Here is an 88,495-nt window from a genome sequence, read left to right on the forward strand (position 1 = left end):
TGTTGGCCAGCAGCACCTGGGCGGTGCAGATGTTGCTGGTGGCCTTCTCGCGGCGGATGTGCTGCTCGCGGGTCTGCATGGCCAGGCGGTAGGCCGGCTTGCCGTGGCGGTCGATGGAGACGCCGACCAGGCGTCCCGGCATGTCCCGCTTGAAGGCGTCGCGGGTGGCGAAATAGGCCGCGTGCGGGCCGCCGAAGCCGAGCGGCACGCCGAAGCGCTGGGCGCTGCCGATGGCCACGTCGGCGCCGAACTCGCCCGGCGGGGTCAGCAGGGTCAGCGCCAGCAGGTCGGCGGCCACCGCGACCAGCGCATCGACCGCATGGAAGCGGCTGACCAGCTCGCGGTAGTCGACGATCTCGCCGTCGCAGGTGGGGTATTGCAGCAACGCGCCGAAGTAGGCGGAGAAGTCTTCGATGGCGCTCTCGTCGCCGACCACCACCTCGATGCCCAGCGGCTCGGCACGGGTGCGCAGCACGTCGAGGGTCTGCGGGTGGCAATGGCGGGAGGCGAAGAATGCCTGGCTGGTGCGGTTCTTCGACAGGCGCTTGCAGAAGGTCATGGCCTCGGCGGCGGCGGTCGCCTCGTCGAGCATCGAGGCGTTGGCGATCGGCAGGCCGGAGAGGTCGCTGACCAGGGTCTGGAAGTTCAGCAGCGCCTCCAGGCGGCCCTGGGAGATTTCCGGCTGGTACGGCGTATAGGCGGTGTACCAGGCCGGGTTCTCCAGGAGGTTGCGCAGGATCGGTGCCGGGGTGTGGCAGTTGTAGTAGCCCTGGCCGATGAAGGAACGCAACGCGCGATTGCGCGCGGCGATCGCCTTCAGGCTGGCCAGCGCCTCGGCCTCGCCCATGCCGGCCGGCAGGTCGAGCACGCTGCTGCCCTTGATGCTGTCGGGGATCACGTTGCCGATCAGCGCGTCCAGCGAGTCGTAGCCCAGGCGCTGGAGCATGGCCTGGGTGTCGGCGGCGCGCGGGCCGATATGGCGGGCGATGAATTCGTCGTCGGTGCCCAGGTCGATGGCGCCGAGGTTCAGGTTATCGGTCATGACGGGATCCTCAGGCGTCGGCGTTGGCGTTCAGCAGGCGGTCGTAGGCGGCCTGGTCGAGCAGCTTTTCCCAGGCGCCTGCGTCGGCCGGACGGAAGCGGAAGAACCAGGCCTCGCCGAGCGGGTCCTGGTTGACCAGCTCCGGGGCGTCCGGCAGCGCGTCGTTGATCGCCACCACCTCGCCGTCCAGCGGCATCAGGATGTTGCTGGCGGCCTTGACCGACTCCAGCACCGCCACTTCACTGCCGGCGGCGTGTTCGCCGAGTTCCGGCAACTGCACGAATACCACGTCACCGAGGGCGTCCTGGGCGTAGGCGGTGATGCCGACGGTCAGCAGCCCGTCGTCGTCCTGGCGCAGCCATTCGTGGTCGGTGGTAAAGCGCAACTTGCTCATGCTGGATCCTCATTGTCAGCGGGTCGCCCGGTCGGGACGGGACTTTGTTCTGCGGCTGCCCGTAGCAAGCAGGGTGCCAAGCGGCCCCGGCCCTGTCGCCACGGGGCGTGGCCGGGCGCGGGCCAAACCCGGACAGGGCGGCCATGGAACGCTTTCGTTACAGACCCGCCGGACATTTCCCGAACCAGGGCGCAAACGCCTGACAGCAAAGGTTTTTCCGGCAACCGGAACGAATTCGTTCCGCTCGTAAACGAAGCGTTACAGCCGATGGCACAGCCCCTGTCGCTGCAAGCTGGCGCGCAGGTGCTCGAGGAACGCACGGACCTTCCGCGTGTTGCGCCGGTGCCCCGGATAGAGGACATGGATGGAGGGCCCGAACGGCCCCGGGTCGAAGTGGTAGTCGCCGAGCAGGCGCACCAGCCGCCCTTCGGCGAGCAGCGGCGCGACGCTCCACTGCGGGCAGAACTGCAGGCCCAGCCCGGCCAGCAGGTGGGCGAGCAGGAAGTCGTAGTTGTCGCTGGCCAGTCGCGGGCGCGGCTGGTCGATACGCTGGCGGGCACCGTCGCGTTCCATCCACCAGAAATTCTGGTTCAGCGAAGGGTGCTGGAAGACCAGCCAGGCGTGCCGCTCGAAGTCCTCCGGGCCTTGCGGCGCGGGTTGCCGCGCCAGGTAGGCGGGGCTGGCGCAAAGCACGATCTGGTTCGGCGCCAGCGGCCGCGCCACCAGCCCCGGCAGGTCGATGGGGCCGTCGCGCAGGCCTAGGTCGTAGCCGCCTTCGCTGAGATCGAGGAAGGTTTCGTCGAGGTCCACCCGCAGGCTGATCCGCGGATGCGCCTCGAGGAAGCTGGCGCAGGCCTGCTGGAGGAATGCCGCGGCGAACGACGGCGGCGCGGCGAGGCGCAGTTCGCCGCGCAACTCCGACTCCAGCAGTTCGATCTCCTGCCCCGCCGTGCGCAGCGTTTCCAGGGACTGACGAGCCGCCTCCAGGTAGATCTGCCCGGCCTCGGTCAGCGCCAGGCTACGGGTGGTGCGCTCGAACAGGCGGGCACCGAGTTCCGCTTCCAGGTGGGCGACGGCCTTGGTCAGCGCCGAGGGCGTCTTGCCCAGGCGCTCGGCGCCACGGCTGAAGCTACCGGTTTCGGCAGTGGCGACGAACATCGCCAGGGCATTCAATTTGTCCATCGACTCCTTCCGTTCCGGCACAAGTGTTGTGCGCCGCGCCCGGTTCTGCCGGGCCGGCGCTTTGGCTAGTCTCGCCTTGCCCGGGCCACGCTACACAAGACCAAGAAGCAAAGGAAACCACCATGAAGCAACGGATTCCCACCCTCCTCGCCGGCGCCTGCCTGGCCATCCCCCTGCACGCCCTCGCCGCCGCCGACCTGCTGGTGGTCAACGCCAGGATCTTCACCGCCAATCCGCAGCAACCCTTCGCCGAGGCCCTGGCGGTGGAGGACGGGCGGATCCTCGCGGTCGGCGACGAGGCCAGGCTGCGCGCCCTGGCCGATGGCGACAGCCAGGTCCTCGATCTCGGCGGCAAGCGCCTGATGCCCGGCCTGATCGACACCCATTCGCACGCGGTGTTCGGCGGCCTGGAGCTGGCCGGCGCGGACATGGGCAACGAACAGGTCAGCCTCGACGAACTGGAACGGCGCCTGCGCGCCTGGCGCGACAACGGCAAGGCGCGACATGGCGACATGCTCAATGTCAGCGGCATGCATACCGCCTACTGGAGCCAGGTCAAGGACTTCCGCGCGCGCTTCGACCACGGCGAATGGGCCGACCAGCCGCTGGCCTTCATCGGCAGCGACCACCACACCGGCTGGGCCAACGCCGCCATGCTGAAACGCGCCGGCATCGACACCGCGCGGGTCCGCGCCCTGCCCGAGGAACAGCGCAACACCATCGGCCACGACGCCGACGACACCCCCAACGGCTTCCTCGCCGATGCCGGTCTCGACGCGGTGCTCGCGGTGCTGCCGGCGCCGAGCGCGGAACAGATGCTGGAGGCCGGACGCAGCGCGGTGCGCTACAGCAACTCGCTGGGCCTGACCGCATGGATGGACCCGGCCGCCAATGGCTCGCCGGGCGACGCCCTGTTCAGCCTCAGGCCCGACGAGAACACCGTCGGCGTGCTACCGGTCTACCAGCGGCTGGCCAAGGGCGGCGAACTCAGCGCCCACGTCGCCGCCCTCCTGGTCGCCAATCCACGCAGCCGGCCGGCCGACCTCGAGGTGCTGGACAAGGTGCGCCAGCGCTTCCTCGGCAGCCCCAACCTGACCCTGCCGGGAATCAAGGTGTTCGCCGATGGGGTACCGGAATACCCGGCGCAGACCGCCGCGCTCCTCGAGCCCTACCGCAACAGCAGGAAGACGGGCGAACTGCTGATCGACCCGGCGCACTTCGGCGAACTGGTCAGTGCCGCCGACGCCCGCGGCTGGCTGGTCCACGTTCACGCCATCGGCGACCGCGCGGTGCGCGAGGCGCTGAACGGCATGCAGCAGGCGCGGCGCGACCGCGACAGCGGCATCGCCCATTCGATCACCCACCTGCAACTGGTCAATCCCAAGGAATTCGAGCGCTTCAGGCCGCTCGGCGTGATCGCCTCGATGCAGCTGTACTGGGCCGCCGCCGATGAAACCACGGTGGACCTGATGAAGCCCTACATCAGCGCCTTCGCCTACCGCTACCAGTACCCGGCGCACTCCCTGCTAAGCAAGGGCGCGACCATCGCCGGGGCCAGCGACTGGCCGGTGTCCAGCCTGTCGCCGTGGAAGGCCATCCAGCAGGCGGTGACCCGCAAGGGCCCGCAGGGCGTGCTCAACGCCGGCGAACGCCTGGACCGCCAGACCATGTTCTACGCCTACACCCGCAACGCTGCGCGGACCATCGGCCTGGAGCGCCGGATCGGCAGCCTGGAGCCGGGCAAGCAGGCGGACTTCATCGTCCTCGACCGCGACGTGTTCGAGGTGCCGGAGACGCAACTGGGCGAAACCAAGGTGCTGAAGACCTGGTTCGCCGGCAAGCCGGTGTATTCCAGCGAGGGCTGAGCCCGCTTCAGGCGCGCGGACCGATGCCGTACTTGCGCAGGCGGTGGGCGATGGCGGTGTGCGAGGTCTGCAGGCGCGCCGCCAACTGGCGGGTCGATGGATAGCTGACGTAGAGCTTCTCCAGCAGGGCTTTCTCGAAGCCCTCCACCGCCTCCTCCAGGCTGCCCACCTCGCCGTCGTTCTGCCGCGCCACGGCGGTGCCGGCGATTTCCAGGTCGCCGATATCCACCAGGCTGCTCTCGCAGATCGCAGCGGCGCGGAAGATCACGTTCTGCAACTGGCGCACGTTGCCCGGCCAGCGGTTGCTCAGCAGCGCCGGGTAGGTGCCCGGTGCCAGCCGGCACACCGGGCGCTGGATCTGCGCGCAGGCCTGCTGCATGAAGTGCCGCGCCAGCAGCAGGATGTCGTGGCCGCGCTCGCGCAGCGGCGGGACTTCCAGGCTGAGCACGTTGAGGCGGTAGAACAGGTCCTCGCGGAAGCTGCCCTCGGCGACCATCTTCTCCAGGTTGCGGTGGGTGGCGCTGAGGATCCGCACGTCGACCCTCACCTCGCGGTCGCCGCCGACCCGGCGGAAGCTGCCGTCGCTGAGGAAGCGCAGCAGCTTGGCTTGCAGATAGGGGGACATCTCGCCGATCTCGTCGAGGAACACCGTGCCCTGGTGGGCCAGCTCCAGCAGGCCCGGCTTGCCGCCGCGCTGGGCGCCGGTGAAGGCGCCGGGGGCGTAGCCGAACAGCTCGCTTTCGGCCAGGTTCTCCGGCAACGCCGCGCAGTTCAGCGCCAGGAACGGCGAGTTGTGCCGCGCACTCAGGGCGTGACAGCCGCGCGCCACCAGTTCCTTGCCGGTACCGGTCTCGCCGTGGATCAGCAACGGCGCGTCGAGCGCCGCCACGCGCTGCGCGCGGGTCTTCAGGGTGCGGATCGGCTGGGAATCGCCGAGGAGCATCTCGAAACCCTCGGCATGGTCATGGTGCAAGGCCGCCAGGCGCTCGCCGATGCGGTTCGGTTCGTAGAGGGTCAACAGGCCGCCGGCCAGGTGCCGCTCGCCCTCGCCCGGCCCTTCGGTGATCGGCGTGGCATCGAGCAGCAGGGACTGGCCCATGAAGGTCACTTCGCGCAGCGGCAGGCGGAAGCCCTGCTCGACCAGCGCATCCTCCAGGGTTTCATCGTCGAACAGGCTGGCCAGCCGCTCGCCGGCCGGGTCGCGTCCGCAGCGCTCGCTGAAGGCCGGGTTGGCCAGCAGCACCAGGCCCTTGCCGTCCACCGCCAGCACCGGATCGGCCATCGCCGCCAGCAACGCATCGAGCTGCAGGCGGCGGCGCTGGCCGGGAAGGATGTCGACCACGGTCATCGCCTGCACGCCACGGATGCCCAGCAGCGCTGCGCGCAGTTCCTCCAGCACTTCGGGACTGAGGGTCGGTGCATCGATGTAGACGTTCGGCGGCACCATTTCCACCGCATCCAGGTTCAGGTTGCGCCCACCCAGCAGCGCCAGCACCTCCTGGGTGATGCCGACACGGTCGATGAAGGAGACGTGGATGCGCATGCGGGAACCTGGACTGCGGCGACGCTCGCCATAAAGCCGTCGATTGTACGGCCTGGCGCCGCCCAGCCCAAGGGGCCGGCGTCAGGGTATGGGCCGCAGCGCCTCGCTGCGGGTGCGGTGGCTCCAGTCGCCGTCGTCGTCCATCGCGGTTTCGGTCACCAGCACTCGGCCCGGCTGCTGCGGGTCGGCCTTGTACAGCACCAGCTCGGCCTCGGCATCGTCCCAGGTGGTGGAGATGTCCGGCAGCACCCGCACCCACTGGCCGTCGCGGATTTCCAGCAGCGACGACCGGGTCCAGGTGCTGGTCCACCAGGTACGCAGCAGTTGCAGACGCTCGCGGCCGCTGTCGTCGAGGCCGCCGAGGACGCTGAGCACCGCGCCGGTGCAACTGCCCAGCGGCTTGGGCGGGACGCGCGCGTCGGCGCTCCAGAGGTCGCAGCGGCAATCCTCGTATTCGTCGCACAAGGCGGCGCTGTTCGGCGCGTGGGCCACTACCCAGGCGAAATCCGCTTCGGCACCGGCGAAGCGGCCGCGCGCCAGCGGGGTGTACCGCGGGTCGACGGCATAGCGGGTGATCTCGTCGCTCTCGCCGACGAAGCGCCAGGTATCGCCCGGCCCGGCGCGCTCGGCCAGGAGCAGCCCCGGATAGTTGCGCAGGCGTCCGTCGAGGCGTACCTGCTTGACGAAGCGCACCTCGTAGCGGCCTTCCTGGTCGCCCGGCACGATCTGCGGCGCAGCGACGATGCGCTGCTCGAAGTCGGGATGGCGGGCGAAGAAGGCCTGCTTGGCGGAGAGGGTGCGCTCGCGCGTCTGCGCGCGGCCATAGTAGTCCAGGCGCGGCGCATAGACCCCTTCCAGGGCCTTGCCGCTGCGCTGCCCGTGGGCAGCCTGCCAGCGCTGGAACAGGCCGAGGATTTCGCTTTCGGCGGCAGCCTGGACCAGCGCTGGGTACAGGCAGAAGAGCGCGGCGCAGAATACCGGGCGCAAGAGTCGGCGCATCGAGAACATCCTTGTCGTTCGATTGAGGCGAACGCCGATTGTCCCCTATCCGCCGACGCTGGCAAATGGCCTTGGACGATTTTTTCCGATTCCGCAACGCGGTGGGCATTGCGGACACGCTCCGGACAGCCTTCCCCCACCTCCAGGCCGCGGCACGGCGGTTAACCGCAAGCGGCTATCCGCCCCACGCCAGCCAGCCGGCTCAATGCGCCGGCAACAAGGCCTGCAACCCTTCGGCAAGCTCCAGGCTCCACGCCGCGTAGTCGTGACCGCCGGGGAACTCGCGGTAGTGCAGCGGGTAGCCCTTGCCTTGCAGCGCCGCGCGCAGGCTGCGGTTGCTGCCGAGAATGCCATCCGCCTCGGGCTCCTCGAGCAGGCCGGAACTGAGGAAGAACGCCAGCGGCAAACGCTCGCCAGCGGCGAACTGCCGTACCAGCCACTGCGGCTGCTGCTCGTCCGGCCCCCACCAGAACGAGCCGGACAGGCTCAGCACCTTGCCGAAGCGTTCCGGATAACGGTAGGCGATGCAGCCCGAGGCCAGCCCGCCGTAGCTGGAGCCGGAAAGCACGCGATCGGCAGGTTCCTCGCTCAATGCATAGCGCTGCTGCAACCAGGGCAACAGCTCATGGGCGAGCATGTCGGCGAAGGCCTCGTTGCAGGGCAGTTCGCGGCCCCGGCTGCTGGCGTCGACATTGCCGACAATCACCGCCAGGGTCGGGCGGATGCGCCCGGCGGCGATCAGGTTGTCGAGGATGGTCGGGGTCGGTACGTCGCGCGCGTAGTGGTCCTCGTCGAACAGCACCAGCAGCGGATAGCGCTGGCCCTCGGGGTCGTAGCCCGGCGGCGTGTAGAGCGTCAGCTGGCGCTGGTTGGCCAGGGCCCGGCTGGTATAGCCGAGGCGCTCCACCTTGCCGCGCGGCACGTCCTTGCGCGGCTGGTCCCAGGTCTCGGCAGGGGCGCCGCCGAGCTGCACCAGCGAGGCCTGCTCGGCCCGCGGCAGCGCGCGGCTGTTGAGCCACGGCGTGCGACTCAGCGGGTCCGGCCGCGCCGCCGCCTGCAACGCCAGGCGCAAGGTGCCGCGATCGGCCTGTTGCAGGTCCGGCAGGTCGGCGCTGAGCTGGTAGGAAACCCGTGCGTCGCGGCGCAGCGGCAGGCTCAGGTAGCGTACGTCGCTGCCGGCCAGGGCCTCGAAGCGGCGGGTGTTGACCTCCGGGGTCGGCCACAGCAGGCGCACGTCGCCGGGACGCTGCTGGCGCCAGAGGAAGGTGACCAGCACACGTTCGGCATCCAGCGGCTCCACCAGCGGCGTGCCCTGCTTCGCCACCTGCTTCCAGAACGCCTTCAGCGCGCCGGGGCGCTTTTCCGCAAGCTCCGCCTGCAGGCGTTGCAGGGTCGGGCTCTGCGGCGCCGGCGAGGCCAGCGCCGGGGTCTGCGGGGTGAGGCGCTGGGTGGGGGTCAGGGTCAGCGCGGTGTCTTCGTCGGCGCTGAAGGTCAGGCGCAGGCCCTGGCGCTCGCCGGCCTGCAGGCCGAGCGACTGGCGTCCGGCCAGCTCCGTCGCGCGCAACGCCTTGCCGTCGGGCGTGGTGGCGCGCAGGCGGACGCGGCCGCGGTCGACCTCCAGGTCGAGCAACTGCAACTCGCCGGGGGCAAGGTCGAGGTAGCGCTGGCGGCTCTCGCCGGCAGCGATCTCGATGCGGCCATCGGCCAGCGGCACGGGCTGGGCGGCCTGGGCCGGGGCCAGCAGGTTGAGGAAAAGCAACAGCGAGGTGGAAACGGCAGACATGGAATCTCCCTTCGAATAGGCGCCGCCATCCGGGCGGCTCACCGGAAGAGACGTACGATCGCAGCGGAAATTTGCCGCTGTGATCCAGGCTAGAGCGGTTGCGCCGCGACTGGAGTAGAATCCGCCGCCTCGAAAACCGTCCGAAGGAAAATTCCGATGACCTCCCGTCTGCTGCCCCCCCTGTTGCTCTCGTCCGCATTCGCCGTCCTGGCCGGCTGCTCCACCCCGACCATCGTCACCCTCAACGATGGCCGCGAGATCCAGGCGGTGGATACCCCGCGCTATGATCGTAGTTCCGGCTTCTACGAACTGGAGCAACTGGACGGCAAGCGCACCCGCGTCAACAAGGACCAGGTGCGCAGCATCAAGGACATGTAATCCCCCGGACCCGCCATCCGCGCGGTGGCGCACTCCAGGGAAGGAGTCGAACCATGCGATCCGACCTGCACGAGGCCAACCGGCTGTCGTGGAACGCCGCCACCCGGGCGCACAACAGCCACAAGGCCGACCAGGCCGCCTTCTTCCGCAACGGCGGTTCCACGCTCTATCCCGAGGAACTGCAACTGCTCGGCCATCTCGACGGCCTGCGCCTGCTGCATCTGCAATGCAACGCCGGACAGGACAGCCTGAGCCTGGCGCGCCTTGGCGCCCGCGTCACCGGGGTCGACATCGCCGACAGCGCCATCGACTTCGCCCGCCAGCTGTCCCGCGACAGCGGCATCGCCGCCGATTTCCAGCGCGACGACATCCTCCGCTGGCTGCCCGTCGCCGCCACCCGTGGCGAACGCTTCGAGCGGGTCTTCGCCTCCTACGGCACGCTGGTCTGGCTCTCCGACCTCGAGCGCTGGGCCGACGGCATCGCCCAGGTACTGGTTCCCGGCGGGCGCTTCGTCCTGGTGGAGTTCCACCCTTTCGCCCTGTACTTCGACCCACACTGGCAACCGGCCTACGACTACTTCAGCCGCGAGCCGATCGCCGAGAGCGGCGTCAGCGACTACGTCGCCGAGTCCGGCGCCAGCCTGGCGCCCTCCGGCTACCGCGCCGGCGTCGAGAACTTCAGCAACCCTCATCCCAGCTACGAGTTCCAGTGGGGCCTGGCCGATGTGATCGGCGCCCTGCTCGGCGCCGGCCTGCAACTCGAACGGCTGGAGGAATACCCCTACGCCAACGGCTGGGCCGGCTTCGACGGCATGCGCGACGGCGGCGGCGGACGCATGCTGCCGCCCGCCGATCGTCCGCGCCTGCCGCTGATGTACGGCCTCAGCGCAAGGAAACCACGATGACCGAAGAACGCCTGCTGCGCCGCGACGAAATCCCCCTGGTCTGGGAGATCGACCGCAGCGAAGTGATCGAACACCTGTATTCCGTCGAGGCCGGCCAACTGGTGCTGCGCCCCGAGTTCTACGACATGCGCGGCTGGCCGGAGGGCGAGGCCGAGCACTACACGCCGATCCTGCTCGACTGCTTCGACCGCGGCGGCTGGTTCCTCGGCCTGTTCGACCAGGGCCGCCTGATCGGCGCGGTAGTCCTCGACCCGCGCCGCCTCGGCCCCGAGCGCGACCGGCTGCAACTGAAGTTCCTCCACCTCAGCCACGCCTACCGCCGCCGCGGCCTCGGCGCCCACCTCTTCCACCTCGCCGCCACCCAGGCCCGCCACCTCGGCGCCAGCGCGCTCTACGTTTCGGCTACGCCGTCGCAGAACACGGTGGATTTTTATACGAGACTCGGATGCCGGCTGTGCATGGAACCGGATGAGGAGTTGTATCGGTTGGAGCCGGAGGATGTTCATCTGGTCTATGGGTTAGGGGGTAGATAACTCGCGGACTGCGCGAGGGGCGGATATTCCACAGATTGGTGGAGGAAGGGGACAGGGAGAAAAGTGGCAGATTTATTTTCCATAGAAATCAGCCCCTTCAATTCCTTCGGATTCTCTCACCCGCTACGAAGTAGGGCGAATAACCGCACCGCGGTTATCCGCCAATGTAGCGGGGTATCGGCGGATAACGCCTTTGGCGTTATTCGCCCTACGGCAGCGCTGGCCAGGAAAGGGATGGAGGCGCGACGCGCCTCTCATTTCACCGGCAGGTCCTTGCCCCACAGGCGCACCGCCTTGATCCCTTCCGCGCCGCCTTCGAAGACGAAGGTCTGGCGGATGCCGGCCTTGGCCGGCACGGTGACGTCGTCGGGGTTGGCGAGGGCGACCAGGGCGTTGGAGTAGCCGTCGTTGTCGATCACCAGCAGCGCGCCGGTCTGGGTCAGGTTGATCAGGCGCACGGTGGCGTCGCTGTCGTTCTTGAAGCCGAGGGTGACGGCCAGTTGCTGGTCGCGCGGCTCGGTCTTGAGCACTTCGACCTGGCCGATCTCGGCGAAGCCGGCGTTGTCGGAGACCACCTTGGCGCCATCGGCGCCCTGGGCCGACTGGCGGCCGCTGGTGATGCCCTCGCTGACCCCGCCGAGGAGGTTCTTGCCGGTCTCGATGGCCGAGGACACCGCGGCCTTGGCCGCGTCCTTGACCGAGCTGCCCTCCTCCGCGGCCACGGCGCTGCCGGCGGCCAGGGGCAGGAGCAATCCCAATGCGGCGATCCTTGCGTTCATTCGTCCATCCTCTGGTGATGTGGGAGGCAGCCAGACTAACAGCCGGCTAGCGGCCGTTCCAGTGGCGCGCCCGGCGCTTGCGCCACCAGATGTAGACACCGGTCAGCGACAGCCCGGCGATGGCCAGGCCGAGGGCGGCGATGGCGATGCGTCCCGGCAGGCCGGCGATGCGCCCGCCGTGGATCGGGTACTGCAAGCGGTAGAAGCGCTCTCCCCAACTGCCCTGCCCGGCGACTTCCTGGCCGAGCAGGCGGCCGTCGCTGCCGTGGAAGAACAGCCAGGACTTGCCCATGGGGTCGTCGTGGTCGCCGAAGCCGGCACCGAAGAAGTTGTATTCGAAGCTGTAGTACAGCTCGCCGATCGGCTCGGCGATGCCCAGCCGCGCCGCTTCGGCGCTGGCCAACCGGAAGGTGCGGTCGTAGTCCAGGCGGGTTTCCCCCAGTTGCTCCCTGGGCAGCCGCCCGCGCGCCTCGTAGACGCTCGGTTCGATCGGCGAGAACAGCGATACCAGCGGCTTGAACACCTGGCTCGGCAGGTTCAGGGCGACGCTGCTCAGCGCCACCGGCGCCAGCAGCAGCCAGAGCCAGAGGCCGCCGGCGCGATGCAGGTCGAAGTTGAAGCGGTAGGCGTTGCCGCGCTTGATCTTCCAGGCGGTCGCCCACTTGCTCCAGAACGGCCGGCCGCGCGGCAGGGTCAGCCAGGCGCCGACGAAGCAGTCGAGGAACCAGAACATCGCCACCCCGCCCATCAGGTACAGGCCCCAGTTCCCCGGCAGGGTCAGGTTGTGGTGGAACTCCAGGACCCAGGGAACCAGGTTCGCCGGCTGGAAGCAGCAGGCCGCCCAGAGGCGCTTGCCGACTTCCTCGCCGCTGACCGGGTCGAGGTAGAACACGTCGTGCTCGACCTTGGCGCCGGCATCGCGCGGCACGGTGGCGAGCAACGCCGGATGCCCGCCCGCCTCGGGATACTCCATGTACCACACCAGTTGTCGCGGATAGCGTGACTCGACGCGTTGCACCAGGCTGCCCGGGGAAAGGCGCTCGCCGCCCTCGCCCACGGCGTAGAAGCCGGGGTTCAGCCATGCGTCGATTTCATGATGGAAGGCCAGCAGGCTGCCGGTGAGACCGGCGAGGAAAAGGAACAACGCGGTAGCCAGACCGACATAGCGGTGCAGCAGGACCAGGACAGGGCGCATGGGGGCTCCAGGTAACCAGGGTACGGCCGGCGACGCCGGCGAATGCCCGGCGCGTACGTCGCGCGCCGGGCTGCTTGGCCGGTACCGCGGCGCTGGCGCCGGGGCCCGGGTGGACGGTCAGAACTGGTAGTTCACCGTCGCGGTGACGTTGCGCTTCTCGCCGAAGTAGCAGAAGTCCAGGCTGTAGCAGGACGCCACGTAGTCCTTGTCCAGCAGGTTGTTGGCATTGAGGCTGACGTCCAGGCCTTTCAGGCCGAGCTTGCCGAGGTCGTAGCCGATCCGCGCGTCGACCAGGGTGTAGTCCGGCACCCGCAAGGTGTTTTCCTTGTCCGCCCAGGTCTCGCCGACGTAGCGCGCGCCGCCGCCGATGCTCAGGCCGCTGAGCGGACCGGCGTCGAAGGCATAGTCGGCCCACAGCGAAGCCATGTGCTTGGGCGCCTGGTTCGGCGTATGGCCCTGGTTGCCATCCAGCGACTTGGTGTAGGTGATGTCGGTGTAGGTGTAGCTGCCGAGCAGTTTCAGGTTGTCGCCGAGCTGGGTGTGGGCCTCCAGTTCGAGCCCCTGGGAGCGCACTTCGCCGACCGAGGTGTAGAAGTTGTCCTGGGGTTCCTTGGAGGCGACGTTTTCCTGGGTGATATGGAACAGCGAGGCGGTGTAGAAGCTGTTGCTGCCCGGCGCCTGGAACTTCAGGCCGAGTTCCCACTGCTTGCCCTCGGTGGGCTCCAGGGGCGTGCCGGAGGCGTCGGAGTAGGCGTTCGGGTTGAACGACTCGGAGTAGCTGACGTAGGGCGCCAGGCCGTTGTCGAACAGGTACAGCGCGCCGATCCGCCCGGTGAATTTCTCCCAGTCGTCGTCGGCCTTGCTGCCGGTGCTGCGGTTCTTGTCGGTGACGCTGACCCAGTCCTGGCGCAGGCCGAGCGAGAAGCGCCACTGGTCGACGTCGATCAGGTCCTGGAGGTAGACGCCGGTCTGCTCCAGGCGCCGGGTGTGGTTGTCGTCCGGGAAATAGCTGATGGCGTCGTCGCCGTAGACCGGGTTGAACGCGTCCAGCGCCGAGGCCGAGCCGGAACGCCAGTCGACCACGGTGCGCCGGCGCTGGTAGTCGAGGCCGGTGAGCAGGGTGTGGCGCGCCGCGCCGGTGGCGAATTCGGCCTGCAGCATGTTGTCGACGATATACGCCTGCAGGTGCTCGCGGGCGCCGCTGAAGTAGCGGTTCAGCTTGTTCGGCTCGCTGGCGCTCCAGCCGTAGGCGTAGACCTGCGACAGGTCGACGTCGGAGTCCAGGTAGCGGAAGTTCTGCCGCGCCGACCAGACGTCGTCGATGCGGTGCTCCAACTGGTAGCCGAACATCCGCTGGGTGCGGTCGAAGTCGTCCTTGCTCGGCTCGCCATCGAAGAATTCGCGGGAGATGTGCCGGCCGTTGTGGTGCGACAGGGTGCCGTCGGCCGGTACGCCGCCGTGGTAGCCCCCGTTGGGATCGTGTTGCAGGTAGCCTTGCAGGGTCAGGGTGGTGTCATCGCTGAAGTCGATGGCCAGGGTCGGGGCGATGGCGTAGCGCTCCTCCTTGACGTGATCGAACTGGGTGTCCGAGCCCTTGCCGAGACCGACCAGGCGGTAGGCGATGCGCTTCTCCCCGTCGAGCGGCCCGCTGAAGTCGAAGCCCATCTCCTTCTGGCCCATGTTGCCGATGCTGCCGGTGATCTGGCGGTAGTCCTCGTACAACGGCTTCTTGCTGGTCAGCGCCACCAGGCCGCCCGGCAGGCTACGGCCGTAGAGCACCGAGGACGGCCCCTTGAGCACATCGATGCGTTCGAGGAAGTACGGGTCGACCTGCATCGAGCTGAAGGTGCCGCTGTCGCCCATGGCCTTGAGGCCGTCGAGGTAGATGTTGTCCACGCTGTTGTCGGCGAAGCCACGCATCACCACGTAGTCGTAGCGGTTGGAGGCGCCGACCTGGCCGGTGAAAATGCCGGGGGTATAGCGCATCGCCTGCTGCACGGTCTTGGAGGCGGTGTCGTCGATCTGCTCGCGGGTGATCACCGAGACGGTCTGGCTGGTTTCCAGCAGCGGCTTGCTGGTCTTGGTGGCGATCTGGCTATGGGTGGCCAGGTAGCCATCGGTGCTGCCCAGGTTGTTGCCGAGGGCGAAGACTTCCACTGCCTGCATGTTCAGCACGTCGCCGTCCTTTGCCGGCGCCTCGCGCAAGACGAAGCTGCCGTCGCCCTGGTCTTCCGCTTCCAGCGGGGTGTCGGCGAGCAGCCGGGCCAGGCCCTGCTGCACGGTGAAACTGCCGCGCAACCCCTGGGAGCTGTAGCCACCGGTCTGCGCCGGAGTGGCCGAGAGGGTGATGCCGGCTTCGCGGGCGAAGCGGTTGAGCACGTCGCCCAACTGTCCGGCGGGGATCGCATAGGGCCGCGCCTGTTCCGCCGCCGCTTCGGCGGCCGAGGCGCAGAGCGGCGCCGCGCCGGCCGCCATGGCCAGCGACAGCAGGGCCGCGCGCACCGAACGGCTCAGGCGCGAGGCGCGGGGGAAATCGAGGGACGACGGGGCATTGCGGAAGACGACGGCGGTGGCGGTCATGAACGGGATCCGTTGGAGTCGTTGAAGGGTGTTCAATCGGTAAAGCCGGACCAGTCGCGGAAAGCCGACAAAAATAATGAAAATAATTTTCAGTGCGTTTCGCTCCGGGCGGAAGCAAGCGTCCACGCGGCCGCCGACGCGACTCAGGCGGCGACCACCCTCACCCACCAGCGGGTATGCCGCTGCAGGCGCACCGGCAGGGTCCGCGCGAGCACCTGCAGCAACTTGTCGGTGTCGTCCAGGCGGTAGACCCCGGACAGGCGCAGGTCGGCGACCTCCGCGGCGCAACCGAGGTAGCCGTTGCGGTAGCGGGCGACCTCGGCGAGGAAGTCGGCCAGGCGCATGTCGCGGGTGACGATCAGGCCATCGGCCCAGGCCACGGCGTCCATCTGCGGCCGTTCGAGGCGCCGCACGCCGTCGGCGGCGATCCGATAGCTCTGCCCCGCCTCGGCCACCGGTGCCTGCAGCGGACGCGCGCCGAAGGCATCGATGCGCACCGAACCCTCGCTGACGCTGAGACAGGTGGCGGTATCTTGCAGGCGTACGTTGAAACGGGTGCCGAGGGCCTCGAACAGTCCCTGCGCGGTGCGTACCCGCAGCGGCCTGTGCGTGGGCGATTGCGTATCGGCGCCGCTGGCGAGGAAGATCTCGCCGCGGGCGAGGAGGATCAGGCGCTGGCCGGCGTCGTAGCGCACGTCGACCGCGCTGTCGGTGTTCAGTTGCAGGCGGGTGCCGTCGACCAGCTCGATACTGCGCCGCTCGCCGGTGGCGGTGCTGAAGTCGGCGCTCAGGCGTTGCCAGGGCAGGCTGTCGCGCCCGACCCAGGCCACGGCGCCGCCGGCCACCAGCAGCGATAGCAGTTTCAGCGCCTGGCGCCGCTGCAGGCGCTGTGCACTGCTGTCCAGGGTGCCGTAGGCGACCCCGCCGGGCAGCGCCTTGAAGCGTCCGTGCAGTTCTTCGTTGAGCGCGCTGACCTGTTGCCAGGCCCGCTCGTGCTCGCCGTGCTCCGCGCGCCAGGCCGCGCAGGCGCGCTGCAGGCGAACGTCGCCCGGCTGCGAGCGCAGGCGGACCAGCCAGTGGATGGCCCGCCTGACCACCGCTTCGTCGACCCTACCGCGCGTCCCGTCCACGGCTCCGCTCATTCGCCGTAGCGCAGCAGGTAGCAGTGGTACAGCGCCTCGGCCACGTAGCGCTCGACGCTACGCTGGGAAACCCCCATGCGTTCGGCGATCTGCCGGTGGCTGAGGTCTTCGCACTGGGCCAGGAGGAAGGCGGTACGGACCTTGGGCTTGAGCCCGTCGAGCATCCGCGAGATCTCCTCCAGCAGCTCCAGTACCAGTTCCCGCGCCTCGGGCGACGGCGCCTGTGCCTCGGGCAGGTGGGCGATGCTTTCGAGGTAGGCGCGCTGCAGTTCCTCGCGACGCCAGTGGTCGATCACCAGGCCGCGGGCGATGGTCCGCAGGAACGCGCGCGGTATGCCGATCTCGCGCAGTTCGCGCTTGAGCAGGATGCGCAGGAAGGTGTCCTGGGCCAGGTCCGCCGCGTCCGCCGCGCAGCCCAGCTTGCCGCGCAGCCAGTTCTGCAACCAGCCATGGTGCTCGCTGTACAGCGCATGCATGGCGCGATGGTGGGCGCTGAGAAGGATCGGGGCGGACATGGGGAAAGCCGGGCCGGCACATGAATGATAATGAATCGCATTGTCGAGAAGCCGCGGCCTTTTTGCAATAGCACCCGCCGGCCGGCGCCCTACTCGGCCGCCGCGCCTTCGCGCAGGCAGGCCAGCAGGTCTTCGCTGGCGCGGTCGCGGTGCGGTTCGTCGCGCCAGCACATGCCCACCGCGCCCTCGCCGGGAATCTCCAGCGCCAGCCTGGCCACCAGGCCGAGCCCGGCAAGGTGCTCGACCACCCGCGCCGAGCCGATGGATAGCATGTCGCTGCCGCGCAACAATTCGATGTTGGCCAGCATCGACGATGACTCCAGGCGGTAGGCCGGCGGCTGCCGGCCGCCCTGGGTCAGGGCCATGTCGAGCTTGCTGCGGATCGGCGAGCCGGGCGGCCAGACGATCCAGTCGTAGCGCCGCACGTCTTCCCAGTCCAGCGCGGCGGCCTGGGCCAGCGGGTGACCGGGCCGCGCCATCACCACGATCGCCTCGCTGTAGAGCACCTCGCAGCGCAGGCTGGCGCGCGGCGCATAGTTGTCCAGGCGCCCCACCACCACATCGAGCTGGCGTTTCTCCAGCCGTTCGAGAAGGCCGTTCATGGTGCCTTCGAGCAGTTCCACCTGGGCCCCGGGGTAGCGTCCGAGGAACGCCCGCAATGCGCGCGGTACCAGGCTCGGCGCGGAGGCCGGCGACGTGCCGAGGAGCACCCGGCTGCCGCTGCCGCTGCGCATCGCCTCGAGGTTCTGCCGCGCCCGCTCCATCTCGGTGAGCACGCGCTGGGCGTGGTTGAACAGGGTCATGCCATAGGGCGTCGGGCGCAGGCCACGGGCGTGACGCTCGAACAGCGGCGCGCCGACGTCCTCCTCCAGTTCCTTGAGCCACTTCGACAGGCCCGGTTGGGTGGTGTGTGCGGCCCGGGCGGTGCCGCTGAGGTTGCCGGTCTCCATCAGGCTGACCAGCAATTGCAGGTGTTGCAGGCGCAGGCGGCGGGTCCAGTCCATCGCAAGCCATCCTCGAATACGTATAGGTCGATGTCTAAATATCATTATTCGGTTATGCCTTCACCTCGAATAATGGCTACCAGACCGAGGCGGCCCCGCCTCCTCCCGCCGGAGATTCATCGGTATGCATAACGACAATTCCACCGAGAAGCGCGCCGACTTCTATCGACGCATCCGCCAGCAGCACCTCACCCCGCTCTGGGAAGCCCTGCACAGCCTGGTCCCGGCGCGACCCGCCGGCGGCTGCCGGGCGGCGCTGTGGCGCTATCGCGAACTGCGCCCGTTCCTGCTCGAGGCAGGCGACCTGATCAGCGCCGAGGAAGCGGTGCGCCGCGTGCTGGTGCTGGAGAACCCGGACCTTCCCGGCCAGTCGGCGATCACCCCGAGCCTCTACGCCGGCCTGCAACTGATCCTGCCGGGCGAGATCGCCCCCAGCCACCGGCACACCCAGTCGGCCCTGCGCTTCGTCGTCGAGGGCTACGGCGCCTACACCTCGGTGGACGGCGAACGCACCCGCATGGAGCCGGGCGACTTCATCATCACCCCATCCTGGACCTGGCACGACCACGGCAACCGCGCCGTCGCGGAAGGTGGCGAGCCGGTGGTCTGGCTGGACGGCCTGGACATCCCGATGCTGCGTTTCTTCGGCGCCACCTTCGCCGAGAACCATGACGAACCGGTACAGCCGTTGCGACGAGGCGAAGGCGACAGCCTCGCCCGCTACGGCAGCAACATGCTGCCGCTGCGCCATCAGCCGTCGACACCGGCCTCGCCGTTGTTCAGCTACCCCTACGCGCGCAGCCGCGAGGCCCTCGAGCGCCTGGCGCGCCTCGAACGACCCGATCCCTGGGAAGGCCACAAGCTGCGCTACGTCAACCCGGCCACCGGCGGCTGGGCCATGCCGACCATCGCCACCTGCCTGCAACTGCTGCCGGCCGGCTTCCTCGGCCAGCCCGCGCGCAGCACCGACGCCAGCGTCTATTCGGTGGTGGAAGGCAGCGGCGTGGCGCAGATCGGCGGCCGGCGCTTCGCCTTCGAGGCCAAGGATCTGTTCGTCGTGCCCTCCTGGGCCGAGCTGCGCCTGGAAGCCGGCACCACCGACTGCGTGCTGTTCAGTTTCTCCGACCGCCCTGTGCAGCAGGCGCTCGGCATCCTCCGCGAATCCCGCGAAACCCTCGCCCACTGAAGGACCCGTCCCATGAGCCATCTCTTCGCGCCCGAAGCGCCCGTCAGCCTCACCATCCATGGCAGCGACCAGACCTTCCCGGTGCGGCGGGTCTACTGCGTCGGCCGCAACTACGCCGCCCACGCCCGGGAAATGGGCTTCGATCCCGAGCGCGAGCCGCCGTTCTTCTTCTGCAAGCCGGCCGACGCGGTGGTCCCGGTCGCCGCCGGCAGCACCCTGGAGCTGGCCTACCCGAGCCAGACCGGCAACTACCACTACGAGATCGAACTGGTGGCGGCGATCGGCAAGGGCGGCTGCGACATCCCCCTGGAGCAGGCCGAGGAACACGTCTGGGGCTACGCGGTGGGCCTGGACATGACCCGCCGCGACCTGCAGATGCGCATGCGCGAGATGGGCCGGCCCTGGGAGATCGGCAAGGCCTTCGACCGCTCGGCGCCGATCGGCCCGCTCTACCCTGCCAGCCAGGTCGGCCATCCGCGCCACGCCGCCATCAGCCTCCAGGTCGACGGCGAGGATCGCCAGCGCAGCGACATCGACCAGTTGATCTGGTCGGTGGCGGAAACCGTCAGCTACCTGTCGCGCTTCTTCGAGCTGCGCCCCGGCGACCTGGTCTTCACCGGCACCCCGGAAGGCGTCGGCGCGGTCGAGCGCGGCGAGCGGATGCTCGGCGCCATCGACGGCCTCGGCGAACTCAGCGTCCGCGTGGTCTGACCCACCGCCCGCGCACCGCGCGGGCCCACCCTGCCCTTCATCCGGGCCGTCGCCACGGCGACGGCCGAGGAACGCTCATGCCTACGCCCGACAAGAACAACAAGATCGACGTCCAGGCTTTCATCGATGCGCAGGCGGTTTCCGCCTTCCAGTTGCGAGTCCTGTCGCTGTGCTTCCTGATCGTCGCCATGGACGGATTCGACACCGCCGCCATCGGCTTCATCGCCCCGGCCCTGGCCCACGACTGGCAACTGAGCCCGGCGCAACTCAGCCCGATCCTCGGCGCCGCGCTGGCCGGCCTGGCTCTCGGCGCCTTCGCCGCCGGCCCGCTGGCCGACCGTTTCGGACGCAAGAGCGTGCTCCTGCTCTCGGTGCTGTTCTTCGGCGGCTGGAGCCTCGCCTCGGCCTACGCCGGCTCGGTGGAAACCCTGGCCCTGCTGCGCTTTCTCACCGGCCTCGGCCTGGGCGGGGCGATGCCCAACGCGATCACCCTGACCTCCGAATACTGCCCGCGCCGGCACCGTGCGCTGATGGTCACCGCGATGTTCTGCGGCTTCACCCTCGGCTCGGCGCTGGGCGGCCTGCTCGCCGCGCGGCTGGTCCCGGCGCTGGGCTGGGAAAGCGTGCTACTGCTCGGCGGCGGCCTACCCCTGGCGAGCCTGCCGCTGCTCTGGGCATGCCTGCCGGAGTCGGTGCGCTTCCTAGCCCGCCGCGCACCGGACGCGGCGCACCTGCGGCGCATCCTCGAACGCCTGGGGCGCCTGCCCGACGGCTGGGCCGGACGCCTCGAACTGCCCGCCGAGGAGTCCGACGGCACCTCGCCCCTGCGGCAGATCCTCGGCGCCGAGCTGCGCGGCGGCACCCTGCTGCTCTGGGCCACCTTTTTCATGGGCCTGCTGATCATCTACCTGCTGACCAACTGGCTGCCGACGCTGATCGGCGGCACCGGCTTCAGTCTCGGCGAGGCGGCGACGATCAGCGCCATGTTCCAGTTCGGCGGCACCCTCGGCGCACTCCTCCTGGGCAGCGCCATGGATCGCTTCGACGCGCATCGGGTGCTGAGCCTGGCCTACGTCGGCGGCGCCCTGTTCATCCTCGGCATCGCCAGCCTCTACCACAGCTTCGCCCTGCTGGCGCTGTGCGTCGCCGGCGTCGGTTTCTGCATCAGCGGCTCGCAGGTCGGCGCCAACGCCCTGGCCGCCGATTTCTATCCCACCCGCAGCCGCGCCACCGGGGTCAGTTGGGCCCTCGGCCTGGGCCGCATCGGCTCGATCGTCGGCTCCCTCAGCGGCGGCGCCCTGCTCGGCCTGGGCCTGGGCTTCAGCGGCATCCTCGCCTTGCTGGTGATCCCGGCGCTGCTCGCCGCCGTGGCCGTGCATCGCCTGGGCCGGCGCCGGGCCAGGCCTTCTTCCGCCACTCTCTGAACAGGACTTCCCATGCAGCTCTACAGCTTCTTCAACAGCTCCACGTCCTATCGGGTACGCATCGCATTGGCCCTGAAAGGCCTGGATTACCAGGTAGTGCCGGTCAACCTGCGGCAGGGCGAGCAACTGCGTCCGGCCGACCGCCAGCGCAACCCTATGGGCGCGCTGCCGACCCTGGTCGACGCCGACGGCCGTCGGTTCAGCCAGTCGCTGGCGATCATCGACTACCTCGACGCCGTGCAGCCCGAACCGCGCCTGATCCCTCTCGACCCGCTGCATCGCGCCCAGGCGCTGGAACTGGCCCTGCTGGTGGCCTGCGACATCCACCCGCTGAACAACGTGCGGGTGCTCAAGTACCTGACCCAGATCCTCGGCATAGACGCCGAGGACCGCCAGCGCTGGTACGCGCACTGGGTCGCCGAGGGCCTGGCGGCGGCGGAGACCCTGCTGACCCGTCACCGTCGCGGCGCCTTCTTCGCCGGCGCCGCAGCGGGCATCGTCGAGTGCTGCCTGGTGCCGCAACTGGCCAACGCCCGGCGCATGGGCTGTGACCTGGCGCCCTACCCGGCGTTGCTGGAACTGGAGGGGCGCTGCCTGGCGCTCGAAGCCTTCCAGCGCGCCAGCCCCGAGCGCCAGCCCGACTACCTGCCGGACTGACGCGCTGCCCCGTGGAAAACAACAACAAGAAGGACACGCCCATGACCACCCGCATCCGGGCCAGCCTGCTGGCCCTGCCCCTGCTGCTGCCCTCGTTCCAGGCTATCGCCGCGCTGCCGGGGATGAACCTCGGCCAGACCTCCTTCCTCGACGGCAAGGCCCTGCCCGGCACGCTGTTCCAGCAGTTCGTGAATATCTACGAGGCCGACGACTTCATGGACGCCAACGGTCACCGGCGCCCGCTCGGCAACCGCCTGCGCACCCTGCTCGCCACCAGCCACTTCGCCCACATCAGCCAGCACCAGCTATTCGGCGCCTACTACGGCGCGGAAATCCTCGTCCCGGTGCTGCTCGCCGATCCCGACTTCGAACCCCACGCCGGCAGCGCCAACGGCCTCGGCAACCTGATCGTCAGTCCGTTCATCCTGCAATGGCCGCAGACCGAGCTGTTCGGCCGGCCCTACTGGCAGCGCCTGAACCTCGCCTTCCAGTTACCCACCGGGCGCTACGACAGGCATCGGGCGATCAATCCCGGCAGCAACCACTGGAGCTTCAACCCGCACTACGCGCTGACCTGGGAATTCGCCGAAGGCTGGGAAGCCAGCGCTCGCCTGCAGTACCTGTTGCCGGGCAAGAATCGCGACCCGGCGCCGCCGTTGGCCGACGACTACCTGCAACCGGGCCAGGCGTTCCACGCCAACTACTCGGTATCGCTGGCGCTGGATGCGCATTGGCGGCTCGGGTTGTCCGGCTACAGCCTGCGACAGATCACCGACGAGCGGGCCGACGGCCACGACCGCCCGGACTCCCGCGAGCGGGTCGATGCCATCGGCCCAGCGCTGATGTTCGGCTGGGGCAAGTCGCGGCTGTTCCTCAACGCCTATCACGAATACGGCGCACGCAACCGCAGCGAGGGCAGCCGGCTGATCCTGCGCTACTCCCAGGTCTTCTGAGCGTCGCCTTCCGGGACGATCGGCAAGCGCTCCAGGGTGCGGAACACCGAGCTGCGCCGCCAGCGCAGGTCCGTCGGTTCCGAGGCCAGGGCGAAACGGCGACGCACCAGGCCGCGCAATGCGCATTGCAATTCGAGCCGGGCCAGGTACGCGCCCAGGCAGTAGTGCGGACCATGGGCGAACGCCACGTGCTGCTTGGCGTTCGCTCGCTGCAATTGCAGGCGGTCGGGGGCGGCGAACATCTCCGGGTCGCGGTTCGCCGCGAGGAAGCTCAGCCAGACCTTCTCTCCAGGCGCAATCCGTTGGCCGCCGATCTCCACCTCCTCCAGGGTGCAACGCACGCCACCGCGCACCGCGCCGTCGAAGCGCAGCAGTTCCTCCACCGCGTTCGCCGCCAGCTCCGGGCACCGCCGCAGCAGATCGAGCTGGTCGGGATGGGTGAGCAGCGCCAGCGTAGCGTTGCCGACCATGCTGATGGTGGTTTCGAACGCGGCCATGAACACCATGGCATAGGCCGCCACCAGGTCCTCGAGACCCAGTCCGGCGTCCAGCATCGCGGCGCCGTCGAGGATGCTCGGCGCGGCGCCGGGCGACCGCCGCGAAGAGCCATCGCTCCAGCCGCGCGCCTGGCGTTGCAGGTAGTCGCTGAAGGCGGCCGCGCTGCGGTTGATCTGCCCGGCATCGCCGTGGCTGGCGGCGAGATCGAGCCCGGCGGCCAGATCGCGGCCCCAGGGCAGCAGTTGCCCGGTATCTTCGCGGGGAAAGCCGAACAGCTCGGCGGCCACCCGGATCGTCAGCGGTTCGGCGAAATCCCTGAGCAGATCGGGCTCGCGGCGCTCCAGCAAGCTGTCGAGGAGCTCTTCCACCAGCGCCTCGATGCACGCTTCCCAGCGGCGCACGGCGTCGGGGCCGAAGGCCGGAGCGAACAGCCTGCGCAGGCGGGTGTGCCGCGGCGCGTCGTTGAACAGCATGAAGTTGTCGTAGAAGCGCGCCAGCGGTTGCAATTGCTGGTGGCCGAACCAGCTGGCGCCGCCCTGGCGGACGCCAGCGGCGCCAAGGCGAGCGGGGTCGGCGGAGAAACGGCGGTCGCGCAGGCACGCCGAGACATCGGCATAGCGACTGATCCACCAGATCGAGGCCTGGTCGCGGCAGACCGGCGCACGGGAGCGGATCAGCCGCAACAGCGGATAGGGATCGGCGACGAAGTCGGGATGGTAGGTGTGTATGTCGAAACCGTCGCTCCGCGGGGCGAGCGCCGGACGCTGAGCGTCATGGCGCGGCGGCGCGCTGCCTGCCTCGCTGAATGTGTCGTCCATGGCCCTCGCTCCGCTGGGTTGGCGTAACGCAGGGAGTATAGATGGCCGGCGGCTCGGCGCCGGCCCGGAGGATCAACGCGGACCGAGGATCTCCGCCAACTGGTCCGGCTGCGGCGCGCCCTGTTGCTGCTGCATGCGCCCCTCGGCATTGAGATAGAAGATCGCCGGGGTCGCCGCAGCGCCCATCGACTCCATCAGCTCCATGTTGCCGGCGAGCTGCTTGCGCACCGCCGCCGGAATCTTCGCCAGCGGCTTCAGGGTGCTGGCCTTGCCCGCCTGCTCATGGTCGTGCAGGGCCTTCTGCGGGTCCTTGCTGGCAAGCAACGCGGCGGACTTGGCTTCGCTGTCCTCGCGGATGATGCCGACCATGATATGCCGCAACTGCACCTTGCCGGCGTCCACCCAGGGTCGCGCCTGCTCCCAGAACATGGTGCAGTACGGACAGTTCGGGTCGCTGAACAGGTAGACCACGCGCGGCGCGTCGGCACGGCCGTCGGCGATCCAGGCGCTCTGCTCCATCTTCTGCCACATTTCCTTGGCCAGCGGCGCATACACCAGGCGCTCCAGCGGTTCGCGGCTGAGGTCCTTGCCCTGGGCGTCGAACAGGTGGCCGGTGAGCACGTGCTTGCCGTCGGGCGTCAGGTACAGCGCCATGCCCTGGTTCTGGTATTCGGCGGCGTAGCCGCGCAGGCCATCCGGAGCGTCGAAGCTGCCGAGGATGCGGGCGCCCTTCTCCTGGACCATGCGGATCGGCGCCGGCAGCTCCTCCGCCGCCGTGGCCGGGCCGGCGTTGAGGAGGGTCAGGCCCAGGCCAAGGGTGATCAGGTTGCGCGGCAGTCTCATTCGGAACTCCTGGTTGCGGGGGCGGCAGCGGCCGGCTCGAAGGCTTCGAGGTAGCGCGCCAGGCTGCCGCGGGACAGTTCGCCGAGATGGCTGCCCAACAGGCGGCCCTCGGCGGTGTAGAAAACGGTGGTGGGCAAGGCGACCGAGCCGACCTGCTGGCCAAGCTGCCCGCCGTTGTCGAACAGCAGGTTGTCCAGGCGCAGGTTCTCGCCCTGGAGGAAATGGCGCACGGTCTCGGCGCTCTCGCCCTGGTTGGCGAAGAGGAATACCACGTCGGGATTCTCCGCCTGTGCCTGTTGCAGCACCGGCATCTCGCGCCGACACGGCGGGCACCAGCTGGCCCAGAGGTTGATCACCAGCGGGCGGCCCCGGAAATCGGCCAGTTGCACCGACTCGCCGGCGGCGTTGCGCAGGCTCAGTTCGGGCAGGCGCGTACCGCGCTCGTAGATGCCCAGGCCCAGGCTGCCAAGCAGCCAGAGCGCCAGGCCGAGGCTGGCGCCGACACCCAGCGAGCGACGTAGCGCCGGTCGCCGCCAGGCCCAGAACAGCGCGCCGAGCACAGCGGCGAGCAGGCCTGGCCAGGCGAGGAAACCGCCATCGCGGATATCCAGCATCTGTGCGAAGTCGCCACGGTACTGCGGCCAGTAGCGCACCACGAAGGCCAGGCGCGCCACCAGCAGGCCGAGCAACAACAGGTTGAACAGCACCGGCTCGGCGTTGCGCCCGCCGCCGCGCGCCGCCAGCCAACCGCCGAGCAGCGCGGCGCCGAGGGCGAGGAACAGCAGCAGGTGTTGCAGCGAGACCACCAGCGGCCCCAGGGAAAAACTCAGCATCAGCCGCGCTCCCGGGTCGCCTGCCAATGGGCGAGGAAGCCGCCGGCGTCGACTTCGCCGGTCAACCGGCGCGCACGGCGCTCCTCGCCTTCCGGGCCGATCCAGATCAGGCTCGGCGGGCCGGGTACCTGGTAGCGGCGCAGCAGCTCGCGACTGGCGGCGTTGTCCGCGGTCACGTCGAGCCGCAGCAGGCGCACGCCCTGCAGGGTGGCGAGCACATCGGGCTTGGCGAACACCTGTTTCTCCATGATCCGGCAGGACACGCACCAGTCAGCGTAGTAGTCGAGCAGCACCCATTGTCCCTCGGCCTTGGCCGCAGCCAACTGACGGTCCAGCTCGGCCGGCTGGCTGACCGTGAGGAACGCCTCGTGCGCGCTGGCCGTCGGCGTAGCGCCCCGGTTCGCCGCCGCATACACCTGTAGCGGACGCCAGGGGTCGTCGGCCCCGGCCGCGGCGCCCAGCAGCATCGCCGCGCCCCAGAGCCCGAAGATGCAGCCCGCCGCGCCGAACAGCACCGCGTGCCGCGCCAGGCCTCGCGCCGTGTGCAGCGCGGCGTAGGCCAGGACCAGCAGCAACGCGCCGCCAAGGCCGATCCACAGCGCCTCGCCGAGCAGCGGACGCAGGAGTATCCAGGCGGTGCCGAGGAAAAGGAAGCCGAACACGCCCTTGACCAGGTTCATCCAGGGACCGGGCTTGGGCAGGAAGCGGCTGCCGACCGTCACCAGCAGCAACAGCGGCATGCCGATGCCGAGGCCCAGGCTGAATAGCACCAGGCCGCCATGCAGGGCATTGCCGGTCTGCGCGATATAGAGCAAGGCGCCGGCCAGCGGCGCGGTCATGCACGGTCCCACCAGCAGCCCGGACAACGCGCCGAGCGCAGCGGCGCCGGCCAGGCTGCCGCCCTTGCGGCCGCGACTGAGACCGTCGAGGCGGTCGCGCAGGGCCGCCGGCAGTTGCAGCTCGAAGAAGCCGAACATCGGCAGCGCGAGGAACACGAACAGCGCGGCGAAGCTGCCCAGCAGCCACGGCTGTTGCAGCCAGGCCTGCAGGTTGCCGCCAAGCAGCGCCGCGACCACCCCGAGTCCGGCGTAGACCAGCGCCATGCTCAGCACGTAGCTACCGGCCAGCAGCAGGCCGCGACGAGGGCCGGCGCCGCTGCCGACCACCAGCCCGGCGAGGATCGGCAGCATCGGCAGCGAACAGGGAGCGAACGCCAGCAGCAGGCCGAGGCCGAAGAACAGCAACAGGCTCCAGGCCAGGTTGCCGGCCTGCAGGCTACCGGCCAGGCCCTGGTCCTCGGCGACTTCGCCGCTCGTCCCGGCGGCTCCTGGGCCGGTACCGCCCAGGTCGAGCGCCTGGCTCTGCGGCGGATAGCACAGGCCGGCGTCGGCGCAGCCCTGCCAGCCCAGGCGCAGTTGTCCGGCGGCGGCCGCCGGCAGGGTCAGCTCCAGGCTCTGGCGATAGACCTGCGACTCGCCGAAGAACTCGTCGCTGTGGCTTTCGCCCGGCGGCAACTGCGGCTGCAAGGCCGGGTCGAGTCCGTCGAAACGCAGGCGCTTCTGGTACAGGTAGTAGCCCGGCGCGATCTGCCAGCGCAGTTGCACCTGGCCGTCGTCGAGGCGCTCCCAGGTGAAGCGGAAGGCTTTCTCCACCGGCAGGAAATCCGTCTGCGTCGCGCCACGCGGCGCGAACAGGTCATCGCCCGGTTGCGCCTGGGACAGGCCCGGCAGCAGGAGCATCAGGAGCAGGATCAACACACGCATGGATAACGCCTTCTACGATGAACTCGGCGGCAGCATGGCCAGCGACGATTAACAGGCCGTTAACGCGGCCATGGGAAAACCCCGGCGACGCGCCGGGCGGGGCATAATCCTGGCTTAATTCGCCCGCTTCAGACTCCTATCCCTTTAACCAGCGATACCGCCATGCATGTACTGCTCACCGAAGACGACGACCTGATCGCCAGCGGCATCGTCGCCGGCCTCAACGCCCAGGGCCTGACCGTGGACCGGGTGGCCAGCGCCGCCGATACCCAGGCGCTGCTCCAGGTCGCGCGCTTCGACGTGCTGGTCCTCGATCTCGGCCTGCCCGACGAGGACGGCCTGCGCCTGCTGCAACGCCTGCGCCAGCAGGGCGTCGACCTGCCGGTGCTGGTGCTGACCGCGCGCGACGCAGTGACCGACCGGGTCGCCGGGCTGCAGGCCGGCGCCGACGACTACCTGCTCAAGCCCTTCGACCTGCGCGAACTCGGCGCCCGCCTGCATACCTTGCAGCGGCGCTCCGCCGGGCGTTGCGTCAACGTCATCGAACACGGTCGCCTCAGCTACGATCCGAGCACCCGCGAAACCTGGCTCGACGGTCGCCCCGTGGAACTGTCGCGACGCGAGCAGGCGCTGTTGCAGGCATTGCTCAACAACCGCGGGCGGATCCTCAGCGGCGAGCAGCTCAAGGACAGCGTCTATGGCTTCGGCGACGAGGTCGAGAGCAACGCCCTCAACGTCCACATCCATCACCTGCGGCGCAAGCTCGGCAACGCCATCGTGCAGACCGTACGCGGCCTCGGCTACCGCCTCGGACCGGCGCGCGGCGACGGAGACGACGCATGAGCCTGCGCCTGCGCCTGACCCTGATCCTCGGCTCGGCCTTCATCCTGCTCTGGTCGCTGGCCGCAGCCTGGATGCTCTGCGACCTGCGCGGGCAGATGATGCGCTCCTTCGACCAGCGCCTGGCGGCCTCGGCGCGGATGGTTGCCGGCCTGCTCCAGCAGTTGCCGCAGCCGCAGCCGGCGGACGGGCAGACCACGCGCCTGAGCGCGGAGCAACTGGGGATTCCCAACGGCATGGCCTGCCAGGTCAGCTCATTGCGCGGCGAAGTCCTGGCGCAGAGCCATGCCACCCCGGAGCGGGCGCTGGACAGCACTGCCAGCGGCTTCCGCGACCAGGAAATCAACGGCGTGCTGTGGCGCAGCTTCACCGTGCAGGCCGGCGACCTGCGGGTCAGCACCGCCGACCGCCTGGAAGAGCGCGACGTGCTGCAACGCTCGGTGGTGGTGGCCGCCGCGGTGCCGGTGACGGTCGCCTTGCTCGGCAGCCTGGCCCTGCTCTGGCTTGGCGCTGGCCAGGGCCTGGCGCCGCTCAAGCGGATTCGCGACGCCCTCACCCGGCGCGGCGTCGACTCGCTGGAGCCACTGGAGCTGGCGGCCCTGCCGAGCGAACTGAAGCCGCTGGTGGAAACCCAGAACCAGCTGTTCCAGCGCATCGCCCAGGCCATCGAACGCGAGCGACGCCTGACCGGCGATGCCGCCCACGAGCTGCGCAGCCCGCTGACCGCGATCAAGACCCACCTGCAGGTCGCGCGCATGACCGAGGGCGCCACCGCCGAGCAGGCCCTGGCCCACGCCGAGGAAGGCGCCGACCGTCTGCACCGGACGCTGGACCAGTTGTTGCTGCTGGCGCGGGTGGAAGGCAGCCTGTCGTTCGACGACGGCGTGCAGTGCAGCGCCGAGGACGCCGCCCGGGTGGCCATGCACGACGCCGGTCACGGCGATGAGCGAATGTTCGAGCTGAAACTGGCCGACGGCTTGTCCGAGGCGCCGCTGGAAGTCCCCTCGGTGCTGGCCATCGCCGCGCTGCGCAACCTGCTGGACAACGCTCTGCGCCACACCGCCGCCGGCACCCGGGTGGAGCTGACGGTGGAAACCGCGCAAGGCTGCGCGCGCTTCCACGTCCGCGACCACGGTCCGGGCATCGCCGAAGCCGACCTGCCGCACCTCACCCGGCGTTTCTGGCGCCACGGCAAGAGCGGCGGCAGCGGGCTCGGCCTGGCCATCGTCCAGGCCATCGTGCAACGCTGCCAATGCCGGCTGGACTTCGACAGCCGCGCGGACGGCCTGCGGGTGACGCTGGAAATGCCGCTGCGCGAGTGATGCGCGGGCCCACCCGCCAACCGACTCCCGTAGGGCGAATAGCCGCCCGCGGCTATCCGCCGGACCGAGGCCCAGGCATCGGCGGATAACGCCGTTGGCGTTATCCGCCCTACCCACGCGCCGACCTGCTTCCGTCGGACCGGGTCTCCATCCTGCGGACGCCAGGCCACGAGGGTCAGATTCCCTGTCCCAGCAGCACGCCGTCGACCTTCTGTCCGTATAGGTTGACGCCGTCGTTGGCATGGAACTTCTGCCGCGTCTTCTCCACCGAACCGTCCACCAGGCGCGGGTCCTGCGGACGCTCGTGGCTGTTCATGAAGGCGGCGACGTCCCAGGCGTCGCGGTCGCTGAGGGTACCGGGCTTGCCCAGCGGCATGTTGTACTTGATGAAGGAGGCCGCGGTGTTGATGCGGTGCATGCCCGCGCCCCAGTTGAACGACTGCGCGCCCCACAGCGGTGGGAACACCGTCTGCCCCTGAGCCGTCTGGCCCTGGCCGTCGGCGCCGTGGCAGATCGCGCACTGCGCGGCATAGACCTTGGCGCCGCGCTCGATGCTGTAGCCGCCTTCCGGCGGGGCCACGTCCGGATAGCCGCGTCCGGGCAGGCTGACCCCGGTCGGCGCCTGGCTCGCCAGCCAATAGGCGTAGACGGTCAGGGCCTTGATCTCCGGGCTGTCGGCTGCCGGCACCTTGCCGTTCATGCTGAACTGGAAACAGCCCTGCAGGCGCTCGGCGAACGTATTGACCTTGTTGTTCTTGGCGCGGAACGCCGGATAGACCGGGTAGGCCGCCCACTGCGGCGCGGAGTTGGCCCGGCGGCCCTGGTCGAGATGGCAGTTGACGCAGTTGAGCTGGTTGCCGACCAGATGCGGCGCGTTCTTCCGGGTTTCCACGAATAACGCCTGGCCCTGGCGGACCATTTCGCCGAAGGCGTTGTCCGGGAGGCTGCTTTCAGCCGGCGGCTGGAACGGCTCCGAGGGGGCCGTTGCCGCGTGGACGGGGGCGACCAGCAGGCCGGCGACGGCCAGGGAAAGGATCGACGGCATGTTCATGGCTGGCCTCCTGCCTGACCGAGGGTGGCGAAGAACTGGCTGACGCTGCGGATCTCCTCTTCGCTGAGGGATTTGGCGATATGTCCCATCAGATCGTTCGGATCGTTGCGGCGAGTGCCAAGCTGCCAGGCGCGCAACTGGTTGCTCAGGTACATCTCGCCCTGCCCCTGCAACGGCGGGAAGGCCTCCCCCACGCCGCTGCCGGCCGGACCGTGGCAGGTCACGCACTCGGGAATGTTGCGCTCCCAGGCGCCACGCACAGCCAGGGTCTCGCCGGGGCTGCGCGGGGTGGCCACGCGCGACAGCGCCACCGGCTTGGGCGCCGGCATTGCGGCGAGGGTATTGGCGAGCGCCTGGATCTCGTCGTCGCCGAGAGCATCGGCTATGCCCTTCATCACTGGGTGCTCGCGACTGCCGCCCTGCTTGAGGTCGTGCAGTTGCTTGCTCAGGTAGGCGGCGGGAAGACCCGCCAGGCGCGGAAAGCCGGCGGCGGCCAGACCCATGCCATCGGCACCGTGGCAGGTGACGCAGGCCGCGGCGGCCGGGTTGGCGCCGCCCTGGGTGTAGAGTTTCTGGCCGTCGACGGCGGCCTGGGCCGTCGCCGCCAGCAAGGCGGTCAATGAAAACAGCAGTCGGTGTGCAACCGGCATGGCAGGGTTCCTCTCTGGCTTATTGTTTTTAGTTCTAAGTTTAGAACCAAAAAACCTAGCGCCGAAAGACCCTACCGCACGCAGGACTACATCATTTTCCTACAGACCCCGGATCACGCTCCTTTCAGCCCCGCGACGATTTCGCAAGAGCGCAACCGATGGGCGTGCTCGTAGAAGTCACTGGTGAAGATAAGCTCGTCGGCGCCGGTCTGCTCCAGGAGGATCTCCAGGCGCGCGCGAACCTTCTCCGGACCGCCGATCACCGCCAGGCCGAAGAAGCTGCCGACCGCATCCTGCTCGTGGGGCAGCCACAACGGCGCCATGCTTTCCACCGGCGGCTTCTGCTTCAGGCTCTCGCCACGGATCAGCGCCAGCACGCGCTGGAAGGCGGTAGTGGCGAGGAACTCGGCCTCTTCGTCGGTAGGTGCGGCGATCAGCGGCACGCCGATCATCGCGTAGGGTTTGTCGAGTACCGCCGAGGGCTGGAAGTTGCTGCGGTAGATGCGCAGCGCCTCGTGCAGGTAACGCGGTGCGAAATGCGAAGCGAAGGCATAGGGCAAGCCTTTCTGCGCCGCCAGGTGAGCGCTGAACAGGCTCGAACCGAGTAGCCAGATCGGCACCTTGGTACCCTCGCCCGGCACCGCCAGCAGGCTCTGCTGGGAACGGCGCGGGCCGAGCAGCATTTCCAGCTCGGCGACCTGCTCGGGGAAGTCGTCGCCGTTGCCCAGGCGGTCGCGACGCAAGGCGCGCATGGTCGCCTGGTCGGCACCCGGGGCGCGGCCAAGGCCGAGGTCGATGCGGCCCGGATAGAGCGTCTCCAGGGTGCCGAAGTTTTCCGCCACCACCAACGGCGCATGGTTCGGCAGCATCACCCCACCCGAGCCGACGCGGATCCGCGAGGTACCGCCGGCGATGTGACCGATCAGCAGCGCGGTGGCGGAACTGGCGATGCCATCCATGTTGTGGTGCTCGGCCAGCCAGAAACGGTTGAAGCCCAGGCGCTCCACATGGCGCGCCAGGTCCAGGGAGTTGTGCAGGGCTTCGGCCACGCTGCCGCCGGTGCGCACCGGCACCAGGTCGAGCATGGACAGGGGGATATCAGCAAGCGTTGTCATGAAGGCTCCAATCGGCAGCGGGCGATGGCCAGGACGCGAGACACGCGCGGAAGGACCCCGCCCGGGGTTTGGATCAATTCTATATCACGCGTTATAGTTTTTGCCCACGGAGAATCCATGGGCTTTTTCCAGCCAAGGAGCGCTGTGGCGTCAGGCGGCCTCGACCGCCAGCAGGGAATCCCAGGCCGCCATCGCGCAGCGGCCGATAGCCAGCAACTGCTGGCGGCTGGCGCCGTCGCGGGCCTGGATCGACAGGCCCTGGAGCACGCTGCTGTAGAAACTGGTGAGCGCATCGAGATCGGCTCCGGCCGGCACGTCGCCGTCGGCCACGCCTCGTGCGAAACGCTCGCGCAGCAGGCGCGCGGCGCGACGCCGGTGATCGCGCAGGTAGTCTTCGACGCCTTTGTTGGCCGGCGAGAAATTGGTCGTGCTGAGGTCGACCAGGCAACCGCGCGGCTTGCCTTCCGTGGTGTAGCTGACGGCGGCGCTTTCCAGCAGCGCGGCGATTGATTCGCGCGCCGTCGGCAGGGCGAAGGCACCCTTGGAAAGCTGGCATTCCTGGCTCAGGTAGAGTTCCACCGCCGAACGGAACAGCGCCTCCTTGGAACCATAGGCGGCATACATGCTCGGCGCGCAGATACCGCCCATGGCCTCCTTCAGCGCGGTCATGGTCGCGCCTTCGTAGCCGGCCTCCCAGAACACGTCGAGCGCCCGGCGCAATGCCTGTTCACGATCGAAGCCGCAGGGGCGTCCACGCTTGGCCATGGGAATTCCTGAGAAAAAAACACGTCATATGGTAACACCGGCGAACAGTCGCAAGGCTGGAGGGGGTCGCTTGATCCATCACCGCGCTCGATATACACCATGCAGGCTTTTTACTTCTGCCGGTTCTCCCGCTGGGCAAACATGCTCTCCAAGGGCAGACGCCCACCCTTCCTCAGGAGAACCGATCATGTCCAGCTTCAGCGCCCTCGCCAGCTACTTCGCCGCTTCCGCGTTCTACAGCAATGCAGTGACCCCTACTCGCCCGGTTCAGGCCAGCGCGCCCGCGCCGACCAGCGAGAAGAAATGAGCCCAAGGAGGCATCCATGCTCTCAGCCCGCTCCCGCAAGGCCCCGACCTATGGCGTCACCTATGTGAGCCTCGAGGATTGCACCCTGCACTTCGAGACCGAGTACATCATCGAGCGCCGCGACGGCAGCCTCGCGCACATGCCGATGCGCACGCCGGTCAGTGAGCGCGAAGCCCTGCAACGCCTGATCGAAAGCTGCATCGACGACTGATACCTCCAATGCCCGTGTGCCGCTCTCAGGAGCGGCCAGCGGCGTTTTCCCAATCCGCCACCAGCGTCCGCAGTCGCGCGTCGCGCAGTTCGAAGAGTTCCAGCAGCCCCAGTGCCCGGATCGCCGGCAGCAGGGCGCGCAGGTCTTCTTCAGCCTGCCGCCGTTGCGCCGCGGGCAGTTTTTCCTCAAGCAGCAGCCGGGCGTTGGCGATGAACGCACCGACGCTGCCCTTGCGTATCTCCACGCCGCCCAGGCGGATGCGGTCCTGTCGGTCGGGAAGGATGTCTTCGGCTTTCATGGCGTGCTCCAGGCAAGAATGATGAGCCGCCAGGCTACATCCGCAGTCGAATGGCCTATTATCCATCCCGAGCCAATCATCGTCGCTTTTCCGCCAAATGCTTCCGGAACCCCTGCCCCTCCCGCTCTTCGCTCTGCGCATAGACCGCGCAGCCAGCCGCACGGCCTCCCACCGCCATGCCTGCGGCCAGCTCTACTGCCTGGAGCGCGGCCTTCTGGTGGTCGAGGACGAGCATGGCCGCCAGGCCCTGCCACCGCGCCAGATCGCCTGGATCCCACCGGGTCACCCACACTCGGCGCACTCCCACGGCAGCCTGGCGGGCTGGAGCGCCTACCTCGCCACCGAACATTGCCGCGACCTGCCCCGGCACCCCGGCGTGCTCGCCTGCTCGGCTTTCGTGGCGCTGATCGTCGAACGCGCCACCCGCTGGCCGGCGGGCTCCGCCTGGAGCACCGAACGCGATAACCTGCTGCGCGTGCTGCTGGACGAACTGCGCCACGCCGTGCCCCAGCGGACCCGTCTGCCCTATCCTGGGGATTCGCGCCTGCGCAGGATCGCCGAGGCATTGCTGGCCAACCCCGGCGATCCGCGGCCGGCGGCCGAATGGGCGCGCTGGGCGGGCCTCAGCAGCCGTAGCCTGAGCCGGCTGTTCGGCGCCGAGACCGGCATGAGCTTCGCGCAATGGCGACAACTGGCGCGACTGCATGCGGCCGTCGAACGGCTGGCAGCGGGCCAGGCGGTCGGCGAGGTCGCCTGGTCGCTCGGCTACGAAAGCCCGAGCAGCTTCGCCAGTGCCTTCCGCGCAGTATTCGGCGAGACGCCGTCCGGCTATTCCAGTCGCGCCAACGAAGCGCTAGCCTGAACCTTCCGCGCCACGAGCCTTTCCCCATGAGCCACGCCAATACGCCCCGCGACTGGGTTCGACGCGCCCCGCAACACGGTGCGGTGGAACGCATCGAGGCTTACTTCGCCGGCCACGGCTACGATCCGCATCGCCACGACACCTATGCCATTGGCCAGACCCTGGCCGGGGTGCAGAGCTTCCGTTATCGCCGCAGCCAGCGCCACAGCCTGCCGGGCGGCTGCCTGGTGCTGCATCCCGACGAGCTGCACGATGGCGAGGCCGGCAGCCAGGAAGGGTTCCGCTACCGGATGCTCTACGTCGAGCCGGCGCTGATCCAGCAGGCCCTCGGCGGCCGGCCGCTGCCGTTCGTGCGCGGGGGCTTGTCCGACGACCCGCGCCTGATAGCTGCCAGCCGAGCCCTGCTACAGGCCATGGATACCCCGCTGGAGCCGCTGGAAGAACAGGACGCCCTGTTCGAACTGGCCCACGCCCTCGACGCCGTGGCCGGCAACCGGGCGCGCGGCAGGCGCCACTTCGACTTCGTCGCCGCCGAGCGCGCCCGGCAGTACATTCACGCGCACCTGGAGCGCCCGCTGAGCCTCGACGAACTGGCGCAGGTCGCCCAGCGCGAACGCTGGAGCCTGTCGCGCGATTTCCGCGCGCTGTTCGGCACCAGCCCCTACCGCTACCTGATCCAGCGCCGGCTGGACATCGCCCGCCGGCTGATGCTCGGCGGCCAGACGCTGGCCGAAGCCGCGCTTGCCGCCGGTTTCGCCGACCAGAGCCACATGACCCGCCATTTCGGCCAGAGCTACGGCCTGCCGCCGGCACGCTGGCTGCGTATGCTCGGCCGCGCCTAGCCAGGTTGCACGATCATCCAAGACCGCCCGCTCCGTAGCCGCCTACCCTGGCGCCAGAGACCAACCACCGGAGCGCACCGATGTCCACCAGCACAACACAAGCGATCAACTTCGCCGCCAAGCTCGCCCTGTTCGACGACCGCTGGCAACCCAGGGTGATCGCCCAGATGAACGACTACCAGTTCAAGCTGGTGAAGATCGAAGGCGACTTCGTCTGGCATAGCCACGCCGACACCGACGAGACCTTCATCGTCCTCGCCGGTCGCCTGCGCATCGATTTTCGCGACGGCGCAGTGCACCTGGGCCCCGGCGAGATGTATGTGGTGCGGCGCGGCGTGGAGCACAAGCCGTTCGCCGAGGGCGAGGTGCGCATGCTCCTGGTGGAGCCCTGCGGCGTGCGCAACACCGGCGACCAGGGCGGCGAACGCACAGCCGCCAACGACCTGTGGATTTGAGTTCGCAGCGGCCTGGCCGCCAGGACGCACCTGCCTCGGACAGCCCTGATAAAAAAAGCCCGCCTCTGCAAAAGCAGAGGCGGGCCGGATACTTGAAGAATACGGACGTGGATCAGTTGAAAGATCGGTTCCTGATATTGATGCCGATACCGTTGCCGCCCTTGCCGTTTTTGCCTGCCGAACCGCCGATACCGATGCCCACGCCCCCACCGTTCTGGCTGATGATACCGTTGAAATCCATACCGGGTTTCGCCTGGACACCGCCGATAGTGAGCCCGCCACCCGCAACCCGCTCCAATTCACGCTTATCGATAGCCTGCATAATCACACCTTTGAAAAACAGCCAGTAAATTCCTTGGATAAAAGGGATCTTCGATTTCTTCCATGCCATCTCGTAGTCATGATCCCTTGCTATCTAGGCTGGCATGAAAGAACAGGAGCGAAAAGTCAGAGAAGTCCGATATCAACAGTCATTTTACTGTCTTACTTATAATAAACATCGACAGTGGCTGCGGCATTGAACTTCCCAAGCGTGGGCTGGCTCGTCAGCCAGCGTAATTGGGCAAGAAAGTTCTTGACCACAACTTGATCAGGAGACGGCGCCACCAGCACGAACTCCCGGTCGAACACCAGGGGGCGTTGGCTGTCTTGCTGGTCCAGCAGGCGGATGCCCACCGAAGGATTGTCATTCGGCACGAGGGTGTCCGCATTGCTCACCGAGGCATTGACGGCGGAGAGACGGGCATTGAGACCGTAGACACTGTTGCAGGTCTTGTTGGCGGTAATGCTGAAGGGCCTTTCGACAATTGTCTTGCCCATCTCCGCCGCCTCGGAAGCGACGGCGCCAAAGTTCACGGTCTTGGGTGAAATACTCAAGGTCGACGAGCAGGCGACATAGCGCAGCTTGTCCAGACCGGTTACGTTCATGCGGAAGTTGTATCCTTGAACAACGTTCATCCCCCCGACTCCATCGAACTGGAAAGCACCGTAGGGCCCGCTCACTCCGGTCAGGCTACCCTCCCTCCCGGGCTTCGGGCCGCTCTTCTTGGAGACGAAGAAACCAACGGTCAGAGATTTAGTTACAGCATTCTCCGCACAGGTCCTTTCGCTTCCACCACATGCGGGAATGTAGAAGAAATCCAGGCGCTTCCGGCAGCGTCCGTCGAAGACCTCCATCTGGTTGTCGCAGTAGTAGTCCGTCCCATTGATCCTTACGCCCAGCTCCAGGTCTCCACCCAACATGGCGTTGCCAGGATCAGAAGGCGTCAAGTAGATATAGACGTACTGCCCCGCCCAAGGTCGATCCTGCCAGCAAGACACCTCGAAGGCCTCATCCGGTGACCGCCAAAGTACCGTATTCTTTGGCAAGACAGTGGGTACGGCAACGGTCGTGGAGATATTGCTCACATCCGTAACATATCCGGACAAGTAAGGAGGATAATCGATCTTGCGCGCGTCCTTGAGGCAGGCTAGAGCAAAACCCTTCTGGGAAAGGGCCAGCAACATGCCCATGACTATCAATCTGCTTATCGACTTGATCATGACCTTAGACTTCCTTAGTTTGGTACAGCACCGCTTCGCGCTCCGCTGCGCAGCGTGGTGCGGAAGGGCCGCTGGTTTCCGGCATCGCTAACGACCGCATAATTCAACTTGGAAATAACGCTGCAGTCCGGAAGCCGAACGGGGGTGGCGGAGTATGGCGGGAGCATCACATGGTCCAGCGGTTTCCCGCAGTCCTGTCCACGCTCTCCATATGCCTGGATGTCGCTCAGCGTGAGGTAGTAGGGAGCGGCATTCACCGCCTGCAGACGCTCGCCTGCGGAGTCGAGCTCCCAGGACAGCGCGCTCATCGCCTGCTCGTGGGTACTCTTGAGCGCTGGTCGGTAGAACAGCTTGAAATGGTGCTGGAGAGCGACCTGCATGACGTTCTCTACTTGCGGCTTCGTGGGTACGTCCAACACGCTGAGCAGAAAGTAGGACTCCCGGTCCAGGGGCAGACCTTGTCCCTGATAGAGGATTTCCACAGTAGTTCTGGCGTTCGGGGAGATCCGGAGCAGGGGCTTCGAAACCACCATCGGCAATTCCCGTTCGGAAGCGCCATCCCCCCATTCGAGGGCTATTCTGGCCAGGGCGGCCTGCCCCTCTTCGTTTACCAGAGTAACGCTCAGTCGCTGCCCCGTCATGACAAAACGATTCTTTCCATCGAATGAGATGTCCGCGAAAGCTGACAGGGGTGCTACCCAACCCCAACTCAGAAAAGCGGCCAACACATACATCCTTGAAAAGAAGCCCATCTGGAAATGCCAATTGAAAAATAGAAATCGAGTCTCTATTTTACATGTTGCCAGTACGCATCTCTCAAGAAACCTCCCCTTGAGATGTATGAAATTTCCCAAACCCTGAAGTTATAATTTGAAATAAACTGGCCATCCGGCTTCTCAAAAAATGAATGGCCCGGAGGGGCCACAACACTTTTGAACGAGTCACCTGCGTGCCTTGGAACACTGGCCGTAGCGCCTGGCGCCCTCGGCAAGGCACGCTCGGTTGTGCGAAAGCGCGTACCGATAGGCCGGTTCATCCGGGCTCTTGGAAGAACGGGTTACGCGCCTCCGGCTTTCCAGGCAGCCCGGGATGAACAACCTACCGAGGGATCACATCTAGAGATCGATACTGATTCCGATATCGATGCCCTGCTGGGTGAAACTATCGTCTTTACGAATGTTGTAATTGGCGCGCAGAACCAACTCCTGAGCGAGCTTGTGACTGATGCCAAGGTTCAGGCGATTCAGATTGCTCTGCGGGGCGTAGCCCTCCAGTGTGAAGGGGTTATCCGGCACGCTGTTCAAGGCCATGCCCAGTCGCTGCGTATCGTCCTTGTATTCCTTCTCATGAGCAATCTCGCCGAACACTTGAGTTTGCCATGTAATCCGGTATTTACCCTGCAGGCCGGCGCCCAATCGGCGAGAGATGCGCTTCTGGTCTCCAAAAGCCAGCGCGGTGGAGTCGCTGCCATCCTCGGCGTAATCATTCACCTTGACTCGCGCGAAGTCGGCACTCAAGAACGGCGATAGATGCCATGGGCTGCCGGCATACTGCGCAATGTCATAGCCAAGGCGGGTAGTGAAGGCCAGGACGTCGCCGCTGGTGTCACCCTTTTCCCGGCGTTCGCCGATGCCCAGACTGAATCTACGTTCGAGACTCTCGTAATCCAGACGTCCGCCTGTGGCCGCCGCATCAGCCCACCAACGATCTTGCTGGTACTGGGCGAAGACAGAGCCCAGGTAGGTATTGAGCTTGTAGTTCGAGTCGTTGTCGCCAGCCTCGAGTTTCTGCCGGCCGGCGCCAGTCAATACCCCGACCCGCCAGGACTCCGAGAGCCGATAGCTGCCCCCCAGATTCAGGTTGAAGTCATTGCCGTCGGCGCTGCTCCCGCTGCGCTGGCTATCGTAATCCTGATGTTGGCCGCTTGCGGCGACGATGGCCCGCCATTGCCCAAGCGCCTGCCAGTTTCCCCAGTCAGCCTGCCACTGGTTACGCAACTCGTTCTGATGCGCAAGCAGGGAACCATGAGCCATTTCCGGCAACAGGGTTATTTCCCAGGGAGCCGCCAGCAGGGAATGAGCGTAGTCGGCGATCAACCGTTGCCCGGCTTCGGTTGGGTGAACCATATCGTTGTAGATCAGCTTGGTCGGATCTGGAGTGGCGCTGTGAATACCATACCGGGCGTTTTCAGTGCAGCCTTTGCCGCTGAAGCAGGTCGTCATCAGATTCTGGTCGGTGGCCAGGCCGAACTGAGCCGGATTGGCGAAGCCTTCCTTCAGCAGAGCGGGAACGTTGAGGGGAATGACTTCGGCATCGACAGTCCTCAACTGCCGAAGCAATTCATCGTTGAATCGACTGCTGAGCTGAGAGATGAACGGCTGCAGGGAGGTGCCATTGAGCAACGGGGTCAAGCCCAGATCCGGCAGCATCCAGACCATGATGTAACGTGCGCCGGCCTGCTGCAGGGCGCGTACGCTGTCCACCAGGCGGCCAGCCGCAGCATCGGCCTGCTCGAGGCTGGTCGCGCCACCCTGATAGAAATCGTTGGCGCCACCCGTCAGGTAGTACAGGGCATTCGGATCGGCGCGAAAGTCATTGCCTACCAGATAGCCGGGGCGGCTACGGCCTCCGACGGAGGAGACGGAGGTAATCGAGTCGAGTATCTGGTCGGTCCGATAACCACCCACCGCCCAATTGTTGCCGTCAGGCAACCCTTCGGCAGCACGTGCCGCCGAAGTCGAACCGGCGAGCTGGTCGGCCGAGAATCCAAGTCTTGCGCCCAGCAGCTGCGGAGCGACGGCGGCATACTCCTCTCCGCTGCCATCCAGATAGGTTGGCCCCGTGCGATTGGTTGCACGGTACGACGACCCCGCGGGACCACCAGGGTCCGCAACCTGTCCGGAGGCGCTGAGACTGTCGCCGAAGACTATGAAATTGGAGTAAGGCCTGGGGGCTGCCATCGCTTGAGCGCAAGACAAAGACACAAGGCCGAGGGCAAGGGGTACGAACAGACTGGTTTTGATCATGAACAGGCTCGTTCTAATTATTATCGGAGAGAGCGGCGTAAGAGGAACAAGATATCCGGCCACTGACCATGTAGCCGACCTACAAGAGAAGATTCAAGAGACTACGCCTCGCCATTCATGCCGCTCATGGCCTGAATGGCAGCGCCCCCCTATTTTCGGGCACACATCTGGCAAATCGATCAGAATTAGACGTAGGAATACCGGCCCGACAAGTGGAGCGAATAGTTGGCCCTTGCTATACCGATAACGACGACCGACAGGCATCATGGCGCCCCCATGCGATGCGCCCACCTTCTCCAAGGACCTTCTAGATGCCAAAACCAGCCTGGCTGATCACGGCTGCCAGCTTTTCATTGTTCATGCTGCTCTTGGTCACCCCCTGCGCCCATGCCGAAGTCGTCTCGCTTGCAGGCCGCATGGCGACCAACGCGCGCCCCTGGCTGAGGGATGCCGACGGACGTTTGCTGGAACGAAGGCCACCCCTCAGGGTGGGTATCGCAGCGCTCGACTACCCGCCCCTGTCCATTTCCTATGCCAATCGTTTCCAGGGAATCACGGCCGATTACCTGGCGCTGATCTTCAGGGAAGCGCCGCAGGTCCATGTCTTCGGTTCCCGGCTGGCGGCCTTGTCCGCCTTGAAGCGCGGCGAAATCGATCTGCTCGGGACAGGCAGCGAGAGCGAGGCACGGGAAAATGGATTGCTGGCCAGCGAGTCCTACCTGCCCGACAGCCCCGTGCTGGTAACCTCCGATGGCAAGGCATTCGATGCGCAGAAACCCGGCACGGTCCTCGGCGTGGTCAGCGGCTATCTCCCCGAGCAGAAGATCCTGGATGCCTACCCCAATAGCAGCCTCCACCTGTTCGACTCACCCCAACGCGCCCTGGAAGCCTTGACGCTGGGCGATCTCGATGCGGTGATCGGCGACGCCGTCTCGTCGCACTATCTGATCCACACCCATTACCTGCTGAACCTGCGGATCGAGAAATTCGCGCCCATCGACAGTTCCGGCTTCCGCTTCCTGCTGCGGCCCGACAGTGTGGAACTGAAGGCCATCATCGACCGTGCACTTCCGCCCATCGCCGCGCGCTACGGCGAAGAGATGCTCAACAGCTGGAGCGCCGGCCATCGCCTGCACTTCAGCGAACCCCATGTCACACTGACGCCTGCGGAGCAACGCTGGCTCGACGCCCACCCACAGGTGCCGGTGGTGGTCAACCATTCCCTCGGTGCGCTCGGCCAACTAGGCCCCGACCAGGAGCTGAGCGGCATTGGCCGCGACTATCTGGAACTGATCAGTGAACGAAGCGGTTTGCACTTCACCTACATAGGTGCCGAGAACTCGGTCGACGCCTGGAAACTGCTGCGCTCGGGCCAGGCGCTCCTGAGCCCCGCCGTACCGCCGGTGGACCAGTTCGACCTCGGTTTCGATGTGCTGCCGCCCTACCTGCGCAGCTCCATCGTCTTGATGAGCGGAGGGAACAAGGGCACGGTCATGCGCAGGCTGAGCGATCTGAACGGGAAGGTCCTGGCCACCGGGAAAGGCTACTTCCTCGCCGAGCTGATTCGGCGGGACTACCCTGATATCCGGCTCCGTCTCTACCCCAACTTCGTGGAAGCCATGCGCAGCGTCGACCTCGGCCAGAGCGACGCCTACATCAGCAGCGACTATACGGGGCGCTATCTCTCTGCCCAGTATTTCTCCAATCGCGTCAAGGTCTCCGGGATCCTCGAGGATCTCCCGGTCGCGATCGGTATCGGGCTGGTCAAGAATCAGCCGGAGCTCAAAAGCATCCTGGAAAAGGCCCAACTGGCCATCGCCCCGGAAGACGTGGCGAAGATCGTGCAAGGCTGGGAGCCGCGCTTCGCCAGAGGAGAAGCCAATTTCTGGAGAGACTACCGGACACGGATCCTGCAGTTCGGCGGCCTCCTCGTGGTACTGGTCGGCATCTCGCTGATCTGGGCGTTCTATCTCATGCGCCAGATACGCAAGACACGCCAGGCGGAGGAGCAGGCCGCGACGGCGAACCAGGCGAAAAGCGTGTTCCTCTCGACGATGAGCCACGAGATCCGGACACCACTGAACGCGATCATCGGTCTGCAGCAAATCGCCCTGCTCAAGGCCAGGCGCGGCGTGGCAGACCCCGGATCGCTGTCGGTGGCGCAGGAAGCGGCACAGTCGCTGCTGCTTCTGCTCGGCAATGTACTGGACCTTTCCCGCATCGAATCCGGAAAGATAGATTCATCGCCGGAGCCGGTCGTCCTGAAAGACCTGATAGAGGGTATCGTCCCGTTGGTGGCGGGACTGGCGACACAGAAGAAGCTCACGCTGGAGCTGAAGCTGGATGGCGACATCGACCAGTGGGTGCTGATGGACCCTCTGCATTTCAAGCAAGTCCTGTTCAACCTGCTGAGCAATGCGATCAAGTTCACCGAGCATGGCGGCGTGCGAGTGGATGCCTCGGCCCGCCGACAGGGCGAGCGCCTGTTTCTGAACCTGGACGTGATCGATACCGGCATCGGCATCTCGCCCGCCGACCAGAAGAAACTGTTCAAGCCATTCACCCAGGTGGGACCGTCTTCCTCCGAACATACGGGAGGCAGCGGGCTGGGCCTGAACATAAGCCGAAGACTGGTGCATCTGATTGGCGGCCAGATATCGCTGAGCAGCGTACCCGGCGAGGGTTCGCGCTTCTCCGTCAGCCTGGACCTGCCCCTCTGCCCTCCTCCCGAGGAGCAGGCAGGCGCGACCCCCGATATGGCAATGGCGACGCTGCGGGAAACGTGCCACCTCTCCGTCCTGGTTGCGGAGGATCATCCTTTCAATCGCCTCACCCTGAGCATGCAGCTCGAGAGCCTGGGGCACCGGGTGACGACCGCCGAAGATGGCAGGGAAGCCCTGGAGCGCTGGCGCGACAACGAGTTCGATACCTTGATCACGGACGTGATGATGCCACGGATGAATGGCTTCGAACTGATGAAGCAGGTCCGTGAAGAGGAAACCCGCCACGGGCGCCGTCGCTGCCAGATCATCGCATTGACGGCGAGCGCCGAGTCTGAGGCCATGCAGCGCTGCCTGGCGGCCGGTGCGGACCAGGTCCTGTTCAAACCGACCACCCTCGAGGCCCTGGCGCCAGCGTTGAACGCGGGTTGCCCGCCAGCGTCCGCGGCTACCGTCGACGATGGCCAGGCGAGGTGAATGCGCCGCGACCGGCATCCTGACGGGCAGCCTTCAGCGCGGGATAATCGCGGATAACGCCTGGAGCAGGCGCCCCTCAGCCCTCGCCAGGTCGTCCAGTACGGAAAAGTGCGTGCAGCCAGGCACATGCAGCAGCGTCGCCGGCTCGCCTTCCGCGACGCTCGCCGCGGCATACTCATCGGTGTGGCGGACAAGCTCCGGCAGCTCGTCGGCGCCCACCGCCAGCACCGTCGGAACACCCTTGCCAAGGCGGCGCAAGGGGCTGAAAGCCTCGATCTCCTGCGGGGAAAGACGCAGCTTGTCATTCAGCCATGACAGGCTGATCGGCTCCAGGTCCACCAGCGAACTGATGGCCAGGGCCGCTGTCACCAGCGGGTGGTCGCGGTACATCAGGGTCAGATGCCCACCCGCCGAGTGGCCACTGAGGATCAGCGGACGGCCGGCGACGCCCAGTTGCTCGGGATCGGCGGCGAGATGCTCGAGGAGGCATCCGATTTCCGCCACGATCTGGGTCATCGAAGCCTGCGGCGCCAGGGTGTACTCCGCCAGCACGACGTTGAAGCCGTCGTTCAGCGGTCCTTCGGCAATGAACGCGAAGTCCTCTTTGCTGCAGTTCTGCCAATAGCCGCCATGAATGAATACCAGGCACGGCGCATCGGGCTCGCCACAGGGAAACCAGTCGAAGCGCTGACGCGGACTTTCGCCATAGGGAAGATCCCGGCGAACGGGCCGGGAAGCGTACAGTCTCGAACTGCGCGCCTGGAAATCCGCGAGGACGCCGGGAAAGTCCGGCACGGCGGCGGTATTGTTGTAGGCGGCATCGAGTTCGGCCCGGCTCATGCATGTATACGATTTCATCTTGCCTCCTGACTGGTGGTTTTCTCGAGACATACGTCATTGCGCTCGAGAGCCGCTATTTAACCGCTAAACGCCCGAGCAGGAGCCGTCAGGTACCATGAACAGGAAAATTCCTAGTCACCTATAGGAAAATTGGAAGGTGATCTCCTCAAGCGCGCGCGTCCGCCGCCCCAAGCAAACCATGCCGGTCGGCACGCCGCGCGAACCCAGGACACCGGCGCTCACCCAGGCGGACGCCGCCTGACGAAAAAAGCCCGGCACATGGCCGGGCTCGGATCAATCGCCAGCGGGTCTCAGTCGGCGACGTGGATCACCACGCGACCACGCTTCGGACAGGTTTCCATGTAGCGGTGCGCCTCGATCACCTGGTCGAACTCGAAGACCCGGTCGATCACCGGCTTGAGCAGGCGGTCGCGGGTCAGTTGCTCGATGTGCGCCAGGGCCTTGGTCACCGACTCGTCGTTGCGCTCCAGGCCCATCTCCGGATGGCCGGTGAAGTCCATCAGGCAGTGTCGGTAGAATTGCAGGTGCTTCTTGAACGCCGCGCAGGCCGGGAACGCCGACTCGTTGCCACCGTTGCAGCCATACAGCACCAGCTTGCCGCGGGTGGCGGAGACATCGCCGAGCAGGGTCATCTGCGGGCCGCCCAATTCGTCGAGAATGACATTGACGCCCTTGCCCTCGGTGAAGCGCTCGACTTCCAGGACCAGGTCCTGCTCGTCGGTCACCACCACCTTGTCGGCGCCCTGCTCGCGGAGGAACTCGCGCTCGTCGGCGGACTTGGTGGAAACAATCACCCGCGCGCCGAGAGCCTTGGCCAACTGGATCGAAACCGGCCCGTACATGCGCGCCGCCTCGGTGATCAGCACGGTCTGCCCTGCCTTCAACCCGGCCAGGTCGACCAGGCCGAAATAGGCAACCAGCAGGCCGGTGTAGTAGACGCTGGCCTCCACCGGGGTGAGCACCTCGGGGTAGACCGCCAGGGCCGCGCGTGGCATCAGTACCACGTCGCCATAGGCCGGATAATGATCGGGGGTATGGGCGGGGAAACTGGCCACCCGGGAACCCAGCGGCAGGTCGCCGACGCCGGCGCCGACCGCCAGCACCTCGCCGGCCAGCTCGAAGCCGAGGCCGGACGGTAGCGCAGCCTGCTCCGGGGCCAGGTTCTGACGCCAGAGCACATCCTTCCAGCTCACGCCGATCGCCTGGACACGCACCAGGACTTCCCCTGCGGCCGGCGCCGGGGTCGGCAGCTCTTCGCATGTGAGGACCTCTGGCGGGCCAAACTGATGAAAACGGATCACTCGGGACATCGCAAACCTCTGCAGTGCATCACGGGGTGAATAACCTCATGGGTTGTGACTGTATCCGCCCATGCCTGACAAAACCACCCGTCGTTATTGATAATGGCTATGCCTGTCAGTGATCCTATGCCCCTCCGGCACCTCGCCAGGCCCCGCCCCGTCTCGCACGCAAGGCTTGACGGCGGGCCCCCGCGGTTGCAGCCTCTAGCCCCTGGAAACGAGGAACGCCATGAACCGAAACGACCTGCGCCGCGTCGATCTGAACCTGCTGATCGTGTTCGAGACTCTGATGCACGAACGCAGCGTGACCCGCGCCGCAGAGAAACTGTTCCTCGGCCAGCCGGCCATCAGCGCCGCGCTGTCGCGCCTGCGCACGCTGTTCGACGACCCGCTGTTCGTCCGTACCGGACGCAGCATGGAGCCCACCGCGCGAGCCCAGGAAATCTTCGCCCACCTGTCGCCGGCGCTGGATTCCATCTCCACCGCCATGAGCCGCGCCAGCGAGTTCGATCCGGCGACCAGCACCGCGGTGTTCCGCATCGGCCTTTCCGACGACGTCGAGTTCGGCCTGCTGCCGCCCCTGCTCCGCCGCCTGCGCGCGGAGGCGCCGGGGATCGTCCTCGTCGTGCGCCGCGCCAACTATCTATTGATGCCGAACCTGCTGGCCTCGGGGGAGATCTCGGTGGGCGTCAGCTACACCGACGAACTGCCGGCCAACGCCAAGCGCAAGACCGTGCGCCGCAGCAAGCCGAAGATCCTCCGCGCCGACTCCGCGCCCGGCCAGCTGACCCTCGACGACTACTGCGCGCGACCGCACGCGCTGGTGTCCTTCGCCGGCGACCTCAGCGGCTTCGTCGACGAGGAACTGGAGAAATTCGGCCGCAAGCGCAAGGTGGTCCTGGCGGTGCCGCAGTTCAACGGCCTCGGCACCCTCCTCGCCGGCACCGACATCATCGCCACCGTGCCCGACTACGCCGCCCAGGCGCTGATCGCCGCCGGCGGCCTGCGCGCCGAGGACCCGCCGTTCGAGACCCGCGCCTTCGAACTGTCGATGGCCTGGCGCGGTGCCCAGGACAACGACCCGGCCGAACGCTGGCTACGCTCGCGGATCAGCATGTTCATCGGCGATCCGGACAGTCTCTGAGCCCTCCGGCAGCTCCCCGCACGAGGCGTCGCAACGGGAAAATCGATCGCGCGCCGCGGGTCTGCGGCTTATTCCATCGAAAGCACTGTCCATAACCATCGACTGTTACAGAAAACGAAAAACCATGTATCACTGTTCGTGATAATCAAAATCTCGTCGTTCGATTAGTTCCCTGCCGGAGCAGCCCGCAGACTTCGCCAATCCCGAAAAACCGACTGGCGGAGTCAAGCATGGAACAGTCATCCCACTTCTCCTGGCGCTACCCCCTCGCACTCGCGGCCGTGCTGGTCCTGAGCGCCTGCGGTAAGGCCCCGGAAACCACCCAAGGCATGGCGGCGCCCAAGGTCAGCGTCGCCGAAGTCATCGAACAACCGCTGAACGAGTGGGACGAATTCACCGGCCGCCTGGAGGCCCCGGAGTCGGTGGAGCTGCGCCCGCGGGTGTCGGGCTACATCGACCGCGTGGCCTTCCATGAAGGCGCGCTGGTGAAGAAAGGCGACCTGCTGTTCCAGATCGACCCGCGCCCGTTCGAGGCTGAGGTCAAGCGCCTCGAAGCCCAACTGCAACAGGCCCGCGCGGCCCAGGCGCGGAGCGTCAACGAAGCCCAGCGCGGCGAACGCCTGCGCGCCAGCAACGCGATCTCCGCGGAACTCGCCGACGCCCGCACCACCGCCGCCCAGGAAGCCAAGGCGGCGGTCGCCGCGACCCAGGCGCAACTGGACGCGGCACGCCTGAACCTGAGCTTCACCCGGATCACCGCGCCGATCGACGGTCGCGTCAGCCGCGCCGAGGTCACCGCCGGCAACCTGGTCAACTCAGGGGAAACCCTGCTCACCACCCTGGTCAGCACCGACAAGGTCTACGCCTACTTCGACGCCGACGAACGCGTGTTCCTCAAGTACGTCGAGCTGGCCCGCCAGGCCGGTCGCGACACGCGCAGCGAGAGCCCGGTATACCTCGGCCTGAGCAGCGAGGACGGCAACCCGCACCTGGGCCGGCTGGACTTCCTCGACAACCAGGTCAACCCGCGTACCGGCACCATCCGCGGCCGCGCCGTGTTCGACAACGCCAAGGGCGAGTTCACCCCGGGCCTCTACGTGCGCCTGAAGCTGGTCGGCAGCAAGACCTACGCCGCCACCCTGATCAAGGACGAAGCGGTCGGCACCGACCTGGGCAAGAAGTTCGTGCTGGTCCTGGATGGCGACAACAAGACCGTCTACCGCACCGTCGAGATGGGGCCGAAGCTGGAGGGCCTGCGTATCGTCCGCAGCGGCCTGAGCAAGGGCGACCGGATCGTCGTCAACGGCCTGCAGCGGGTCCGCCCGGGCATGCAGGTGGATCCGCAGAAGGTCGAGATGGCCAGCGCCGACACCTTGGCCACCCTCGCGCGCCTGCGCCAGTCGGTCGGCGACAGCGACCCACCGAAGGTGGCGGCGACCAAGGACAACGCCACTCGCAACGAGCCGCGCGGCTGAGCGCGGCGATAGGAAGAACCGATGAATTTCTCCCAATTCTTCATCCAGCGGCCGATCTTCGCCGCGGTGCTGTCGCTGCTGATCCTGATCGGCGGCGCCATCTCCCTGTTCCAGCTACCCATCAGCGAATACCCGGAAGTGGTGCCGCCGACCGTCGTGGTCCGCGCCAACTTCCCCGGCGCCAACCCGAAAGTCATCGGCGAGACCGTCGCCTCTCCCCTGGAACAGGCGATCACCGGGGTGGAGAACATGCTCTACATGTCCTCCCAGTCGACCTCCGACGGCAAGCTGACCCTGACCATCACCTTCGCCCTCGGCACCGACCTGGACAACGCCCAGGTGCAGGTGCAGAACCGCGTCACCCGGACCGAACCGAAGCTCCCGGAAGAAGTGACCCGGCTCGGTATCACCGTCGACAAGGCCTCGCCCGACCTGACCATGGTCGTGCACCTGACCTCGCCGGATAACCGCTACGACATGCTCTACCTGTCGAACTACGCGGTGCTCAACGTGAAGGACGAACTGGCCCGCCTCGACGGCGTCGGCGACGTCCAGTTGTTCGGCCTCGGCGACTATTCGCTGCGCGTCTGGCTGGACCCGAACAAGGTCGCCTCGCGCAACCTCACCGCCACCGACGTGGTCAACGCCATCCGCGAGCAGAACCGCCAGGTCGCCGCCGGCACCCTGGGCGCGCCGCCGGCGCCGAGCGACACCAGCTTCCAGTTGTCGATCAACACCCAGGGTCGCCTGGTCACCGAGGAAGAGTTCGAGAACATCATCATCCGCGCTGGCGCCAACGGCGAGATCACCCGCCTGCGCGACATCGCCCGGGTCGAGCTGGGCTCCAACCAGTACGCCCTGCGCTCGCTGCTGAACAACAAGCCGGCGGTGGCGATCCCGATCTTCCAGCGTCCCGGCTCGAACGCCATCGAGATCTCCAACCTGGTGCGGGAGAAGATGGCCGAGCTGAAGCACAGCTTCCCGCAGGGCATGGACTACTCCATCGTCTACGACCCGACCATCTTCGTCCGCGGCTCCATCGAGGCGGTGGTGCACACCCTGTTCGAGGCCCTGGTGCTGGTGGTGCTGGTGGTGATCCTGTTCCTGCAGACCTGGCGCGCCTCGATCATCCCGCTGGCCGCGGTGCCGGTGTCGCTGATCGGCACCTTCGCGGTGATGCACATGCTCGGCTTCTCGCTCAACGCGCTGTCGCTGTTCGGCCTGGTGCTGGCCATCGGCATCGTGGTGGACGACGCCATCGTGGTGGTGGAGAACGTCGAGCGCAACATCGGCCTCGGCCTCAAGCCGGTGGAAGCCACCAAGCGTGCCATGCGCGAGGTGACCGGGCCGATCATCGCCACGGCGCTGGTGCTCTGCGCGGTGTTCATCCCGACCGCGTTCATCTCCGGCCTCACCGGGCAGTTCTACCGCCAGTTCGCCCTGACCATCGCGATCTCCACGGTGATCTCGGCGTTCAACTCGCTGACCCTGTCGCCGGCGCTGGCGGCGGTCCTGCTCAAGGGCCACCACGAGCCGAAGGACCGCTTCTCGGTGTTCCTCGACAAGCTCCTCGGCAGTTGGCTGTTCCGTCCGTTCAACCGTTTCTTCGACCGCGCCAGCCATGGCTACGTCGGCACGGTGAACCGGGTCCTGCGCGGCAGCTCGATCGCCCTGCTGGTCTACGGCGGGCTGATGGTGCTGACCTACTTCGGCTTCTCCAGCACGCCGACCGGTTTCGTCCCGCAGCAGGACAAGCAGTACCTGGTGGCCTTCGCCCAGTTGCCCGACGCGGCCAGCCTGGACCGGACCGAGGCGGTGATCAAGCAGATGTCCGAGATCGCCCTGGCGCAGCCCGGCGTGGCAGACTCGGTGGCCTTCCCCGGCCTGTCGATCAACGGCTTCACCAACAGCCCGAACAGCGGCATCGTGTTCACCCCGCTGAAGCCGTTCGACGAGCGCAAGGACCCGAGCCAGTCGGCCGGAGCCATCGCCGCCGCGCTGAACGCCAAGTACGCCGACATCCAGGACGCCTACATCGCGATCTTCCCGCCGCCGCCGGTACAGGGGCTGGGGACCATCGGCGGTTTCCGCCTGCAGATCGAGGACCGTGGCAACCAGGGCTACGAGGAGCTGTTCAAGCAGACCCAGAACATCATCACCAAGGCCCGTGCGCTGCCTGAGCTGGAACCCAGCTCGGTGTTCTCCAGCTACCAGGTCAACGTGCCGCAGATCGACGCCGATATCGACCGCGAGAAGGCCAAGACCCACGGCGTGGCGATCAGCGACATCTTCGACACCCTGCAGGTCTACCTCGGCTCGCTGTACGCGAACGACTTCAACCGCTTCGGCCGTACCTACCAGGTCAACGTCCAGGCCGAGCAGCGGTTCCGCCTCGAACCCGAGCAGATCGGCCAGCTGAAGGTGCGCAACAACCTCGGCGAGATGGTCCCGCTGGCCTCCTTCATCAAGGTCAGCGACACCTCCGGTCCGGACCGCGTGATGCACTACAACGGCTTCATCACCGCAGAACTCAACGGCGCCCCGGCCGCGGGCTACAGCTCCGGCCAGGCGCAGGCGGCGATCGAGAAGCTGCTGAAGGAGGAACTGCCCAACGGGATGACCTACGAGTGGACCGAGCTGACCTACCAGCAGATCCTCGCCGGCAATACCGCGCTGTTCGTCTTCCCGCTCTGCGTGCTGCTGGCCTTCCTCGTGCTGGCCGCCCAGTACGAGAGCTGGAGCCTGCCGCTGGCGGTGATCCTGATCGTGCCGATGACCCTGCTGTCGGCGATCACCGGGGTGATCCTGGCCGGCAGCGACAACAACATCTTTACCCAGATCGGCCTGATCGTTCTGGTGGGGCTGGCGTGCAAGAACGCGATCCTGATCGTCGAGTTCGCCAAGGACAAGCAGGAGGAAGGCATGGACCGCGTCGCCGCGGTGCTGGAAGCCTGCCGCCTGCGCCTGCGGCCGATCCTGATGACGTCCATCGCCTTCATCATGGGCGTGGTGCCGCTGGTGATCTCCACCGGCGCCGGCGCCGAGATGCGCCATGCGATGGGCGTGGCGGTGTTCTCCGGGATGATCGGGGTGACCTTCTTCGGCCTGCTGCTGACGCCGGTGTTCTACGTCCTCATCCGCCGCTTCGTGGAGAACCGCGAAGCGCGCCGCGCCGCCAACGACAAAGGCCTGCCAGAGGTGCATGCATGATTCACGCGCAGTCGATCCGGAGCGGGCTCGCGCCCGCCCTGGGTCTGTTCAGTCTGCTGGCGCTCAGCGCCTGCACGGTGGGTCCGGACTACCGGACCCCCGACACCGCGGCGGCGAAGATCGACGCCACGGCGAGCAAGCCCTACGACCGCAGCCGCTTCGAAAGCCTGTGGTGGAAACAGTTCGACGATCCGACCCTGAACCAACTGGTCGAACAGTCGCTGAGCGGCAACCGCGACCTGCGCGTGGCCTTCGCCCGCCTGCGCGCCGCCCGCGCCCTGCGCGACGACGTGGCCAACGATCGCTTCCCGGTGGTCACCAGCCGCGCCAGCGCCGACATCGGCAAGGGCCAGCAACCGGGAGTGACCGAGGACCGGGTCAACAGCGAGCGCTACGACCTTGGCCTGGACAGCGCCTGGGAACTCGACCTGTTCGGGCGCATCCGCCGTCAGCTGGAATCCAGCGACGCCCTCAGCGAAGCGGCCGAGGCCGACCTGCAGCAACTGCAGGTCAGCCTGATCGCCGAGCTGGTGGACGCCTACGGCCAGCTGCGCGGCGCGCAACTGCGCGAGAAAATCGCCCTGAGCAACCTGGAGAACCAGAAGGAGTCGCGCCAGCTCACCGAGCAACTGCGCGACGCCGGGGTCGGTGCCGAACTCGACGTCCTGCGCGCCGATGCGCGCCTGGCGGCCACCGCCGCCAGCGTTCCGCAACTGCAGGCGGAAGCCGAGCGCGCCAGGCACCGTATCGCCACCCTCCTCGGCCAGCGGCCGGAAGAATTGACGGTGGACCTTTCGCCGCGCGACCTGCCGGCGATCACCAAGGCCCTACCGATAGGCGATCCCGGCGAACTGCTGCGCCGCCGGCCGGACATCCGCGCCGCCGAACGGCGCCTGGCCGCCAGCACCGCCGACGTCGGCGTGGCCACCGCCGACCTGTTCCCGCGGGTCAGCCTCAGCGGCTTCCTCGGCTTCACCGCCGGGCGTGGCTCGCAGATCGGCTCGAGTGCCGCCCGCGCCTGGAGCGTCGGCCCGAGCATCAGCTGGGCCGCCTTCGACCTCGGCAGCGTGCGTGCCCGCCTGCGCGGCGCCAACGCCGACGCCGACGCCGCGCTGGCCAGCTACGAACAGCAGGTGCTGCTGGCCCTGGAAGAATCGGCGAATGCCTTCAGCGACTACGGCAAGCGCCAGGAGCGCCTGGTCTCGCTGGTCCGCCAGTCGGAAGCCAGCCGCGCCGCCGCGCAACAGGCGGCGATCCGCTACCGCGAAGGCACCACCGACTTCCTGGTGCTGCTGGACGCCGAACGCGAGCAACTCTCCGCCGAAGATGCCCAGGCCCAGGCCGAGGTCGAGCTGTACCGCGGCATCGTGGCGATCTACCGCTCCCTCGGCGGTGGCTGGCAACCCAGCGCCTGAACCGGCTATCCCCGGCCGATGGAAATCGGCCACTCCAGCCCCGCGATTGCAGCTCCTGGTCGCGGGGCTTTTTTATGCGCAGCGCGGGGCGAACGCTCGGTCGAGCCCCACGTCGTTTCTCGGCGATGGCGTAGAGGCTCGGCGGCCATTGCCGCAGGCTACTCCCGCCGCTCCGGCTGCGCGGAGTGGATATACAGGGTGTAGGTATCCGCCGGCCGCGGCGCGCCCGCCAGGTCGAGGGCATGGCCGATGGCGCCGCGGTGGTAGGTGCCATGGTTGACGATATGGAAGAGGATCTCCTGGCGCGTCATGCCGCCGTCGCGGCCATCGGCGAAGCGGAAGCGCAGCCATTCGCCGCGACGCTCCAGCGGCAGCTCGGCGACATAGCCGGCGAACCACACGGCCGAGTCCTCCAGCCGGCGACGCAGGACGTCGTAGCCAGGCACCACCTCGCTGTTGGTCTGTTGGTGGGGCGCCGGCTCGCCCAGCAGGCGCGCCCTGAACAGTTCCTCGACGATCGCCATGTGATTGAGCTGTTGCAAGGCGAAGGCCAGCGAGGCCGGGAACGCCTCGGCGTCGATCCGGGCGATGGCATCGAGGGTGCGGCGGTCGGACCAGGCCTTGTAGTTGAAGGACTCGACCAGCAGGTCGACTTGCAGGGTGGGTCGGGACATGTGGCGGGCTTCCGTGTCCATTCGCTGAGGGAGCCGGATCATAGCCCGGAGGCAGCGCTCAGCGCTCGCCCTGCAACCCTTCCAGGCGTGCATCGCAGAGGTCGCGCAGGCGGTCGCGGAGGGTGCGCCCGGCGCTGTCCAGCTCGGGCCGCGCGTAGAGCGCCAGCTCCAGGCCAGCGATGGGCGGGAAGCCGGCCTGCGCGCCAAGCAGGCGATGCTCGGGCCCGACACAGCCCAGCGGCAGCAGGCTGACCCCCAGTCCGGCGCCGACCGCGGCCACCAGGCTGGCCAGGCTGGCGCTGGAATAGCCGATGCGCCAGCGACGCCCGATGCTCTCCAGGGCATGGATCATCTCCTGGCGATACAGCGCGCCGACCGGGAACACCACCAGCGGCACCGGCTCCTCCGGCGAACCCTCGCCGAACGGCCGCGCGGCGCTGCCGAACCAGCCCAGCGGCTCGGCCCAGCGCGCATGGCAGTCGCTGTCGGCTCCCCACTGCTTGACCAGCAGCAGGTCCAGCTCGCCGCTGCGGTAGAGGCGCAGCAGGTGATGGCTGAGACCGCTCTCGACCTCCAGGCGCAGTCGCGGACGCTCTTCGGTGAAGCGCGTGAGCACCGGCATCAGCACTTCGCCGGCGAGGTCTTCCGGCACGCCGAGGCGCAGCACGCCGTCGCCATGGGCCGGGCTGAGGGCCTCGCTGGCCTCGTCCGAGAGCCGCAGCAGGCGCCGCGCATAGCCAAGCAGGCGCTCGCCCTCCTCGGTCGGCAAAACCTGCCGCTGGCTGCGGTCGAGCAGGCGGCAACCGAGGTTCTGTTCGAGGCGGATGACCTGCTGGCTGACGGTGGACTGGGTCAGGTGCAGGTGTTCGCCGGCACGGGTGAAGTTGCCAGTGTCGACAACGCTGACGAAGGTACGGAGCAGAACCAGATCGAGCATGCGCACTCCCACTGAAAGGCATTCCATCATTTAATTTCAGCATACATGACATCGACGCCATACTTTTCGCCAACGCCTATCGGAGCCCATCGACATGTCCCTGGCCAATCTATGCAGGAGCGGAGCCATGCTGGTCTGCGCAGCATTCAGCGGAGGCGCCGGCGCGAGCGACGCCGGAGCATTGCTCGAAGCCGCGCGTCGCGGCGATACCGCGCAGGTCGCCAGCCTGCTCGAACGCAAGGTCGAGGTCGACGCGCCCAGCGCCGATGGCAGCACCCCGCTGCTGCTGGCCACCGCCAACGACCACCTGGCGGTGGCGCGCCAGTTGATCGAGGCCGGCGCCGACGTCAACCGGCAGAACAGCCGGCTCGACAGCCCGTATCTGCTGGCCGGTGCCGAGGGCCGCCTGGAAATCCTGCGCCTGACCCTGCTCCACGGTGCCGACCTGAAGAGTACCAACCGCTATGGCGGCACCGCGCTGATCCCGGCCTGCGAACGCGGCCATGTGGAAGTGGTGAAGACGTTGCTGCAAGCCGGGGTCGATCCCAACCATGTCAACAAGCTCGGCTGGACCGGGCTGCTCGAGGCGATCCTGCTGAGTGACGGCGGTCCGCGCCACCAGGAGATCGTGCGCCTGCTGATCGACGCCGGCGCCGACGTCAACCTGGCCGATGCCGACGGCGTCAGCCCGCTGGCCCACGCCCGCCAGCGCGGCCAGGGCGGGATCGAGCGGCTGCTGCTGGCCGCCGGCGCCCAATGAAAGCGAAGGAGAAAAACATGTCCGATGAAACCTTCATGCGCGAGGCCATCGCCCTCGCCCGTACCAACGTCGAGGCCGGCGGCCGGCCGTTCGGCGCCGTGCTGGTGCGCGACGGGCGGGTCCTGGCCCGCGGCGTCAACCAGATCCACGAGACCCACGATCCCAGCGCCCACGCCGAAATGCAGGCGATCCGCCAGGCCAGCCAGGCGCTCGGCAGCCCGCGTCTGGACGGTTGCGTGATCTACGCCAGCGGCCATCCCTGCCCGATGTGTCTGGCCGCCATGCATCTCTGCGGCATCCAGGCGGCCTGGTTCGCCTATTCCAACGAGGACGGCGAACCGTTCGGCCTGTCCACGGCCACGCTCTACGCCGAGATGGCGCGCCCGCCACAGCGGCAGAGCCTGCCGCTACGCGCCCTGCGTCCTGCCGGCGAAGAGGGTCTGTACCGGCAATGGCGGCAACGCCAGGCATGAGTGCGCGAACCCCTTCCGGCGGCCCGGCCGCCGCCGGCGTCGGCGCGGCGGAGGTCAGTTGGGTCGGCCTGCTGGTGATCTTCTGCCTCGGCATCAACCTGCGACCGATCCTCACCGGCATCGGCCCGCTGCTCGAGGAAATCACCGCCGGCACCGGTCTCGGCTTCCAGGGCGCATCGCTGCTGACGGTGTTGCCGGTGCTCTGCATGGGCCTGGTGGCGCTGTTCCTGCCCTGGCTCGGGCGTTGGCTGGCCGAGCACCGCGGTATCGTCTGCGGACTGCTGGCCATCGCCGCGGCCTGCCTCTGGCGCCTGGAACTGGATAGCGGGCTGGCGCTGATCGCCAGCGCCGCGCTGGCCGGCAGCGGCGTGGCGATCATCCAGGCGCTGGTACCGGGCGTGGTCAAGCGCTGGTTCCCGAGGCGGGTCCCGGCGGCAATGGGCCTCTACTCGGCCTCGCTGATGGCCGGCGGCGGAACCGCGGCGGTGCTCAGCCCGCGGATCGCCGAACACTTCTCCAGTTGGCAGGCCGGCCTCGGCGCCTGGGCCGCACCGGCCCTGCTGGCGCTGCTGCTGTGGATGTTCGCGCGGCCGAGGGAGGTGCTGCCGAGCGCTGGCGAGGGGCCGGTCCGGCACTTCTTCGGCAATCGCCGTGGCTGGCTGCTGGCGGTGTATTTCGGGCTGATCAACGGCGGCTACACCAGCATGGTGGCCTGGTTGCCGGTGTACTACCGCCAGCTCGGCTGGAGCGCCCAGGACAGCGGCGGGCTGGTCGGGATCATGACCATCTTCCAGGTGCTCGCCGCGCTCAGCGTGCCGCTGCTGATTCGCCGCCGCCTCGACCGCCGGCCCTGGCTGCTGGCCGCTCTGCTGGTCCAGCTCGGCGGCTTCTGCGGCCTGCTGCTGATGCCGCTGCAGCACGCGGCGCTGTGGGTGGCGTTGATCGGCTACGGCCTGGGCGCCTGCTTCGCCCTCAGCCTGACCCTGACCCTCGACCACCTCCACGAGCCGCGTGCGGCCGGAAGCCTGGCGGCCTTCGTGCAAGGCATCGGCTTCATCATCACCGGCATCGTGCCCTACCTGACTGGCTGGCTGCGCGACGCCACCGGCAGCTTCCAGGCCTCCTGGCTGCTGCTCGTGGCGAGCGTGGTGGCAATGTTGCTGGTGACCCTGCGCTTCGCCCCGTCCGGCTATGCCCGGGCCATGGGCGAGACGCGCGACTGAGGGACCTCCGCGCCCGCCATTGCAGGCGCGGGTGGCGCTTCAGTAATGGGTGGCGATATAGATACGGTAGCTGATGATGGCCAGCATGCAGATCACTCCGACCCACATGAGGAACAGGCCGAACGGCGTGTCGCGCTTGGTGAAACCCGTGCCGATGAAGAGCATGCCCAGCACGATGATTGCGAAAGTGACGCCGTAGGAATCCATGTTTACCCTCGTTGGCCGCGTTCCTGACATACTTGTCAGTCTAGCTCCAAGCCCGCTAGAACTGCGTTGATATTTATCAGCCTGCGGTCAATTTCGGACAAATTCATCGAACTTGAGGAAACGCCTGGCTGAGAGCGGCAAGGTCGCGCAAGATCGCCTGGATCTCGCCGAAGTCCGGCCGCTCGCTCACCCGTGGCAGCGCGCAACGTCGCTGCAACTCGACCAGCGCCGCACGTAGCGAGGCCTGCCCCGGCGGCGCCTCGCTGCGCTCGAGCAACTCTTCCAGCAGGCAGGCGAAGGCACGTACTTCCAGGCGCCGCAGGGCGCCGGCGAGCACGGCGTCGTCCGGGAGAAAGGACGCGGCGCCGAAATCGCCCAGCAGGCAGGCGCCATCCTCGCGCCAGAGGATGTTATGCGCATAGAAGTCGCCATGGCTGATGCCGCGTCCATGCAGATGGGCCATCAACGCGGCGAGCGAGGCCGCCAGGCGCAGCGCCGTGGCCAGCTCGAAGCGCAGTCCCGGCGGATAGACGTCGCGGGTACAGGACTCCAGGCTCGGCGGCCCCGCCAGGTTGCGATAGGCGTCGTCGAGCAGCTCCAGCACCAGCCCGTCGCGCCCTTGCGGATGCCCGGCGAGCTGGCCGAGCACCTCGATCAATTGCGCATGGCGCCCCGCCGCCAGGCAGGCGGCCATCTCGCTGGCGGGGGTGCCATCGCTGGTCACTTCGCCCTTGAACAGCTTCAGCGCCACCGTGCGCGTCGAGCCGTCCGGCTGGTGCCAGCCGGCGCGATGGATGACCCCGGAGGCTCCTTCGCCGATCAAACCGTCCAGGCTCAGCTCGCTCCAGTCCAGCGCAGCGATGCCGCTGTCGGCCAGCGCCGGCAGACGGCACAACGGGTTGCCGGCGTAGGCCAGCCAGGCCAGGCGCGGCAGCGTCGCCAGCCAGGCCGGCAGGCGCTGGAAACGGTTGGCGGCGATCCGCAGCAGTTCCAGGCCTTCGCAAGCGGCCATGCTCTCGGGCAAGGCCTCCAGGCGGTTGCCGGCCAGCATCAGCTTCTGCAACGGCCGGCGGCCCAGTTCCTCGGGCAGCGTGGCAATCCGGTTGTCGGTGAGGATCAGCCAGCGCAGCGCTGGCGGCAGGGCCGCGGCCGGCACCCGCTCGATGCGGTTGGACTTGAAGCCGACCATGCTCAGCGCCGGACAGTCCCCCACCGCCGCCGGCAATTCGTCGAAGTCGTTGGCGGAACAGAACAGCACCTTGAGACGATGCAGCCGGCCGAGGTCGTCCGGCAGGCTGTCCAGGGCGTTGCCGCTGAGGTTGAGCACCTCCAGGGAGTCGGCCAGTTCGAAGATTTCCCGGGGGAACTCGCGCAGGCCGCAGGACAGGTCCAGGCGCGCGGTGCCGGCCAGTTCGCCGCTGCGCAGTTGCTGCAAGGTGTGCATGATTCGACGGACTCCGGCCAGGGCGGATGGAAAGCCGCGCATGATAGCCAAGGCGTTGCGGAACGCGCACCCTCGCCGTGCTAGAGTGGCCGCCCCGAATCGACAGGACCACAGAGAATGGAACTCTCCCCCGCCGAACGCCAACTCCTGCGGGCCCATCGCCTGGCCGTGTTCGACGGCTGCGTGGTGTACGACGCCCAGCCGCCGGTATCCGCCGATTTCATCCAGCGTCTTGCCGAAGGCCTGGCCGGACCGATTCCAGACGACCTGCTGCGCCTCTGGCGCACCTGTTTCGGCGGGCGCCTCGGCTATGACCTGGAAGTCGACTACGACGGCCACCGCCACCCGTTCTCTTTCAGCGAACTGTTCTATCCGGACAGCGACGGCTACCACGACCTCTGGGGCTGGATCGAACACGAGCGCGAGCTGGCGGCGGAAGCCGCGGCCGAAGAAGGCCGCGACTGGAACGGCAAGCTGGCCTACCTGCCGTTCGGTGGCTTCGAGTACCTGGAGCGGCTCTACGTCTGCGTCGAACCCGGCCCGGAGCATGGCACGGTAATCGCCTGGAGCCACGGCCTACCGCCGGCCTGGGCCGGACGCCTGCACCAGGATTCGGTGACGCGCCTGGCCGACGATGTCGGCGGGCTGTTCCGCCTGCTGTCCTTCGAACAGGATCCGTTCGATGCCGAGAACGCCTGCGGTGTGGCCGACGAGCTGCTGGAAGCGCTGGACGCCCTGGAGGCCGCCGGGGAACCCGGCAAGGCGCTGAAAGGCCGCCTGGAAGTCCTGCTGCGCCAGCGCATCCTCGACTGGCGGCCGGCCCTCGCCGACGGCAGCCTGGCCGCCGAGCCAAGGCTGCGTCAACTGGCCCTGGCCGAAGCCGCGCAAGACGGCGACATCGACCTGCTGCAACGCCTGCGCGATGCCGGCTGCGACTTCGCCGAAACCTTGCGCGGACGCGGCGGCGTGCTGGAGGCCTGCCTCGCCCGCGGGCGCCTGGAGGCCACCGGATGGCTGCTCGACCAGGGCGTCGCGGTGCACCAGGACAGCCTGCAGATCGGCGCCGCGCACCTCGATGCGGTCCTGGCCGAACGCCTGTTGTGGCTCGGCGCGGTCTCCGAGCCGAATACGGTGCTCCTCGCCCTGCAATACGGCGACGCCGACGCCGCGCGGATCATGGCGCGACCGCTGCTGGAGGAGTCGCCGGCGCGGGCCAGCGCCCTGCGCCTGGCCCTCGCCAGCCGCGCCGAGCGCGAGCGCAGCGACGCCAGGCGGGTCAGGTCGGGAAAGATGGGCAGCAACCGCAGTCCCGACGACTACCTGGCCCTGGCCGAGCGCCTGGAGCGCTTCCTCGCCGAGCTGCCTGGCTGAGGCTCAACCCTCCGGTCCCTGCACCTCGATGAAGGAACCGTCGGCCAGCCGCTCGAACGCCCGTCCCGGCGGCGCGTCGAGCAGCGGCAGGATGCTGTCGTCGGCGTTCAGCACCGAGCCCAGGCTGACGTAGGCGGTGGTCCCGGCGGTATTCATGTAGTCGTCCGACTCGTCGCCGGCCATCAGCCGCCAGCCGCTGTCGTTTTCCTCTTCCGGCGCCTCGCGGTAGAGGTAGCCGACCGCCTTCCCCTCGTCTATCACCCGGCGCGTCACGAAGCAGCGCCGGGCATAGCGCGAGATCGGCGTTTCCCGCGGGTCGTGCTCGGTGTTGATGATGTGCCGCGCCTCGAAGACGATGCGCTCGCCCAGCAACAGGTCGCGGATGTATTGCGGATAGTTGTCCAGGCGGCCGCTGAAGGCGCCATCCGCCTCGATGCCCTCGACCGTCACCCAGAGCCGCTCGGCGCGCGGCGCATCGGGGTTGTCGGTATCGAAGGCGAAGATCAACTTGACGCTTTCCCCGGTGGCGACCCGGTCGATGGTCTCCGCGTCCGGTTTGTAGAAGGTGTAGGGATGGCGGACAGCGATCGCACTGGCGTCCACCAAGGTCCACGAGGCCATGTCGACTCCCGCTTGGCTGGCTACGCGGCGCCCGTAGCCTGGGCTGCCACGGGCACGCCGGTGCCCGGGCGGCATGGGTGGAATGGCGAGGCCGAGGTTCGGGTCGCGGCGCCCACCGGCAGGTCGAAGCCATGCCCGGCCAGGAACCGCCCTTCGGCCCGCCTACCCAGAGGAAAGTAGCAGCGCCGCCGCGCAGCCGCCAGCAACGGGCTGTCGCAGAGCGCCGCCCCGGACGGGGCGGCGCCGCGCCTTCAGAGGACTTGCAGCGGGTATTCGACGATCAGGCGGACTTCGTCGAGGTCCGACTCGAAGCTGTCGGAGCGCACGGTGGCCTGGCGCACGCGGAACGCCAGGTCCTTGGCCGCGCCACCCTGCACCACGTACTTGACCTCCACGTCGCGTTCCCAGCGGCCCTGGTTGGTCAGCGGGTTGCCGTTGGCGTCGGTGCGCATGTAGACGCTGTTGGCATTCGAATAATCGGCGTCCCAGCCCTTGCCATAGCGGGTCATGAAGCTCAGGCCCGGCACGCCGAAGGCGGCCATGTCGAGGTCGTAGCGGAGCATCAGCGAGCGTTCCTTGGGCGAGTTGAAGTCGCTGTACTGGATCGAGTTGTCCAGGTAGATGGAGTCGGTCTGGCGCAGGTAGTCGAAGTCGTCGTCGCCGTTGTTGCGCTGGTACGACAGCAGCACCTGGTGCGGACCATAGGCGAAGCCGCCGCGCACGCTCCAGATGTCGTTATCGAGTTCGCCCATCACCTGCCTGCCCTGGTCCTTGACCTTGTAGTAGTTGGCGCCGCCGAGCAGGGACAGCTTGTCGTCCAGCGGATAGTTGAAGCTGGTGCCGGCGTAGTACTGGTCCCAGGCGTCCTTCTGGCGGCTGCCGTAGAAGCTGACACTCCAGTGCTCGGTGGCCTGGTAGTCGCCGCCGGCGTAGGCGACCCACGGCGAGTCGATGCGCCGGCCGGTGTAGAAGCTGTAGAAGTCGTCGCTGCCGCTGGTGCTGTTCGGCTGGGTCATCGAGTTCAGCTTGCCGGCCTGCAGGGTCAGGCCCTTCGCCAGGCTGTCGTTGACCAGGGTGAAGCCGCGGAAGCTGGAGGGGAACAGCCGGCTGTTGCCGTACTGGATCACCGGGGTTTCCGGGAACACGTCGCCGACCCGCAGCACGGTGCCGTACCAGCGCAGCTTGACCGCGCCGCCGGCTCGCGAATAGTCGTCCTGCGGCCGCCCCTGGTCGTCATAGGGCAGCAGGTCGACGCTACCGCCGGCGCCGGAACGCCCGCCGCCGCTGTCCAGGCGCACGCCGAGCTGGGCGAAGGCGTCGATGCCGACGCCCAGCGTGCCCTGGGTGAAGCCCGAGGAGAAGTTGGCCATGAAGCCCTGCACCCATTCCTCGGTGTAGCCGCCGCCCGCCGGGCTCGATTGGCCCTTGCGGAAGTCGCGGTTGAAGTAGAAGTTGCGCAGCAGCAGGTTGACCTCGCTGCCCTCGATGAAACCTTCCTTGCTCCGCTCGGCGTTCTCCTCGGCGACGGCCGAGGCCATCAGTCCGGCGCCCAGCAGCAGTGGAAGCGTCCACAGTCGTTTCTTTCCATCCCCTTGCATGGCGATTGCTCCAGATCGGTTCATGTCTGTTTTTCTTCTGCGGCCATGCCTTGCGGCGCTGGCTGTGCGTGAACTTCTGGTCGATCGCGCCCCCGCGCAGTCCTGCCGCAACCGGCATTGACCGTGGGGCTGATTCTGGAACCGGGGAAATGACGCAGACATGAGGCAGGGATTACTTTTCCGCAATCTTAACTTGCACTTAATGCGCTTCGCGCAGACTCCTCCGCCATGCAACGGAGCATCGCCGAAGTTATCGGAAACGTAATTTTCCACTCACCCTCGGGTAATCCGTCCGCTCTTACTCTTTGCTCAAACGGGACGAATACCTCGCCCCGGCGACGAGCCAACCCGAGAGGTTTGCCATGAAGATCATCCCGATGCTGCTGGCCGCCCTGCTGGCGACCGGCGCTGCCACTGCCCAGGCCCAGGACGGCAGCGAACGCTCCTGGCAGTACAACGCCGAATTCCGCGCCGCGCAGAAAGAACTGCGCGAGAAGCGCCTGCAGAAGCAACAACTGGAAGCGCAAGCGCAGAAGACCGACCGCAGCAAATGCGCCGAGCGCAAGAACGGCAATGGCTGAGCAGCCTTTCACCGAGCAATACACTTGTCCTTTTTGGGTTGCTCCTTTGGACAAGTCCTGAGGCGCCAGTCATGGCGCCTTTTTTTATCCGCCGTCGCGCCTGGCGGAAGAAGGCGGCATGGTCGCCAGCGACCAGAGCCGCCCTCCCCGTTTCCCGCCTTACTCCTGCAATGCCCGTGGCCGCAGACTGCGGCGCTCGGCGGCGGGCGCCGGGCTGGCCTGGAGCTGGAAGTCGAAATCCAGTTCGGCGAAGCGTCCGCCCTCCACGCCGCGGTCGCGGGCCGCGGCGGGGTCGTCGTTGAAGCGCAGGTCGCCGATCAACCCATCGCGGGTGGCGTAGGCGAAGTCGTCCCACAGGTACTGGTCGCCCGCCAGGTTGATCTGGGTGGTCAGGTGGCGATGGCCGGGCGCCGAGACGAAGAAGTGGATGTGCGCCGGACGCTGGCCGTGGCGGCCGAGGCGGTCGAGCAGTTCCTGGGTCGGGCCGTCGGCCGGACAGCCATAGCCGGACGGCACGATGCTGCGCGCACGGTAGCGGCCGTCGGCGTCGGTGCGGATGCGCCGGCGCAGGTTGTACTCGGACTGGCTGCTGTCGAAGTAGGAATAGGTACCCTGGGTGTTGGCGTGCCAGACGTCGACGATGGCCCCGGCCAGCGGCTGGCCGTCGGGCCCGGTGACCCGTCCCTGGAGGAACATCACGGTGCCGGCGTCGCGGCCGTCGTCCATCCGTGCCTCGCCGTCGCTTAGCGGCGCGCCAGCGACGTACAGCGGCCCTTCGATGGTGCGCGGCGTGCCGCCGGTGAGGCCGGCCTCGACGTCCTGGGCGTCGAGCAGCAGGTCCAGGTAATGCTCCAGGCCCAGCCCGGCGGCCAGCAGGCCGGCCTCCTGGCGGCTGCCCAGGCGGTTCAGGTAGTCCACCGCTTTCCAGAATTCGTCGGGCGTGACCTGCATCTCTTCGATCAGCTTCGCCGTGTCGTCGAGGATGCGCCGCACCAAGGCCTTGGTGCGCGGATCGCCGCGTTCGTTGAGCTGGCCGCTGGCCTCTTCGAAGAAGCGCTGGACATCGGCAGTCTGGGAAATCTTCACGGTCATGGCGTTTGCCTCTGCTTGTTGTTGTCGGGCGTGGGAAGGGAATCTCAGCGGTCGTCGGCATGGATCGACGAGGGATGCCGGCAAAGCCCGTCGATCTCGATGTCCATGTAGGGAAACAGCGGCAGCCGGGTCAGGGTGTCGTGCAGCGCCTCGACGCTGGGCAGGTCGAACAGGCTGTAGTTGGCGTAGTGCCCGGCGATCCGCCAGAGGTGCCGCCAACTGCCCTCGCGCTGGAGGCGCTGGGCCATTTCCTTCTCCTCGGCCTTGAGCCGCTCGGCCTGTTGCGGGTCCATGTCGACGGGCAACTTCACGGTCATCTTCACGTGGAACAGCATCGGTCGTTTCTCCTCTGTCTGTGGGACGGCTTCAGCGCCGGCGGAAGCGCGCCAGGCGCTCCTCGTCGAGCACCAGGCCGAGACCCGGCGCACGCGGCACGTGCAAGTGGAAATCCTGGTAGCGCGGCGACTCGAGGAGGATGTCCTCGGTCAGCAGCAACGGGCCGAACAGTTCGCTGTGCCAGGCCAGGCGGTCGAGGGTGACGAAGGCGTGGGCGGCGGCCAGGGTGCCGATGCCGCCCTCGAGCATGGTCCCGCCGTACAGGCCGATCCCGGCCGCCTCGGCGATCGCCGCGCTACGCAGCACCGCGCGCGGTCCGCCGTTCTTGGCGATCTTCAGGGCGAACACCGGGGCGGCGCCCTCGCGAGCCAGGTGGAAGGCATCCTCGACGCTCTCGATGGCCTCGTCGGCCATGATCGGCGCGCCGCCGCGGCTGCTCAGGCGCGCCAGGCCTACGCGGTTGTGGCGGGCGATGGGCTGTTCGATCAGGGCGATGCCGTTGTCGCCGAGCGTCGCGCAGGCACGCTGGGCAACGCCTTCGTCCCAGGCCTGGTTGACGTCCACCCGCACGCTGGCGCGCTCGCCGAGGGTGCGCTTGATGGCGATCGCGTGGGCCACGTCGGCATCCACCTCACCGGCGCCGATCTTCAGCTTGAAGTGCCGGTGGCGGCGCAGGTCGAGCATCCGCTCGGCTTCCTCGATGTCGCGGCCGGTGTCGCCGCTGGCCAGGGTCCAGGCCACCTCCAGGCTGTCGTGCAGGCGTCCGCCGAGCAGTTCGCTGACGGCCAGGCCGAGGCGCTTGCCATGGGCGTCGAGCAACGCGGTCTCGACCGCCGAGCGGGCGAAGGTGTTGCCCCTGATATGCCGGTCCAGGCGCTGCATCGCGGCATTCACGTTGTCCGCCGGCTGGCCCAGCAGCAACGGGGCGAAATGCGCGTCGAGATTGCTCTTGATGCTCTCCGGACTCTCGCTGCCGTAGGCCAGGCCACCGATGGTGGTGGCTTCGCCGAGGCCCTCGATGCCGTCGCTGCAACGCAGGCGGAGGATCACCAGGGTCTGCCGGTTCATGGTGTGCATGGCCAGCTTGTGCGGGCGGATGGTCGGCAGGTCGACGATGATCGACTCGAGGCTTTGGATCACGGCTTGGCTCATTCTCGGGGGTCCACCAGGGTTACGGTCGGGTTTTCGACGGTTCGCCGCTCAAGGCTCGCTCGATACCGAGCGGGTTTCGCCGTTGTCTCGGCCAAGCATCCATCGCCTTCTTCACTGGGGTCCAATATCATCTTCCTCTCGAACCATACCCTGGAGGTATCATGGAGCTTCGTCACCTGCGCTACTTCCAGGCGCTGGCCCGGACCCTCAACTTCACCCGCGCCGCCGAGCAGTTGCATATCGCCCAGCCACCGCTGAGCCGGCAGATCCAGCAACTCGAGGAAATGCTCGGGGTGGCCCTGCTGGAGCGCGGCCGGCCGCTGCGCCTGACCGAAGCCGGGCGCTTCTTCCACGAACAGAGCGCGACGCTCCTGGAACAACTGGAGAGCATCTGCGACAGCACCCGGCGGATCGGCCAGGGCCAGCGCCAGTGGTTCGGCATCGGCTTCGTGCCCTCGGCGCTGTACGGCGTGCTGCCGGAGCTGATCCGCCACCTGCGCGGCGACCCGGAGCTGGAGCTGGGCCTGCTGGAGATGACCACCCTGCAACAGGTCGAGGCGCTGAAGAGCGGGCGCATCGACATCGGTTTCGGACGCATCCGCATCGACGACCCGGCGATCCGCCAGAGCGTGCTCAGCGAAGAGCCGCTGGTCGCCGCCCTGCCCGCCGGCCACCCGTTGCTCGGCCAGCCGCTGAGCCTGGAGCGCCTGTCGCGCGAGCCGTTCGTGCTCTACCCCGGCCAGCCGCGGCCGAGCTACGCCGACCACGTGCTGGCGCTGTTCGCCACCCATGGCCTGAGCCTGCGCGTAACGCAATGGGCCAACGAGATGCAGACCGCCATCGGCCTGGTCGCCGCCGGCCTCGGTGCGACCCTGGTGCCGGCCTCGGTGCAGTTGCAGCACCGCGACGACGTCGCCTACCAGGCCCTGGCCGACGCCTCCCTGACCTCGCCGATCATCGTCAGCCGGCGCCAGGGCGACGGCTCCCCGCACCTGCGCCGCTGCCTGGCGCTGATCGGCCGCGAGGACGCCTGAATGCCCTCTCAGGAGCGCCGCGCGGCGCGCCGCTGGGTCATGCTCGGGGTTTCCTCGAAGCGCTTGCGGTAGTCCACGGAGAAGCGTCCGAGGTGGCTGAAGCCCCAGCCCAGGGCGATCGTCGAGATGCTGCGGGTGCCGCCGCTGGCGAGGATCTCCTCGCGCACCGCGGCGAGCCGGTAGTGCTTCAGGTAGCTCATCGGCGACACCCCGAAGTAGCGACGGAAGCCCTCGAACAGCTTGAACCGCGAGACCCCGGCGGCGCGTTCCACGTCCTCCAGGCTCAGGGTCTCGCGGGCGTTGGCCTGGAGAAATTCGCGGGCGCGCAGCAGGTAGTGCGGCGGGCGCCCGCCAAGGCCCTGCTGCAGGGCCTCGCTGTAGTTGTTCGGCTGGGCCAGGATCAGACCCTTGATCAGCGCGCGTTCCAGGTCGCTGCTGAAAAACGCCTGGGCGTAGAGTTCGCTGCGCGCCATCTCCTCGCTGATGTGCCGCACGGTGCGCCACCAGGACGCGGAGGCGCCGTCCAGGGCATCCATCTCCGGATCGAAGCGCAAGGGCGTATCGATCGGCCGCTGCAACATCTCCTCCAGGACCTTGCGCATCGCCGTGCGGCCGATCACCACCTGCAATTTGCGGCAGTCCCCGGCGATGCTCAGCTCCTGGCGCTCGTTGGGCGCGATGATCACCCCGCGGCGGACGTCGGAGAGCAGGCGCAGCCCGCCCCGGCACAGCTCCTGCTCGCCGCTGAGGGGCAGGCTCAGGCTGTAGGCGTTGAACGCCGCGGCATCCTCGACGGTGATGGTGACGTCGGTACCGTAGCCGATGTAGCCGAGGGTGGTGCACATCGACTTCAGCACGTTGCCGTGGTGCTGGAATTGCACCAGTCCCGGGCTCGCCGCTTCGAGCCGGTGCGGCCCGCAGACCTTCGACATCCAGGAACGGGCGGCGACCAGGTCCAGGTGGTCGGCATGGAGATCGCCACGATCGGCGACGGGATGGCTCCTCATCATGGTTCGGCACTCGACACGGCAAGGCTGGGGGTGCGCTCTGCTGGCGCTCTGTTTTCAGCAAAATGCAAGGCATATGCCGGCGCAAGGCCGGTTCCCCGCATCCTCCACTATCCGGATAGCGTTCGCCGACTTTCCGGACAAAGCGTCCGCCGCAAGCGCCGCTCGAACCTCGGCCGAGCCCTCCGCGAGCCCCCCGGCCGCTCCTCGGCGGCCGCGGATTTTCGGGATGCGCATCGTCGACTAAGCGGATAGCCCGGCCCCGCTCGCGGCCGTTGAATGGGTCCCCCATAACGACAACGTACAAGGGTGAGAACGCATGAACGCTACCCGCAGAAGCCTCGAACAGTGGCGCGACTATGTCGGCGGCTGCCTCGACTTCCGTCCCGAGGAAGGCATCTTCCGCATCGCCCGGGACATGTTCACCGAACCGGAGCTGTTCGACCTGGAGATGGAGCTGATCTTCGAGAAGAACTGGATCTACGCCTGCCACGAAAGCGAACTGGCCAGGCCCCACGACTTCGTCACCCTGCGCGCCGGACGCCAGCCGCTGATCGTCACCCGCGACGGCAACGGCCAGTTGCACGCGCTGGTCAATGCCTGCCAGCATCGCGGCGCGACCCTGGTGCGGGTCGGCAAGGGCAACCAGTCGACCTTCACCTGTCCGTTCCATGCCTGGTGCTACAAGAACGATGGCCGGCTGGTGAAGGTCAAGGCGCCGGGCGAATACCCGGAAGGCTTCGACAAGGCCACCCGCGGCCTGAAGAAAGCGCGCATCCAGAGCTACAGGGGCTTCGTCTTCGTCAGCCTGGACGTCGCCGGCGAGGACGACCTGGTGGACTTCCTCGGCGACGCCCGGGTGTTCCTCGACATGCTGGTGGCGCAGTCTCCCAGCGGCGAGCTGGAAGTGTTGCCCGGCACCTCCACCTACACCTACGAAGGCAACTGGAAACTGCAGAACGAGAACGGCCTGGACGGCTATCACGTCAGTACCGTGCACTACAACTACGTAACCACCGTGCAGCACCGCCAGCAGGTCGAGGCCGAGCGCGGCGGCGCGGCCGCCACCCTCGACTACAGCAAGCTCGGCGCCGGCGACGCGGCCACCGACGACGGCTGGTTCTCCTTCGCCAACGGCCACAGCGTGCTCTTCAGCGAGATGCCCAACCCCGCCGTACGCCCCGGCTACGCCAGCGTGATGCCGCGGCTGGTGGCGGAATACGGCCAGGCTCGCGCCGAATGGATGATGCATCGCCTGCGCAACCTCAATCTCTACCCCAGCCTGTTCGTCATCGACCAGATCAGCTCGCAGTTGCGCATCGTCCGCCCGCTGGCCTGGAACCGTACCGAGATCGTCAGCCAGTGCATCGGCGTCAAGGGCGAGTCGGACGCCGACCGGGAGAACCGGATCCGCCAGTTCGAGGACTTCTTCAACGTCTCCGGGATGGGCACGCCCGACGACCTGGTGGAGTTCCGCGAAGCCCAGCGTGGCTTCCAGGCCCGCCTGGAGCGCTGGAGCGACATCTCCCGCGGCCACGGCAAGTGGCTCGAAGGCGCGACGCCGAACAGCCAGGCGCTGGGTATCGCGCCGCTGCTGACCGGCACCGAGATCACCCACGAAGGCCTCTACGTCAACCAGCACGCGCATTGGCGGCGCTTCCTCCTCGACGGCCTGGAGCGCCTGGCCCTGCGCGCGAAGGAGGTGACCCCATGAACGCCGGACTGCAGTACCGCGTCGAACAGTTCCTCTACCGCCACGCCGAACTCTGCGATGCCCAGGACTGGGACGGCTACCTCGCGCAGTTCGACGAACAGTGCGAGTTCCACCTGCCCCAGTGGGAGTCCGAGCACCGCTACACCCGCGATCCGAAGCGCGAGATGTCGCTGATCTACTACCCCAGCCGTGCCGGCCTGGAAGACCGGGTGTTCCGTATCCGCACCGGCAAGGCCGCGTCCACCGTGCCGATGCCGCGCACCCTGCACCAGATCGGCAACGTGCGCATCGCCGAGGAAGGCGAAGGCCTGCTGCGAGTGCGGGTCAACTGGCAGACCCTGTTCCAGCGCCTGGACCAGACCGGCAGCTTCTTCGGCCATGCCACCTACCGCCTGAAACCCCATGGCGAGGCCTGGCTGATCGCGCGCAAGCACATCGTCCTGCTCAACGACCGGATCGACTCGGTCCTCGACTTCTACCACCTCTGAACGGCGGACCCCGTCACGATGAATCACAAAGTCGCCCTCAGTTTCGCCGACGGCAAGACCCTGTTCCTGCCCGTCGGCCACGACGACCTGCTCCTCGACGCTGCCCTGCGCCATGGCATCAACCTGCCGCTGGACTGCCGCGAAGGGGTCTGCGGCACCTGCATGGGCCGCTGCGAGGCGGGCAGCTACAGCCTGGACTACGCCGACGAGGACACCCTCTCCGCCGCCGACCTGGAGCAGCGCAAGGTGCTCGCCTGCCAGACCCGGGTGCGCTCCGATGCGGCCTTCTACTTCGACTTCGCCTCGACCCTCTGCCATGCCGCCGCGGCCCAGGCGCACAGCGGCGTGGTGCGCGAACTGCGCCTGCTCTCCGAGGACACCGCGCTGCTCCGCCTCGACGCCGGCGCCGCGGGCCGCCAGTTGGACTTCCTGCCCGGCCAGTACGCGCGCCTGCAGGTACCCGGCAGCGACTGCCGGCGCGCCTACTCCTTCGCCAACCGGCCGAATCCGCAGAACCACCTGCAGTTCCTCATCCGCCTGCTCCCGGGCGGCGCCATGAGCGACTACCTGCGCCAAGGTTGCCGGGTCGGCGACGAGATCCGCTTCGAGGCGCCGCTGGGCACCTTCTACCTGCGCCAGGTGGAGCGCCCGCTGCTCCTGGTGGCCGGCGGCACCGGCCTGTCGGCGTTCCTCGGCATGCTCGACGAACTGGCCGAGCGCGGTTGCGAGCAGCCGGTGCATCTCTACTACGGGGTACGCCGCGCCGCCGATCTCTGCGAATTGCAGCGGATCGCCGGCTACGCCGAGCGGCTTCCCGGCTTCCGCTTCGTCCCGGTGCTCAGCGAGGCGGACGCCGACTGGGACGGCCGGCGCGGCTACCTGCACGAGCATTTCGACGCCGCCCGCTTGCGCGACGAAGCTTTCGACCTCTACCTGTGCGGGCCGCCGCCGATGGTCGAGGCGGTCCGCCAGTGGCTGCGCGAGCGCTCCCTGGAGCATCTGCGGCTGTACCTGGAGAAGTTCACCGAAAGCGGCGACTGATGCGCTCAGCCGAGGTCGCCGCCAGCTACCGGCAGGGTCACGCCGGTGATGTAGGACGCCTCGTCGGAGGCGAGGAAAAGGATCGCCGCGACCTGCTCGTCGATGCTGCCGTAGCGCTTCATCAGGCTGCTGTCGAGGGTCTGCTCGACGATCTGCCGATACCAGCGCCGCTCCTCCTCGCTCTGCGCCGCGGCGTTGCGCGGAATCCTTCGCGGCGGCGCGTCGGTGCCGCCCGGCGCCACCGCGTTGACGCGGATGCCCTGGTCGGCGGTCTCGAACGCCAGGCAGGCGGTCAGCGCGTTCACCCCGCCCTTGGCGGCGCCATAGGGCACCCGGTTGACCCCGCGGGTGGCGACCGACGAGACGTTGACGATCGCCCCGCTGCCCTGCCCCAGCATCGCCGGCAGCGCCGCGCGGCAACACCACAAGGTGGGCAGCAGCGAACGCCGCAGCTCGGCCTCGATCTCGTCCTCGGCGTAGTGCTGGTAGGGCTTCGCCCAGAGGGTGCCGCCGACGTTGTTGACCAGGATGTCCAGCCGGCCGAAACGCTCCAGGGTCCGCTCCAGTGCCCGCTGGCATTCGGCATAGCGCTCCAGGTCGGCGGTCAGGCACAGGCAAGCGTCACCGGCCAGTTCGTGGACCAGCTCGGAGCGGTCCACCGCCACCACCCGCGCGCCTTCCTCCAGCAGGCGCCGGACCACGCCCAGGCCGATACCCTGGGCGGCGCCGCTGACCAGGGCGACCTTGTCGCGGAATCTGTCGTTCATGGGAATCTCCTTGGCTCGCTCGGGTTCAGGCCGCGCTGGCGGCGAACTTTTCGTAGTAGAAATTCGCCGGGCGCACGCCCTGCTCGCGCAGGTAGCGCTCGACCGCCTCGACCATCGGCGGCGGCCCGCACAGGTAGATGTCGACGTCGCCATCGTGCAGGTGCTGCGCGGCGATGTGCTCGGTCACGTAGCCCTTGCGCGGATAGTCGCTGTCGGCGCTGGCCACGCAGGCGCTCCAGGTGAAGCCGGGAATCCGTTCGGCGAACGCCTCCAGGCGCTCGAGCCCGACCAGGTCGACGTCGTGGGTCACCCCGTAGACCAGGTGCAGCGGGTGCGCGCTGCCCTGTTCGGCGATCCGTTCGAGCATCGCGGTGAACGGCGCCAGGCCGGTGCCGCCGGCCAGCATCAGCAGTGGCCGGTGAATCTCGCGCAGGTAGAAACTGCCCAGCGGGCCGTCCATCGCCAGGCTGTCGCCGGCCCTGGCCGTGCCACTGAGGAAGCCGCTCATCAGCCCCCCGGGGACGTTGCGGATCAGGAAGCTGACCTCGCCGTCCTTCGCCAGCGAGCTGAAGGAGTAGGCGCGGCGCTGCTCGCTGCCGGGCACCTGGAGGTTGACGTACTGCCCGGGCAGGAACGCCAGGCTGGCCAGCGCCTCGCCGCGCAGCGACAGGCAGATGGTGCTCGGCGACAGTTGCCGGACTTCGCTGATGCGCGCCTCGTAGCGCGCCTGGCCGGTCCTGCACAGGGTCGAGGAAGCCGGCACGCGCAACACGCAGTCGCTTTCGGCGCGCATCTGGCAGGTCAGCACGTAGCCGCGGGCGGCTTCCTCGGCGCTGAGGGCATCGTCGATGTAGTCCTGGCCCAGCGCATAGCGCCCGGCCTCGGCCAGGCACTTGCAGGTGCCGCATGCGCCGTCGCGGCAGTCCAGGGGGATGTTGATGCCCTGGCGGTAGGCCGCGTCGGCCACGGTCTCGCCGGGCGCGGCATGGATGAAGCGGGTCACCCCGTCTTCGAAGTTGAGTGCGATCCGATGGTTCATGGCATGTTCCTCGACAGCCCGCCGGCGCGGGCGTCAGACGTGGTAGACGTCGATCAGCTGGCGAACGTAGTCGTTCTTCAGGATCACTTTCTTGGCCTTGATCAGCGGACTCTCGCCGCGTACGTCGAGGTCGTAGAAGGTGGTGCCGAAGTAGCTGTCCACGGTCTTGTAGCGATAGCTCAGGGTGTGCCAGTTGCAGCGCGCACGGCAGATGCCGTCGTCCTCGCCGAGCAGTTCGATGTTGCTCAGGTTGTGCGAGGTGCGGGTGTCCGGCAGGGTCGCGCTGGAGCGCTCGGTGCGGATGCGGAATACCCGGTCCTCCAGGCCGCCGCGGTTGCCGTACCAGATCAGCGAGATTTCCCGCTGCGGGTCCTCGGTGAGCTGGTCGCGGTCGTCCCAGGACGGCATCCAGAAACTGGCGTCCGCAGCGTACAACGCCAGCCAGGCGTCCCAATCCTTGTCGTCGAGATAGCGCGCCTCGCGGTAGAGGAAATCGCGCAGGGCGTCGTAGCCCAGGCTCATGACGCCACCTCCCGCAGCGCCACGCGCTGCGTCCGTTCGCGTTCCAGGGCGGCGAGCAGCGCCTCCTGCCAGTAGCGATGCTGCAATACGAACAGTCCTTCGTCCTCGGTGCGCACGCCGCTCAGGCGCGGCCGCAGGTCGATGGCCGCGGCCGCCGCGTCGGCGCCCTCTATCCAGTGTTCGGCGCCGCGCGACAGGTCGTTCCAGCCGACCACGCTGCCCTGGTAGCCCTGCTGGCAGGAACGGAACTCCTCCAGGTCGTCCGGGGTGGCCATGCCGCTGACGTTGAAGAAGTCCTCGTACTGGCGGATGCGCCGGGCGCGCGCCTCGGCACTCTCGCCTTTCGGCGCGATGCAGTAGATGGTGATTTCCGTACGGTCCACCGACAGCGGCCGGGCGATGCGGATCTGCGAGCTGAACTGGTCCATCAGGTACACGTTGGGGTACAGGCAGAGGTTGCGCGAGTTCTCGATCATCCAGTCGGCGCGGGCCTCGCCGAAGTCGCGGGCAAGCTCGGCGCGGCGCTCGAAGGCCGGCCGATCCTCGGGGTTGGCCCAGCGACTCCAGAGCAGCATGTGGCCATGCTCGAACGAGTAGAAGCCGCCGCCCTGCCGGGCCCAGCCCGCGGCGCTCATGGTCCGCAACTGGTCCGCGGCGTCGCGCTGCTGGCGCTGGCTCTGGGTCGCCGCGTAGTTCCAGTGCACCGAGCTGACGTGGTAGCCGTCGGCGCCGTTCTCGGCGGTGAGCTTCCAGTTGCCTTCGTAGACATAGCTGGAAGAGCCGCGCAGCACCTCGAGGCCTTCCGGCGACTGGTCGACGATCATGTCGATGATCTTCGCCGACTCGCCCAGGTGCTCGGCCAGCGGCCTGACATCGGGGTTGAGGCTGCCGAACAGGAAGCCACGGTAGGACTCGAAGCGCGCCACCCGGGTCAGGTCGTGCGAGCCCTCGCAGTTGAAGCCCTGCGGGTAGCCGGCCTCGGCCGGGTCCTTGACCTTGAGCAGCTTGCCGGAGTTGTTGAAGGTCCAGCCGTGGAACGGACAGGTATAGCTGCTGCGATTGCCGCTCTTGTGCCGGCAGAGCATCGCGCCACGGTGGCTGCAGGCGTTGATGAAGGCGTTGAGCTGGCCGTCGCGGTTGCGCGCGATGACGATCGACTGGCGGCCGATCTGGGTGGTCAGGTAGTCGTTGATTCCGGCAACCTGGCTTTCGTGGGCGAGATAGACCCAATTGCCCTCGAAGATGTGCTTCATCTCCAGTTCGAACAGGCGTGGGTCGGTGAACATCTCCCGCTTGCAGCGGTAGACGCCGCGCTCGGGGTCTTCCTCGAGCAGGGAACGCAAGTAATCGCTACCCAGGGACATGGCCGGGGCCTCCGTTGTTATTGTTCAGGCCCGGTCAGGTTAGGTAGCGCGTGCTGCTGGGGATATCCGTTGCCTGCGGATCGCTGGCCGATTCCTGCACGCCGTGGCGGTCGGCGCTAGGCGCGCCGGCGCAGGGTTTCCGAAGGCAGCTCGCCGAACTGCCGGCGATATTGCTCGGCGAAGCGGCCGAGGTGGGCGAAGCCGAAGTCCAGGGCCAGTTCGGTGAGGTTGCGTACCCGGCAGCCGGGATCTTCCAGGCAGGCGCGGATGCGCTCCAGGCGCAGCCGGCGAATGTATTGCCGAGGGCTCTCGCCAAGCTGGCGCTCGAACAGCGCGTACAGCGAGCGAGTGCTCATGTGCGCCTGCTCGGCCAGCGCCGCGACCTCTATCTCGCTCTGCAGATGACGGCGGATGTAGGCATCGAGGCGGGCGAAGACGACCTGCGCATCGCCGGGGTCCTCGCGGCTGACGTTGGTCTTCAGCAGGGTCAGCAGCTTGCTGCCGAGGATCTGCTCGAAGTGGCTGTCGACCCGCGCCAGCCGCTCGCCGGACTCGGCCTCGCGGCAGACCAGGGCGAGCAGGCCGACGAAGCCTTCCAGCTGGTCCAGGCGATAGCGATGTTCGAGGAAGCGCACGCCGCGCGCCGGATGGCTCCAGCGCTGCTCGGCGCAGATCGCTTCGAGCAGCGCGCAGGGCAGCTTGACGATGAATTTCTCGCAGTCCGCCGAATAGGTCAGGTCGACCGGATCGTCCGGGTTGATCAGCAACAGCTCGCCCGGCACCAGGGCGTGTTCCTGCCCGCCGCCGCGCCACAGGCAGTGGCCGCGCAGGAGGATCTGCAGGTGGAAGATGCTCTCCAGCGCCGGCGAGGTGACCCGTACCGCCGCGCCGTAGCTGATCCGGCACAGGTCGAGGCTGGCGAAGGTGCGGTGGTCGAGGCTGGCTTGCGGCCTGTCGGCGGCCGGCAGGCGTATGCAGTGCGTACCGACGTGCCGGTTGACGTAGCCGGACACCGCATAGGGGTCGGCACGTTCGAACACCCGGCTGCGTTCGCTGAGCAAGGAGGCATTCATGGGCAGGACACTCAGGCTGCTATCGTTGTTGTTATCGCCGCGCGGCGCCAAGCGCCGGGCGCGGAACGCGCCACCCACACTACGCAAGCCCTCCGCCGGCGACAATCCGGGCCGGCAATCGCGTGCGGTAATCGAACGGAATCCGTCCAACGGCCAACGAAAAGGGCCGCCAGGGTTTCCCCTGCCGGCCCGCTTGCGCGCCCGCTTCAGCCGGCCGCCGGCGCCTCCTCGCGCGGTCCGGCGTCGCGCCCGTGGGTCCAGCGATAGAGCACCGGCAGCACCAGCAGGGTCAGCATGGTCGAGGACAGGATGCCGCCGATCACCACCGTCGCCAGCGGCCGCTGCACCTCGGCGCCGGTGCCGGTGGCCAGGGCCATCGGCACGAAGCCGAGGGACGCCACCAGGGCGGTCATCAGCACCGGTCGCAGGCGGGTGATGGCGCCCTCCCACACCGCCTGGTCGAGGCTGCGTCCCTCCTGCAACAGGTTGCGGATGAAGGAGATCATCACCAGGCCGTTGAGCACCGCCACCCCGGACAGGGCGATGAAACCCACCGCCGCCGAGATCGACAACGGTATCCCGCGCAGCCACAGGGCCAGCACCCCGCCGGTGAGGGCGAAGGGGATGCCGGTGAACACCAGCAGGCCGTCCTTGACGTTGTTGAACATGGCGAAGAGCAAGGTGAACACCAGCAGCAGCGCCACCGGCACCACCACCTGCAAGCGCTTGGCGGCGGACTGCAACTGCTCGAACTGGCCGCCCCAGGTGGTCCAGTAGCCGGCCGGGATCTTCACCCCGTCCTGCAGCTTCTGTTGCGCTTCCAGCACGAACGAACCGATGTCGCGGCCGCGCACGTTGGCGCTGACCACGATGCGCCGCTTGCCGTTCTCCCGGCTGATCTGGTTCGGTCCCGGCGAGAGGTCGAGGCGCGCCACGTCCGACAGCGGGATGAAGTCGATCCGCGCCAGGTTGTTCGGCGGCAGCGGGATCAGCAGGTTGGACAGTGCCGGCAGGTCGGCGCGCAGGGTTTCCGGCAGGCGGATGACGATGTCGAAGCGGCGGTCGCCCTCGAACAGGGTACCGGCATTGCGTCCGCCGAGGGCGGTGGCCACGGTGTCCTGGATGTCGCCGACATTGAGGCCGAAGCGTGCCGCCTTGTCGCGGTCGATGTCCACCGTCAGCACCGGCAGGCCTGTGGTCTGCTCGACCTTCACCTCGGAGGCGCCGTCGATGCCTTGCAGCACCTTGGAAATCTTCTCCGCAGTGTCGTTGAGCACCTGCATGTCGTCGCCGAAGACCTTCACCGCGACGTCGCTGCGCACCCCGGAGATCAGCTCGTTGAAGCGCAACTGGATCGGCTGGGAGAACTCGTAGACGCTGCCCGGCACCTCAAGGGCCGCGGCCTGCAATTCTTCCAGCAGCGCCTCCCGCGACTTCTTCGGGTCCGGCCACTGGCTCTGCGGCTTGAGCATCACGTAGCTGTCGGAGGCGTTCGGCGGCATCAGGTCGGAGGCGATCTCGGCGGTCCCGGTGCGGGCGAAGACCCGCTCGATCTCCGGGAACTTGCCCATCAGCTTCTTCTCCAGGGTCTGCTGCATCTCGACCGACTGGGTCAGGCTGGTACCCGGCACCCGCAGGCCCTGCATGGCGAAGTCGCCCTCGCTGAGGCTGGGAATGAACTCGCTGCCCATCCGCGAGGCCACCAGCCCGGTGAGCAGGATCGCGCCGAGGGCGCCGCCGACCACCAGCGCGCGGTGCCCGAGCACCCAGCGCAGCGCCGGTTCGTAGGCCAGACGCGCGCGGCGCATGACGAAGTTCTCCTCCTCCTTGACCTTGCCGGTGATGAACAGCGCGATCGCCGCCGGGACGAAGGTCACCGAGAGGATCATCGCGCCGAGCAGCGCGGTGACCACGGTGAACGCCATCGGGTGGAACATCTTCCCCTCGACCCCGGTGAGGGCGAAGATCGGCAGGTACACCACCATGATGATGATCTGGCCGAAGACCAGCGCCCGGCGCGCCTCCCTGGACGCGGCGAAGACCTCGTGGAAACGCTCCGCGCGGGTCAGCTGACGGCCGTGGTGGGCCTGGGCGTGGGCCAGGCGGCGGATGGCGTTCTCGACGATCACCACGGCGCCGTCGACGATGATGCCGAAGTCCAGCGCGCCGAGGCTCATCAGGTTGGCGCTGACCCTGTTGCCGACCATCCCGGTGAAGGTGAACAGCATCGACAGCGGGATGATGGTGGCGGTGATCAGCGCCGCGCGGATGTTGCCGAGGAACAGGAAGAGCACCGCGATCACCAGCGCCGCGCCTTCCACCAGGTTCTTCTTCACCGTGGCCACGGCCTTGTCCACCAGGGTGGTGCGGTCGTAGACGGTGATCGCCTTGACCCCCTTGGGCAGGGTCCGGTTGATCTCCTCCAGGCGCTGGCCGACCGCCTGGGCCACTTCCCGGCTGTTCTCGCCGATCAGCATGAACACCGTGCCGAGCACCACTTCGCGGCCGTTCTCGGTGGCGGCGCCGGTGCGCAGCTCCTTGCCCAGGCCGACCTCGGCGACGTCACGGATGCGGATCGGCACGCCGTCGACGTTGGAAACGATGATCCCGCGGATATCGTCCATGTCCTTGACCTGGCCCGGCGCGCGGATCAGCAACTGCTCGCCGCGCCGCTCGATGTAGCCGGCGCCGACGTTCTCGTTGTTGCGCAGCACGGCGTTCTGCAGGTCGCCGAGGGTCAGCTTGTAGGCCGCGAGCTTCTTCGGATCCGGGGCGATGAGGAATTGCTTGGCGTAGCCGCCGATGGTGTTGATCTCGGCCACGCCCTTCACGTTGCGCAACTGCGGACGGATGATCCAGTCCTGGATGGTGCGCAGGTCGGTGGACGTGTAGGCGCTGCCGTCCTCCTTGGTCGCGCCCTCCTCGGCCTCCACCGTCCACAGGTAGATCTCGCCGAGACCGGTGGAGATCGGCCCGAGAGTCGGCGAGATGTCTTCCGGCAGTTGCTCGCGCGCCGTGCTCAGGCGTTCGTTGACCTGCTGGCGGGCGAAGTAGATATCGGTGCCCTCCTCGAAGATCACCGTCACCTGGGAAATCCCCGGCCGCGACAGCGAACGGGTTTCCTGCAGGCCCGGCAGGCCGGCCATGACGGTCTCCACCGGGTAGGTGACCCGCTGCTCCACTTCCAGCGGCGAGTAGCCGGGGGCGGCGGTATTGATCTGCACCTGGACGTTGGTGATGTCCGGGACCGCGTCGATGGACAGCTTCTGGTAGCTGCCGATGCCGACCCCGGCCATCCCCAGCACCGCCAGCAGGACCAGCCAGCGTTGCTCGATGGCGAATTGGATGATGCGTTCGAACATGCGAAGACTCCTGGAGCGGGACTCAGTGACCGTGTTCCGCCGAGCCCTTGCCCAGTTCGGATTTGAGGATGAAGCTGCCGCCGGCGGCGACCTGGCTGCCGGCGCGCAGGCCCTCGAGGACCTCGACGCGCTGGCCGTCGCTGATGCCCAGCTTGACCGGCTGGACCACGAAGCCATCGGCCACGCGGACGAACACCACGTCCTCGCCGTCGACGTTCTGCACCGCGCCGTCGGCGACCGTCAGGACTTCCTTGCGGGTCGCCTCGGCCACCTGCACGGAAACGAACAGGCCCGGGCGCCAGGTGCTCTCGGGGTTGCTCAGGGTGACCCGGGCGGTGGCCGCGCGGGTCTGCTCGCCGAGCAGGTCGCCGATGTAGGACACGGTGCCCTCCACCTCGCTATCCAGCGCCTGGGCGAGCACCTTGACCTTGCTGCCGACGCGGACCTGGCCGAGCAGTTGCGCGGGCACGTTGAAGGTGGCCCAGACCGAGGACAGGTCGGACAGGGTGAAGACGTTGGCGGTGCCGTCCACCGGCTCGCCCTGGGTCAGGTGCTTTTCCACCAGCACCCCGGCGAACGGCGCGCGCAGTTCGTAGCGGTTGCCGCCCTGCAGGCTGGGATTGCCGCCGAGCGCGGCGATCTTCGCCCGCGCGTTGTTCAGCGCGATCTCGGCTTCCTGCAAACCCTGGCGGGCGAGCAGGAATTCCTGCTCGGCGGAAATGCCCTCCTTCCACAACTGCTGCTCGCGCTTGTAGGTGCTCTGCGCCAGGCTCAGGCGGCGCTGGGCAGCGGCGAATTCGCTGCGCTGGTCGGACAACTGCGGACTGCTGATCACCGCCAGCAGCTCGCCCTGCTTCACCGCCTGGCCAAGGTTGGCCGGCACGTTGTCGACGATCCCCGGCAGGCGCGGGACGATATGCGCGGTGCGGTCCTCGTTGAAGCGGATCTCGCCGGGCAGCGAGACCACCTGGGCCAGGCTGATCGTCCGCGCCGTATCGAGGGTGATGCCGGCGGCCTCGATCTGCTCGGCATCCAGTTCCAGCTTGCCCTCCTCGCGGGTGAAGGCGAAGTCGTAGCCCTGCTTGCCGGCCATCAGCTTGAGGCGCGCGGTGAAGGCGTGCGGCTCGGCGATCCCGGCGTTGGCCACCAGGCCATCGCCGATGGCCTTGAACAGCAGGTCCTCGACCTCGCCGGTGGCACGCTCGACGTCCGCGCCGAGGACCAGCTCCTGCGGCGCCAGCGCCTTGCCGCCGCGCTCGACCCAGGCCTTGAGCGGGCTGCCGTCCTCCGGTACCAGCAGTTCCAGGGTCAGGTCGCCCTGGCGCAACAACATGCCGCCGCGCGGTCCGCTGCCCTCGCCCTCGGCGGCCGCTTCGCCGGCGCCGGCCGGCGCCTTGCCGCCCAGCTCCAGGTAGGCGCCGCCGCCCAGGCCGAGCAGTGCCAGTGCGGTCACCGCGATAATCGTCTTCTTGCCCATTCTGTTCTCCCGAACCGTTCGGGGGGCGCGCCGGCGGCCCGCCCCGGAAATCTCACTGGCCGAGGTGGCCGATGTCTTCGCCGAGCAGACGCTCCATGCTCACCCGCGCCTGCGCCGCGGCGTCCAGCGCGCGTACGTACTGGGCACGGACGCCGACCAGGGTGCGCTGGGCGTCGAGCACGTCGAGGAAGTTGAACTTGCCCATCTCGAAGCCACGGGTCATCGAGTCCAGCGCGCTCTGCGCGCCGGGCAGCAGGTCGCGACGGACCAGCGCCAGCTCCTGCTCCGAGGTGCGCAACTGGTCGTAGGCCTGCACCGCTTCGCTGCGCAGGCGCAGCAGGGTCGCGCGTTGCAGGTCGCGGGCCTGGTCGGCGCGGCTCTGGGCGGCGTAGATGTTGCCCTGGTTGCGGTCGAACAGCGGCAGCGGCATCGACAGGCCGATCAGGTTGACCCGTTCGCCACGTCCGTCGCGGGCGGTCTGGTCGTACTTGCTGCCGATGCTGACCGTCAGGTTGGGGATACGCTGGCGCTTCTCCAGGTCGACCTGGGCCTCGCCGCGCGCGACCTCCTGGGCCGCCAGGCGCAGGCTCGGCGACTCGTCGAGATGGCGCAGCAAGGCGCCGCGGGTGATGCTCGCCGGCACCGCGTCGAGCGCGCCGCCGACCCTGGCGAAGCCTGGCTGCGGCTCGTCCCAGGTGCTCGACAGCTGCACATAGGTGCGCTGCTGCTCCAGCTCCGCCTGGCTCAGGTCGAGCTGGGCGTTGTCCGCCAGGACCTGGGCGCGGACCCGTTCAACCGAGGAGATGCTGCCGGCCTTGACCCGCCGGTCGGCGGCCTGCAGCGCACGTCTGGCCAGGTCCAGGGAGGTCTTCGCCAGGCGCACCCGCTCCTGCGCGGTCAGCGCCGCGTAGTAGGCGCCGCGGACCTGGGCGCGCAGTTCGGCGCGACGGACTTCCAGTTGGGTCCAGGCGATCTCGCTGCCGCGCTTCGCCACCTCCACCCGCGCGCCGCGCTTGCCGCCCAGCTCCAGCGGCTGGGCGATGCTCACGCTGGTCTGGCGACTGCCCTGGCGGGTGTCCTCGACGCTCCAGGACAGATCCGGGTTGGGGATCAACCCGGCCTGCTGCCGCGCGCCGCTGGCGATCTCGGTCTCGCGCCCCACCGCCGCCAGCTCGGGGTTGCTCCGCAGGGCCCGTTCCAACGCCTGCTCGAGGCTGATCGAAGTGCCGTTGAAACTCACCGGCGCCTCGTTCGCCAGGGCCGGCAGGCCCAGGCAGAGTCCCATCAGTAGCCAGCAGGCGCGTTTCCCCGCGCTGGCCAGTGGCCGAAGTATCGGCATGTTCCGCTCCTCGTCTGCTGATCGTCGTCGGCGACGGCGATCCATTACCGGCCCGGAACCACGCAACCGTTCATCGGCGATATCTCGCCGGCGATATTCGAAGTTGCACTTCCGGGATGCGGCAGATGTTAGGTAGCGGGGCTTATCGGCAAGGTGACGGAAGAATTACAAGTCGGTAATGAATATTCTCCACGGACAATTAGCGGTTACACTTCGGCAACCTTCGAAGAGACTGGCAATAGTTGGATGAAACATAGGGACAAAAGCAACATGCGCTTACAAAAAGCATTGCCCCTCACGCCCAGCGGCGCTTGCGCCGCGGACATTTCCGAAGTTTTCAGGCGGACTCCCGAGAGAACTGCCCGGTCATTCGATAATTATCATCGAAGCAGCGCAACGATATGAAATTACATTTCCAGGACTGCATTCAAGCAACGCCCGCAATGTAACCTTATAGCAATGCACTTAAACATTTACTTGCAAATGAATCCATACTTTATATAGGGGCGAACATGCGCATCCTTATTATCGAAGATGAAGTCAAGACTGCCGACTACCTGCACCAGGGCCTGACCGAAAGCGGCTACATCGTCGACCGCGCCAACGATGGCATCGATGGCCTGCACATGGCCTTGCAACACCCTTACGAACTGGTGATCCTCGACGTCAACCTACCCGGCATCGACGGCTGGGACCTGCTCCGCCGCCTGCGCGAACGCAGCAGCGCGCGAGTGATGATGCTCACCGGGCACGGCAGGCTGACCGACAAGGTGCGCGGCCTCGATCTCGGCGCCGACGACTTCATGGTCAAGCCGTTCCAGTTCCCCGAACTGCTGGCGCGGGTCCGCTCGCTGCTGCGCCGCCACGACCAGGCACCGATGCAGGACGTCCTGCGGGTCGCCGACCTGGAGCTGGACGCCAGCCGCCACCGGGCCTTCCGCGGCCGGGTGCGGATCAACCTGACGACCAAGGAGTTCGCCCTGCTGCACCTGCTGATGCGGCGCAACGGCGACGTCATCACCCGGACGCAGATCATCTCGCTGATCTGGGACATGAACTTCGACAACGACTCCAACGTGGTGGAAGTCGCCATCTGCCGCCTGCGGGCGAAGATCGACGACGGCTTCGACCTCAAGCTGATCCATACCATTCGCGGCGTCGGCTACGTCCTGGAAGCGCGCCGATGACGCCACCAGGCCGACTGTCGCTGCGCCTGGCCCTGCTGGTCGGCGCCCTCGGCGCGCTGCTGGCCCTGGCGCTCGGCGCGATGGCGCACTGGAACCTCGGCCGCGAGCTGGAAGCCCGCGAGCGGGAAAACCTGCAATTGAAGCTGGAGCAGATCCGCCACAGCCTGGAAGACGATCTCGACCTGCGCAGCGACCCGGCCGTACAGGCGCATGCCCTGCAGGACCAACTGGTGGCGCACAGCGGCCTGCACCTGAGCATTCTCGACAGCCGCAGCGGCCAGCCGCTGATGAGCTTCGGCGACCAGGCCGCGGCCAGCGTCGCGGCCAACCGCGCGCTTCTCGCCCGCTTGCAGGCGGATGCCCGCCAGCCGGTATTCCAGGGCTGGAGCACCGGCAACGACCAGCGCCTGCTGAGCATCGGCGCTTCCATGCGCATGAAGAACGGCACCCCGGTACAGGTGTTGCTGAGCAGCGAGCGCAACGCCGACGAGCGCCTGCTCGACGGTTTTCTCCGTGCCACCCTGCTGGCCCTGCCCTTCCTCCTGCCATTGATCGCCCTGGCCGCCTGGTGGGTGGTGCGTGCCGGCCTCGAACCGTTGAACCGCTTCCGCCGGGTGGCCGCCCAGGTCAGCCCGCAGGATCTCTCCTACCGCATTCCCGAGCAGAACCTGCCGCGCGAGCTGGACAGCCTGGCCCGCAGCTTCAACCACATGCTCGGCCGCCTCGAGGATGGCGTACGCCAGCTCTCGCAGTTCTCCGACGACCTGGCCCACGAACTGCGCGCGCCGATCTGCAACCTGCTGGTGCGCAACCAGGTGCTGCTCAGCCAGCATCGCGACAGCGCGGCATACCGCGAAGCCCTGGAGTCCAACGCCGAGGAACTGGAGCGGCTGTCGCGGATCGTCACCGACATGCTGTTCCTGGTGCAGGTGGACAACCCGGCGATCCAGGCCCAGTTCGGCTGCGTCGCCCTGCACGAGCAGGCGGCCAAGGTCATCGACCTGTACGAGATGGTCGCCGAGGACAAGGGCATCGAGCTGTGCCTGTCCGGCAGCGGCTTCGCCCACGGCGACAACCTGATGATCCAGCGCGCCATTTCCAACCTGGTGTCCAACGCCGTGCGCCACACCCCGCAAGGCGGGCGTATCGACGTGCGGATCGGGGAACGCGCGGGGCACACCGAGGTGAGGGTCAGCAACGACGGCCCGGGCATCCCGCCGGAATACCTGCCGCACCTGTTCGAGCGCTTCTACCGCCGCGCCGGACGCCAGACTGGAGCCCAGGCCGGCACCGGCCTGGGGCTGGCCATCGTGCAATCGATCATGGCCTACCACGGCGGCCGCGCCGAAGCGGAAAGCGTACCGCAGCAGAAGACCCACCTGCGCCTGCTGTTCCCTTCGACGGGCGCTGCCTGACGCCGGTTTCAGCAACCGGCGCGGCGCCGCCACAGCCGGTACTCGCCGCAGAAACCGGCGAGGAACAGCGCCAGGCCGAGCGCCAGCAGGGTCCAGGGCGTCCGCAGCGGGGCACGCTGGAGCGGCGGTTCGCCGTGCAGCAGGGCGAAGCATTGCAGCAGCGCCCAGAACATCGCGGCGACGCCGCCAAGCATGGCCAGGCGGCACAGCCAGCCGAGCCAGTAGCCTCGGCGCGAGGGCTTTTCCGGAAACTTCCCCGACACGTATTCACCTCCACATCCGCCGCCGCACTCTAGCCGAGAGGCGGACGGCGGTGTGTCATGCAAGCGCAATAGCGGGGAAAGGCATTCGTCAGGAACAGGCAGCGAGAAGAACTCAGGGGGAAGGCGGCAGGCCCTCCTCGACCCGGCCGAGTCGCTCGTCGGTCCGCTCGATGTCGGCGCTGTCCCAGCCGCCGCCCATTGCCGCGATCAACTGGACGCTGGCGGTCAGGCGGCTGCCGAGCAGGGTCAGCACGGTGCGTTCGTTGCTCAGCGCGGTGGCCTGGTTGGTGACCACGTCGGTGTAGTCGACGGTGCCGGCCTTGTACTGGTTCTCGACCAGGCGCAGCGCCTCGCGGGCCGACTCCAGGGCTTCGCGCTGCACCCCGCTCTCCTCGTCGAGGACGCTCAATTGCACCAGGTAGTCCTCCACCTCGCGGAAACCGTCGAGCACGGTCTGCCGGTAGGTCGCCACGGTCTGGTCGTAGGTCGCCTCGGCCTGGTCCACCTGGGAGCCGATCAGGCCGCCGTCGAACAGGGTCATGGCGAACTGCGGGCCGATCGACCAGAAGCGGTTCGGCGTGCTGATCCAGTTGCTCAGGCTGCCGCTGCGGTAGCCGCCGGCGGCGCTCAGGGTGAGGTCGGGGAAATAGGCGGCCTTGGCCACGCCGATCTGGGCGTTGGCGGAAATCACCTTGCGCTCCGCCGAGGCGATGTCCGGCCGCCGTTCGAGCAATTGCGACGGCACCACTGCCGGCAGGTCCGGCAGCTTCGGCACGCTCGCCACCGGCGGCAGGTTGAATTGCGCCGGCGGCAGGCCGACCAGCACGGCGATGGCGTGCTCCAGCTGGGCACGCTGGTACTTCAGGTCGATGGCCTGGGCCTGGGTGCTTTTCAGCTGGGTGCGTGCCTGGGCCACGTCGGCCCTGGTGACGATGCCGGCGCGGTATTTGTTCTCGGCCACCTTCAGCGAACGCTCGTAGGCCGTCACCGTGTCGTTGAGCAGGCGGATCTGTTCGTCCATCACCCGCAGTTGCAGGTAGTTCTGCGCCAGTTGCGACTGCTGGCTGAGGCGCACCGCGGCGAGGTCGGCGGCGCTGGCATGCAGGCTCGCCTGGTTGGCCTCCAGTTGCCGGCGCAGCTTGCCCCAGAGGTCGACCTCCCAGCTGACGCCGAGGCTGGTCGAGTAACTGTTGCTGATCGCACCGGAACCACCGCCGCTGCTCACAGTGGAGCCGTCGGGCAGGCGCACGGTGCTATCGCCGCCGCCCTGGCCGCTGCGGGTCTTGCCCGCGTTGCCGGTGATCGACGGGAAGAACGCCGCCCGCGCGCCGCGCACCAGCGCCTCGGCCTGGCGGAACTGCGCCACCGACTGGGCCAGGGTCTGGTTGGAACGTTCCAGGTGCATCTGCAGGTCGTTCAGGGTCTGGTCGCCGTACAGCTCCCACCAGGCGCCGCGCTGGAACACGTCGCGCGGCTCGGCGCGGCGCCAGCCTTCGGCTTCCTTGAATTCGGCGGGCACCGCCAGGTCCGGTCGCTGGTAGTCGGGGCCGATGGCGCAGCCGCCGAGGGCGGCGACCAGGGCCAGGGCGAGCAACGAGGGGGTGTGTTTCATAGGGGTGTCTCCAGCGCACCGTCCGTGCGTACGCCGCGTTTCTGGTTGACCCAGTGGCGCAGGCGGTCGAGATAGAGGTAGACCACCGGGGTGGTGTACAGGGTCAGCAACTGGCTGCCGATCAGCCCGCCGACGATGGTGATGCCCAGCGGCCGGCGCAGCGCGGCGTCGCCGCCGATGCCGAAGATCAGCGGCAAGGCGCCGAGCAAGGCGGCCAGGGTGGTCATCATGATCGGCCGGAAGCGCATCATGCAGGCCTCGAGGATCGCCTCGCGCGGGCTCAGGCCGTGGTTGCGCTCGGCCTCCAGGGCGAAGTCGATCATCATGATCGCGTTCTTCTTGACGATGCCGATCAGCAGGATGATGCCGATCAGGGCGATCAGGCTCAGCTCGCTGCGGCAGAGGATCAGCGCGAGCAGCGCGCCGACCCCGGCCGAAGGCAGGGTCGAGAGGATGGTCAGCGGGTGCACGTAGCTCTCGTAGAGGATGCCGAGGACGATGTACACCGCCAGCAGCGCCAGGAGGATCAGCCAGGGCATCTGGTTCTGCGTGTCCTGCACCGCGCCGGCGTTGCCCTCGAAGCTGGTCTGCACGTCCACCGGGATGTGCAGCGGCTCCAGGGCCTGCATGATGGCCTCGCGGGTCGGGCCGATCTGCGCGCCCGGCGCCAGGTTGAAGGACAGCGTGGTGGCGGCGAACTGGCCCTGGTGGTTGACCTCCAGCGGTGCCCGGCTCGGTTCGTAGTGGCTGAACGCGGACAGCGGCACGCGCTGGCCGTCGTTGCCGATCACCTGGACCTGGCGGAGGATCTCCGGGCTCTGCTGGTACTGCTGGTCGACCTCCATCACCACCCGGTACTGGTTCAGCGGGTTGAAGATGGTCGACACCTGGCGCTGGCCGAAAGAGTCGTTGAGCACCGCGTCGACCATTTCCACGTTGATCCCCAGGGTCGCCGCGCGGTCGCGGTCGATCACCAGGCGGGTCTGCACGCCCTTGTCCTGGGAGTCGCTGTTGACGTCCACCAGTTGCGGCAGCTTGCGCATCGCCGCCTCGACCTTCGGCGCCCATTCGCGGAGCAGGGTCAGGTCGTCGCTGCGCAGGGTGAATTCGTACTGCGCGTTGCTGTCGCGGCCGCCCAGGCGCACGTCCTGGCCGGCGTTGAGATAGAGCGCCGCGCCGGGCACCTTGGCGATCCGCTCGCGCAGCCGGGTGAGGACCTTCTCCACCGGGTCGCGTTCGCCGATCGGCTTGAGGGTGACGAAGAACGAACCGGTGTTGCTCGACTGCCAGCGGCCGCCGCCGATGAAGCCGACCACGTTCTCCACCGCCGGATCGGAAGAGAGGATCTTGCGGTACTCGCCCATCTTCGCGCTCAGGGACTGGAACGAGATGCTCTGGTCGGCCACCGCGTAGCCGCGCAGGCGCCCGGAGTCCTGCTGCGGGAGGAAGCCCTTGGGCACCACCACGAACAACCAGAGGTTCATGGCGATGCAGGCCAGCATGATCACCACCATCAGCCGCGAGTGCTCCAGCGCCCAGCCCAGGCTGGCGCGGTAGCGCAGCATGAAGGCGGCGAAGAAGCGATCGCTGCGCCGCGCCAGGGAAGCGCCCTCGGACCGTTTCAGCGGACGCAGCAGACGCGCGCAGAGCATCGGCGTGAGGGTCAGGGATACCACCAGGGACACCAGGATCGCCGCCGAGAGGGTCACCGCGAACTCGCGGAACAGCCGCCCGGTGAGCCCGCCCATGAGCAGCAGCGGGATGAACACCGCGACCAGCGAGAGCGTCATCGACAGCACGGTGAAACCGACCTGGCGGGCGCCGGTGATCGCCGCCTGGATCGGCGGGTCGCCCTCCTCGATGCGCCGGGCGATGTTCTCCACCACCACGATGGCGTCGTCCACCACG

At 67.7% G+C, this 88,495-nt stretch carries 78 protein-coding genes and 2 pseudogenes; 32 read left to right on the top strand and 48 right to left on the bottom strand.

Annotated features, from left to right (window positions below):
• The 3 genes and pseudogenes from HMPREF2886_RS19635 to HMPREF2886_RS19645 form a co-directional block, all read right to left on the bottom strand.
• Positions 1 to 1,042: pseudogene (locus tag HMPREF2886_RS19635) on the bottom strand (glycine dehydrogenase); the annotation flags it as partial.
• Between the two features lie 10 nt (positions 1,043 to 1,052).
• Positions 1,053 to 1,436 (bottom strand): glycine cleavage system protein GcvH, encoded by a 384-nt coding sequence (gene gcvH / locus HMPREF2886_RS19640; protein ID WP_003089718.1) that lies wholly within the window; start codon positions 1,434 to 1,436, stop codon positions 1,053 to 1,055.
• A gap of 258 nt (positions 1,437 to 1,694) precedes the next feature.
• On the bottom strand, positions 1,695 to 2,618 hold the full coding sequence (locus HMPREF2886_RS19645; protein WP_033973809.1) for a LysR family transcriptional regulator: 924 nt from the start codon (positions 2,616 to 2,618) through the stop codon (positions 1,695 to 1,697).
• Between the two features lie 122 nt (positions 2,619 to 2,740).
• Here HMPREF2886_RS19645 and HMPREF2886_RS19650 point away from each other — a divergent pair, with 122 nt between their 5' ends.
• Positions 2,741 to 4,483 carry an amidohydrolase gene (locus HMPREF2886_RS19650; RefSeq protein ID WP_070748136.1) on the top strand — a complete coding sequence of 581 codons (1,743 nt, stop codon included), beginning with the start codon at positions 2,741 to 2,743 and terminating at the stop codon, positions 4,481 to 4,483.
• A gap of 7 nt (positions 4,484 to 4,490) precedes the next feature.
• On the opposite strand, the gene HMPREF2886_RS19655 is transcribed toward HMPREF2886_RS19650, so the two are convergent.
• The 3 genes from HMPREF2886_RS19655 to HMPREF2886_RS19665 all read right to left on the bottom strand — a co-directional run bounded on the left by HMPREF2886_RS19655 (position 4,491) and on the right by HMPREF2886_RS19665 (position 8,808).
• Positions 4,491 to 6,026: a sigma-54-dependent transcriptional regulator gene (locus HMPREF2886_RS19655; protein ID WP_033973807.1), complete on the bottom strand. Its 1,536-nt coding sequence runs from the start codon at positions 6,024 to 6,026 to the stop codon at positions 4,491 to 4,493.
• 81 nt (positions 6,027 to 6,107) lie between these two features.
• The gene (locus HMPREF2886_RS19660) at positions 6,108 to 7,025 is read right to left on the bottom strand and encodes a hypothetical protein (RefSeq protein ID WP_033973806.1); all 918 of its coding nucleotides are present in this window, start codon (positions 7,023 to 7,025) and stop codon (positions 6,108 to 6,110) included.
• 202 nt (positions 7,026 to 7,227) lie between these two features.
• Positions 7,228 to 8,808, bottom strand: coding sequence for an alpha/beta hydrolase (locus HMPREF2886_RS19665; protein ID WP_070748139.1), 1,581 nt, complete (start codon positions 8,806 to 8,808; stop codon positions 7,228 to 7,230).
• A 156-nt stretch (positions 8,809 to 8,964) separates the two neighbouring features.
• Between HMPREF2886_RS19665 and HMPREF2886_RS19670 the strand changes: the two genes are divergently transcribed.
• Genes HMPREF2886_RS19670 through HMPREF2886_RS19680 form a run of 3 tightly spaced genes read left to right on the top strand, consistent with a single transcriptional unit; the run spans position 8,965 to position 10,624 of the window.
• On the top strand, positions 8,965 to 9,186 hold the full coding sequence (locus tag HMPREF2886_RS19670) for a YgdI/YgdR family lipoprotein (RefSeq protein WP_070748141.1): 222 nt from the start codon (positions 8,965 to 8,967) through the stop codon (positions 9,184 to 9,186).
• A 53-nt stretch (positions 9,187 to 9,239) separates the two neighbouring features.
• Complete coding sequence (locus tag HMPREF2886_RS19675) at positions 9,240 to 10,091, top strand: class I SAM-dependent methyltransferase (RefSeq protein ID WP_033978270.1); 852 nt, start codon at positions 9,240 to 9,242, stop codon at positions 10,089 to 10,091.
• A complete protein-coding gene (locus tag HMPREF2886_RS19680; protein WP_070748143.1) occupies positions 10,088 to 10,624 on the top strand; it encodes a GNAT family N-acetyltransferase in 537 nt (178 codons plus the stop codon). Before HMPREF2886_RS19675 ends, HMPREF2886_RS19680 begins: the two co-directional genes overlap by 4 nt.
• A 254-nt stretch (positions 10,625 to 10,878) precedes the next feature.
• Here the strand turns inward: HMPREF2886_RS19680 and HMPREF2886_RS19685 are convergent, their stop codons facing one another.
• The 6 genes from HMPREF2886_RS19685 to HMPREF2886_RS19710 form a co-directional block, all read right to left on the bottom strand.
• Positions 10,879 to 11,403 carry a hypothetical protein gene (locus HMPREF2886_RS19685; RefSeq protein WP_003120098.1) on the bottom strand — a complete coding sequence of 175 codons (525 nt, stop codon included), beginning with the start codon at positions 11,401 to 11,403 and terminating at the stop codon, positions 10,879 to 10,881.
• A gap of 46 nt (positions 11,404 to 11,449) precedes the next feature.
• Complete coding sequence (locus HMPREF2886_RS19690; protein ID WP_033978269.1) at positions 11,450 to 12,598, bottom strand: PepSY-associated TM helix domain-containing protein; 1,149 nt, start codon at positions 12,596 to 12,598, stop codon at positions 11,450 to 11,452.
• Between the two features lie 117 nt (positions 12,599 to 12,715).
• Positions 12,716 to 15,178 carry a ferrioxamine receptor FoxA gene (foxA, locus tag HMPREF2886_RS19695; RefSeq protein ID WP_070748145.1) on the bottom strand — a complete coding sequence of 821 codons (2,463 nt, stop codon included), beginning with the start codon at positions 15,176 to 15,178 and terminating at the stop codon, positions 12,716 to 12,718.
• Between the two features lie 143 nt (positions 15,179 to 15,321).
• A complete protein-coding gene (foxR, locus tag HMPREF2886_RS19700; RefSeq protein ID WP_043548082.1) occupies positions 15,322 to 16,308 on the bottom strand; it encodes an anti-sigma factor FoxR in 987 nt (328 codons plus the stop codon).
• An 8-nt stretch (positions 16,309 to 16,316) separates the two neighbouring features.
• On the bottom strand, positions 16,317 to 16,835 hold the full coding sequence (locus HMPREF2886_RS19705; RefSeq protein ID WP_023436326.1) for a sigma-70 family RNA polymerase sigma factor: 519 nt from the start codon (positions 16,833 to 16,835) through the stop codon (positions 16,317 to 16,319).
• 89 nt (positions 16,836 to 16,924) lie between these two features.
• Complete coding sequence (locus HMPREF2886_RS19710; protein WP_003089777.1) at positions 16,925 to 17,839, bottom strand: LysR family transcriptional regulator; 915 nt, start codon at positions 17,837 to 17,839, stop codon at positions 16,925 to 16,927.
• A gap of 124 nt (positions 17,840 to 17,963) precedes the next feature.
• On the opposite strand from HMPREF2886_RS19710, the gene gtdA reads away from it, so the two are divergent.
• The 5 genes from gtdA to HMPREF2886_RS19735 all read left to right on the top strand — a co-directional run bounded on the left by gtdA (position 17,964) and on the right by HMPREF2886_RS19735 (position 22,770).
• Complete coding sequence (gene gtdA, locus HMPREF2886_RS19715; RefSeq protein WP_070748147.1) at positions 17,964 to 19,025, top strand: gentisate 1,2-dioxygenase; 1,062 nt, start codon at positions 17,964 to 17,966, stop codon at positions 19,023 to 19,025.
• A gap of 12 nt (positions 19,026 to 19,037) precedes the next feature.
• A complete protein-coding gene (locus HMPREF2886_RS19720; protein WP_003116882.1) occupies positions 19,038 to 19,736 on the top strand; it encodes a fumarylacetoacetate hydrolase family protein in 699 nt (232 codons plus the stop codon).
• Between the two features lie 77 nt (positions 19,737 to 19,813).
• Positions 19,814 to 21,160 (top strand): MFS transporter, encoded by a 1,347-nt coding sequence (locus tag HMPREF2886_RS19725; protein ID WP_070748149.1) that lies wholly within the window; start codon positions 19,814 to 19,816, stop codon positions 21,158 to 21,160.
• A 12-nt stretch (positions 21,161 to 21,172) separates the two neighbouring features.
• Positions 21,173 to 21,817: a maleylacetoacetate isomerase gene (gene maiA / locus HMPREF2886_RS19730; RefSeq protein ID WP_033978263.1), complete on the top strand. Its 645-nt coding sequence runs from the start codon at positions 21,173 to 21,175 to the stop codon at positions 21,815 to 21,817.
• Positions 21,818 to 21,858: 41 nt separating this feature from the next.
• Positions 21,859 to 22,770 carry a SphA family protein gene (locus tag HMPREF2886_RS19735; protein WP_058178262.1) on the top strand — a complete coding sequence of 304 codons (912 nt, stop codon included), beginning with the start codon at positions 21,859 to 21,861 and terminating at the stop codon, positions 22,768 to 22,770.
• On the opposite strand, the gene HMPREF2886_RS19740 is transcribed toward HMPREF2886_RS19735, so the two are convergent.
• From HMPREF2886_RS19740 to dsbD, 4 genes are all read right to left on the bottom strand, one after another.
• Positions 22,752 to 24,086 (bottom strand): cytochrome P450, encoded by a 1,335-nt coding sequence (locus tag HMPREF2886_RS19740; protein WP_033978261.1) that lies wholly within the window; start codon positions 24,084 to 24,086, stop codon positions 22,752 to 22,754. The genes HMPREF2886_RS19735 and HMPREF2886_RS19740 overlap by 19 nt on opposite strands.
• Positions 24,087 to 24,158: 72 nt before the next feature.
• Positions 24,159 to 24,929 (bottom strand): thiol:disulfide interchange protein DsbG, encoded by a 771-nt coding sequence (gene dsbG / locus HMPREF2886_RS19745; protein WP_033978260.1) that lies wholly within the window; start codon positions 24,927 to 24,929, stop codon positions 24,159 to 24,161.
• Complete coding sequence (locus HMPREF2886_RS19750; RefSeq protein WP_033978259.1) at positions 24,926 to 25,762, bottom strand: TlpA family protein disulfide reductase; 837 nt, start codon at positions 25,760 to 25,762, stop codon at positions 24,926 to 24,928. Before HMPREF2886_RS19750 ends, dsbG begins: the two co-directional genes overlap by 4 nt.
• Complete coding sequence (gene dsbD, locus HMPREF2886_RS19755) at positions 25,762 to 27,525, bottom strand: protein-disulfide reductase DsbD (RefSeq protein ID WP_070748151.1); 1,764 nt, start codon at positions 27,523 to 27,525, stop codon at positions 25,762 to 25,764. Before dsbD ends, HMPREF2886_RS19750 begins: the two co-directional genes overlap by 1 nt.
• A 162-nt stretch (positions 27,526 to 27,687) precedes the next feature.
• Here dsbD and HMPREF2886_RS19760 point away from each other — a divergent pair, with 162 nt between their 5' ends.
• Together HMPREF2886_RS19760 and HMPREF2886_RS19765 are read left to right on the top strand one after the other, a co-directional pair.
• Entirely contained in the window at positions 27,688 to 28,368 is a 681-nt protein-coding gene (locus HMPREF2886_RS19760; RefSeq protein WP_003103570.1) for a response regulator, read from the top strand.
• The gene (locus HMPREF2886_RS19765) at positions 28,365 to 29,687 is read left to right on the top strand and encodes an ATP-binding protein (RefSeq protein ID WP_042170177.1); all 1,323 of its coding nucleotides are present in this window, start codon (positions 28,365 to 28,367) and stop codon (positions 29,685 to 29,687) included. The genes HMPREF2886_RS19760 and HMPREF2886_RS19765 overlap by 4 nt, the downstream gene beginning before the upstream one ends.
• A gap of 175 nt (positions 29,688 to 29,862) precedes the next feature.
• Here the strand turns inward: HMPREF2886_RS19765 and HMPREF2886_RS19770 are convergent, their stop codons facing one another.
• From HMPREF2886_RS19770 to HMPREF2886_RS19785, 4 genes are all read right to left on the bottom strand, one after another.
• Positions 29,863 to 30,738: a c-type cytochrome gene (locus HMPREF2886_RS19770; RefSeq protein WP_079992259.1), complete on the bottom strand. Its 876-nt coding sequence runs from the start codon at positions 30,736 to 30,738 to the stop codon at positions 29,863 to 29,865.
• Positions 30,735 to 31,388: a c-type cytochrome gene (locus HMPREF2886_RS19775; RefSeq protein ID WP_003103563.1), complete on the bottom strand. Its 654-nt coding sequence runs from the start codon at positions 31,386 to 31,388 to the stop codon at positions 30,735 to 30,737. Before HMPREF2886_RS19775 ends, HMPREF2886_RS19770 begins: the two co-directional genes overlap by 4 nt.
• A gap of 113 nt (positions 31,389 to 31,501) precedes the next feature.
• Positions 31,502 to 32,503, bottom strand: coding sequence for an LLM class flavin-dependent oxidoreductase (locus HMPREF2886_RS19780; RefSeq protein WP_039026580.1), 1,002 nt, complete (start codon positions 32,501 to 32,503; stop codon positions 31,502 to 31,504).
• Positions 32,504 to 32,653: 150 nt separating this feature from the next.
• Positions 32,654 to 33,268: a TetR/AcrR family transcriptional regulator gene (locus HMPREF2886_RS19785; RefSeq protein ID WP_031639309.1), complete on the bottom strand. Its 615-nt coding sequence runs from the start codon at positions 33,266 to 33,268 to the stop codon at positions 32,654 to 32,656.
• A 187-nt stretch (positions 33,269 to 33,455) separates the two neighbouring features.
• Here HMPREF2886_RS19785 and HMPREF2886_RS35205 point away from each other — a divergent pair, with 187 nt between their 5' ends.
• Positions 33,456 to 33,575: a PA2485 family small membrane protein gene (locus tag HMPREF2886_RS35205; RefSeq protein ID WP_003089810.1), complete on the top strand. Its 120-nt coding sequence runs from the start codon at positions 33,456 to 33,458 to the stop codon at positions 33,573 to 33,575.
• Between the two features lie 16 nt (positions 33,576 to 33,591).
• Positions 33,592 to 33,786: a type III secretion system co-regulatory protein PtrC gene (gene ptrC / locus HMPREF2886_RS19790; RefSeq protein ID WP_003089814.1), complete on the top strand. Its 195-nt coding sequence runs from the start codon at positions 33,592 to 33,594 to the stop codon at positions 33,784 to 33,786.
• Between the two features lie 25 nt (positions 33,787 to 33,811).
• Here the strand turns inward: ptrC and HMPREF2886_RS19795 are convergent, their stop codons facing one another.
• Entirely contained in the window at positions 33,812 to 34,084 is a 273-nt protein-coding gene (locus HMPREF2886_RS19795; protein WP_033978249.1) for a hypothetical protein, read from the bottom strand.
• Positions 34,085 to 34,181: 97 nt separating this feature from the next.
• Between HMPREF2886_RS19795 and HMPREF2886_RS19800 the strand changes: the two genes are divergently transcribed.
• From HMPREF2886_RS19800 to HMPREF2886_RS19810, 3 genes are all read left to right on the top strand, one after another.
• The gene (locus tag HMPREF2886_RS19800) at positions 34,182 to 34,946 is read left to right on the top strand and encodes an AraC family transcriptional regulator (protein WP_042170182.1); all 765 of its coding nucleotides are present in this window, start codon (positions 34,182 to 34,184) and stop codon (positions 34,944 to 34,946) included.
• 26 nt (positions 34,947 to 34,972) lie between these two features.
• On the top strand, positions 34,973 to 35,788 hold the full coding sequence (locus HMPREF2886_RS19805) for an AraC family transcriptional regulator (RefSeq protein ID WP_019485210.1): 816 nt from the start codon (positions 34,973 to 34,975) through the stop codon (positions 35,786 to 35,788).
• A gap of 80 nt (positions 35,789 to 35,868) precedes the next feature.
• The gene (locus HMPREF2886_RS19810) at positions 35,869 to 36,243 is read left to right on the top strand and encodes a cupin domain-containing protein (protein ID WP_039026582.1); all 375 of its coding nucleotides are present in this window, start codon (positions 35,869 to 35,871) and stop codon (positions 36,241 to 36,243) included.
• 112 nt (positions 36,244 to 36,355) lie between these two features.
• On the opposite strand, the gene HMPREF2886_RS34340 is transcribed toward HMPREF2886_RS19810, so the two are convergent.
• The 4 genes from HMPREF2886_RS34340 to estP form a co-directional block, all read right to left on the bottom strand.
• Positions 36,356 to 36,634 carry a hypothetical protein gene (locus HMPREF2886_RS34340; RefSeq protein WP_033978243.1) on the bottom strand — a complete coding sequence of 93 codons (279 nt, stop codon included), beginning with the start codon at positions 36,632 to 36,634 and terminating at the stop codon, positions 36,356 to 36,358.
• A 92-nt stretch (positions 36,635 to 36,726) separates the two neighbouring features.
• The gene (locus HMPREF2886_RS19815; protein ID WP_312845000.1) at positions 36,727 to 37,785 is read right to left on the bottom strand and encodes a fimbrial protein; all 1,059 of its coding nucleotides are present in this window, start codon (positions 37,783 to 37,785) and stop codon (positions 36,727 to 36,729) included.
• Positions 37,786 to 37,799: 14 nt separating this feature from the next.
• Positions 37,800 to 38,519, bottom strand: a complete 720-nt coding sequence (locus HMPREF2886_RS19820) for a fimbrial biogenesis chaperone (protein ID WP_070748280.1) — start codon at positions 38,517 to 38,519, stop codon at positions 37,800 to 37,802.
• 381 nt (positions 38,520 to 38,900) lie between these two features.
• Positions 38,901 to 40,811, bottom strand: a complete 1,911-nt coding sequence (gene estP / locus HMPREF2886_RS19825) for an esterase EstP (protein ID WP_070748153.1) — start codon at positions 40,809 to 40,811, stop codon at positions 38,901 to 38,903.
• 311 nt (positions 40,812 to 41,122) lie between these two features.
• On the opposite strand from estP, the gene HMPREF2886_RS19830 reads away from it, so the two are divergent.
• Complete coding sequence (locus tag HMPREF2886_RS19830; protein WP_083318583.1) at positions 41,123 to 44,008, top strand: ATP-binding protein; 2,886 nt, start codon at positions 41,123 to 41,125, stop codon at positions 44,006 to 44,008.
• A gap of 33 nt (positions 44,009 to 44,041) precedes the next feature.
• Here HMPREF2886_RS19830 and HMPREF2886_RS19835 read toward each other — a convergent pair whose 3' ends face one another.
• Together HMPREF2886_RS19835 and mexS are read right to left on the bottom strand one after the other, a co-directional pair.
• Entirely contained in the window at positions 44,042 to 44,848 is an 807-nt protein-coding gene (locus HMPREF2886_RS19835; RefSeq protein WP_042170187.1) for an alpha/beta hydrolase, read from the bottom strand.
• A 311-nt stretch (positions 44,849 to 45,159) separates the two neighbouring features.
• The gene (mexS, locus tag HMPREF2886_RS19840; RefSeq protein WP_033978236.1) at positions 45,160 to 46,179 is read right to left on the bottom strand and encodes an oxidoreductase MexS; all 1,020 of its coding nucleotides are present in this window, start codon (positions 46,177 to 46,179) and stop codon (positions 45,160 to 45,162) included.
• Between the two features lie 220 nt (positions 46,180 to 46,399).
• Here mexS and mexT point away from each other — a divergent pair, with 220 nt between their 5' ends.
• The 4 genes from mexT (at position 46,400) to oprN (ending at position 53,414) form a co-directional block, all read left to right on the top strand.
• Positions 46,400 to 47,314, top strand: coding sequence for a multidrug efflux system transcriptional regulator MexT (mexT, locus tag HMPREF2886_RS19845; protein ID WP_003089829.1), 915 nt, complete (start codon positions 46,400 to 46,402; stop codon positions 47,312 to 47,314).
• Positions 47,315 to 47,544: 230 nt separating this feature from the next.
• Positions 47,545 to 48,789 carry a multidrug efflux RND transporter periplasmic adaptor subunit MexE gene (gene mexE / locus HMPREF2886_RS19850; protein WP_042170191.1) on the top strand — a complete coding sequence of 415 codons (1,245 nt, stop codon included), beginning with the start codon at positions 47,545 to 47,547 and terminating at the stop codon, positions 48,787 to 48,789.
• Between the two features lie 21 nt (positions 48,790 to 48,810).
• Positions 48,811 to 51,999, top strand: coding sequence for a multidrug efflux RND transporter permease subunit MexF (gene mexF / locus HMPREF2886_RS19855; protein WP_033978234.1), 3,189 nt, complete (start codon positions 48,811 to 48,813; stop codon positions 51,997 to 51,999).
• Positions 51,996 to 53,414, top strand: a complete 1,419-nt coding sequence (gene oprN, locus HMPREF2886_RS19860; protein ID WP_070748155.1) for a multidrug efflux RND transporter outer membrane subunit OprN — start codon at positions 51,996 to 51,998, stop codon at positions 53,412 to 53,414. The genes mexF and oprN overlap by 4 nt, the downstream gene beginning before the upstream one ends.
• 158 nt (positions 53,415 to 53,572) lie before the next feature.
• Here oprN and HMPREF2886_RS19865 read toward each other — a convergent pair whose 3' ends face one another.
• Positions 53,573 to 54,088: a DinB family protein gene (locus HMPREF2886_RS19865; RefSeq protein ID WP_058017754.1), complete on the bottom strand. Its 516-nt coding sequence runs from the start codon at positions 54,086 to 54,088 to the stop codon at positions 53,573 to 53,575.
• A gap of 58 nt (positions 54,089 to 54,146) precedes the next feature.
• Positions 54,147 to 55,025 carry a LysR substrate-binding domain-containing protein gene (locus HMPREF2886_RS19870; protein ID WP_003089840.1) on the bottom strand — a complete coding sequence of 293 codons (879 nt, stop codon included), beginning with the start codon at positions 55,023 to 55,025 and terminating at the stop codon, positions 54,147 to 54,149.
• A 127-nt stretch (positions 55,026 to 55,152) separates the two neighbouring features.
• On the opposite strand from HMPREF2886_RS19870, the gene HMPREF2886_RS19875 reads away from it, so the two are divergent.
• From HMPREF2886_RS19875 to HMPREF2886_RS19885, 3 genes are read left to right on the top strand one after another with little or no spacing between them, the layout of a single operon-like run.
• A complete protein-coding gene (locus HMPREF2886_RS19875) occupies positions 55,153 to 55,785 on the top strand; it encodes an ankyrin repeat domain-containing protein (RefSeq protein WP_003109549.1) in 633 nt (210 codons plus the stop codon).
• 17 nt (positions 55,786 to 55,802) lie between these two features.
• The gene (locus HMPREF2886_RS19880) at positions 55,803 to 56,258 is read left to right on the top strand and encodes a nucleoside deaminase (RefSeq protein WP_042164964.1); all 456 of its coding nucleotides are present in this window, start codon (positions 55,803 to 55,805) and stop codon (positions 56,256 to 56,258) included.
• The gene (locus tag HMPREF2886_RS19885) at positions 56,255 to 57,481 is read left to right on the top strand and encodes a CynX/NimT family MFS transporter (protein WP_033978224.1); all 1,227 of its coding nucleotides are present in this window, start codon (positions 56,255 to 56,257) and stop codon (positions 57,479 to 57,481) included. Before HMPREF2886_RS19880 ends, HMPREF2886_RS19885 begins: the two co-directional genes overlap by 4 nt.
• A gap of 39 nt (positions 57,482 to 57,520) precedes the next feature.
• On the opposite strand, the gene HMPREF2886_RS19890 is transcribed toward HMPREF2886_RS19885, so the two are convergent.
• Complete coding sequence (locus tag HMPREF2886_RS19890; RefSeq protein WP_003089849.1) at positions 57,521 to 57,688, bottom strand: hypothetical protein; 168 nt, start codon at positions 57,686 to 57,688, stop codon at positions 57,521 to 57,523.
• 103 nt (positions 57,689 to 57,791) lie between these two features.
• Positions 57,792 to 59,132: a leucine-rich repeat-containing protein kinase family protein gene (locus tag HMPREF2886_RS19895; protein ID WP_033978222.1), complete on the bottom strand. Its 1,341-nt coding sequence runs from the start codon at positions 59,130 to 59,132 to the stop codon at positions 57,792 to 57,794.
• A gap of 117 nt (positions 59,133 to 59,249) precedes the next feature.
• On the opposite strand from HMPREF2886_RS19895, the gene HMPREF2886_RS19900 reads away from it, so the two are divergent.
• Entirely contained in the window at positions 59,250 to 60,503 is a 1,254-nt protein-coding gene (locus HMPREF2886_RS19900; protein ID WP_070748157.1) for an SMI1/KNR4 family protein, read from the top strand.
• A gap of 3 nt (positions 60,504 to 60,506) precedes the next feature.
• On the opposite strand, the gene HMPREF2886_RS19905 is transcribed toward HMPREF2886_RS19900, so the two are convergent.
• Positions 60,507 to 61,124, bottom strand: coding sequence for an immunity protein Imm33 domain-containing protein (locus HMPREF2886_RS19905; RefSeq protein WP_070748159.1), 618 nt, complete (start codon positions 61,122 to 61,124; stop codon positions 60,507 to 60,509).
• Positions 61,125 to 61,375: 251 nt separating this feature from the next.
• A complete protein-coding gene (locus HMPREF2886_RS19910) occupies positions 61,376 to 62,722 on the bottom strand; it encodes an OprD family porin (protein ID WP_039026592.1) in 1,347 nt (448 codons plus the stop codon).
• Between the two features lie 362 nt (positions 62,723 to 63,084).
• Between HMPREF2886_RS19910 and HMPREF2886_RS19915 the strand changes: the two genes are divergently transcribed.
• A complete protein-coding gene (locus HMPREF2886_RS19915) occupies positions 63,085 to 63,303 on the top strand; it encodes a hypothetical protein (protein ID WP_003089862.1) in 219 nt (72 codons plus the stop codon).
• 159 nt (positions 63,304 to 63,462) lie between these two features.
• On the opposite strand, the gene catA is transcribed toward HMPREF2886_RS19915, so the two are convergent.
• Genes catA through HMPREF2886_RS19930 form a run of 3 tightly spaced genes read right to left on the bottom strand, consistent with a single transcriptional unit; the run spans position 63,463 to position 65,883 of the window.
• Positions 63,463 to 64,395, bottom strand: a complete 933-nt coding sequence (gene catA / locus HMPREF2886_RS19920; protein ID WP_033978217.1) for a catechol 1,2-dioxygenase — start codon at positions 64,393 to 64,395, stop codon at positions 63,463 to 63,465.
• Between the two features lie 44 nt (positions 64,396 to 64,439).
• The gene (gene catC / locus HMPREF2886_RS19925) at positions 64,440 to 64,730 is read right to left on the bottom strand and encodes a muconolactone Delta-isomerase (RefSeq protein WP_003089864.1); all 291 of its coding nucleotides are present in this window, start codon (positions 64,728 to 64,730) and stop codon (positions 64,440 to 64,442) included.
• A gap of 31 nt (positions 64,731 to 64,761) precedes the next feature.
• The gene (locus HMPREF2886_RS19930) at positions 64,762 to 65,883 is read right to left on the bottom strand and encodes a muconate cycloisomerase family protein (protein WP_033978216.1); all 1,122 of its coding nucleotides are present in this window, start codon (positions 65,881 to 65,883) and stop codon (positions 64,762 to 64,764) included.
• 161 nt (positions 65,884 to 66,044) lie between these two features.
• On the opposite strand from HMPREF2886_RS19930, the gene HMPREF2886_RS19935 reads away from it, so the two are divergent.
• The gene (locus tag HMPREF2886_RS19935; protein ID WP_024917544.1) at positions 66,045 to 66,917 is read left to right on the top strand and encodes a LysR family transcriptional regulator; all 873 of its coding nucleotides are present in this window, start codon (positions 66,045 to 66,047) and stop codon (positions 66,915 to 66,917) included.
• Positions 66,918 to 66,925: 8 nt separating this feature from the next.
• Here the strand turns inward: HMPREF2886_RS19935 and HMPREF2886_RS19940 are convergent, their stop codons facing one another.
• A complete protein-coding gene (locus HMPREF2886_RS19940; protein ID WP_070748161.1) occupies positions 66,926 to 67,927 on the bottom strand; it encodes an AraC family transcriptional regulator in 1,002 nt (333 codons plus the stop codon).
• A 316-nt stretch (positions 67,928 to 68,243) separates the two neighbouring features.
• Between HMPREF2886_RS19940 and antA the strand changes: the two genes are divergently transcribed.
• From antA to antC, 3 genes are read left to right on the top strand one after another with little or no spacing between them, the layout of a single operon-like run.
• Entirely contained in the window at positions 68,244 to 69,638 is a 1,395-nt protein-coding gene (gene antA, locus HMPREF2886_RS19945) for an anthranilate 1,2-dioxygenase large subunit (RefSeq protein ID WP_043548128.1), read from the top strand.
• Entirely contained in the window at positions 69,635 to 70,126 is a 492-nt protein-coding gene (antB, locus tag HMPREF2886_RS19950) for an anthranilate 1,2-dioxygenase small subunit (RefSeq protein ID WP_003131295.1), read from the top strand. Before antA ends, antB begins: the two co-directional genes overlap by 4 nt.
• A gap of 18 nt (positions 70,127 to 70,144) precedes the next feature.
• Positions 70,145 to 71,167, top strand: coding sequence for an anthranilate 1,2-dioxygenase electron transfer component AntC (antC, locus tag HMPREF2886_RS19955; protein WP_033978208.1), 1,023 nt, complete (start codon positions 70,145 to 70,147; stop codon positions 71,165 to 71,167).
• A 5-nt stretch (positions 71,168 to 71,172) separates the two neighbouring features.
• Here antC and HMPREF2886_RS19960 read toward each other — a convergent pair whose 3' ends face one another.
• From HMPREF2886_RS19960 to HMPREF2886_RS19995, 8 genes are all read right to left on the bottom strand, one after another.
• Positions 71,173 to 71,934, bottom strand: a complete 762-nt coding sequence (locus tag HMPREF2886_RS19960; protein ID WP_033978207.1) for a 1,6-dihydroxycyclohexa-2,4-diene-1-carboxylate dehydrogenase — start codon at positions 71,932 to 71,934, stop codon at positions 71,173 to 71,175.
• 25 nt (positions 71,935 to 71,959) lie between these two features.
• Complete coding sequence (benC, locus tag HMPREF2886_RS19965; RefSeq protein WP_070748163.1) at positions 71,960 to 72,973, bottom strand: benzoate 1,2-dioxygenase electron transfer component BenC; 1,014 nt, start codon at positions 72,971 to 72,973, stop codon at positions 71,960 to 71,962.
• Between the two features lie 33 nt (positions 72,974 to 73,006).
• Complete coding sequence (gene benB, locus HMPREF2886_RS19970; protein ID WP_003120077.1) at positions 73,007 to 73,495, bottom strand: benzoate 1,2-dioxygenase small subunit; 489 nt, start codon at positions 73,493 to 73,495, stop codon at positions 73,007 to 73,009.
• Positions 73,492 to 74,859, bottom strand: a complete 1,368-nt coding sequence (gene benA / locus HMPREF2886_RS19975) for a benzoate 1,2-dioxygenase large subunit (protein WP_003139108.1) — start codon at positions 74,857 to 74,859, stop codon at positions 73,492 to 73,494. Before benA ends, benB begins: the two co-directional genes overlap by 4 nt.
• A gap of 116 nt (positions 74,860 to 74,975) precedes the next feature.
• Positions 74,976 to 75,932: an AraC family transcriptional regulator gene (locus tag HMPREF2886_RS19980; protein WP_033978370.1), complete on the bottom strand. Its 957-nt coding sequence runs from the start codon at positions 75,930 to 75,932 to the stop codon at positions 74,976 to 74,978.
• Between the two features lie 206 nt (positions 75,933 to 76,138).
• Positions 76,139 to 79,294, bottom strand: coding sequence for an efflux RND transporter permease subunit (locus HMPREF2886_RS19985; RefSeq protein WP_070748165.1), 3,156 nt, complete (start codon positions 79,292 to 79,294; stop codon positions 76,139 to 76,141).
• Between the two features lie 22 nt (positions 79,295 to 79,316).
• A complete protein-coding gene (locus HMPREF2886_RS19990; protein WP_070748167.1) occupies positions 79,317 to 80,771 on the bottom strand; it encodes an efflux RND transporter periplasmic adaptor subunit in 1,455 nt (484 codons plus the stop codon).
• Between the two features lie 52 nt (positions 80,772 to 80,823).
• Positions 80,824 to 82,110 carry a TolC family protein gene (locus HMPREF2886_RS19995; protein ID WP_058017748.1) on the bottom strand — a complete coding sequence of 429 codons (1,287 nt, stop codon included), beginning with the start codon at positions 82,108 to 82,110 and terminating at the stop codon, positions 80,824 to 80,826.
• A gap of 512 nt (positions 82,111 to 82,622) precedes the next feature.
• Here HMPREF2886_RS19995 and HMPREF2886_RS20000 point away from each other — a divergent pair.
• Both HMPREF2886_RS20000 and HMPREF2886_RS20005 read left to right on the top strand, forming a co-directional pair.
• Positions 82,623 to 83,297: a heavy metal response regulator transcription factor gene (locus tag HMPREF2886_RS20000; protein ID WP_003089900.1), complete on the top strand. Its 675-nt coding sequence runs from the start codon at positions 82,623 to 82,625 to the stop codon at positions 83,295 to 83,297.
• Positions 83,294 to 84,712, top strand: coding sequence for a sensor histidine kinase (locus tag HMPREF2886_RS20005; RefSeq protein ID WP_058017747.1), 1,419 nt, complete (start codon positions 83,294 to 83,296; stop codon positions 84,710 to 84,712). The genes HMPREF2886_RS20000 and HMPREF2886_RS20005 overlap by 4 nt, the downstream gene beginning before the upstream one ends.
• An 8-nt stretch (positions 84,713 to 84,720) precedes the next feature.
• Here HMPREF2886_RS20005 and HMPREF2886_RS20010 read toward each other — a convergent pair whose 3' ends face one another.
• The 3 genes and pseudogenes from HMPREF2886_RS20010 to muxC form a co-directional block, all read right to left on the bottom strand.
• On the bottom strand, positions 84,721 to 84,975 hold the full coding sequence (locus tag HMPREF2886_RS20010; protein ID WP_033978194.1) for a hypothetical protein: 255 nt from the start codon (positions 84,973 to 84,975) through the stop codon (positions 84,721 to 84,723).
• 112 nt (positions 84,976 to 85,087) lie between these two features.
• Positions 85,088 to 86,587, bottom strand: coding sequence for a multidrug efflux RND transporter outer membrane subunit OpmB (gene opmB, locus HMPREF2886_RS20015; protein WP_070748169.1), 1,500 nt, complete (start codon positions 86,585 to 86,587; stop codon positions 85,088 to 85,090).
• Positions 86,584 to 88,495, bottom strand: a pseudogene (muxC, locus tag HMPREF2886_RS20020) (multidrug efflux RND transporter permease subunit MuxC); the annotation flags it as partial. The gene opmB and the pseudogene muxC, both read right to left, overlap by 4 nt.

Source organism: Pseudomonas sp. HMSC066A08, assembly GCF_001813025.1.
GTDB lineage: Bacteria > Pseudomonadota > Gammaproteobacteria > Pseudomonadales > Pseudomonadaceae > Pseudomonas > Pseudomonas aeruginosa.

Bases quoted from the DNA above. Each gene is read 5' to 3' on its own strand.
- gcvH (WP_003089718.1), bottom strand. From the start codon at position 1,436: ATGAGCAAGTTGCGCTTTACCACCGACCACGAATGGCTGCGCCAGGAC.
- HMPREF2886_RS19645 (WP_033973809.1), bottom strand. From the start codon at position 2,618: ATGGACAAATTGAATGCCCTGGCGATGTTCGTCGCCACTGCCGAAACC.
- HMPREF2886_RS19650 (WP_070748136.1), top strand. From the start codon at position 2,741: ATGAAGCAACGGATTCCCACCCTCCTCGCCGGCGCCTGCCTGGCCATC.
- HMPREF2886_RS19655 (WP_033973807.1), bottom strand. From the start codon at position 6,026: ATGCGCATCCACGTCTCCTTCATCGACCGTGTCGGCATCACCCAGGAG.
- HMPREF2886_RS19660 (WP_033973806.1), bottom strand. From the start codon at position 7,025: ATGCGCCGACTCTTGCGCCCGGTATTCTGCGCCGCGCTCTTCTGCCTG.
- HMPREF2886_RS19665 (WP_070748139.1), bottom strand. From the start codon at position 8,808: ATGTCTGCCGTTTCCACCTCGCTGTTGCTTTTCCTCAACCTGCTGGCC.
- HMPREF2886_RS19670 (WP_070748141.1), top strand. From the start codon at position 8,965: ATGACCTCCCGTCTGCTGCCCCCCCTGTTGCTCTCGTCCGCATTCGCC.
- HMPREF2886_RS19675 (WP_033978270.1), top strand. From the start codon at position 9,240: ATGCGATCCGACCTGCACGAGGCCAACCGGCTGTCGTGGAACGCCGCC.
- HMPREF2886_RS19680 (WP_070748143.1), top strand. From the start codon at position 10,088: ATGACCGAAGAACGCCTGCTGCGCCGCGACGAAATCCCCCTGGTCTGG.
- HMPREF2886_RS19685 (WP_003120098.1), bottom strand. From the start codon at position 11,403: ATGAACGCAAGGATCGCCGCATTGGGATTGCTCCTGCCCCTGGCCGCC.
- HMPREF2886_RS19690 (WP_033978269.1), bottom strand. From the start codon at position 12,598: ATGCGCCCTGTCCTGGTCCTGCTGCACCGCTATGTCGGTCTGGCTACC.
- foxA (WP_070748145.1), bottom strand. From the start codon at position 15,178: ATGACCGCCACCGCCGTCGTCTTCCGCAATGCCCCGTCGTCCCTCGAT.
- HMPREF2886_RS19705 (WP_023436326.1), bottom strand. From the start codon at position 16,835: ATGTCCGCCCCGATCCTTCTCAGCGCCCACCATCGCGCCATGCATGCG.
- HMPREF2886_RS19710 (WP_003089777.1), bottom strand. From the start codon at position 17,839: ATGGACTGGACCCGCCGCCTGCGCCTGCAACACCTGCAATTGCTGGTC.
- gtdA (WP_070748147.1), top strand. From the start codon at position 17,964: ATGCATAACGACAATTCCACCGAGAAGCGCGCCGACTTCTATCGACGC.
- HMPREF2886_RS19720 (WP_003116882.1), top strand. From the start codon at position 19,038: ATGAGCCATCTCTTCGCGCCCGAAGCGCCCGTCAGCCTCACCATCCAT.
- HMPREF2886_RS19725 (WP_070748149.1), top strand. From the start codon at position 19,814: ATGCCTACGCCCGACAAGAACAACAAGATCGACGTCCAGGCTTTCATC.
- maiA (WP_033978263.1), top strand. From the start codon at position 21,173: ATGCAGCTCTACAGCTTCTTCAACAGCTCCACGTCCTATCGGGTACGC.
- HMPREF2886_RS19735 (WP_058178262.1), top strand. From the start codon at position 21,859: ATGACCACCCGCATCCGGGCCAGCCTGCTGGCCCTGCCCCTGCTGCTG.
- HMPREF2886_RS19740 (WP_033978261.1), bottom strand. From the start codon at position 24,086: ATGGACGACACATTCAGCGAGGCAGGCAGCGCGCCGCCGCGCCATGAC.
- dsbG (WP_033978260.1), bottom strand. From the start codon at position 24,929: ATGAGACTGCCGCGCAACCTGATCACCCTTGGCCTGGGCCTGACCCTC.
- HMPREF2886_RS19750 (WP_033978259.1), bottom strand. From the start codon at position 25,762: ATGCTGAGTTTTTCCCTGGGGCCGCTGGTGGTCTCGCTGCAACACCTG.
- dsbD (WP_070748151.1), bottom strand. From the start codon at position 27,525: ATGCGTGTGTTGATCCTGCTCCTGATGCTCCTGCTGCCGGGCCTGTCC.
- HMPREF2886_RS19760 (WP_003103570.1), top strand. From the start codon at position 27,688: ATGCATGTACTGCTCACCGAAGACGACGACCTGATCGCCAGCGGCATC.
- HMPREF2886_RS19765 (WP_042170177.1), top strand. From the start codon at position 28,365: ATGAGCCTGCGCCTGCGCCTGACCCTGATCCTCGGCTCGGCCTTCATC.
- HMPREF2886_RS19770 (WP_079992259.1), bottom strand. From the start codon at position 30,738: ATGAACATGCCGTCGATCCTTTCCCTGGCCGTCGCCGGCCTGCTGGTC.
- HMPREF2886_RS19775 (WP_003103563.1), bottom strand. From the start codon at position 31,388: ATGCCGGTTGCACACCGACTGCTGTTTTCATTGACCGCCTTGCTGGCG.
- HMPREF2886_RS19780 (WP_039026580.1), bottom strand. From the start codon at position 32,503: ATGACAACGCTTGCTGATATCCCCCTGTCCATGCTCGACCTGGTGCCG.
- HMPREF2886_RS19785 (WP_031639309.1), bottom strand. From the start codon at position 33,268: ATGGCCAAGCGTGGACGCCCCTGCGGCTTCGATCGTGAACAGGCATTG.
- HMPREF2886_RS35205 (WP_003089810.1), top strand. From the start codon at position 33,456: ATGTCCAGCTTCAGCGCCCTCGCCAGCTACTTCGCCGCTTCCGCGTTC.
- ptrC (WP_003089814.1), top strand. From the start codon at position 33,592: ATGCTCTCAGCCCGCTCCCGCAAGGCCCCGACCTATGGCGTCACCTAT.
- HMPREF2886_RS19795 (WP_033978249.1), bottom strand. From the start codon at position 34,084: ATGAAAGCCGAAGACATCCTTCCCGACCGACAGGACCGCATCCGCCTG.
- HMPREF2886_RS19800 (WP_042170182.1), top strand. From the start codon at position 34,182: ATGCTTCCGGAACCCCTGCCCCTCCCGCTCTTCGCTCTGCGCATAGAC.
- HMPREF2886_RS19805 (WP_019485210.1), top strand. From the start codon at position 34,973: ATGAGCCACGCCAATACGCCCCGCGACTGGGTTCGACGCGCCCCGCAA.
- HMPREF2886_RS19810 (WP_039026582.1), top strand. From the start codon at position 35,869: ATGTCCACCAGCACAACACAAGCGATCAACTTCGCCGCCAAGCTCGCC.
- HMPREF2886_RS34340 (WP_033978243.1), bottom strand. From the start codon at position 36,634: ATGGCATGGAAGAAATCGAAGATCCCTTTTATCCAAGGAATTTACTGG.
- HMPREF2886_RS19815 (WP_312845000.1), bottom strand. From the start codon at position 37,785: ATGATCAAGTCGATAAGCAGATTGATAGTCATGGGCATGTTGCTGGCC.
- HMPREF2886_RS19820 (WP_070748280.1), bottom strand. From the start codon at position 38,519: ATGTATGTGTTGGCCGCTTTTCTGAGTTGGGGTTGGGTAGCACCCCTG.
- estP (WP_070748153.1), bottom strand. From the start codon at position 40,811: ATGATCAAAACCAGTCTGTTCGTACCCCTTGCCCTCGGCCTTGTGTCT.
- HMPREF2886_RS19830 (WP_083318583.1), top strand. From the start codon at position 41,123: ATGCCAAAACCAGCCTGGCTGATCACGGCTGCCAGCTTTTCATTGTTC.
- HMPREF2886_RS19835 (WP_042170187.1), bottom strand. From the start codon at position 44,848: ATGAGCCGGGCCGAACTCGATGCCGCCTACAACAATACCGCCGCCGTG.
- mexS (WP_033978236.1), bottom strand. From the start codon at position 46,179: ATGTCCCGAGTGATCCGTTTTCATCAGTTTGGCCCGCCAGAGGTCCTC.
- mexT (WP_003089829.1), top strand. From the start codon at position 46,400: ATGAACCGAAACGACCTGCGCCGCGTCGATCTGAACCTGCTGATCGTG.
- mexE (WP_042170191.1), top strand. From the start codon at position 47,545: ATGGAACAGTCATCCCACTTCTCCTGGCGCTACCCCCTCGCACTCGCG.
- mexF (WP_033978234.1), top strand. From the start codon at position 48,811: ATGAATTTCTCCCAATTCTTCATCCAGCGGCCGATCTTCGCCGCGGTG.
- oprN (WP_070748155.1), top strand. From the start codon at position 51,996: ATGATTCACGCGCAGTCGATCCGGAGCGGGCTCGCGCCCGCCCTGGGT.
- HMPREF2886_RS19865 (WP_058017754.1), bottom strand. From the start codon at position 54,088: ATGTCCCGACCCACCCTGCAAGTCGACCTGCTGGTCGAGTCCTTCAAC.
- HMPREF2886_RS19870 (WP_003089840.1), bottom strand. From the start codon at position 55,025: ATGCTCGATCTGGTTCTGCTCCGTACCTTCGTCAGCGTTGTCGACACT.
- HMPREF2886_RS19875 (WP_003109549.1), top strand. From the start codon at position 55,153: ATGCTGGTCTGCGCAGCATTCAGCGGAGGCGCCGGCGCGAGCGACGCC.
- HMPREF2886_RS19880 (WP_042164964.1), top strand. From the start codon at position 55,803: ATGTCCGATGAAACCTTCATGCGCGAGGCCATCGCCCTCGCCCGTACC.
- HMPREF2886_RS19885 (WP_033978224.1), top strand. From the start codon at position 56,255: ATGAGTGCGCGAACCCCTTCCGGCGGCCCGGCCGCCGCCGGCGTCGGC.
- HMPREF2886_RS19890 (WP_003089849.1), bottom strand. From the start codon at position 57,688: ATGGATTCCTACGGCGTCACTTTCGCAATCATCGTGCTGGGCATGCTC.
- HMPREF2886_RS19895 (WP_033978222.1), bottom strand. From the start codon at position 59,132: ATGCACACCTTGCAGCAACTGCGCAGCGGCGAACTGGCCGGCACCGCG.
- HMPREF2886_RS19900 (WP_070748157.1), top strand. From the start codon at position 59,250: ATGGAACTCTCCCCCGCCGAACGCCAACTCCTGCGGGCCCATCGCCTG.
- HMPREF2886_RS19905 (WP_070748159.1), bottom strand. From the start codon at position 61,124: ATGGCCTCGTGGACCTTGGTGGACGCCAGTGCGATCGCTGTCCGCCAT.
- HMPREF2886_RS19910 (WP_039026592.1), bottom strand. From the start codon at position 62,722: ATGCAAGGGGATGGAAAGAAACGACTGTGGACGCTTCCACTGCTGCTG.
- HMPREF2886_RS19915 (WP_003089862.1), top strand. From the start codon at position 63,085: ATGAAGATCATCCCGATGCTGCTGGCCGCCCTGCTGGCGACCGGCGCT.
- catA (WP_033978217.1), bottom strand. From the start codon at position 64,395: ATGACCGTGAAGATTTCCCAGACTGCCGATGTCCAGCGCTTCTTCGAA.
- catC (WP_003089864.1), bottom strand. From the start codon at position 64,730: ATGCTGTTCCACGTGAAGATGACCGTGAAGTTGCCCGTCGACATGGAC.
- HMPREF2886_RS19930 (WP_033978216.1), bottom strand. From the start codon at position 65,883: ATGAGCCAAGCCGTGATCCAAAGCCTCGAGTCGATCATCGTCGACCTG.
- HMPREF2886_RS19935 (WP_024917544.1), top strand. From the start codon at position 66,045: ATGGAGCTTCGTCACCTGCGCTACTTCCAGGCGCTGGCCCGGACCCTC.
- HMPREF2886_RS19940 (WP_070748161.1), bottom strand. From the start codon at position 67,927: ATGATGAGGAGCCATCCCGTCGCCGATCGTGGCGATCTCCATGCCGAC.
- antA (WP_043548128.1), top strand. From the start codon at position 68,244: ATGAACGCTACCCGCAGAAGCCTCGAACAGTGGCGCGACTATGTCGGC.
- antB (WP_003131295.1), top strand. From the start codon at position 69,635: ATGAACGCCGGACTGCAGTACCGCGTCGAACAGTTCCTCTACCGCCAC.
- antC (WP_033978208.1), top strand. From the start codon at position 70,145: ATGAATCACAAAGTCGCCCTCAGTTTCGCCGACGGCAAGACCCTGTTC.
- HMPREF2886_RS19960 (WP_033978207.1), bottom strand. From the start codon at position 71,934: ATGAACGACAGATTCCGCGACAAGGTCGCCCTGGTCAGCGGCGCCGCC.
- benC (WP_070748163.1), bottom strand. From the start codon at position 72,973: ATGAACCATCGGATCGCACTCAACTTCGAAGACGGGGTGACCCGCTTC.
- benB (WP_003120077.1), bottom strand. From the start codon at position 73,495: ATGAGCCTGGGCTACGACGCCCTGCGCGATTTCCTCTACCGCGAGGCG.
- benA (WP_003139108.1), bottom strand. From the start codon at position 74,859: ATGTCCCTGGGTAGCGATTACTTGCGTTCCCTGCTCGAGGAAGACCCC.
- HMPREF2886_RS19980 (WP_033978370.1), bottom strand. From the start codon at position 75,932: ATGAATGCCTCCTTGCTCAGCGAACGCAGCCGGGTGTTCGAACGTGCC.
- HMPREF2886_RS19985 (WP_070748165.1), bottom strand. From the start codon at position 79,294: ATGTTCGAACGCATCATCCAATTCGCCATCGAGCAACGCTGGCTGGTC.
- HMPREF2886_RS19990 (WP_070748167.1), bottom strand. From the start codon at position 80,771: ATGGGCAAGAAGACGATTATCGCGGTGACCGCACTGGCACTGCTCGGC.
- HMPREF2886_RS19995 (WP_058017748.1), bottom strand. From the start codon at position 82,110: ATGCCGATACTTCGGCCACTGGCCAGCGCGGGGAAACGCGCCTGCTGG.
- HMPREF2886_RS20000 (WP_003089900.1), top strand. From the start codon at position 82,623: ATGCGCATCCTTATTATCGAAGATGAAGTCAAGACTGCCGACTACCTG.
- HMPREF2886_RS20005 (WP_058017747.1), top strand. From the start codon at position 83,294: ATGACGCCACCAGGCCGACTGTCGCTGCGCCTGGCCCTGCTGGTCGGC.
- opmB (WP_070748169.1), bottom strand. From the start codon at position 86,587: ATGAAACACACCCCCTCGTTGCTCGCCCTGGCCCTGGTCGCCGCCCTC.